The organism is Sphaerisporangium rhizosphaerae (assembly GCF_042665155.1).
Lineage (GTDB): Bacteria > Actinomycetota > Actinomycetes > Streptosporangiales > Streptosporangiaceae > Sphaerisporangium > Sphaerisporangium rhizosphaerae.
The window spans coordinates 1-115,343 of the sequence record NZ_JBHTCG010000016.1; the positions used below are offsets into that span (position 1 = coordinate 1).

Here is a 115,343-nt window from a genome sequence, read left to right on the forward strand (position 1 = left end):
GCAGAATGTAGCTGCGATTCTTGCCGCTGGTCGTGATCGACCTCGTACCGCTGGTCAGCGTCGGGGCCTTGCCGCATCCGGCGGTCGCCGCGGCGACGCTCGCGCCCGCCGCCTTCGTCGCTCCGTCTTGGCCTTCGCTCAGCGCCGCGCGGCCGGTGGCCAGCACGAGAAGCGCCGCGACCGCGACGGCCCCTAAGAACGATCTGTGTCTTGACATCGTGTAACTCCTTCTGCCGTTCTCCTTGAGCCGGGCTTTGTTCGATCGCAGGGCGGCCAGGGGCGCGCTAGCCCGCACCGCAGGTCGCGCCGTTGAGCGTGAACGCGGTGGGCTTACCGGTGTCGCCGGTGTGGGTGGCCTGACACGGCGGCGCCGGCACGCTCCGGTGTTGAAGGTGAATAAAGGTCATTAGTTCTCCTATGCGACTAAATGGACGAATGACTGTTAGCGCTAACATCGCATTCGTATCGCTGGCCGGATGAGTTGAGAAAGCATGCGTGCAGGAGAAAAGCTTGCGGCGTAAAGCGGCTGAGGTCTCATGCTTCGTCGGCTGGAGCAGAGGATCGCCTCGACGGTCGAGATGCGTCGTTACCGACGACATCCACCTCAGCCAACCGGCACTCTGGTGATAGGCGTGTGCGGCGGAGCCAACACGACACGGCGGAGTTCCGTCAAGGTCCGGGCTGCTGCTCTGTGTCGGCTGAGGGCTGGCGGGTGTGCTCCTATCTGCCGCTACAAGGACGAGTTCGGGTACATTCGCATGTTGCGGTAGTGAAACTTTCAGTAACGTAACCAACGGTCAACGTTACGTTTCGGGCCGGAAGGTCGGTTCGGGATGGTCTTCGTGGTGGTTGTCGCCATCCGCATCGGCATCAGGCCTGGCAGAGCCGGGTGAGGCCCAACTTGAAACGATCAGTGTGTGGGCTGACGCGTTCGCGGCGTTTCGCACCAAGTCCTCACGCGGTGACGATTCAGTCGTTACCGCCGGGTGATGGCCGGTCGGTGGCGTAGGTTTGCGGCGTGGTCTCGGGGCCGGCGGTGACGGCCGATCTGCTCGCAGGGTGTCGATCACGAGAGCACCCGCTCGGCGGTATGGGGCGACGCTTTGCCGGATCGCCATTTCACGGGTTCAATCGCAAGGTCCGCCGCTGCGCGATCCAGCCTGAAGAACGCCCGATAGCTGCACCCTGGTGAGCGTCACCGTCTCGTGGGGAGCTGCGACCTGAGCACCGGATTGAGGTGGCGCCCGAGTCGGCGAGAATGGCCTGGTAGCGTCAAGTCCCGGGCCGATCTGCAATCACGGAGCCGAGGCACAGCCACAGAATGCCGACCTGAAATTTTCACGGTTCGGCGAGGCATTCATACAGTTCGTCTACACGCGAGCCCGCTTAGCGCTTGACCTCTGCTGTAGGCCGAACCACACTCCGCTGGAGTGTCACCCCGCGCGACCGGCTGAGCGGTCCGCATCCCTCGCGCACGCATGCCCTTTCATGCGATGCATCAACGCCAACAAACTTACCGGAGCTGATCAGGGCCTAAAAAGTGATCGATCACATGATCAAGGTCCATACAGTGGCGGTGCCGGAGATCGGCGCTGACCGGGGCCAACGGGATCGAGAGGGCGCGCTGAGCGGCACCGACAACTAACAGGAGCAGGTATGACGCAAGATCGGATTGAGCCGGTGAGCGGTGAGCGGAAGGCGCTGAGCCGGAGGAGCGTCCTGACGACGATCGGGGCCGTGCCGGTCATCGCGGCGCCTACACCATGAACAGCTGGAACAACGGCTTCACCGCCGGCATCAGCATCACCAACACCACGGCCTCGACGATCAACGGCTGGACCCTGGCCTTCACCCTGCCCTCCGGCCAGGCCATCACCTCAGGCTGGAACGCCACCTACTCACCCACAAGCGGCCAGGTCAGCGCCCGCAACGTCGACTTCAACGGTACCCTCGCCCCCGGCGCCACCATCGAGATCGGCTTCCAGGCCACCCACACCGGAAACACCGCCGAACCCACCGCCTTCACCCTCAACGGCGTCCCCTGCACCATCGCCTGACCGGTAAGCGAAACACCCCGGCTACCCGCCGTGCCGCGGTCCCGTTCGAAGCACTCGCCGTGTTCTTCGCGAACGTGAGAGTAGCCGGCCGGCCGATCGCTCGACGGTCGTGCCGGCTCAATGAGTGAAAGTTGCACCTGGTGAGCCGCCGTCGGTGCAGTTGGGGTCGCTTGGCCCGTCACGTGCGGGCCGCTCGCTTGACCGGAGGCAGGGGACTCGATCACGCTCCGCTGACCCTGTGCGTCCCGCGCACGCGACTTTCGAGGAGTTCGGATGCCTGGCTTGCTCCGCCGTCGGCGGGCCGTCGTGGCGCTGTTCGCCGCCACGGCCCTGGCCGCTACGGTGATCGGCGCCGTGACGGTCGATACGGCATCGGCGGCTACTACCGCGACCGTGAATGTTAGCGCTAACAATACTCGGGGCGTGATCCCGCCCGCCGGACATGGCGTCAACGTCGCCGTCTATGACGGGAACATGAACCATTCGGCCATACCTGGGCTGCTGCGGGACGCCGGCTTCACCGCCGTCCGCTACCCGGGCGGGTCGTACGCCGACATCTACCACTGGAAGACCAACACGGCCGACGGCGGGTACGTCGCCCCCAACACCGACTTCGACACCTATATCGGCACGGTGCGCTCGGCCGGCGCGCAGCCGGTCGTCATCGCCAACTACGGCACCGGCACCGCGCAGGAGGCGGCAGACTGGGTGCGGTACGCCAACGTCACCAAGGGCTACGGCGTCAAGTACTGGGAGGTCGGCAACGAGGTCTACGGCAACGGCCACTACGGGTCGGGGTGGGAGCAGGACAACCACTCCGACAAGAGCCCGAGAACATACGCCAACAACGTGGTGCAGTACATCTCGGCGATGAAGGCCGTCGACTCCACCATCAAGGTGGGCGTCGTGCTCACGACCCCGGGGAGCTGGCCGGACGGCATCGTCGGGTCGGGTGACAGCGCCGACTGGAACAACACGGTCATGTCGATCGTCCAGGACAAGGCCGACTTCGTCATCGTCCACTGGTACCCGGGCGCCTCCTCGGCGGCCGACAGCCTGACCAAGGTGTCGCAGATCTCGACGATCACCGGCTCGCTCCGCTCCCTGATCTCCAGATACGCCGGAAGCCGGGCCTCTTCCATCGGAATCGCGGTCACCGAGCTGAACCCGAGCTACCAGCTCAACAGCGCCACCGCCGCGTTGTTCGCCACCGACAGCTATCTGACCTGGTTCGAGAACGGGGCGATGAACCTGGACTGGTGGAATCTCCACAACGGGACCAGCCAAAGCCCCGGCAGGAACGACGACGGGACCGTCGACTACCACGACGAGGGCATCCTGTCCTCCGGCGCCTCCGGTGAGCCGGCGACCAACACGCCGTTCTCGCCGTACTACGGCCTGGCCATGGTCGGCAAGGCCGGATCCCCGGGTGACACGCTCGTGCAGGCCTCCTCGTCCAACGCGCTGCTCGCCGCGCACGCGGTGAAGACCTCCAGCGGCCTGAACGTCGTGCTGGTCAACAAGGACCTCAACAACTCCACCACGGTCTCGCTGTCCTACTCGGGGTTCTCTCCCGGCGGCAGCCCGACCATCGTGCAGTGGCAGAAGGGGAACACCTCGATCAGCACCACCACCGGTTCCTCGGCGACGTCGATCACCCTTCCCCCGTACTCCATCACCGTCCTGAAGGCCGGCGGGGGCGGCCCCAGCCCGACACCCACGCCCACCCGGACGCCGACGCCGACCCCCACGCCGACGCCGACCCCCACGCCGACCCCCACGCCGACCCCCACGCCGACTCCGAGCTCGGGACAGGGGTGCACGGCCACGTACAAGGTGGTCAACTCCTGGCAGGGCGGGTTCCAGGGCGAGGTGACCGTGACCGCGAACCGGGCGGTGACCGGGTGGGCGGCCGCCTGGCGTTACGCCAACGGCCAGACGATCACCCAGCTCTGGAACGGCACCCTCAGCCAGTCCGGAGCCGCCGTCACCGTGGGGAACGCGGGCTACAACGGCACTCTGAGCTCCGGCGCCTCCACCACCTTCGGCTTCACCGGAACCGTCAACGGGACCAACGCCGTCCCTTCGCCCATCACCTGCACCGCGAGCTGAGCCGGCCGCGATGACGCCAGGCCCCGCCGTCGGAACCTTCCGAGGCGGGGCCCCGCGTTCTCGCCGTACGCGCCGGCCCGGTCGCCATAGAAGATCAACGCCGGTCGACGCTGGAATCGCTTTCACGCGTGGCGGCCGGCGCGGCGTCCCATCGGCCGCCGCGCCGGCCGCCACCCCGGCCGTCGTCGGCCTTGCTCGGTCGCATAGTCGGCGGCGGCGCTGCGCACACCCCACCGAGCCCATGCGCCTCGGTGATGTCGATCCCGCCGCCCTCCGCGAATACCTGGCCGGCAGGACAGCCGACCAAGCCGACTCCACGGAACCCGAGGCACATCAGAGCATCCATCAATCCCGGCGCGGATCCGCGCTGCCGGAGCCGTGCCGCCGAAATCTGTGAATCGGTTCGACGCGTCGTTTCGCACTGGCGCCGTGTCTGCACCTGTCGCGTCCTCGTAGGTCACCGCCCTGCAGGGCTGATTTGTAGTGTCGTGGTCGCTCTTGAGCCCGGAATGGCCGGCAGCCTCCGTCAACGGTCATTGCCACGCCGGCCCACTGAAACTTTCAAGAAACACGCCAGGTCGCGCGGTCGCGCCCCATGGATCACATGTCCGAGCAGTGGACGGACTTCGGCAAGGACCTTACGTCCTACCTTCTGCGGGACATGTTCGCAGATCAGCGGCGGGTGGAGATGTTGAGCTCATGGGTCCGACCTCTGAAGGCTCGGTGGGAGGGGGTTGGCGGAGCGCGTCGACGCTGTCACGAGCCCGCTGGGGTGTCAACGATCAGCAGAGAGAAACTTTCGCACAAAGTTGCCCTTGTGTCGCTGTGAAACATGTCATTAGTCTCGCGGCAACATAGAAGCGCTTCGACGACCTCGAAGGGTGGATCCCCCCATGCGACTCGAGTTGAATCGCAGAGCCTTCATCGGTGCCGCGGCTATGGCTCCGCTGCTCGCCGCCTGCAGCGGCGCACCCCGGCAGAAGACCGGAACGAACACCAAGACGGGACTGCAGGCGGCGCTTCCGGCCCATGTGCCCAGCACCGCCGTCACGCCGGACATTCCGTCAGTGACGGGGGGCACGGGAGCGGCGACCGATCCCGGCTTTCTGAAGTACCCGTCCAACCGGATCGCCACCGTCAGCGGAGTTCCGGGCAAGGGCGGTGTCTACACCGCCGTCACCCCGCTCTGGGGAACGGTGCCGCCGGCGGGGAACTCCTTCTACGAGGCCGTCAACAAGGCCCTGGGCGTCACGCTCACCATGAAGCCCGCTGACGGCAACAACTACGCCACCATCATCCCGACGATGGCCGCCGCCAAGCGGCTACCCGACTGGATCCAGCTGCCGAACTGGTGGAACTCCAACTTCAACCTCGGCGGACTGGCCGGAACCCAGCTCGCCGACCTGACGCCCTACCTGGCCGGCGACAAGATCAAGAAATATCCCAACCTCGCCGCCCTTCCCACCGGCGCGTGGCAGGCCGGCGCGTGGGGCGACAAGCTCTACGGCATCCCCGGCTTCTCCACGGGTTTCGCCGTCCCCGGCGCCATCTTCTACCGGCGCGACGTCTTCGACGCGAAGGGCATCACCGCCGACCAGGTCAAGTCCGCCGACGACCTGATGAACCTGGGCAAGGAGCTGACCGACGCCAAGCGCGGCGTGTGGGCCTTCGACGATGTGTGGACCTACCTCTCCATCGCCTGGAACATCCCCTCGGGCTGGGACGTCCAAGGCGGCAAGCTGGTCCACAAGTACGAGCTGCCGCAGTTCCTCGAGGCACTCGACTGGCACTACAGGCTGGCGAAGGCCGGATACCTCCACCCGGACGCGATCGCCGGCCGGGAGGACGCCACCCGCTTCTATGCGGGAAAGGTGCTGATGCACGGTGGCGGTCTCGGCACGTGGAACCTGACCGACCATCAGTCGGGCACCGCCGCCGACAAGAACTACCGCCGCGGCACCTTCGACTACATCGCCGCCGACGGCGCGAGCCGGCCCCGCATGTTCATGGGCGCCTCCACGAGCATGATCAGCTACCTCAACATCAACCTCAAGCCGGCGCAGATCGAGGAGTTGCTGGCGGTGGCCAACTACCTGGCCGCTCCGTTCGGCTCTACTGAGTACACGCTGGTCAACTACGGTGTCGAAGGCGTCCATCACACGATGAAGGACGGGGTGCCGACCGCGACCGAGGACGGCAAGAAGTTCGTCCAGGCGCAGACCTTCCCTTTCCTGGCCTCGCCGCCCTCGGTGCTCAGCAACCCCGGCGTCGACTCCATCACCAGGGACTACGCCGCCTGGGAGGCCGCCAATGTCAACGCTCTGTACAAGCCGGTCTTCTGGAACATGAACATCAGCATGCCTCGGCAACTGGCGTCGGCCAGTGCCGCGCAGGCGGTCGAGGACACCATCAAGGACTGCTACCACGGCAAGAAGAAGCCCTCCGACGTGCAGGCCGCCATCGCCACCTGGAAGGCCGGCGGCGGTGACCGGCTCAAGCAGTGGATGACCGACAACGTGCTGAACAAGTACGGCACGGGTCAGTGAGCACGCCCGGCCCGCTGAGAGCGTCTCTGACATTGCGGGAGAAGCTGCGGCGCGACCGGACCGTGCTGATCATGGTTGTACCCGCGGTGCTCCTACTGCTGATCTTCAACTATGTCCCGATGGTCGGGGTCGTCACCGCCTTCCAGTACTACGACCCACTGATCGGGATCTGGAGCAGCGACTGGGCCGGCTTCGAGCAGTTCCGCGCGATCTTCGCGGACCCGTTGTTCTGGGGCGCGCTGAACAACACGCTGTACCTGAGCTTCGTCTCTCTGGTCCTGTTCTTCCCCGTCCCGATCGGGCTGGCGATCCTGCTCAACTCGGTTCTCGGCGAGCGGGTGCGCAACTTCATCCAGTCCGTCGTCTATCTGCCGCACTTCTTCTCATGGGTGCTGGTCATCACGGTCTTCCAGCAGATGCTGGGCGGCGCCGGCGCGCTCAACCAGTTCCTGCGCTCGCACGACCTGCAGACCTGGGACGTGATGACCAACGCGGACACCTTCGCGCTGCTGGTCACCTTCCAGGGCGTGTGGAAGGAGGCCGGCTGGGGGATCATCGTCTTCCTGGCCGCGCTGGCCGCCATCGACCCCGGCCTCTACGAGGCGTCGGCCGTGGACGGCGCCGGGCCCTTCCGGCGGATGTGGCACATCACCTTGCCCGGCCTGCGTGGAGTGATCGTGCTGATGCTGGTGCTCAGGCTCGGTGGAGCGCTCTCGGTCGGCTTCGAACAGTTCCTCATCCAGCGCGCGGCGGTCGGCCATGAGGCCGCGGAGGTGCTCGACACCTATTCCTTCTACTACGGCATCTCCACGGGCAACTACAGCTTCGGCGCGGCGGCCGGTCTCTTCAAAAGCGTGATCTCCCTCCTGCTCATCTGGGGCGCCAACAAGCTGGCGCATTTCTTCGGCGAGGACGGGTTGTACCGGAAATGACCAAGGTGTTCACCATCGAAAGAGGCAGGACCGCCGCAGCGGCGACTCCCCGGGTACGGAGGACCTCACGCCCGCCCTGGCAGGAACCCCCGACCATCACCGGTCGATCCGCCAAGGGCGTCACCCTCGGTGGTGTCCTGGCGCTCGTGCTGGGCCCCCTGTGGATCATCGTGGTGACCAGCCTGTCCACACCCGGCGCCATCAACCGGGCCGGCGGCTTGGTGGTCTGGCCGGACGGCCTGAGCCTTCAGGCCTACCGGGAGATGCTGACCGACCCCACCGTGCGCACCGCACTGGTGGTGAGCCTCGGCATCACCGTGATCGGCACGGCGCTGTCCATGGTCGTGTCCATCCTGTGCGCCTACGGCCTGTCCCGGCCGCACTCCCTCGGGCACCGCTTCGTCCTGGTGCTGCTGATCGTCACGATGTTCGTCGGCGGTGGCCTGATCCCCACCTTCCTGGTCGTGACCGGGTTGGGCGGCTACGGCCAGTGGTGGGCGCTGATCCTGCCGGGTGCGGTCTCGGTCTTCAACATCCTGGTGCTCCGCTCCTTCTACGCCGAGACCTCCGGCGACCTGATCGACGCGGCCAGGATGGACGGGGCGGGAGACTGGCGCATTCTCCGGTCCGTCGTGCTGCCCACCTCGCGGGCGGTGACCGCCGTGATCGCGTTGTTCTACGCCGTCGGCTATTGGAACTCCTTCTTCAACGTCATGCTCTACATGCCGACGGAGAGCGAGAAGTGGCCGCTGCAGTACGTGCTGCTGACCTACGTCAATCGTGGCGTCGGCCTGCCTGGCACGGTCAACTCCGGCTTCGGCATGGCACACGCGCAGACCGCTCCTCTGTCGCTGCAGATGGCGGTGGTGGTGCTCACCCTGGTGCCGCTCCTGATCGTCTACCCCTTCATGCAGAAGCATTTCCGCACCGGTGTGCTGACGGGCGCCATCAAGGGATGAACCGTACGGTGACCATACGCGATGTGGCCAGGGCGGCGGGCGTCTCCACGAGCACGGTCAGTTACGTGCTCAGCGGCAAGCGCCCGGTGTCCGCCGAGACCAGGCGCCGCGTCGAGCATTTCGTGGCCGAGCTCGGATATCACCCCCACGCCGGCGCCCGGGCGCTGGCCAGTAAACGCTCGCACATCATTGCGCTGGTGGTGCCATTGCGCACCGACGTGTATGTGCCGGTGATGATGGAGATAGCCACCTACGTCACCATGACGGCCCGCAAGCACGGCTACGACGTCTTGCTGATCACCAACGACGAGGGTCCTGACGGGATCCGCCGGCTGGCCGCGAGCGGCCTGGCCGACGGCGTCATCCTCATGGACGTGGAGCTGGGCGACGAACGCATCTCCACCTTGGGCGAGCTGCGCACCCAGACGGTGCTCATCGGCCTGCCCGACGACCCGGCCGGGCTGTCGTGCGTCGACCACGACTTCTCCGCCGCGGGCGCCCTGTGCGTGGATCATCTGGCCGGGCTGGGCCATCGGGAGATCGCTTTCATCGGCTACGGTACCGGCATCTACCGGCGGCGCGCGGGATACGCCGAGCGCACGCTCGCGGGGTTCCGCGCGCGTGCCGAAGAGCTCCGAATGCGGTTTCTGCACAGTTCCTGCGAGGGGACCTACGAGAGCACCGCGGGCGCGCTCGGCCACATCCTGTCCGACCGGCCCGGCACCACCGGTTTCGTGGTGCAGAACGAACGAGCGCTCGGGCCGCTGCTCCACCTGCTGCGGACCCGCGGGCGAATCGTTCCCGACAAGGCGTCGGTGATCGCTCTGTGCCCCGAGCGCCTGGCCGATCAGTATGCGCCGGCCCTCACGGCGGTCACCGGTGCCGCGAAAGAGCTCGGCCGCATCGCCGTCGAACAGGTCATCTCACGCATCTTCGCCTCCGTGCGCGGCCGGCGACCGGACGACGCACTCGTGCTGCTCGCCCCCACGCTGACCGTCCGCGAGAGCACCGGTCCCGTCCGTCTCAGCGATCCCTCTTAGGAGCACCTCCGCATGCCCCCGCATCCCCGTTCTCCCAGGCCGGTGCCCACGCCTGCCGAGCGCGTCCCGCTCTTCCCACGCGACGGCGCGCGGCTTCGCACCCTCCAGGAGCAGGCATGACCGCAGACAGACTGACCGCCCGGCTCGGCGGCCTCGCCTTCGGCGGCGACTACAACCCCGAACAGTGGGATGAGCCCGTCTGGAAGCAGGACGACGATCTGATGCGCGTGGCCGGAGTCAACCTGGCCACGGTGGGGGTCTTCTCGTGGGCGCTACTGGAGCCGGAGGAGGGACACTACGATTTCGCCTGGCTCGACGCCCACATCCAGCGCCTGCATGCCAACGGAGTCGCCGTCGACCTGGCCACGCCCACGGCTTCCCCGCCGCCCTGGTTCACCTTGGCCCACCCCGACGCCCTGCCGGTGGGACCGGACGGCGCCCGCCTCACCCACGGCAGTCGTGACACCTACTGCCTGGCCGCTCCGGCCTACCGGAAGGCCTCCCGCCGCATCGCCGCCGCGCTCGCGCAGCGTTTCGGTGACCACCCGGCGGTCGTCCTGTGGCACGTGCACAACGAGTACGCCACGTTCTGCTGGTGCGACCACGCCGCCGCCGCCTTCCGCAGATGGCTGCGGGCCCGGCACGGCTCGCTCGAAGCCCTCAACGAGGCGTGGGGGACGGCGTTCTGGAGTCAGCACTACACCTCCTGGGAGCAGGTGCTGCCGCCGCGGGCCACCCAGTGGCATCGCAATCCCGGCCAGTGCCTGGACTACCACCGCTTCTGGTCCGACGAGGTCGTGGCCGCCTACAGGGAGCAGCGTGATGCCATCCGCGCGCACAGCGACCGGCCGGTGACCACCAATCTGATGCTCCCCGCGTATCAGAACCTGGATCTGTGGGCCTTCGGTCGCGAGGTCGATCTGGTCGCCATCGACCATTACCCCAGCGCGCCCGGCATGGGGGCCGCCGCCGACACCGCCTTCGGCGCCGACAGGGCCCGGTCCCTGGCGGGGGGCCGCCCGTGGCTGCTGATGGAACAGGGCACCAGCACCGTGTACGACACCGACCGGGTCCTGACCAAGGAGCCGGGGGACATGCTGCGGCACACCCTCGGCCACATCGCCCGCGGCTCGGAGGGCGCCCTGTTCTTCCAGTGGCGCCAGTCCCGCGCGGGAGCCGAGCAGTGGCACTCGGCGATGGTCCCGCACGCGGGAGCCGACAGCCGGATCTTCCGTGAGGTCCGGGCCCTCGGCGAAGCGGTCGCCCGCCTGGGCGAACTCGCGGGCTCGACCGTCACCGCTCAGGCGGCCGTCCTCCACGACGCCGACGCCTGGTGGGCCATGGACGGCGACGGCCTGCCCTCGCCGGATCTCGACTACCATGACGCACTGCGCCGCGCGCATCAGGCTCTGTGGGAGAACGGCGTCACCGCCGACCTCGCCCACCCCGCACACGATCTGGGCCGCTACCGGCTCGTCATCGCCCCCGCCCTGTACCTGCTCTCCGACGCGGGCGCCGCGAACCTGCGCCGCTACGTCCAGGGCGGCGGGACGCTGCTCGTCCAGCACTTCAGCGGTGCCGTCGACGAGCGCCCGCACGCCCGCCTCGGCGGCTACCCCGCGCCGCCGCTGCGCGAGGCGCTGGGCATCCGTGTCGAGGAGTACCGGCCACTGCGGCGGGACGAGCGGATCGTCCTGTCCGACGGCGCCCGCGCGAGCGTGTGGAGCGAGGCGCTGCGCGCCGAAGGCGCCGAGCTGATCGCGGCCTACACCCACGGCATGCTCGCCGGCGCGCCCGCCCTCACCCGGCACCGCTTCGGCGGCGGCCAGGGTTGGTATCTTTCCACCCGCCTCGACGACACCGGCTACGCCGAACTGATCGCCCGGCTGCTCGGCGAGGCCGGCGTCGCCCCTGAGACGCCCGGCCTGCCGCGCGGCGTCGAAGCCGTCACCCGCCACGCCGCCGACGGCCGCCGCTGGCGGTTCCTGATCAACCACACGGCTCAGGCCGTAGCCCTGCCCTGGCCCGGCCACGACCTGCTGACGGACGGGCCGGTGGACGAACTGCCACCGGGCGGCTGTGCCGTGCTGAGGCAAGAGCCGGATGGGACCGGCAGCTCACCGTGACCCTGTCACCGCTCTGTCGGCAGTGTCGCTTCGTCTCCGATGAAAGGACCCACGGGGTGTCAGACCATGCCCCCAATCCGGTCATCGCCGGATTCCATCCCGACCCCAGCGTCTGCCGCGTCGGCGACGACTACTACCTCGCCTGCTCCAGTTTCGAGTACTTCCCCGGCGTGCCCATCTTCCACAGCCGTGACCTGGTGCACTGGACGCAGATCGGCAACGCGCTGGAGCGGCCCGCCCAGCTGCGCCTGCCCGCCGGCACGTCCTCCTCGGGCGGGGTTTACGCGCCCACGCTCCGCCACCACGACGGCCGGTTCTGGCTGGCCGTCACCAACGTGAGCGACGGCGAAGGCAACCTGCTGTTCACCGCCACGGACCCCGCCGGACCGTGGTCCGACCCGATCCGGCTGTCCGGCGTGCCCGGCATCGACCCCGATCTGGCCTGGGACGAGGACGGCGCCTGCTGGTGCACCTTCGCCGGGATCGGCCAGGTCCGTATCGACCCGTGGACGGGACGGACGGCCGAGGAGCCGCGAAAGCTGTGGTCCGGCACCCCGGGCGCCGCCGCCCCGGAGGCGCCGCACCTCTACCGGATCGGCGAGTACTGGTACCTGCTCATCGCGGAGGGCGGCACCGAGCGCGGCCATGGCGTGTCGGTCGCCCGCGGTCCCGCGCCGGGCGGGCCGTTCGAGCCGTGCCCGGCCAACCCGATTCTGACGCACCGCAGCACCGGCCACCCGATCCAGAACACCGGCCATGCCGATCTCGTCCAGGCCCGTGATGGATCGTGGTGGATGGTCCTGCTCGGAGTACGGCCACGCGGGGGGACTCCCGGCTGGCACGTCCTCGGCCGCGAGACCTTCCTCGCCCCGGTGACCTGGGTGGACGGCTGGCCCGTCGTCGGCGAGCTCGTCTCCGGCGCACCGGCCGGATCCGGTGCGGTGAGCAGGGACGACTTCGACCTCGCCGAACTTCGGCCGTACTGGATCTCCGTGCGAAGCCGGTCGGCGGACTCCTGCACCACGAAGGAACGGCCCGGCTGGCTGACCCTCCGTGCACGAGGCGCATCCCTGGACGACGCCGACGTGGCCTTCCTCGGCCGCCGCGTCCAGCACCTGAGATGGCGCGCACGCACGCTGATCGACCCCACGCGGGGGAGCGGCGGCCTCGCCGTCCGGCTCGACGAGCGACACCACTACGAGATCGAGGCGGCCGACGGGCGGGTGCGCGTCATCGCCCGCATCGGCTCGCTGCGCACCGTGGCGGCCGAGCGGGCGGTGCCCGCCGGGCCGCTGGCACTGGGCGTTCACGCGGACGACCTGCCGCCCAAGGACGCCCGCTCCGGGCCGGACACGCTCTCGTTCGGCATCGAGACCGAGGACGGCGCGTTCACGGTGCTCGCCGCTCTAGACGGCCGTTACCTGTCCACCGAGGTGGCGGGCGGCTTCACCGGCCGGGTGATCGGCATGTACGCCGCGACCGGCGAGGCCCACTTCGACTGGTTCGCCTACGAGGGCAGGCCGTGAACAGCGCCTTCACCGGCCGGTCAGGCGTCGGTCAGCCGAAGTAGCGGGGGCCATGCTCCTCAGAAACCCGGGTGAAAGTTTCTCGCGAAACCGTACTGTCGAACATCCGTTGCGGGAAGCCGTGTCGTACCGGCGCCGAGCGGCCGTGTCGTTGCGCCGAACACGCAGCTTCCCCTGTCCGCGTCGGTGCTCGCGGGCGACTCTGGCCGGTGCCGGAGGACGGGCGCGGGCCTGGGATCAGGCAAGAAACTTTTCCAGGCTTGCTCTATAGTTCCCTTGAGGTGCTGGCTGTGAGCCTGCCGCCCCTCGTCTTTCTGGGCCCGTCGTCCATCTGGGCACGTCGCCGACGGTACGGTTCTCGCGGCCCACCGTGGATGGGGAAGGGTTAACGTGACCGACAACCGAACGGGCGAGCCGGCGGACGAGCAGGACGAACGAGGCGAGGCCCCCGGTTCGGTCACCATCGCCTACATCGCCGAGTCCGCGGGTGTCTCGATCCCCACGGTGTCCAAAGTCCTGAATGGACGGTCGGGAGTCTCGGGGCAGACCCGTGCCCGTGTCGAGGAACTGATCAACCGGTACGGCTACCGCAGACCCTCGGGCAGCCGGGGCAACGTCGTGGAGCTCGTGTTCCGCGAGCTGGAGAACATGTGGGCCGTGGAGATCATCCGCGGCGTCGAGCAGGTGGCCCGCAAGAATCGCGTCGGAGTCATGATCTCGAAGCTCGGCCTCCATGACACGCCCGCGATGTCCATCGACGACACGGTCGGCCGCCGCCCTCGCTGCGTCCTGTCGGTGGCGCAGTTGTCGCCGTCCGAACGCGAGAAGCTGAAGACGAAAGGGATCCCGTTCGTCGTCTTCGATCCGATCGACGAACTGCCGGACGATGTGCCCTTCGTGGGCACCACCAACTGGCGAGGCGGCCAGGCGGCCACCCGCCATCTGCTCGAACTGGGACATCGCCGCATCGCGATGATCAGCGGCCCGGATCATACGTTCTGCCGGGCCCGAACGGCCGGTTATCTCTCCGCACTGGCCACGGCCGGCGTCCCCGCCGATCCCGGGCTCTTGGTCCGCACCCTTCTCACGCGCGAACATGGGAGTGAGGCGGCGCGTGAGCTCCTTTCCAGGCCCGACCGGCCGACCGCGATCTTCGCCGCGAACGACCTGCAGGCGCTCGGCGTCTACCAGGCGGCTCGCGAGCTGGGACTGTCCATCCCCGGGGACCTGAGCGTGGTGGGCTTCGACGATCTCCCGGTCGTGGGATGGGTGGACCCTCCGCTGACCACGGTCCACCAGCCCCTCAGCGAGATGGCGGCCGCGGCCACGGAGCTGGCCCTGGCTCTCGGCCGCGGGGAGCCGACTCAGCAGGTCGGCCTGGAGATCGCGACCACCCTTACGATCCGCGAGAGCACGGCGCCGCCGAAGCACTGAGCCGCCGAGCGGGAGCTCGGTGCGGCACGGCCTGCCGCGAGATGGCCAAGGCGGTCTAGCCAGGGTTGATCGGGGTACCGCCGATGACAGGCTGGGCGGCGCGGACGCTGCGCGGACCGGCCCCGAGTTCGCGGCGGCACGCCTTGTTGAACGCCTGCAGGTCGGGGATGCCGACGGAGAGCGCGACCGCGGGGATGGACAGAGTCGTGGCACGCAGGAAGTGGCGTGCCCGTTCCATGCGGCGGGCACGGAGGTATCCGACCACGGTCTCCCCCGTGGTGGCGCGGAACAGCCGGGTCAGGTGGTTGTGCGAGACGCCCGCGGCCTTCGCGATCTCCGCAACCGTCAGCGGCTCCGCCATCCGGGTCTCTATCAGCGACAGCGCCGTCGCGACCGCGGGGTGAACCGTCCGCGTGCTCCGGGCCTTCGGCGGGGCCAGATGGGCGACCCGCCACAGGGCGGCCCACACCTCGGCGGCCGCTCGTGCCGGAGTGTGCGGCCAGGCGGCCAACGCCTGACGAAGCTGCGCCGTGAGAGCGGCAAGCTCGGCACCCGCGTCCTGGATCACCGGGATGCGGGCCGGCGAGCCGGCCGGCTTCAGGCACAGATGCACGTAGAGGTGCTCGGAGCGCCCCCGGTAGTGATAACGCACCTGCGCGCCGGGCGGAATGAGGCTGACCCGGCCGGGACGGATCAGGTGTGCGGTGCCGTTCAGCGTCAGGTCCGCTTCATAGCTGTAAAGGTGCAACTGCCACAGGTCCGGCAGCGAGAACACGTCCACGTGGCCCGCCGGGCCGTGTACGCCGATGCCGACGGCGGCGAGAGCGGGGGGCTCGTCGAGATGCGCGAGGACGGAGTGCACCGGCATGTTGTACCACGGGCCGCAGATGGTGAGAATCAACCACTTGAGGGTGAACGGGGCCCACCTGATGGGCCGTGGTTCGCGCCTAGAGTGGCGGCCATGAGGAACAGGCAAGCCCTGCTCGGCTCGGTCGAGATGGCGCGCTTCGTGGCGCGCGGGTCACTGCGCCTGGACGCGGTGGTGCCGGCGGAGATGAACGCCGAGGGGCTGGCGGTGCTGGCGGACGGCGTGCCGCAGGTGCCCTTCGGCACGCCCCTGTCAGAGGCTTACGCGGAAGGTTCGTTCGTCCGCCGACTGCTGAGGATTCCGCAGGTCGCGGGGGCGCTGCGCAGCCTGGTGGGCCCTGAGCCGACGGTGGACCACCACTTCGTGCACGTCCGCGAACCCGGCGGCGGGGACGCGCAGCCGCTGCACGGCGACGCCATCATCGACGTCCGGCCGGACGCCTTCGACGTGCAGCTCATGTACTACCCGCAGGCGGTGACGCTGGAGATGGGCGGAACCCTCAGTGTGCCCGGCAGTCACCTGCGCCGGATCAACGAATCCGACACCGGCCGCTATCAGAACCTGCGCGGCCAGGACCGGCTGGTCTGCCCCGCCGGCACGGTGGTGTTTCTGCACCACGGCCTGTGGCACGGCGGCCGGCGCAACTCCAGCGGCGTCGCCCGCTACATGCTCAAGATCCGCTTCAATCCGACGGTGCGTCAGCGGCGCCTGTGGGACACCTCGGACCTGGACGATCCGCGGGTGGTCGCGGAACTGGACGCGACGTTCCCCTGGTACGAGCCGGCGACGGGCCGGCTGGAGCGGTACAACCGCGTCCTGCTCTGGCGGGCGCTGACCGGCGACGACCGTTTCGACATCGACTACTGGGTGACCAGGGTCTCCAACCGCCCGGAAGAGGTCACGGCATGACGGACACGCCGACTCGCACCCCGGTGCTCCGGCAGCAGGTGCTGGTGCTGTATCTGGCCAACTCCGCCCTGGACTCCCATGTCGTCGGCTGGGCGCGGTACGACGGCACGGGCCGTACCTCTCCCACCACAGGCGACAGCGACGAGCCGCCGTACGAGTCGGGGATCGCGGCTCTGCTGGACGGCTGGCGGCTCATCCAGGCCGCTCAGCTGATCCCGCCCTACCCAGGCCACGAATACGATGTCTCCTTCCTTAAGCACGAGTTCTTCTTCGAACGGATCGTCGACGCCCACCCGCTTCCGGTCTGACCGGCGCCGGGCACGTGATGCTTCCGACGCCGGTGAGTGATGTCGCCGACCGGTGTCAGGGGCTGGTGCACGTAGCGGTGGGGGTGGCGGCCGCGCCGTTGGCGGTGAAGCCGAAGGTGGTGGAGGATCCCGCCGCGATGGTGCCGTTGTAGGAGGTGTTGCGGACCGTCACGGTGGAGCCCGATACGGTCTGGGTGCCGTTCCACAGGCTGCTGATGGTCTGTCCGCCGGGCCAGGTCCACTTCACGGTCCAGCCGTTGACCGGCGAACCGCCCGCACGGACGGTCACCGTGGACTGGAACCCGCCCGGCCAGCTGTTGGTGGTCTCGACCGTCGCCGAACACGCCCCCGGAACCGGCGTGGGAGTAGGAGTCGGCGTGGGCGTCGGCGTGGGCGTCGGGGTGGGAGTTGGCGTCGGGGTAGGAGTGGGGGTCGGAGTCGGCGTGGGGGTGGGGGTCGGGGCGCTGTTGAGGGCGTTGAGGGCGGCGTTATAGGCGGGTTTGGGCTGGTAGCTGGCGTCCCACATCATGGGTGCGCCATAGCCGGGGAACGTGCCGGGAATCCAGGTGTGGCCGTCGTCCACGCCCCATTGGGAGACGCCCACGCAGCGGGGGACCGCCAGGCAGGCGTTCACGACCATGCCGTAGTCGGTGCCCTGTTGCTGCAGTTCGGAGTTGTCGGCCGGCATCTGGATGCGGTCGTCGAGCTCGGTGACGGCGACGTCGAGGCCCAGGCCGGCGAAGCGCTGCATGTTCGCCAGCAGGGACGTGGGGACCTGGCCCTCGATGAAGTGGCTCTCGAACCCGATGCCGTTCAGCGGCACGCCCTGGGCCAGAAGCGACTGCGCGAGCGAGTACATACCGTTGCTCTTCGCGTTGACGCCCTCGATGTTGTAGTCGTTGATGTACAGCTTGGCGTTGGGGTCGGCCGCGTGCGCGGTGCGCAGCGCGTCGGCGATGTAGCCGGTGCCCATGGCCTTGTAGAAGACGTCCTGGCGCAGGGTGCCGTCCTCGTTGAACGGTTCGTTCACCACGTCCCAGGAGTAGACCTTGCCCTTGTAGTGGGTGGCCTCGGTGGTGATGTGATTCTCCATCGCGCCCTGCACCTGGTTCGTCGACAGGCTGGTCACCCAGGCGGGAAGCTGGGCGTGCCACACCAGCGTGTGCCCGCGCACCCGCATGCTGTGCGACTGGGCGAAGGACACGATCTGGTCGCCGGCGCCGAAGTTGAACGAGTTGCGGGAGGGTTCGGTGGCGTCCCACTTCATCTCGTTGCCCGGCGTGACCATGTCGAACTGCGCCGCCGCAAGAGCGATCTCGCTGCTGATGCCGAGGTCTCCCCGCGTCAGCGCGGTGCCGAAGTACCGGCCCTTCGCTTCGGCCGCCGCCTTCAAAGTCGTCGCCGCCTCGGCGGGCACGACCGCGCCGATCATCACGACGGCGGTCGCGGCGACGACCGACGCGCCGGCCAGGCGGCGAGAGCCGGGCCGGCGAAAAGAGAATCTGCTCAAGATGTCAGGCCTTTCCATTCTCGAACCGCCGAACCTCCGGCGACCGATTCGTTCCGGAAGCCTTCGCCGGGGCGGCCCTGATTCTCGACTGAATGCTGTTAGCGCTAACAAACGGGTGCCGAGCACTCCATTCTTTCGGCCGGTGAAAGACGCCTGCCACCGGGCCGAAGAGGTCAGGCGTGAGCCGTCAGATGCTAAGAGGGGCGGATCGCGAGCGTCAACGTCGCCAGGTATCGCCGATGCCGAGGAAGTTCAGCCGAGCGAGCCGGCTCCGTACCTCAGCCGGGAGATACGCCGGATATCTGCTCGTACACGTCCGCCCACAAGGCGTGAAATTTTCACCATGTGCGTCGGCCACCTCGCGGCGCCGGGGATTCGAAATAGTTCTTGGAGCGTCCGACCAAGGGGAACTGTATCGGTGGGCCGGCCGAGACGCCGGTGATCGCCGTGCCCCCCTCACCGGGCGTCAGGTGGCGGTGATGGTCCAGAGGTTGTTGGTGCTGGTGTTGGGGGTCCACATGCCGATGGTGGAGCCGGCGGAGGTGTTGCCCATGCCGTCCAGGGCGGTGCCGGTGCCGTGGTTGATGATCTGGTAGCAGGCGGCGGCTGAGTGGTGAGGGCGGCATCTCTCATCTCCCGCGGGTGGCCATGTTGAGGGGACACGGCACCAGCCCGCCGGTCGGGCCATGTGCGCTGGTGGCGTTGACGTCGGCGGCGCCGTGCAGCCCGCGTTGGCCCTGGCAGCAAGATCAGCTGCGGGTCCACTTCTGGTTGTTGCCACCGTGGCAGCTCCAGAGGATCACCTTGGTGCCGTTGGCGGTGCCGGCGGCGTTGGCGTCCAGGCATTTGCCGGACTGCACGCCGGTGATGCTGCCGTCGGTGTTGAGGGTCCACTGCTGGTTGGTCCCGCCGTTGCAGTCCCAGATGACGATCTGGGTGCCGTCCGCCGTCCCCTGGCCGTTGGCGTCCAGGCACTTGTTGCCGTAGACCCTGAGCTCCTTGGCGGAGGTCGGCGTCCACTGCTGGTTGGGTTGGCCGTTGCAGTCCCACAATTGCCCCTGCGCGCCGTTGGCCTGAGAGGCGCCGGCGACGTCCAGGCATCTGGCGGCGTTGACGTTGCGCAATGGACCGGCCGTGACGGAAGGGGTCTTCATCGGCCCGTTGAAGGTCAGTTTCACCACGTACGCCGGCGCCGAGTACGGCCGGCTCGGCATGCCGATGTGCAGGCCGGCGGCGTCCTGGGTGCGGTTGGGCAGGTTGAGGTAGGTGCCGGCGGTGTTGCCGATCAGTTCGGCCTTGCTCAGGTTCGACAGATCCATCCGTCCACCGGCCAGCGAGGCGAGGTTGAGGGTGGAGCCCGGCCAGCCGAGTACGGTGGCGTACAGCACGGTGTCGTCCTTGCTGCGGGTGTAGCGGATGTCCTGTGCCGTGCCGGCCCGTGGCTCCACGAAACTGCCGCCGCCCATCTTGGTCGGCCCTTCGCCGTAGGTGGTCCAGGCGCGCGTGGAGTAGACCGACTCGCCGTTGCGCCGCAGGTAGGTTCCGATGGCGTTCAGCAGGTCCTTCTGTGTCTGCGGGATCGAACCGTCGGCCCTGGGGGAGATGTTGAGCAGCATGTTGCCGTTCTTGCTCACCCGGTCGATCAGCGCATGGAGCAGCGCGGCCGAGCTGTAGTACGAGATCCCGTTGGTGTAGGACCAGGACGGGTTGCTGACGGCGTCGTCGGTCAGCCAGTAGGGATTACGGATGTCGGCGGGGCCGCCGCGCTCGTAGTCGAACATCTCGCCATTGGTGTTGAAGCCGTCCTTGTAGGCGGCGACGACCTCTTTGCCCCACGCGTTGGCCTGGTTGTAGTAGTACGACAGGAAATTGAGCCGCTTGGACTCGTCGACGAGATAGAGGCCGCCGTCCTGCCAGATCATGTCCGGCCGGTACTTGTCGACGACCTCCTTCAGCTTATCGTACCACAGCTGCTGCTCCGCGGCCGAGCCGAGCTGCCCGTACAGTTTCTTCAACGTGGTGGTCGGCTGCGTGGGCACGTGGTCGTAGTAGCCGGTGAAGTTGTACAGATGGTGCAACGTGACCAGGAACTTCAGGTTCTTGGCGCGGATCGCGTCGGCGAACAGCTGCACCAGGTCCAGCTTGGGCCCCCGGGCGACCGAGTTCCACTCGTTGACCTGGCTGTTCCACATGGAGAAGCCGTCGTGGTGCTCGGCGACCGGCCCGGCGAACTTGGCCCCGGAGTCGGCCACCAGCTGCGCCCACGCGCCGGGGTCGAAGTTGCCGCCCTGTGACGTGAGCTTCGGCGCGAACTGCACCCAGTTGCCGGCTTTGTCGCGCGCGCCGTCGATGAAGTTGTTGTACGGCCACGCCGAGGGGTCACCGTAGACGCTCTTGTGGTGGTTGTTCTCGTTCGAGCCGTTGATGTACATGGTGCGGGGGTACCACTCGGTGCCGTACTCAGGCGTGGCGAAGGCACCCCAATGCCAGTAGATGCCGAACTTCGCGTCCTGGAACCACTCCGGAGCGGCCGGATGCTGGTCCACCGACGCCCATGTGGGCTCGTAGACGGCGGGAGCGGCTTCGGCCGTGCCCGTCGCGGAGGGAATCGTGAGCAGGGCCCCGGCGAGCAGAGCGGTACCGGCCAGAGCGGCCCGTCTGCGAAGCCGCGACAGTCTGACGGGGGACATGCCGGCTCCTCGTGACAAGAGTAATCGTATCGATTCGATGGGTGCCGCGATCACGCGCTTGCGTCCGGTGCACCGCATGGACGGGCGGTGCACCGGACGGCGTTCCGCGCCCGATCGCTCAGGCGGTCAGTGCTCTGGCTTCAGCCCGACAGCGAGGTGACAGCCGGAGAACTCGCTCGCAGGAGCCGCCGTCCCCGTGCCGGCGCGGAATCCCGACGGGGTTCGGCGGGTGCCGTGCCCGCATGGCCACGGCACCCGCTCGTGCGGATCGTCAGCCGGTGCCGCCGGTCACGGTGGTGCCGGATTTGGTGATGTAGTACGTGAGCTGCTTTCCACTCCAGAAGTGGAAGGTGAGAGTGACGCGGCCGTCGTTGACCTCGGCGAAGAATTCGGGCTTGAGAAGGATGGTGCCGGCGCTGTAGTCGGGCTGGAAAGAGCTCCAGAACTCCTTGTACGACGTCCAGTTGGCCGGTCCGGCCCCGCTGCCGTCGGCGTACTTGGCCTCCATGGTGGCGAGCTGGTCACCGCGGAACTGGGTGGGAATCGCGAAGGACGACGTCGTTCCGGTGGCGGCGGCCTGCGTGGGGGTGTCGGAGGAGATGATGCTGATCTGCCACGGCGCGCCCTGGGAGAAGCGGGCCTCGATCGTGGCGTTCACCCCGTACGCCCGGTTACCGGCGAGCCGGGTGAGCGCCGCCGACGTGAGCGTCAGCGTCGTGCCCGACACGGTGTAGTCGGTGCCCTGGGCCAGAGCGGTGCTGCCCTGCCGCAACCCCTGGAACGTGGTGCCGTTGAGGTTGAGCGTGAGCGTCCGGCTCGGGATCGTGCCGGTGTGGGGCACGTACACCTGGTCGGAGGAGGCGGTGCCGGAGCGGGTGGTCCAGCTCGCCTTCATCATGTCGAACACGCCCTGGTCCCGCCATCGCAACTGGTTCCTGTCCAGGAACGAGCCCGCGTCCCAGAGCATGGTGGTGAGGTTGCGGGCGCGGGCGTTGTACCCCACGGCCTCGATGTACTTCAGGAACTCGCCGCGCTCGATGATGCCCGGGCGGGTGTAGTCATAGCTGAGCAGTGCCCACTCCCCGATGATCACCGGGATGCCGCGGGAGACGAACGTGGTGCGGACCCGGTCGAACGAGGCGGTCAGGTCCTGCTCGACGTTGCTGTCGTACTTGGTGCCGCCGGCGATGTTCACGCTGAACGGCCACCAGCCGTAGAAGTGGACCGTCGCGGCGAGGTTGGGATCATGCAGAGCGGTGAAGGTGGAGCTCAGCGCGTCCAGGCGGGGCTGTTCGCTGCTGGTGTGCAGCGTGGGCAGCACCAGGACACGGGTGGCGTTGGCTCCGCCGGTCTGGCGGACGAGGCGGACGAACGCGGTGTTGAGCGTGTTGGTCAGCTGATCGCCCTGGGCGTCGTCGGACGTGCCGGCGAACTGCGGCTCGTTGATGCTCTCGAACAGCAGCTTCGGGGAGTAGTCGCGGAAGGTGCCGGCGATCTGGCGCCACAGGGCGGAGTAGCGGTTCATCACCGTCGTGGAGTCGGTGGGATAGGTGTTGATCCACTGCCAGGAGTCGTGGTGCAGGTTGATCAGCACGTAGAGGCCCTCGGCCAGGGACCAGTCGACGACCTGACGGACGCGGCTCAGCCAGGCGGAGTCGATGGTGTAGTCGGGCGCCGCGCCGTGGTGGTTGCTCCAGGTGATCGGGATCCGGATGCTCTTGTACCCCTGGGAGCGCACCTGGTGGAGCATGGCCTGCGTGGTGAGCGGGTTGCCCCACGAGGTCTCGTCGGGGATGGCGTCGAAGGTATTGCCCAGGTTCCAGCCGGGCTGCATGGCGGCCACGGTGGCCATCGCGTCACCCGGCTGCGGCGAGGGTGATGGACTCGGCGATGGCGATGGCGATGGCGATGGCGATGGCGACGGACTGGGCGAAGGTGACGGCGATGGTGACGGACTGGGCGACGGCGTAGCCGACGGTGAGGGACTGGGCGAGGGCGACGGTGAGGGGCCGGCCACTCCGCCGGTGCACTTCACCCCGTTCAGCGTGAAGGACGTCGGCGCGGTGTTGGCGCTGGACCACGACCCGTTGAAGCCGAACGAGACCGTCGCGTTGGTGGCGATGGCCGCGTTCCAGCTCACATTCGCCGCGGTGACCTGCGCTCCGGAGGAGGTGACCGTCGCGTTCCACGCCTGGGTGACCTGCTGGCCCGAGGGGAAGGTCCACGCGAGCTTCCAGCCGTTGATCGGATCACCCAGGTTGTTAACGCTAACATTGGCGGTGAATCCGCCTGGCCACTGTGATGAGACGGTGTAGGTGACGCCGCAACCCGCGGCGGCGTGCGCGCTCACGGCCGTCATCATCCCCGTCGGCACGAGCGCGGTCAGCGCGGCGAGGACCGCGCCGATCCGCAGGCGGACCCCCCGTAAGCTGTGCAGTTTCATTGCTCTCCCTCGATGGCGTCAGCCTTCAACGGCGCCGATCGGCGGTCCCTCGACGAGGAGCGGTCGGCTCCAACCGCCGAACCACCTTGAGTATGGAAAGTTCCTGGCCAAATATCCAGAAACATAAAGTAGGGGTCGACCATGTCTCCGTCCACCCGTCATCGGCGCCGCCGACCTACACGAGCGACCCGGAAACCTCAATCCTCCACCTCGCCCGACCGTCGATCGGTCGGATGACACGATGACCATTGCCTTTGTGGTCGATGCCGGCTTGGCGCCGTTGGATGTGCAGAAAGTTCTGCGCCGAGTCTCTCTGAATGTTTCAAAGCCACTGTGCGCATGACGGCCGCCCCGCGTCCCATCTCGTCCCAGGCCGGCCGACCGGGGTGGATCCTCGACCTGAACGCGCAAGTCGCCGTCGCGGGCGACGGGTTATCCTTGCGCCGTGAACGGGCCTTCGCGCGGTGCTGACCGCGGGGGCGATGACGAAGGGGGCCAGGTTGTCCTACGCCGAGTCGGGCGGACTCGTCAGCGACCCGGAGCACCAGAAAGGCGACCCGACCCGCCCCGTGACCATCTCCTACATCGCGGAGACGGCCGGAGTCTCGATCCCGACCGTGTCCAAGGTCATCAACGGCCGTCCCGGCGTGGCCGCCGACACCCGCGCCCGTGTCGAGGCGCTGGTCAGCGAGTACGGCTACCGCAAGACCAACCGCAGGAACGTGATGGAGCTCGTCTTCGGTGAGCTCGAGGACATGTGGGGCATGGAGATCATCCGCGGCGTCGAGCGGGTGGCCCGTGAACAGCGCGTCGGAGTCGTGCTGACCGAGTTCGGGCCGCCGCAGGACCCGGCGGGACATCCGATCGGCGACACGCTGGCCCGTCGCCCGGCCTGCGTCGTCACGGTCGCCCAACTGTCGCAGGAGCAGCGTGACGAGTTGCGGGCCAAGGACATCCCGTTCGTGGTCTTCGACCCCACGATCGAACTGCCGGACGGCGTCCCGTACGTCGGCGCGACCAACTGGGCGGGAGGCCGGTCGGCGACCCGCCATCTCGTACAACTGGGACATCGCCGCATAGCGATGATCGCCGGACATGACCGGATCCTGTGTTGCCGGGCCCGGCTGGACGGCTATCGCTCGGCCCTTGAGGCCGCGGGCCTGACCGTGGACACCGACCTCGTCGTACGCGCCGAGCTGACCACACAGGGCGGACGTGTGGCCGCGCTCGGCCTGCTGAGCGGACCTGAGCGACCCACTGCGATCTTCGCCTGCAACGACCTGCAGGCGCTCGGCGTCTACCAGGCCGCCCGCGAGCTGGGGCTGCGGATACCGGCGGACGTGAGCGTGGTGGGCTTCGACGACCTGCCCGTCGCCGCGCTCGTCGATCCTCCGCTGACCACCGTCCACCAGCCGCTCGCCGAGATGGCCGCCGCCGCCACCGAGTTGGCGCTCGCCCTGGGGCGTGGTGAGGAGACGCCGCAGACCGGCCTCGAGCTGGCCACGACCCTGACGGTTCGGGAGAGCACCTCCTCGCCGGCCGATCAGTGACCGGCGGGCCCGGCTTCACGGGCTCAGGGCACATCGAGCTGAAACTTTCAGATCGCTGACCGCGAAAATTTCGGTCGAATCGGGGAGCTCTGACCGTCCCTGAGCCGTGATGCGCCGCTGTGGCGCGCTACTTCGGCCGCACCGGGCGACGACCTCACCGCAGCGGGACTCCTTGACACGATGGCGGTCCACGGTGATCGTGGCGCCGACGCCATCGAATCGATTCCGTGAGGCGCGCTTGCGTCCATGACCGCCCGTGCCTGCCGTACCGCAGGCCTCTCCTCGGCTCACCTCCCGGGGCTCACCTCCCGGGCCCACCGAACATCCGCGCGTCGAAGAAAGGACCACACATGTGGACTGTGGATCGGCGTACGTTCGCGCCGATGATGCGCACTCTTGTCAGAAGAGCGCTCAGTGTGATGTCGGTTCTCGGCCTGGTCGCGGTCGCCCTGGCACCGGCCGACGCCTCCTACGCCGCCACGGTGCAGGTCGCGCCGGTGTCGGCGTCGGACTCGCCCGCGACGATCATCGCGAAGGCCGCCGATGTCGTGCCGGCGCCGCGCCAGCTGGCCTGGCAGCGGCTGGAGCAGTACAACTTCCTCCACTTCGGCATCAACACCTTCACCGGCAGAGAGTGGGGCACCGGCACCGAGGACCCCAACGCCTTCCAGCCACACCGGTCTCAACACCGACCAGTGGGCCGCCTCGATCAAGAACGCCGGGTTCAAGGGGGCCATCCTCACCGCCAAGCACCACGACGGTTTTCTGCTCTTCCCCTCCAAGTACAGCAACTTCGGCGTGGCGTCGTCCTCCTGGTCCGGCCGACAGGGTGATGTGGTCAAGAGCTTCACCGATTCCATGCACAAGTACGGGCTGAAGGCCGGTCTGTACGTGTCGCCCGCCGACCTGCACGAGAACCTGTCCGGCGGACGGTTCGCCAACGGCAGCGCATCCAGGCAGGTGACGATCCCCGCCGACTCCTCGGAGGTCGTCAACGGAGTGACGTTCCGCTTCAATTCCGACGACTACAACGCCTATTTCGAGAACACCCTGTACGAACTGCTGACCCGCTACGGCGGCATCGACGAACTGTGGTGGGACGGCGCCAACCCGACCGGCCGCACCCAGCCCTACAACTTCAAGGACTGGGCCACCATGGTCCGCACGCTGCAGCCCAACGCGGTCATGGAGAACGACGGCGGGCCGGACGTGCGCTGGGTCGGCAACGAGAACGGCTACGCGCGCACCTCGGAATGGTCGGTCGTGCCCGCCACCGGCGATCCCGCGACCGGCGCCGACTCGGTGCTGGGCGTGCCCGGCGGCAACGGCGCCGGTGATCTCGGCAGCGACAGCGTGCTGTCCCAGCGCAAAGCCGACGGGACCAGCGCGTGGAACATGCTTCGATGGTTCCCCGGAGAGTGCAACGGCACCCTGTCGGCGCGCCACAACTGGTTCTGGCAGCCCGGCGAGACCTGGAGACCCCCGAGCGAGCTGCTCGAGATGTACTACGCGTCGGTGGGACGCAACTGCAACATGCTGCTGAACCTCTCCCCGAATCGGCAGGGGCTGCTGGACCAGACGGCGGTGGACACCCTGACCCAGTTCGGCGCCATCGTGTCCTCGACCTTCGCCACCGATCTCGCGAGCGGCGCCGGCGCGGCCAACGACAGCGGCACCTCCGCCACCACCGGGCACACCCCCGACCTGGCGGTGAACGGCGACCTCGACACCTCCTGGCAGCCGACCGGGACCACCGGCGCGCTGGTGCTGACCCTGCCCTCCTCACGGACCTTCGATGTCATCTCCACTCAGGAGGACCTGCGCATCGGCCAGCGCACGAGGTCGTTCGCCGTGGACTCCTGGAACGGCACCACCTGGACCCAGATCGCGGCCGACACCACGATCGGCCACAAGAAGCTGATCCGCCTGACGGCCCCGGTCACCACCAGCCGGGTCAGGCTGCGCATCACCGGCTCCCGGGCCGCCCCCGGCATCGCCGAGTTCGGCCTGCACCTTCGGCCCGCCGGCAGCACATCGCCCGGCTCCACGATCCGGGGCGTGGCCTCGGGCCGATGCCTGGACGTCAACGGCGCCTCCCAGACCAACGGCGTCCAGCTGCAGATCTGGGACTGCAACAGCGGCGCCAACCAGCAATGGGCGGCCACCAACGCGAACGAGCTGCGGGTCTACGGCAACAAGTGCCTGGACGTCAACGGCGCCGGCACCGCCGACGGGACCAGTGTGATCATCTGGGACTGCAACGGGCAGAACAACCAGAAGTGGCGCCTCAACTCCGACGGCACCATCACCGCCGTCGGCGCGAACAAGTGCCTGGACGTCTCCGGCTCCGGCACCGCCAACGGCACCAAGGTCCAGATCTGGTCATGCACCGGCCAGAACAACCAGAAATGGACACGACCCTGATCGCCATCCTCGCGGTCCCCGGTACGGCGTGTCATGTGTGGCCGAGCGCCGCGGTGAGTTCCCTGACGCCGGCCACCCGCGGGTGGTGGGTGACGAGGTCGTCGGCGATCCGCCGGATCGCCGGTCGGTCTTTCACCTCGCTGGGCGCCTCCTGCCAGGCGGCGAGCAGCGCCAGGGCGGTCTGCTCTGGCTTGCCCCACATCCACCACGCTCGTGCCAGATCCGTGTGGAGCCGCCCTTTCCGCTCGGGTGTCGGGAACTGCTCTGCCTTGAGATCGCGGCCCGCGTGGAGCGCCGTTCCGGCATCGCCGAGCGCCCAGTGGACGCCTACTCGGTAGAGCGTCACCTGAGGTGATGGGGAGTCGGCTGCTTTGGCGGCGTGGGATACCCGTTCGGCTTCGCCGATCAGTTCCAACGCCCGATCCCGGTCGGCGGCTTGGGCGGCGTTGTAGGCGCAGGTGCACAGCATCCGCACATACGCTGACGCCTCGGTAGGTGTACGCAGTCCTGCTGCTTCCAGGCGGCCGGCGGCCTGCAGTGTGACTCTTTCGGCGATCTCAGGTCGCCCTTCGTGGCGTAGCACGATCCCGAGCGCTCGCGCTGAGGTGGCCATCGCTACGGGGGACCCAGAGCGTGTCGCCCACGCCACTGAACGGTCCGCGGTGATCCGGCTGGCATGGCCACGCCCGATCTTGTTGAGCGCTTCCGTCGCAACGTCGTAGCACGCTGCCAGCAACACGAGTGAGCCTGCAGTGCCCGTACGTTCGGCGGCGTCTTGCGCGGATGACAACAGGTCAGGCAATCCTGCCACCAGCGGCGCCAGCTGCGCGGCGTCGTATTCGCGGCGCGCCGCGGCCAGCCGCACTTTGATGTCCGCAACCCCGGAGGCTTCAGCCGGCGAGGGGGACAGGGCGAGCGCGTCGTCGAGCTTGTCGAGCAGGTGCAGCGGAACGGAGAGACCTGCTGCGGCTATCAGTGTCCGACGTCGCATCGGGTCCTCGCCTTCGCTGGTGTCGCCGCCTGCCGCCACAGTAACGATCGCAGCCGCAGCAGCGGGAGAGGCAACACTGTAGGTAGGCGGTGTCAGGTTTCTCATCCCGAGTTGGGAAGGACTCGCCCCGTACAGGCGGCACAGCATCGGCCCGTACTCCGGACCCGGGTCGCCGTCGCCGTGCTCCCACTTGCACAGCATTGCCGGGTTCAGGCCGGGCTCGGCGAGCCCGTCCGACTGGTACAGCCCCACGACGCCGGCGACGCGCTGGGGCCGGGACCACCCGTAGGCGATCCTCCACTTGGCATGTGCGTCAATGGGCGCGAGCTTCGGCCCGGTCTCTGTCAACGCAGTTCGGCGCATGGACCCCGTCCAGAGGAGTGGCGACCTTCAAGAGGCGCAGGTCTTCGCGACGTTGCCTTGGCCGCGGCCCTTGAAAGGGGCGCGGAGGCGCTTGGAGCGCATTGATCTGGTACAAGCAGGGCCACCCGTGTCGGCCTGATTCCTCGCCCAGTCGAGGACAAGCGTCTCCGGCGCGCACGAGGCGTCCGGCCGGCAATCGGCGGCTGGCTGTACGCCCTGACCCAGGGCCAAGACCTCGGGGCTGGTTCGTGCTGTGCTGACAGATCATCGCCGCGCGCACGCTGTCGTGCCCCATCCGCTCCATGGGGTCCCGGAGAGTCGCCCCCGAGCCGGCCGCGAGCGTGTTCCCGTATGCCGGAGATCATGGAAGTGCAGCCCGGGAAAGCCGAGTCTGCGCGTGACGCTCGCCCAGTTGGCCGCCCGCCGGAAGTCCGCAAGAATCAGCCATCTCCGAAACGCAGGTAGCGCCCACCAGCCGAAACGCCCCGCTGCTGATCGCAGAGTCGGGGGCGTGGGTGACTAAGGGTTTCGGGCATCGGGAGATGAAGCGTGGTGGACGTGGCCGTTCAGGTGTCGGTGGGTGCCGTGCCGAGCGGACTGCATACCGGGCATCTCCTCCGGGCCGCCGGTGGGGCGCGTCGTAGGATGGGGCGTACAGGAGCAGGGCCTGCAGGCGCCTGACCTCGACGGACGCGCATCCCGCCGTCGAGGCGGAAGGCGGTGTGAGAGCCCCTGGCGGAGTTCGGAATGCGCACGGGGTCGGCCGACCGCGAGTGGGCGCGATGACAGGCGTCTCCGGGGTGCCTGGAGGAAAGCACACGATCGCCGTTATCGGAGACGCCGACAGGACGTGACGGAGGCCTTCGGATGAGCCCGTATCGAGGGACGGAGGTGCGGTCCTCGCCGGCGCGGGGCGGCCAGGCCGTCATCGCGGCGTGCGGTGGCCAGGCCGTCATCGCGGCGTGGGGCGGCCGGGTCGCCGCTGCCTGGGGCCGGGTCGCCGCTGCCTGGGGCCGGGGCAGCGCTGCGTGGGGTGGGCGGGCGGAGGCGGCTCGACAGCGATCTGTCTTTGGGAGGTACGCGGACGCGGGGCGTTCGCCCATTTCGACGGGACGGGAAGCGCCTCCGTGACGGGCAGCGGGATGGTCGTGCGAGATGCCCGCGAGGACGGGCCCGTTGAGATCCCGGGCGATCTGGCGGCGGCACTGCATCCTGCCGTGTGTGAGGCCGCCGACCGGCTGAAGGCGGTCGCGGCGGCCGTCTACCTCCTGACGGCCGACGGCGCCGAACTCAAGGCCGCGATGATCGGCGGCAGTCCGCCGTCGGTCTTCACGCTCCCGGGCCGCATGGCGCTCGACGCTCCTTACGCCTCCGCACGAGCCGTGTCGGACGGGACGGTGGCGGTCCTGGCCGATCCGGATCCGCGGGCCGACGACCGTCCGGGGGGCACGCCCTATCCGTACACCGTGGCAGCGGCCCCCCTCTGGGCAGGAGAGCACCGCTTCGGCGCCCTGACGGTCCTCCGGCCCGAGGACAGAGGCGGCTACGCCGACGAAGATCGCGTGGCGCTCAGGACGATCGGCGACCGGCTCGCCGTCGTCCTCGACGCCCTCGCCGCCCGTCGCGGGCCGATCACACCCGGGCATCTGCCCGTGCTCGTCCCCGTGTTCGACGCGGCGAGGGCCCAGCCGTATCCGGCGGACGCCGGTGAGGCCGCCCCGGGCGCCGAGTCGCCGGCCGGATCGGCCGGCCTCGCCGTCTGGGGAGTGCCGGGTGTCCCCGGATCGGCCGGCCTGAGCCTCATGTATCCGCTGCAGCGGCTGGCCGACATGCTGAACCGGGCGACCACCATGGATCACGTCGTCGGAGCGGCACGGTTCTGCGTCATGTCGCCGTTCCACGCCCGGGCAATGGTGCTGGCCTCGGTGGGCGACGGGCGCCTGTGGGTCATCGGGCACAGCGGTGACTCCTCCGACCTCGTGCACGAACTCCACGGCTCAGTGCTGCACGCCCACACGCCCGCCGCCCAGGCGGTCGCGGGACGTGCGATCTTCGTTTCGGGCGACCCGGACCGGCCGGCCGCCGAGGGCCTCGATCATGAGATGTACGCCGCCGCCTACCTTCCGCTCATCGGGAGCAGACACGTCATCGACGTGCCCTTCACCGGGAGCGACCACGTGGTCGGCGTCTGCTGCCTGTCCTTCGGCGGACCTCGGCGCTTCGCCCCCGAGGAGAGGGCCGTCCTCACCATGATGGCCGGGCGGCTGGGTTCGGCCGTCGAACGCATCGAACTGACCAGGAAGCGGCAGGCGTACGCCGAGTGCCTGCAGAAGAGGCTGCTCCCGCCCGTACTGCCGGACGTGCCGAGACTCACCACCACGGCCCGCTACCAGCCCGCCGCCGCCACCTACGAGGTGGGTGGCGACTGGTACGACCTGATCGAATCGCCGGACGAGCGCGTCGTGCTGGTCATCGGTGACGTGGAGGGCCACACCTTGGAGAGCGCCGCGGTCATGGGCCAGCTGCGCAGTGCGTTGGCGGCGTACGCGACGGAGGGCCATGGGCCGGCGGCGCTCCTCGAGCGGACCGGCGCGCTTCTCTCCCGGCTGGGCACCGACCTGCTCGCCACCTGCTGCGTCGTCGCCCTGGACACGGCGGACGGCCACGCCGAGGTGGCGCTCGCCGGCCATCCGGCACCGCTCCTGCGATGCTCCGACGGCGTCGTCCACACCCTGGAGGCCCCGGCCAACGTGCCGCTCGGAGTGGCCGCGCCGACTCCGTACCGTGCGCGGGAGCACACGCTGACGGCGGGGTCGGTGCTCATGCTGTACTCGGACGGGCTGGTCGACCCGCGCGTCGAGGACCCCGGTGACGGTGCGGCCGCGACGTTCCGTTCCGCCGCCCTCGAGGCGGGCGCCGATCTCGAGAAGCTGGCCGACCGCCTCCTCACCGAGGCACCCGATCCGCGGCGCCGCCGCGACGACGTGGCACTGCTCCTGGCCCGCTACGAAGGCGCCGAAGACGTGCCCCGCACGGGGCATCTGCACATCGAGGCACGCGACTTGCGGGGGGCCAAGGAGGTCCGGGGCCTGGTGCATGACCTGCTGTGCCAGTGGGGCCTGACGGAGGTGTCGGAGGACCTGCAGCTCGTCACCTCCGAGGTCGTCACCAACGCGCTCATCCACGCGGGCACCGACGTCGACGTGCGGCTGCGCGCGTTCGCCGATCGCGTCCGCCTCGAAGTACGGGACTCCGACAGTGATCCGCCGGTGCCTTCCCCCTTCTCCCTGTCCGAGGAAGGCAGCGCTGAGGCGGAGCACGGACGCGGCCTGTTCCTGGTGGACGCGCTGGCCAGCGCGTGGAACAGCTCGCCGAGCGGGCGCGGCAAGACGGTCTGGCTGGAGATCGCCATCCCGGCCTCGTGACGGGCGGATCCTAAGCCCACCGGCCCGCGAGGGTCACGAGGTCGGGCGCGGTCACCCGCGGGGCGGTCATCGTGCCCGGATAGGGCAGACCGCGCCGGTTCAGCCAGGCCCCGGTCAGGCCGGCGCGCTGGGCGCCGTCGATGTCCCAGGGGTGCACGGCGACCAGGGCCGCCTGGTCCGGCCGGACGCCGGTCGCGCCGAGCGCGTACTCGTAGGCGGCCCGGGCCGGCTTCCAGGCGCGGGGAGCGCTGACGTCCAGCCGCGCCTCCACCAGGTCGAGCAGCCCCTCGCGGGCGAGGATGCCCTCGGTCATCGCCGCGGCGCCGTTGGTCATGGTGAACAGCCGGATGCCGCTCTGGTGCAGCAGGCGCATCCCCTCAGGGATGTCGGGATGCACCCGCAACCGCCTGAACGCGCCGAGCACGTTATCGACCGCCGTGCCCGGGTCGACGTCTCCGTCCGCGGCACCCCTGCTCACGAGCAGTTCCTTGAGCACCTCGGCGGCGATGGCGGCGAAGTCGGCGTATCCCCCGGCCACGGTGAGCGCGAATCCGTCGCGCAGCACGCTCGCGAACCAGGTGTCCATCGCATCACGGGGAAGGCCGGCCTCCTCGAACCGGTCGCGCAGCGGCTCCATGTCGGTGAGGGTCTCGTTCACATCGAAGATCACTGCCTGTGGCCTGGTCACGGACGGCTCGGTCATGATCTCTCCTCGAAGGTCGAAGGTCGAAGGCAACGTGGTCACGCGCGCAGCACGATCACCTGGTGACGATGAGCTTGTCACCTGGTACGTGTGATCTTCCTGCGTCGTATGCGTCGGAGTGAGGACGCGCCGAGGATGAGTGCGGTGAGCATGAGGGCGATGCCGCCCGCGCCGAGGGTCTCCACCCAGGAGGAGAGCGTGCCCTGGACGGCGACGGCGGCGTGCACGAGCGGGTCCCCGCTGGTGGCGCCGGAGTAGACGCGCAGCTCATACCAGCCGTAGTAGATGACGTACAGTCCGGCGGGCAGGAGCAGGACGCCGCTGATCCGGGACAGGTGGGGCAGCAGCCGTCGCAGGCGCGCCACCGCGGCGGCGTGGGCCAGCGCGACGGTCAGCGACAGCAGGGCGATGACCAGTGCCATGCCGAGCGCGTAGGCCACGAAGATCGCCAGCCCGCCGGGCAGGCCGCCGCTCGCCACGGAGGCGGAGACGACCGCGAGGAACGGCCCGATCGTGCAGGACAGCGACGCCACCGCGTACGACAGGCCGTAGCCGTACAACGACACGACCGAGGTGGTGGTAGGACGGCCGGTGGCCAGCCGGGGCACGCGCAGCAGCAGCTCGCGACCGGCCAGCAGCCAGCCGCCCAGGCCCAGCAGGAAGACGCCGATGATGATCGTCACCCAGGGCAGGTAGCGGCCGACCGAGAGGGCCAGCGGGGTCACGACCAGCCCGAACAGGCCGAAGACGGTGACGAACCCGGCGCTCATCGCCGCCGACAGGACCAGCGCCCGGCTTACCGGGCGGCGGGGGGAGGATGTGCCGCCGGTGATGAGCAGGGTGAGGTAGGCCGGCAGCATCGCGAAGCCGCACGGGTTGAAGGCGGCCACCAGACCCGCCGTCAGCGCCAGCGCGAGCGGCAGGCCGGCGATCATCGGCGGCCTGCCCCGCTATGGGCGTCCGGCGGCATGAGGGGTCTCATCCGGCCAGGCGCTGGACGAGGTCGGCCAGTTCGGCGGAGTCGAGCGGGCCCGACACCTTGGCCGTCACCCCGTCGGGTCTCATGAACACGTACGTGGACTGCCGGCTGATGCCGAGCTTGGTCCACACCGCGCCCTTCTCGTCCGACAGGTGCACGATGGTGCCGGTGCCGGTGCCGGTGCGCTGGACGAACTCCTTCATCGCCGCCTCGGTGTCCAGACCGGCGACCCCGACGAACCTCACCTGGGTGAACCTGGCCGAAGTGGCCTTGACCGCGGGCGCCTCGGACAGGCAGTTGGGACACCACGGCGCCCAGAACCAGAAGACGACCGGCTTGCCAGCCAGGCTCGCCCCCTCGAACTTCTCACCCTTCAGGGTCGTCGCGCTGAACCGCAGCGCGTCGGGCACGGCGACCCGGCCCGACGCCGACGCCGCCGCCGCCGCCGACGCCGCCGATGCCGATGCCGATGCCGACGTGGCAGGCGGCAGGGCGGCAGACGGTGGAGAGGCGCCGTCGGCCGGATCGGCTGCCCGACTGCCGTTGAGGCCGCCACACGCGGACACCAGCAACGCCGCTGACAGGGCGACGACCGCCACGCGGGCTCCGCGAACTGGGATCATGCGACCAGATTAGGTACAGGAACAGCGCCGAAACCTTACGAGCCGATGACGACGCCGGGGTGAACATCTCCGCACACGGGTGCGTATCTCCGGGCGCGCTCGACCGGCCGACCGTGCTGGAGGTCTACCATGGCACCCTGCCGGCCGTGTTCGTGAAGGTGCCCGTGGGGGTTCCCGGGGGTGCGGTCGCCGCCGCGACGATGGCTCGCGCCCCCTCCTCCACCGTCTGCCGCCCGCGGTGACCGTTCAGGTCGGTGGCCGTGTAGCCGGGGTCCACGGCGTTGAACCGGATTCCGGGCAGGGCCTTGGCGTAGTGGATGGTGAGCATGTTCAGCGCCGCCTTCGACGACGCGTACGCCGGCGCCGGCACGTAGTCGGGCGCGAGCGAAGGGTCTTCGTTGATGGCGAGTGAGCCGAGCCCGCTGCTCACGTTGACGACGACCGGGTGCGACGCGGCTGCAAGCAGCGGCAGGAACGCGTTGGTCACCCGTACAGGTCCGAAGACGTTCGGCTCGTACACCGCCCGCAGCACATCCGCTGTCAGGTCCTGTGCCGTGGCGCGCGGCACGGAGACGCCCGCGTTGTTGACCAGGACGTCGACCCGGCCGGCCTGCTCACGTACGGTCGCGGCCGCGGCACGCACCGACGCCTCCTCGGTGACGTCGAGGAGCAGGGGGCGTGCGCCGAGGTCGGCGGCGGCCCGCTCGGTCCGCTCCGCGTCCCGGCCACTCACGTAGACGGTGTGTCCCAGTTCGATGAGCCGCCTGGCGGTTTCGCGGCCGAGGCCCTTGTTGGCGCCGGTGATCACTGTGATGGTCATGCGGCCACCATGGCCCGGTGACGCCGGGACAGACAGAGTACCCGTCGACGGGGGGACTGCCTGTACCAGGCTGTCTTTCGGATGATGGCGGACAATAGGCGGTATGAGCAGCGCGCCCACCGGACCCGCGGACCGTACTGACCTGGGCGCGGCCCTGCGCCACTGGAGGGACCGGCTGCCGCCCGGGGAGGTCGGGCTGCCGTCGGGCGGGGTGCGCCGCGCGCCGGGCCTGCGCCGCGAGGAACTCGCCCAGTTGGCCGGGTTGTCCGTCGACTACGTGGTCCGCCTCGAACGCGGCCGGGCCACGACCCCGTCGGCCCAGGTGCTCGCTGCCCTGTCCCGCGCACTGCGCCTGTCGGTGTCCGAACGCGATCACCTGTACCTGCTCGCCGGCCGGCGCCCGCCCGGCGCGGGACAGGTCTCGCAGCACATACCGCCCAGCGTGCAGCGGCTGTGCGACCAACTGGCGCGCACCCCGCTCAGCGTCTACGACGCGTCCTGGACGCTCCTCACGTGGAACCCGCTGTGGGGCGCGCTGACCGGCGACCCGTCGACGCTGCGCGGCCGCGACCGCAACATCGTATGGCGCCATTTCGCCGGCTTCCCCTCACGCGTCGCCCACCTGCCCGGCGAACTGGTGCGGTTCGAGGCGGCGCTGGTGTCGGACCTGCGGTCCTCTCTTGCCGCCTACCCGGAGGACGAGCGGCTGCGCACGCTCGTGGACGACCTTCGGGAGCACAGCCGGCGCTTCGGCGAGCTGTGGGCCGCGCACGCGGTCGGCAGGTACGGCATCGGGGACACCAAGGTCGTGCACCACCCGGACGTGGGTGCGGTGACCGTGGACTGCGATGTCCTCACCGTGCCGGGGTCCGACCTGCGCATCGTCGTCTACTCCGCGCCGCCCGGCACCACGACCGCCGCCCAGTTGGAGCTGCTGAACGTGGTCGGGACCCAGCCGATGACGAGCCGGCGCCCTGCCTGACACACGGCCGCGCGTCATCCCCAGGACCGTCTCCCACCTCGGCGGAGGCGGGGTGTCAGTGGTGCTGACCGGCGCGCAGGACGCCGAGAAGCGCGAGGCGGTCGGCGGTGTCCGTGCCGGGGGCGGGAACGAAGAGCGCCAGGATCTGTGACCGGTCTTCTTCCAGGAGCGCTTGGCAGTCGAATTCGAGCAGACCCGTCTCGGGGTGCCGGATGCGTTTGCGCCGGCTGCGCAGGACGGCGACGTCGTGCGCGGACCACAGCGCGGCGAACTCCGCGCTGTCCCGCAGCAGCTTGTCGACCAGTGCCCGCGCTCGTGCGTCGCCTCGCCGCACCAGTGCCGAGCGCAGGTCCGCGGCCAGTGTCCGTGACTCCCGCGCCCTGTCCTCGGGCGGATAGGCGGCTCGGGCGTCGGGTGAGGTGAACCATCGGTACACGGCGCTGCGTTCCGGCCCGATGAGTCGAGTGTGGTCGCCGAAGACGGCTGTGGCCAGTGCGTTCTGCGCCAGGGTCTCGCCGAGGTCGGTCATCACCTGCGCCGGCATGTCATGCAGGCGGTCCAGCAGGCCGAGGAGCACGGGGGAGACGTGATCGTCGGTCGAGAGCCGGTCGGGCGCGGTGTGCCCGGCGAGCCGGAACAGGTGGTCGCGCTCGTCCAGGGTCAGGCGCAGCGCGCGTGTCAGGCCGCGCAGTACCGGCGTCGATGGCTGCGGCGCGCGGGCCTGCTCCAGGCGGGTGTAGTAGTCGGTGGAGATCCCCGCGCGTGCGGCCACCTCCTCCCGCCGCAGGCCGGGCGTGCGGCGCCGCGTCGAGGACACGACCCCCACCTCGCCCGGGGTGAGCGCCTCGCGCCGCACCCGCAGGAAGTGGGAGAGCTGCCGGGAGTCCATGGGCCCAGTGTCACCCAGGGAGACCTCGGTCAGCCAGGGACTGCCGCTCCCTGGGAGTGGCTCACTCTGCCTGCGTGGCCGCCCGCACTGGACAGTGGTGGGTGAGGGGGCGGAAACACCGGCCGTTTCCCCGCGTACTGCGACAGAGGAGCACGTCATGACCGATCACCACCCGAGAACCTGGTTCTTGACCGGGGCGTCGCGTGGGCTGGGCGCCCAGTGGGCGCGGGCCGTGCTGGAGCGCGGCGACCGGCTCGCGGCGACGGCCCGGGACGCCGCGTCGCTGAAGCCGCTCGTCGACGCCCACGGCGACCAGGTGTTGCCGCTGGGGTTCGATGTCGCGGACGCGACGGCCGTGCGCCAAGCCGTGGCGGCGGCCGAGGCGCACTTCGGTGGCATCGACGTGCTGGTGAACAACGCCGGGCACATGCTCGTCGGGGCTGTGGAGGAGGTCACGGACGCACAGGCCCGTGCCCAGATGGACACGAACTTCTTCGGTGCGCTGTGGACCACCCGTGCCGTCCTGCCGGGTATGCGCGCACGCGGTGGGGGCCGTATTCTCCAGGTTTCCTCGCTCGGCGGTGTCATCGCCTACCCGGCGCTCGGTCTCTACCACGCCTCGAAGTGGGCGCTGGAGGCCGTCAGCCAGTCGCTCGCGGCGGAGGTCGCCGCGTACGGCATTCACGTGACGCTCATCGAGCCGATCGTCTTTCACACGGGCCTGATGGCCTCCTCCCCCCAGGCCCGACAGGACGAGGCCTTTGCCCACGCCCGTCAGGCGCTCTTCGCCGGCGCGGCGCACATCGTCCCCGGTGATGTCGCGGCCTCGGGCCGGGCCGTGCTGGAACTCGCCGACGCCGCCGAGCCGCCCCTGCGGGTTCTGTTCGGCGTCGGAGGCCTGGACGAGGTGCGCGAGGAGTACGCACGCCGCCTCGACGGCTGGCAGAAGTGGGAGAGCCTGTCGCGTGCCGCCCACGGTTCCGCGGCGGACGCGGCGCGGCGGCACACCCTCGAGCCCTTCTCCGAAAGGTCGTCATGAGCCCTCCGTCGTTCCGCTTCGGCGCCGCTCTCCTCAGTTCCGGATCCTCCCGTTCGGAGTGGATCATCCGGGTGCGAGAGGTCAAGGATCTGGGGTAGGACGTCCTGCAGGGGGCGCCGGTTACGTGCCGGCGGAGTTCGAGGCGGCGGGCCGGCCGTTCGGCACGCCGGCCTCGCGGCCGCGCAGGCTCGAAGAGGGGGTCACCGAGCTGCGATGACCTACGGCCGCACCGCCTTGCTCCGGCCGAGCACCCCGCCGGCCCTCACAGCCGCGACGCCGTCACGTGGGGCGCTCACTCGCGTGCCTTCCGCATGATGAGCGGGGTCATGGCGCGCTCGGGGAGGTAGGCCACCTCGCGCCATCCCCTTTTCCGGCCGAGGCCGAGGGCCGCGGCGGCGGCCGGATGGGTGGCCAGCCAGCGTGGTCCGCCGCACGCGACCGCCAGCAGGGAGTCGTGCAGACGGGTGCCGATGCCCTGTCCTCGCGTCTCGGGCAGTACGGCGAGCTCCTTGAGGGTGAAGTCGTCCGCGCTCGGATGCCCCGCCAGGGCCGCGAGGCGGGAGGCCAGGTGCCCGTAGGCGAAGCCGCACACCTGTTCGCCGTCCAGGGCGAGGGCGAGGACGAAGCCCGGTTGGTGCAGGTCGACCAGCATGCGGACCGCCACGCTGCGGGCGAAGCTGCGTGGTTCACACCAAGGTGGTCCGGTGAACACCCGGCCGCCCACTTCGGCCACCATCGACTGGTACGTCGCGGCTTGCGACCCGCTCACCAGGCGGATGTGCGGAGGCGCGGCGCCCGACCGCCCGGCTGGATAGCGCTGCAAGGAAGCTTCATCGGGCGCCGCGGTCACACATGCAGTCTTCCTCGCCGACCCAATTGCCAAACTATTGCAACAGCGAATTATTCGTTCTACGTTCGCCCCATGCAGCTCACCCGGCTCGGCCTCGTGGCGCTCGCCTTACTTCTCGTGACGCTCGGCTGCTCCGCCGGTGGAGGATCGCCCGCTTCCACAACGGGAGAGAGCGGCGCCCGGGGCACGTTCGTCCTCGGCCTGGGCTCGGAGCCCGACACGCTGAACCCCGTACTCGGATACGCGCCCGACGGCGGGTCGCTGATGTTCGACGGGCTGGTCACCCGGAACGCGGACCTGTCGTTGAAGCCGGCGCTGGCCGAGCGTCTGCCCAAGGCGACGGGCACGTCCGTCACCTTCACCCTGCGCCAGGGAGTGAAGTTCCACGACGGGACGCCTCTGACCAGCGCGGACGTCGCCTACACCTATCAGGCCGTGCTCGACGCGAACAACAACTCGACGATACGCGGGGACTACACCGCCATCGCGTCGGTCGAGGCCAAGGACCCGGCCACGGTGGTGTTCCACCTGAAGTACCCCTACGCGCCCTTCCTGCAGCGCGCGACCTTGGGCATCGTGCCGCGGCGGACGCTCGAGGGGCGGAACCTGGAGAAGGCGCCGTTCAACACCAGGCCCGTCGGCACGGGGCCGTACCGGTTCGTCTCCTGGACGCCGGGGGACAAGGTGGTGCTGGAGGCCAACCCGTCCTACTGGGGCGGCGTCCCGGCGATCAAGCGGCTGGTGATGGCGTACGCCGTCGACGACAACGTGCGCGCGACCCGCATGGCCGCGGGCGAGTTCGACGCCACCGAGTTGCCGCCCAAGGCCGCCTCACGCTTCGACGGCCAACCCGGCATGACCGTCCACCGTGTGCCGAGCGCCGACTACCGCGGCGTGATGTTCCCCCTGGACGCGCCCGTGACCGGTGACAAGGTGATCCGGCAGGCGTTGAGCCTCGGCGCCGACCGCGAGGCGATGGTGAACACGATCCTGGCCGGGGCCGGACGACCCGCGTTCGGGCCCGTCGCCCCTGACACCACCTGGCACAACCCCGCCGTCGACGGTTCGCCGGCACCCGACTCGGCTCGGGCCGTGCGCCTGCTGGAGGAGGCCGGCTGGAAGAGCGGGCCTGACGGGATCCGCCACAAGGGCGGCACGCCCGCGAGCTTCATGCTGATGTACCCGGCGGGGGACTCGCTGCGCAAGGAACTCGCCCTCGCGTTCACCTCCGACGCCAAGAAGCTCGGCATCGACATCCGGCTGGCCGGCCTGGACTGGGACGCCATCCACACCCGGATGGACAGAGACGCCCTGATCATGGGATGGGGGACTCCGTTCGACCCCGACTACACCAACTTCGAGCTGTTCCACTCGAGCTTCTCCGGCCAGGGGTACTTCAACCCCGGCCACTACAAGGTGCCGCAGGTCGACGCACTGCTGGAGAAGGGGCGCGAGGAGTCCGACCCGGCCGTGCGCAAACAGGCCTACGACGCCTTCCAGCGACGCGTCCATGACGACGCCGTGTGGGCCTACCTGGTGTACCTCAAGCACGTGTACGTGATCAGGGGGAAGTGGACCGGCGTCACGCCGGGCGTCGAGGCGCACGACCACGCCACCGGAGGGTTGTTCCGCAACCTGGCCGAATGGAAGCCCGGCTCGTGACGCGCGCCCTGGCCAGGATGGCGGCCTGGCGCCTGGCGTTCACCGCCCCGCTGCTCCTGGTGGTCACCTTGGGCATGTTCGCCCTGGCCAAGGCCTCCCCGTTCGACCCGGTACGCCAGTACCTCGGGGACCGCGCGCTGACCACCAGCCCGGAGATCGCACATCGGATCCGTCAGGCGTGGGGGCTCGACCGCCCGGTCACCGAGCAGTACCTGACCTGGCTCGGCGACCTGCTGCGCGGCGACCTCGGCGAGTCACGCAGCATGCATAGGCCGGTCGCCGAGGTGATCGGCGAACGGTTCGGCTGGACGCTGCTCGCGGTGGGCTGCGCCCTGGTGCTCATGCTCGCCGGCAGTCTGGTCGTGGGGGCCGTGGCCGCCTGGCGGCGTGACTCCTGGACCGACCGGCTGGTCACCGGCACCGCCTACGCCAACGAGGCGGCCCCGGTGTTCTGGACCGCGCTCATCGTGATCTGGGTGTTCGCGGTGAAGCTGCACTGGCTGCCCGCGGGAGGGCTGACCGACGCGGCGGCCGGGACGGTGGAGCCCGGGGACGTGCTGCGCCACATGATCCTGCCCGTCGCCGTCCTGGCGTTCTCGCAGTCGTCCTGGTTGCTGCTGTTCGTCCGCGAGTCGCTCATCGCGTCCCTGCGGGAGGACTACGTCATCGGCGCCCGCGCCCGTGGCCTGCGCGAGCGGACGGTGATCGTCCGGCATGCCCTGCGATCGGCGCTGCTGCCGTTCATCACGCTGCTGGGCGCGCGGATCCCCGAACTGGTCACCGGGGCGATCCTGGTCGAGACGGTGTTCTCCTGGCCCGGCGTCGCCTCGGCGTCCGTCCAGGCGGCCCTCGCGGCCGACTTCCCGCTGCTGGCGGCGCTCACGCTGCTGGCCACGCTCGCCGTGGTCGCCGGCAACCTGCTGGCCGACACCGCCTACGTCATCGCCGATCCGCGGGTGCGCGTTCTGGGGGTGAGCTGATGCTCACCCGGCCGAAGGCGACCGGCGCCCGGCCCCGGCCGGGCGGGCTCCGCCGGGGACGCGCCCGGCGCCGTTCCCACCGGCTCGCCCTCGCCGTCCTCGCGCTGCTCGGCCTTGCCGTGCTGATCGTCCCGGTCGTCGTCCGGCTGGACGAGCAACTGGTGGACCTGCGGCTGGCCTCGTCGCCTCCCTCGCTCGCCCACCCCTTCGGCACCGACGAGGTGGGACGCGACGTGCTGCTGCGCGCCGTCTACGGACTGCGGGTGTCCCTGCTCGTCGGCCTGGTGGCGGCGCTGGTGTCCGTCACGATCGGCACGCTGGCCGGGCTGGCCGCGGGGACGCTCGGCGGGGTGGCCGACCGGGTGCTCATGCGAGTCGTGGACGGCTTCAACTCCGTGCCGCACCTGCTGTTCGGCATCTTCATCGTGGCGCTGTTCTCACCCAGCGCCACGGCCGTGGTGGTCTCGGTGGCGCTCACCCACTGGATGACCGCCGCCCGCATCGTCCGCTCGGAGGTGCTGACCCTGCGCGCCCGCCCGTTCGTGGACGCGGCCGTATCCGGCGGATCGAGCAGGATACGGATCGTCCGCCGGCACCTGCTGCCGCATCTGATGCCGCACATCGCGCTGGCCGCCGTCTTGATGGTCCCGCACGCGATCTGGCACGAGACCGCCCTCAGCTTCCTCGGCCTCGGGCTGCCCGCCCATCTCGCCTCGCTCGGCAACATGATCAACGACGGGGCGCGGTCACTGCTCGCCGGCAACTGGTGGGCCTCCCTGTTTCCCGGCCTGTTCATCCTGCTTCCCACGCTGGCGATCTCCACGCTCGCCCAGTACTGGCGCGATCGCGCCAACCCCCGCCGGCGATCGGAGCTCAACCTGTGACCACCGCATCCCCGGCGCCCGCGGGATCCCGGCTGCGCGTCGAAGGCATGTCGGTCCGCTTCCACCTCCCGGACGCCACCGTGCACGCCGTCACCGACGCGCACTTCGAGGTGACGCAAGGCGCGTGCCTGACCCTGGTCGGCGAGTCCGGCTGCGGCAAGTCGGTGATGGCACACGCCCTGATGGGACTGCTCCCCGGCAACGCCACGGTCACCGGGTCCGCGCGCCTGGAGACCGGCGCCGCGTCCCCGGTCGAGCTGATCGGCGCCCCGGAAAGGTTGCTGGCCCGCACCGTGCGCGGGCGTCGCATCGGCCTCATCCCGCAGAGCCCGGCCGCGCACCTCACCCCCGTCCGCACCGCGCGCTCCCAGATCACCGAGGCCCTGCGCGAACTGGGAAGCTCCGAGACGGCGGATGACCTGGCCGCGCGCGCGGGACTGCGCCCGGCCGACCTGGACCTGTATCCGCACCAGCTTTCCGGAGGGATGGCCCAGCGCGTGGTCAACGCGATCGCCCTCGCCGGAGACCCCTGGCTCGTCATCGCCGACGAACCGACCAGCGGACTGGACCGCCCGCTGGTCGAGGTCACCATGGCCGAGCTGCGGCGCCTGGCCGACGAGGGCCGCGCCGTCCTGCTCATCACCCACGACCTGCGCGCCGCCGAGCAGGTGGCCGACCACGTCGCCGTCATGTACGCCGGACGCGTCGTGTCGCTGGCCCCGGCGAAGGAGTTCTTCGCCGCCCCGCGCCACCCGTACGCCGTGGGCCTGCTCGACGCGCTGCCGTCCCGGCGTTTCACCGCCATCCCCGGCCAGCCTCCCGAACTCACCAACCTGCCGCGAGGGTGCGCCTTCCGGCCCCGCTGCACCCGAGCCGGCGCAGCGTGCGAACTGGTGCCGGAGATGTCCGCGGGGCACAGCCGGGTCGCCTGCCACCATCCCGTGGAGAGCCATGCTGCGCGCTGAAGGCGTCACCGTCACCTACGGCCGCCGGCCCGTCCTCCACGACGCCGAGCTCACGCTGGTGCCGGGGTCCGTCACCGGGCTCGCCGGGCCCAGCGGCTGCGGCAAGTCGACCTTCGCCCGCGTCCTCGGCCTGGTCCAGAGACCCGCGACCGGCCGGGTCGCCATCGACGGCGCCGAAGTGCGCCGCTGGCGCAACCGCGCCCCGCGCGACCTGCGCGTCCGCGTCGCGCTGATCTTCCAGCAGTCTCGCCTGGCGGTCGATCCCCGCTTCACCCTGCGCGAGGTCATCGCCGAACCCCTGCTGGCCACCGGCCGCGGCCCAGGACGCGCCGGCGAACTGGCCGAGGAGATGGGCCTGACCCCCGAACTGCTGTCCCGCCGGCCGCACGAGGTGTCCGACGGCCAGTTGCAACGCGCCTGCGTCGCCCGCGCCCTGGCGCTGCGTCCTGGTTACGTCATCTGCGATGAGATGACCACGATGCTCGACGCCTCCACCCAGGCGCACCTGGTCGCCAGGCTGGAGGCCTACCGCCTGGACACCGGCGCGGCGATCCTGGTCATCAGCCACGACCTGGAACTCCTGGCTCGCTGGAGCGGCCACGGCGGCATCGTCCACCTTCCACAGGCCGTCCGGCCCGCCGGGTGAGGCGAAGCGGCGGGGCCGGTGAAGGACCGCGATTCCAAGGGGCGGGGTCTGGCGGGGACGTCATCGTGTCCCCGCCGGACCGGTCGTATCGCGGTGCCTGGGTCAGGTGGAGCGCTTGACCAGGCCGAGGACGACGTCGATGGCCAGGAAGGCCAGTAGTGAGATGCCGAGCAGGGGGATGAACGCGCCCACCGCGATCGCGACCAGTCCTATGGCCAGTAGTACGGGGACGGGCGCCGCGCGCCAGCCGCCGCGCGCGTAGGGGGCGGCGAAGCCCCGGGTGGGCCGCCGTTGCCACCACATCTGGTATCCCAAAATGATCATGGAGATCAGCGCGAGGGCGAGTGCGGCCAGGACGATCTGGTTGGCCAGGCCGAACAGCACGCCCATGTGCCCGTCGATGCCCCAGCGAGTCAGCTTGGCGGCCAGGGGGTAGTCGGCGAAACGCAGTTCGCCGGTCACCTGGCCGCTCGCCGGGTCGACCGCGACCTGGTCGTTGCGCTGTGGCCACTGGCGGTCCATCTCCTTGACCGTGAAGGCGCCGCCCGCCTTGGCGGGCCAGGCGATCTCCAGCGGCCCGGACAGCCCGGCGTCCGCCGCGGCTCGCACGATGCGGTCGGCGTCGGCCTCGGTGGTGGGCCCGTCGCCGTGCCCGGAGTGGCCGGAGTGCCCCGGGGCGGTGGCGGGCAGGGACGGGGTGGACCAGCTGAGCGCGGTCTGGAGCTTGTCGACGTTCGCTCCCGCGTATTTCGACCAGGTCAGGCCGGTCGCGGACAGGAACAGCAGGCCGACGGTGATCCACAGGCCCACCGAGCCGTGCCAGGACAGGGTGCGCCGCAGACCCTTCGCCGTGCGGTCGGGCCGCAGGGTGCGGCGACGGTGGGTCAGCCACAGCACGACACCGCCGAGCGCGACGACCCACAGCCAGCTCGCCGCCAGTTCGCTGTACACGCGTCCGGGCTCGCCCAGGTGCAGATGGCGGTGCAGGTTCGAGATCCAGGCGCGCACGGGCAGCGCGCCCGAACTGCCGTAGCTCGGCAGCGCGCCGCGGACCTGGCCGGTGTACGGGTCGACGAAGACCGCCAGTTGGGTGCTCTCCGGCAGGCCCTCCGCGTTGAGCAGGACGCGGGTGGTCTCTCCCGGTTCGGAGGCGGGCCGCACGGCGCCGATCGCTCCCTGCGGGTGCGCCTGCCGGGCGGCGGCGATCTGCCGCGCCAGGGGGAGCGGCGCCTGGCCGGCGGGCGGAAGCGGAGCGGTGAGTTCGTGGGCGTGCACGACCTTCTCCAGCTGGAAGGAGGAGGCGTACAGCAGGCCGGTGGTGGCGGCCACCAGCAGGAAGGGCGCCACGAGGATTCCGGCGTAGAAGTGCAGGCGCAGCAGCAGCGCTCGCGTGGCCGGCCAGGCGGTGGAACGGGAGCGTTCGGGAGCAGGCTGAAGCTCGCGCACGTCAGAGGTCATGGAAGGTCTCCGTTCACGGAGGCGCGCACAGGTGGACGCGCGCCTCGGCGGGGTTCGTCATGGGGACGTCGCGGTGCCCTGGCCCGCGGGCACGGCCGCCGTGGTGGCGGCCGTCGCGCGGCGCGGAGCAGGCGACGACCGGACACCGGCCGGGAGGGCCCGCGCCGGTGAAGGTCTCACGGGCACGTGGCCCGGATCAGATGACGACGACCCCCGCCGGCGGCCCGCGCCGGGAGACGGCCGAGGCGAGCAGCCGGGTGAGGAACAAGGACGCGCCGTCTACGCGGCGCCGTGGCACGAGGCGTGGTGCGGACGGCGTGGCCATCCGCACCAGCAGGGTCACCACGGCCGCGACGAGCAGGCGCAGCAGCGTGGCCAGCGCCGTCTCCCCGCGTTCCAGCCAGTGAGCCGACAGCAGCGCGGTCACGGTGTGCGCCAGCAGCATCGCCACACCCACGGCCAGGCCGCCGTGCCCGTGACCGTGGACCGGTGGCGGCCGCATCGCCGCGGAGAACAGGTGGTGCAGGCCGTACTGGGTGACGAACGCCGCGGTGAGCAGGGCTCCCAGGCCCCGCTGCCGCCGGGAGAGCACGAAGGCGCCGCCCGTCACCAGCGCCGTCGCCCCGACGAAGACCGCCACGTCGATGGCGGCGCCGCCGGCCAGCGCGTGCATGCCCAGCGACACCGCCACGCACACCACCGCGAACACGGTGGCGCGCAACAGGCGCAGAACGGGCATGCCCCTCATCGTGACAGAAATCCATGATCCTGCCGAGTGGCTGAAGCCTTCGTCACCGCCGCATCCGGTAGGGATCCGGTCATGGCGGGCCGGCGGACGCCATGACCGGCCGGACGGCGTGGGCGGCGCTGATCGCGTTGTACACCGCCAGCTCGGTCGTCGGCCCCTCCGCCAGCAGCAGACCCGTGCACGCCCGCTGGTCGCCGAGATCGGTCACTCTGGTCCCGATCGTCATGGTCGGATACCACTCCGGTGAGCCGGGATGCGAGGCCAGCTCCTCCAGTCCGTCCACCCTCTGGAAGGTTCCGGGCCGGTCGGGGTAGACGAGAACGGTCGCCGTCGCCCCCGTTCCGCCTCCCCGCGCCGCGATGGCGCCCAGGTCCGAAACGGCGTCGAGCAGCGCGGGCGCACGGCCCAAGGCCATGTCGACCATCGCCTCGTAGACGTTGACCCCGAGGGAGCGGCACATCGCCTCGCCCGCGAGGCACCCGCCGATCCGGCCGTTGATCTCGACCAGTTCGGGCCCTTTCACCGTCCAGACGAACTCGACGTGCGCGAACCCTCGCGTGTGCCCCACCAGATCGAGTACCTGCGCCACCCACTGTTCGACGCCGGCCAGATCGGGCTCGGGCAGCATCGCGGGGAAGGACAGCAGTTCCTCACGGCCGAACCAGCGCGCCGACGTGAGCCGGCCGGAGACGCCGAGAAGCCGGGTACGGCCCTCCCAGCTCAGCGTCTCGGCGCTGTAGAGCGGCCCGGTGATGTACGGCTCGGCGAACAGGCCGCCCATGAAGGACCGTCCGGCCGCCTCGGCGAGCGCGAGCTCCAGTTGCCCGGTGGTACGGGCGAGCCATACGTTGCGCGAGCCCGTGCCCGCGGAGTCCTTCAGGACGGCCGGCAGTCCGACCGCCTTCTCCACCGTGGTCGCCGTCGCGCCGGGCGAGACCGGGACGGCCGCGTTCAGGGACGGGTTCCGATCGTGCAGGAGGCGGCGCACCGCGAGCTTGTCGCGGAGCACGCGCGCCGTTTCGCGGTTCGGACCCGGCAGGCCGAACCGGGCGGCCAGCTCGGCTCCGGGCACCATCCAGGTGTCGGTCGAGCAGATCAGCCCGCGGAGTTCCGGCAGCGATGCCAGCACCGCCGAACACCTGGTGAGGGCACGGGTGTCGACATCGATGATCTCCAGCGCGTTCGTCGGCAGGCGCTGGAGTTCGTGACGGTAGATGTCCCGGTCTCCCGTCAGGAGGCACAGACGTTCCCCGGCCTTGCCGGCCGCCGCCACCATGCGGCCAAGGCCGAAGGTCAGCGCTTCCAGTACGGCGATGGTCACCCGGCCCTCCCGTCAGATCTCGCCGGCGAGTTCCGCGGGCACCAGGCTGAGCATGGCGGCCAGGGGCTCGTCGCCGGCGATCGCGGTGCCGGCCACGGGGTCGCCGCCGGCGAGGTGGGCGAGGTGCCTGATGGCGTGGGCGGCGACGTGGTCGGTGGTCACCTCGCTGGGGCGGGGGGCGTCGGGGCGGTCGCCGAAGGCGATGGTGAGCTCGTCGAGCGGGGTGGCGGACGCGCCGGCCGCGGGATCGGGGTAGGCGGCGTAGGTGAGGACCAGCCCGTGCCCCGGGGTGTGGCGCCAGCTGGTGGAGTGCAGCAGGGTGGGATGCCCGGCGAGGGTTCTGGCAAGGTCGCAGGGGACGGTGGCGCCGTCGAGCGGTGCCGTGGAGCGCCGGTAGGCCCAGCCGCGGTCGCCGAACCGGAGCAGGATCACTTCCACCGTGACCTGTGGGCCGTTCATCCGCCCGCCTTTCGCGTGATGAGAGCGCTCATGGCGACCTGTCGCCGAGCGTGCATGACGACATCCCCTATGAGGCAGTCTGACAGAACTGCACTCCAATCGCTATTGCGACCCCCTCGCATCTAGGGGGGTGTCGATGGGCCGGCCGCGATCGGCCGATCTCCGTGAGGATCCAGCGGCCGGACGGTGCTCTGGTGCGCTGTCTTGCGAACGTTCACCGGGTCGTCCGACGCGGGACGCTAGCGCGGCGCCAGGATGCGCAGGTGCAGCATCGCCGCGAACCGCTGCTCCGGGTCGTCCAGGTCGATCTCGCCGACCTCGGTGACGCGCCTGAGCCGGTAGCGCAGGGTGTTGGCGTGGATGAACAGGGCGCCGGCCGCCTTCGCCACGTCGCCGTGGGCGTCCAGCCAGGCCTCCAGGGATTCGACGAGGCCCGCGTTGTTCCGCTCGTCGTACTCCATCAGGCGGGCGATCGCGCCGCCCGGCCGCTCGTCGCGCGCCGCCGCGAGGTCGCGCAGTTCCAGGATCAGCGCGAGCGTCTGGACATCGTCGAGCCGGGCGACCCGCAGGGTGGTGTGGCCCTCCCGCATCACCCGGAGCACCCGGTCGGCCTGGGCCTTTCCCCGGACGATGCCGCTGATCTCCGATCCCGCGGGGGCGACCGCCACGATCGCGCGCAGGCCGCCGCCGACCCGGTCCACGAAGTCGGACGCCAGCCGGACGGCCCGCTGTTCGGGGCTGCCCGTCGGGACGACCACGGGCAGCAGGCCGTACACCGTGCCGCCGACGGTCCCCATCGCCGACGACGGCACCGTCGCCGACAGGTGGACCGACAGCGCGTCCGCGAGCCGCTCCAGATCGGCTGCTCTGCTCTGGTCCGCGCGGATGTGATCGTCGTCGGCCAGCAGGCCCGCGCTCACGATGACCAGGCGGCGACCGGCCAGGCCGAGCCGCACGAGCGCGTCCCGCGCGCCGGCGCCTCCTTCGAGGACCGTCCCGATCAGGTCGGTGCGCAGCCTTCGCTGGACGTCGGCGCCGGCGCGGATCCGCAGCAGGTGCAGCGCGACGAGTTTCGAGGCGTCGAGCAGCGCCCCCGTGCGCTCGGCGTCGAGTTCGCCGTCCATGGCGGCCCAGATCGAGCCGAGGATCTCGTCGCCGGCGCGAACCGCGATGGCGACGCGCTGGACCGTCATCCCCTCGTATCCCAGAGCCTCCGGCGTGACGACGACGGGCCGCTGGTAGCGGTAGAGGTCGCGGAAGACGCCCAGTTCCGTCAGCCGCGTGGCGTACCGCTCGGGCACCTGCCGGCCGATGACCGTCTCCACGCGGGAGGGGTCCGCCTCCTCCTGGCGGCCGGAGAAGGCGAGCACCCGGGAGTTGCGGTCCTCGATGGTGATGGGGGCGTCGAGAAGCGCGGCCACGGCGTTGGCCACCGCGAACAGGTCACCGGACGGGAGACCGCCGAGCGACTCGTGCTCGGTGACACCGATGTCCCCTTCGGCGAGCATGGCGCGGATGAGGGCGGTGAGCTGCGCCCACGTGGCACCGCGGCGCAGGCCGATCAGGGCCACGCCGCTCGCCTGGACCGCATCTCGCACCTCGGCCGTCAGCGCGACCGGAGCCCGGACGACGAGCCCCACCGCCTCATGGTCACCGAGTGAGCGGAGCAGGCCGGCCAGCGTGCCGCCGGCCGGGTCGACGCCGACCCCGAGCACGAGCGAGCGCGGCGGCAGCACGGGTTCGTCGAGCGGGTCGAAGATGACCAGCCCGCTGATCTCGCCCGGCCGGCCGGCGTCACCGGCGACCGGTTCGAGCAACGTGGTCCCCAGGTCGTCCAGCACCCGCCCGAGGCCGGCACGTGGACGCTGGCTCACGCCCGGCAGTATAGGCGGCCACGCTCCCACGCGACCGGGCCGGCGAGGATCGAACGACGTGCGCGCCGCGCGGTTCGGTCGGGGACGGTCGTGAGGGCGTGTGCACCGCGCGGTTCCGGTCGGGGACGGTCGTGAGCTCGTGCGCGCCGCGCGGTTCGGATCGCCGGTCTCAGAAGGCGATCCACTCGGTCGAGGTCGTCACCGTGTCGAGCAGTTCGGGGATGGGCGTGACGCCCAGCCCCGGGCCGGTCGGTACGGCGATGTGACCGTCCTTGATGACGAACGGCTCGGTGATGTCCGTGCGGTAGAAGCGGCCGGAGGCGGAGATGTCGCCCGGCAGCGTGAATCCGGGCAGGGCGGCCAGGGCGGCGTTGGCCGCGCGGCCGATGCCCGTCTCCAGCATCCCCCCGCACCACACCGCGACTCCGTGGGCCGCGGCCAGGTCGTGGATCCTGCGGGCCTCGAGGTAGCCGCCGACGCGACCGGGCTTGATGTTGATGATCTGGCAGGCGCCGAGCGCGATCGCCGCGGCGGCGGTCTGCGCGGAGACGATGGACTCGTCGAGACAGATCGGCGTCGCCAGCCGCCGTGCCAGCGCGGCGTGCCCGAGGACGTCCTCCTCCTCCAGCGGCTGCTCGATCAGCAGGAGGTCGAACTCGTCCAGCTTGGCGAGGTGGCGCGCGTCGCGAAGCGTGTAGGCGGTGTTGGCGTCGACCTGGAGCGGAACCTCCGCGCCGAAGCGCTCGCGTACGGCGGCCACCGGGACCAGGTCCCACCCCGGTTCGATCTTCAGCTTGATCCGCGCGTACCCCGCGTCCAGGTATTCCCCGACGGCCGCCAGCAACTGCGGGACCGTGTCGTGGATGCCGACCGACACGCCGCTCGGAACCCGGTCGGCGACCGCGCCGAGTTCACGGCCGAACGAGCGGCCGATCGCGCGCAGCTCCGCGTCGAGGATGGCCATCTCCGCGGCGGCCTTGGCCATGCGGTGCCCCTTGAACGGGTGGAGCAGGCCGGCGACGGCGGCCGCGCCCGAGCGCGCGATCGCCTCCCGCCCTTCGGGCGAGGCCAGCTTCGGAAACAGCCAGCGCCGCAGCACGTCCGCCTGCGAGTCGGCGTACTCACTGGAGTAGAGCGGGTCGGCGAGCGCCACGCATTCACCCCAGCCTTCGGCGTCGTCGGTCACGGCCTTGAGAAGGAGGATGTCGCGCCCGGTCTGCGTGCCGAACGAGGTCCGGAACGGTGACACGAGCGGCATGGAGATACGGCGCATTTCGATTCCGCGCAACTTCATGACGATTCTCCAGTCTTGTGCCGTGTCAGGGGCGGGCGAGCTCGACGAGATAGCCGAGGTCGAGGTCGAAGTCGACGACGCGGCCACCGGAGGCCATCAGCGGCTCCAGCTCGCCGCGGAGCCGCAGGCGCCAGGCCGCGGCGGCGGCTCCGTCGCCGGCGCGCAGGGCCGCGATGTCGGCCGGAGCCGCGACCCTCCTGCTCGACGCGCCGGCGACCGGGCGCCCGAACGGCATGCCGGAGCAGGCGGCGCGGGCCCGCGGTGAGAGCAGTTCCCAGCGCACCAGCAGCCGGTCGGTGTCGTCGCCGCCGTTGATCGCGTCGTGCATCGCGCCGTAGAAGTTGGTGAGGTACTCCACGGGGAGCGCCCCCAGCTTGACGATGTTGAAGTAGGCGTTGCGGCTGACCAGCGGATCGAAGGTCCACTCGATCGTGACGATGCCGCGGGCGAGCGCCCACGCGCGCTGGTGGAGCTTGAGCGCCCTTCCGACACCGCGACCGGCCAGCCCCGGCGTCACCCCGGCGATGTGGCTGTGCAGGGTGCGCGCCGCCGGCTCCGCGTGGAAGCCGATGCAGACGCCGACGAGCCGGTCGCCGGCGTAGGCGCCGGCGACGTAGTTGCCCGCCTTGGTCAGGGCGCGCAGGAACTCGACCGTGATGAGCGGGTTGTCCGGCCGGCCCCAGATCCCGACGAGCAGGCCGATCACGGCGTGCGCCTCGTCGAGATCCCGGAGCTCCCGGACCACCACCGCCGCCTTCGCGGCCCACCTCGCCGCGTCCTCGGCCGCCAGGTCGAGGGAAGATGCCTCGATGCTCACGTGCCGTCCTCCCGGAGTTCGGCGACCAGCTCGCGCACCAGCACGGTGCGGTCGAGCAATCTGGCGACGACGACGTGCTCGTGGTCGGCGTGGGCGCCGCCGCCCACCGCTCCCAGACCGTCGAGCGTCGGCGTCCCGACCCCCGCGGTGAAGTTGCCGTCCGAGGCGCCGCCCACGGTCGCGCCGGACACGGGCGGCAGCCCGAGCCGTTCCGCCACGGCGACGGCCCGCTCGAACAGCGAGCGGCTCGCCGGCTCCTCCAGCGGTGGCCGGTTGACCCCGCCCCTGATCTCGATGGCCGCGCCGGGGAGGTTCGGCGTCAGGGAGCGCAGCGCGCGATCGACCCGGAGCTGCTCGTCGTGGCTCCACGCGCGCACGTCCAGGGCGAACGAGCCGGACGCGGGCACCGTGTTCGACGTGGTGCCCGCGGCGATCACGGTGGGGGTGACCGTCGTGCCGGCCGCCGGGTCACCCAGAGCGCTCGCCGCGATCACGAGGTGGGCCAGCTCGATCGTGGTGTTGACGCCCTTCTCCGGTTCCAGTCCGGCGTGGGCGGCGCGACCGGTGACGTGGACCTCGTACCGTGACACGCCTTTGCGGCCCACCTTGAGCGCGCCGCCGTCGGCCGACGCCTCCAGCACGAGCGCCGCCGTGGCGCGACGGGCCTCCTGCTCGATCAGCGCGCGCGAGGTGGGCGACCCGAGCTCCTCGTCCCCGGTGACCAGCAGGGTGACGCCGGTGCGCTCGGGCAGATCGGCGACGGCGTGGATCGCCATGACCAGGCCGGCGAGCATGTCCAGGCAGCCGGGGCCGCGCAGCACGCCGCCGGTGGTCTCGTACGGATGGGTCGCCAGGGTGCCGAGCGGCCAGACCGTGTCGTGGTGGGCCAGCAGCAGCACCTGACGCTCGCCGTCACCGAAGCGCCATCGCAGGTGCGAGCACCCGTCGATGGTGATCCGCTCCGGCTCCGCGCCGAGTCGTCGCGCGCCGATGCGGGCGACCAGGTCGGCCGACCTGGCGACCGCGGCCTGATCGGAGGAGGGCGACTCGCACTCGACGAGTTCCCGCAGGTCGGCGAGGAACTCCTCCAGGCCGAGGGCGCCACGCGAGGTACCGGGCATGGTCAGCCGAGCTTCTTCGGGGTGGCGCGGGCGCCGTAGTGGACGTACTCCTCGCCCGTGGGCAGCGAGTAGAACCTCACCGGCGCCCACGACTCCATGCCGCTGAGCCGGACGCCGTACACGCCCTGCGAGACGGGGATCATCTCGTAGGTCTCGACGGGAGTGTCGTCGAGCTCGGCCAAGGGGCCCATCAGAGTGGTGCGCAGGGTCGGCTTGCCGTCGTCCTGGAACACCTCCATGCGCACCGACTCGCGCTCGTACGTGCCGACGTACGGCGCCACGTCGGCCGTCACCGGCTCGGCGGGCGGCTCGAACGGCTCGGGCATCCGCACGCCGGTGAGCTCGGTGAAGATCTCCTCGTAGAGGTCGACATAGAGGTCGTGGGTGTTGCCGCCGTTGGTGTTGAGCGCGACCGCGACGCCGGCCTCCGGCAGGACGCGCAGGAACGCCGCCTGCCCGATCGTGTTGCCGTCGTGCCCGTAGGCCCGGTGGCCGTGCCAGTCGCAGCGGAACCAGCCCAGGCCCCACGAATCGCCGAGCAGGTGCTCCTCGGGGCATTCGGTCTGGTAGGCCGACATCGCCGCGGTGCTCTCCTCCGACAGCACACGTGTGCCGTCGGCGGCGAGCCCGCCCGCCAGGTGCATCCGGGCGAAGGCGAGCACATCGGTGACGGTCGCCGTGATCAGGCCGGCCGGGCCGACCGCGCGGGGCAGGCCCCACACGGGCGCGACCACCGGCTCCTCGCCCCCCTTGACGTGGCCCATCGCGTGGGCGAAGACCATGGCCTCCTCGGGCAGGGTCGAGGTGTGCGTCAGGCCGAGCGGGGAGAAGAGCCTCTCCTTGATCGCCTGATCCCAGGTCCGGCCGGTGACGACCTCGATGATCCGGCCGAGCACCGAATAGCCCGCGTTGCAGTAGGACCAGGTGGCGCCGATCGGATGGTTCTGCGCGGAGTCGGCCAGCAGCGCGACGTACTTCTCCAGCGCGTCGTCACCGCGGCCGGTGTCGGTGAACAGGTCGCCGTCGATGCCGCTGGTGTGGGTCAGCAGGTGCCAGACGACCACGCCCGCGGTGGCCTCCGGATCGCGCAGCCGGAACTCCGGCAGGATCTCCGTGACCGGGGTGCGGAGGGCGAACCTTCCCTCGTCGACGAGCTGCATGATGACGGTCGCGGTCCACACCTTGGAGATCGAGCCGATCTGCCAGACCGAGTCCGTGCTCGCGGGCTGACCGGTGCCGGCGTGCAGCACGCCCGTCGCCGCGGTGACCAGTTCGTCGTCCGCGCCGTCGGCGCCGAGCCGGAGGATGCCCAGCTGGGCGCCGGGAATGCCATGCTTCGCGGCGAGCTCGTCGAGACGGTCCTGCCAGTGGGCCTGGTCGATGGTGGTGGTCACGTCTGCTCCTTCAGGGGGGAGATGGGGGCGTGCCGCCCGTTTCCCGATGAGGTTCGGCGCACGGCTCCGGGCACGGCGTCGAGGAGGTGGCGGGTGTAGTCGTGCCGCGGCGCACCGAGCACCCGCGCGGTGGGGCCGTACTCGACGATCTCTCCGGCGTACAGCACGGCCACGTGGTCGGCGACGTACCGGACGACCGCCAGGTTGTGGGAGATGAACAGCATGGACAGCCCCAGCTCGCGTCGCATGTCGCGCACGAGGTTGAGCACGGCGCCCTGGACGGAGACGTCGAGCGCGGAGGTGATCTCGTCGGCGAGGATCACCTTGGGCCGGGCGGCGAGCGCGCGGGCCAGCGCGACGCGCTGACGCTGGCCGCCGGAGAGCCGGACGGGAAGGTCGCCAGCGCGTGCGGCGTCCAGGTGGACCAGCGCGAGCAGGCGCGCGATCTCCGCCTGCCGGGCCTGCTTGCCGAGGCGTTCCGGCATGGCCTCCGCGATGCTCTCGCCCACGGTCATCCGCGGGTCGAGCGAGGAGTACGGATCCTGGAAGACCATCTGCACCGGGCGCACCCGGCCCCGATGGGGGACCGGCCGTTCGTCCAGCAGGATCCGGCCGCTCGTCACCGGCGCCAGGCCGACCGCGGCCCGCGCCATCGTCGACTTTCCCGAGCCCGACTCGCCGACCAGGCCCACGACCTGGCCGTCGTCGACGTCGAGGCTGACGCCCTTCAGCACGGTGTGCGCGCCGTAACGTACGGACACGTCGCGAAAGCTGAGGAGACTCATGCGGTGACCTCCGCGGTCTCGGCGGGAAGCGGCCGCCCGGCCTTGTGGCACGCCACGCGGTTGCCCGCCGCGTCGGTCTGGAGCGGGGGTTCGACGGCGCGGCAGTGGTCGTCCGCGAGCGGGCAGCGGGAGGCGAAGGCACAGCCGGCCGGAACGTCGGAAGGGTCGACCGGCGACCCGGGGATGACGGCGAGCGGCCGCGTCAGGTCGGTCTCCATGTCCGGCACGGCCGCGACGAGCGCCCGCGTGTACGGGTGCCGGGCGAGGGTCCGCAGGTCGCGGGCCGGCAGTTCCTCGACGATGAGGCCGGCGTACATCACCAGCACCCGGTCGCACACCTCGGTCACGACCGAGACGTCGTGACTGATGAGCAGGAGGGCGGCGCCGGTGTCGCGGCGCACCTCGGCGAGGAGTCCGAGGATCTGCCGCTGCACCGTGACGTCGAGGGCGGTGGTCGGCTCGTCGGCGATGATGAGCCGCGGTGTCCCCATCAGGCCCATGCCGATCATCGCCCGCTGGCGCATTCCCCCGGAGAACTCGAAGGGGTACTGCCTCGCGCGCCGTTCGGGCTCGCGGAGCCTGACCGCGCGCAGGCGGTCGACCGCACGGGCGAAGGCCGCCCTGCGTCCCAGCCCCTGGTGGAAGCGGCCCACCTCGGCCAGTTGCGGCCCGACCCGGTGAGCCGGGTTGAAGGACGTCATGGGGTCCTGGAAGACGACGACCATCGACGTGCCGAGGCGCTCGCGCAACGAGCGGGGCTCGCCGGCGGCCATGAGGTCCTCTCCCGCGAAGACCAGGTGGTTCGCCTCGACGCGCGTCGGCCGCTCGAGGAGCCGGGCCACCGCCAGCGCCGTCACCGACTTGCCCGAGCCGGACTCGCCGACCACCCCGACGGCCTCGCCGTCCCGGATGGCGAACGTGACGCCGCGCACCGCCTGGATCGGGCGCCGGGCGCCGGGAATCGTCACCCGCAGGTCGTCCACCGACAGGATCGAGCCCGCCACAGGGGCCGGCGCCGCGACCGTGCGCTCGGGGTCCTTGCCGGCGGCCTTCCGGACGGCGCGTACACGCGCCATGCCGGGGACCACGTCGATGCCGAACGCGGCCGCGAACGCCTCACCCGTGAGGTTGAACGCGAGTCCGGCGAGGATGACGGCGATGCCCGGCCCGAGCGCGGCCAGGGGGTGGACGTAGATGCCGTTGAGCCCGTCCTGCATGAGCTTGCCCCAGTCGTAGGACGGAGCCTGCACTCCGAGCCCCAGGAACGAGAGCCCGGAGAACGTCAGCAGCACCCCGCCTGCGGCCATCGTCGCGTTGACGATGAGCGGTTCGGCGATGTTCGGCAGCGCATGGCGGAGAAGGACGCGGAGCCGGCTCACGCCCGCGATACGGGCGGCGGCGATGTAGTCCCGCTCCGAGACGCCCGCGAGGAGCGTGTGACACAGCCGGGCGAACGCGGGCGCCCCGGCGAGGCCCACCGCCAGCGCCGCCCCGCGCGCGCCGACGCCGAAGACGACGGCGAAGAACAGGACGAGCAGCAGGCCGGGGAAGGCCACCAGCACGTTGACGGACGAGGTGACGAAGCGGCCCACCCGCCGTCCGGCCAGCATCGGCGCGGCGCCCAGGACGACGCCCAGCACCATGCCGATCGCCGTCGCCGCGAGGGCCAGCGCTATCGAGAGCCTGGTGGCCACCAGCACCCGGAACAACAGGTCCCGGCCGAGGTTGTCGGTGCCGATCCAGTGCTCGGCCGAGGGGCCGGCGAGCAGGTTGCCGGTGTCGATGGCCGTGGCCCGGCCCTCCCACAGGACCGGGGCGAACACGGCGACCAGCAAGACGATGGCGAGCAGGCCGAGTCCGGCGACGCCGACGGGCCTGAGCAGGACGCGTGCCGCGCGCATCTCAGCCGTCTCCGATCGTCGAACGCGGGTCGAGCAGCGCGAGCGCCACGTCGACCAGGGTGTTGATCAGCAGAACTCCGATCCCGTAGACCAGGACGGTGCCCTGGACCAGCGGATAGTCCTTGGCGACGATCGAGGAGACGATCGTGGAGCCGAGGCCGGGCCAGGCGAAGACGTTCTCCACCAGCACCGTTCCGGCTACCAGCGAGCTGAGCAGCAGGCCCCCGAGCGTCAGGGTCGCCGTCACGGCGTTGGGCAGGGCGTGCACGAGATGGACCCGCGACGGCGTGAGCCGCTTGGCCCGCGCCGTGCGGATGTAGTCGGCCTCCATCACGGCGAGCATCTCCACGCGGACGATGCGCGACAGCACCGCGGAGGGACCGATCGCCAGCGCGAGCACCGGCAGCACATAGGAGTCGAAGCCGGCCCGGCCCGCGACCGGGAAGAGATTGCTCTGCACCGCCAGCAGATAGACCAGCCCGACGCCGAGCAGGAAGTCGGGGATCGCGCCGAGCACGACGTTGGTCCCCGTGAACGCCAGCTCCGTACGCCGCCCCTTCCCGCGGCGGGTGATGACCGCCATCACGACGCCCACGGGCACGGCGACGACCATCGACACCAGGAACGCCGCCACCGCCAGCTCGGCCGTCGCGGGCAGGCGCTGGGCGATCATCTCGCCCACGGGAAGCCGGGTCGAGATCGAGATGCCCAGGTTCCCCTGGAGCAGGTGCACGAGGAAGTCGGCGTACTGCCGCCAGAGCGGGTCGAGCAGCCCGAGCTCCTGCTTGCGCGCCAGCACCAGTTCCGCGGGAGCGGTCGGTCCGAGCGCGGCGCGCACCGGATCACCCGGGACCAGGTGGATCATCAGGAACGCGGCGGTCACCAGGACCCAGAGCGAGGTCAACAGGCGTCCCGTCCGCCGCAGCGCGAAGCGGAGCCACCTGTGCGACCACAGACCGCCCACCCTGCTCCGGAGGCCGGTCGCGGGCGGGACGGCCGCCGGCGTCAACCTCTGCATCGTCAACCGAGCATCCGGATGCTGGTCGGGACGATGCTGCCGATGATGGAGAGCTTCGCGCCCTTGAGGAAGGTCGGGATCACGTTGTTGGCGAACGGCACCAGGTCCGCGGCCTTGTAGAGCGCCTGCTCGGCCGCGAACCAGTCCTTGCACCCGTCGGCGCCGTTCGCGCCCATCGCCTTGGTGGCGAGGGTGAGGTAGTCGGCGTTGTCGATGGCGGCGAAGTTCGTGCCCTTCGGGGCCTTGGCGCCGGAGACGAACGGCATGATCTGGTCGGGGGCGCTGACGTTGACGGGCGCCCAGGCGATGTCCCAGTCACCGGTGCCGAAGAGCGCGCCGGAGAGCTGGGTCTGGTTCTGCTGGGTGGCCTTGGCGTCGATTCCCACCGCCTTCCAGGCCGCCACGGCGAGCTCCGCGGCGGCGCTTCCACCGCTTCCAAGGGAGTTGTCGTAGATGAGGGAGACCGAGAGCTTCTTGCCGTTCTTGACGCGGATGCCGTCCGAGCCCTTCGTCCAACCGGCGGCGTCCAGGGCGGCGCCCGCGGCGGCGGCGTCGAAGGACGGCACGTTGCCGGTCACGGCGTCGCCGGCGCAGCCCGACGGCGCGAGGGCGGCCAACTGGGTCGCTGGCACGCCCTTGCCGGAGGTCAGCGCGACCTGAAGCTGCTTGAGATCGAGCGCCCGGGTCAGGGCCATGCGCACCGCCGCGTCGGCGGTGACGTGCCCGTCCCCGTGGTTGTACCACTGCTCACCGATGATCGCCTGCGTGCCCACCGAGGTCAGGCCCGCCTTGGCGAGGCGGTCGGCGTCGGGGCCGGTGATCATGACGGCGTTGACGGTGCCCCCGAGCAGTTCGTTGGCGGCGGTGGTCTCGTTCGCGACGATCTTGACGACCACCTTGGCCGGCATTCCCTGCTCCGCCGTGGTCGCGCCGCCCGGCCCCCACGTGTAGCCCTTGCGTAGCTCGTAGGAGTAGTGGTCCGACGGGACCGCCTCGGTGAGGACGTAGGGGCCGGTGCCGTTCGTGCCGGCCTTGAGGGTGGTGCGGTTCTTCATGCCGGCGTCGCAGACCATCGGCAGGTTCGAGAAGGAGTTCAGCGCGAACGGGGCCGGTGCGGCCAGCTTGACGGTGACCGTCGAGCCCGAGGCGGAGGCCTTCGCGCCGGCGGGGACGAAGACCCCCAGGAACGGGCTCTTGTTGGCCGGGTCCTCCACGTAGGCGATGTTGTCGACCACGGTCCGAGCCGTGAACGGCGTGCCGTCGGAGCACGTCACGCCGTCCATGATCGTGAAGGTGAGGGTGGTGCCGTCGACGGTCCACGACTTGGCGAGCTGCGGGCGGATCGTGCCGTCCTCGGCGACGGCCACCAGGTTGTCGTAGGCGAACTGCGTCATGCCGAACAGGGCGCTCACCGCCGAACCCTGCGGGTCGAGAGCGCCCGGGTCCCCCGCGAGGTCGAGGGTGAAGGTCCTGCCGTTGACGCCGGCGCCGGCGGCGGGCGAGGCGGAGCCGGAGGTGCCGCCGCCGCAGGCGGCCAGCCCGACCGGACCGGTCAGTGCCAGAGCGAGCGCCGCGAGGGCCCTCGTACGTGTGGGGGTCATGCGGTTCCTTTTCTGGGGGGCGAGCGGGAGCCGTCGGCGTTCTCAGGCGTTCTCAGGCGCGGGCGACCACACGGCCGTAGTGGATGTACTTCGCCAGACCCGCCGCGTCGCGTCCGATGAAGGCGAAGACGAGGTGGATGCCGTGGCTCGGCTCCAGCGAGATCAGCGAATCGCCTTCGAAGTGCACGAGCCGGCTGCGCTCGGGCTTTCCGCCGATCTCGGCGATGACGCCCTTGGGCACCCGGTCGAGCCAGATCGCGCCGTCGGCGTCCTGACCGACGGTGATGTCGTAGATCGTGTCCGCGTAGCGGCCCAAGTAGGGCGCCGGGTCGATCGGCTCCGGATCGGCCGGCGGCACCGGACGGCCCGGCAGCGTGATGCCGGTGAGCTCGCCGAGCAGGTACGCGAGCACGTCGTTGAAGACGCCGAAGAAGTCACCGCCGTTGGTCAGCAGCGCGATCGCGACACCATGCGCAGGGACGAACCGCAGGAAGGCCGCCTGGCCGATGGTCCCGCCGTCGTGGCCGATCACGGTGTGGCCGTCGAGATCGTCCATCTCCCAGCCCAGGCCCCACGAGCCGCCCATGCCGCTGAGCCGGGGCAGCTTCACCTGCGGCTGCCGCATCGCGGTCACGGTCTCCGGCCTGAGCACGACCGAGCCGTCGGGCGCCGTGCCGTCCGCCAGGTGCATGGCGACGAAGCCGAGCAGGTCGCGAGCCGTCATGGCGAGCATCGAGCCGGCGGGGGCGTTGGACCTCGCGAGCGCCCAGGTCGGCGCGGCCACCGGCGCGCCGTCCTCGCCTGGCACGTGGCCGACGGCGGCCCGGTGCAGGATCGCCTCGTAGGGGCTCGGAGAGACGTGGGTGAGACCGAGCGGGGTGGCCAGGCGCCCGACCAGAACCTCGTCGAAGGGCTTGCCGCGCAGCACCTCGACCAGGCGGCCGAGCACCACGAAGCCGGTGTTGTTGTAGGAGAAGACCTCGCCCGGCTCGAAGAGCTGCGGGATGTCGTGGATCGAGGCGAGGTACTTCTCGATGGCGTCGTCGCCGCGGCCGGTGTCGGTGAAGATGTCGCCCTCGAAGCCGGCGACGTGGCACAGCAGCTGGCGGGTGGTGATCACCGCTGCCGCGGCCTCGTCGCCGACGGTGAACTCCGGCAGGTAGGCGCGCAGCGGCGCGTCGAGGTCGACCAGGCCGTCGTCCACCAGCTGCATGACCAGGGCGCTGGTCCACAACTTGGTGATCGACCCGATCTGGAAGACCGAGTCGGTGGTCGCCTCGACACCGGTGGCCACGCTGAGGACCCCGCCGGCGGCGGCGAGCACCCGGCCCTGGGTGAGAACGGCGACCGAGGCGCCTGGTACCCCGCGCTCGCCGACGATCCGGGCGAAGTGCTCGTCGAGCCAACTCTGGACGCTCTCCGGCGACATCATGCAGCTGAGGCTAGGGGGCAAAGCCGTCGCCGTACTCGTTCGATCGGACAACCCCTCGCCGCCGAGATTGTCCGATCGGACAACCTCGCTATTTCCAGACCTGGGCGGCCACCCGCCGGAAGTTGCCGCCCAAGATGCCTCGCACGGTCTCCTCCGGGTAGCCGCGCTTGACGAGCTCGTGCTCGATCAGCAGCGTGACCTCCGGCTCGACGAACTCGATCACGCCCCAGCGGGTGTACTCCTCCGGGAAGAGATCGGGGTTGGCCTCCAGGTCCGCCTGCACGTCGTCGGCGTCGAAGGAGAAGTCGCTGCCGATGCCCACGTGCTCGGGCCCGACCAGTTCGACGGCGTAGTCGATGTGGGCGATGAAGGCGTCGAGGGTCGCGGTGTTGGGGCCCAGGAAGATGCCGACGCCGGGGATGCCGATGACGCCGCCGGTCGCGGCGCACTCGCGGGCCTGCTCGTCGGTGATGTTGCGGGCGTGGTCCCACAGCCCGCGCATCGCGGAATGGGAGTAGATCATCGGCTGCTCGGAGACCGCGGAGAGGTCGAGCCCGGTCCGGGTGCCGCAGTGCGAGCCGTCGACCAGCATGCCGACCTCGTTCATCCGCCTGACCAGGTCACGGCCGTACGCCGTCAGGCCGGTGTCGGTCTTGTCCAGGCAGCCGCCGCCGGCGGCGTTGCCGTTGTTGTAGCTGGGCAGCAGCGACTTCACACCGAGGTCGTAGAACGTCCCCACCATGTCCAGGTCGCCGGCGAGGGGGCCCGAGTCCTCCAGGTCGAACGCCACCACGATGCGGTCGCCGGAGACCGCGGCGTCGATCTCCCCGATGGTCGTCGCGATCTCCAGGGCGGGATGGGCCTCGATCGAGCGGGTGAAGTGGTCGATGTACGACAGCGAATCCTCGCGGGAGTGCGGCGCGTAGCCGACGTTGACGCATACGTACGCACCCCCCGGACGGCGGTACCGCAGGATGTCGCTGACGTCGGCGTCGAGGGTGAGGGGCAGGCAGGCGTGCTGCTCCCAGAAGGCGCGGCGGGCTGGAGTCATGGCCACATCCTGTCCCAGCCCGCCCGGCGACGCCCCCGGCGGGCGCGCGATCTCGTCCCAGACCGCGTGGCGATGCCCCCGGCGGGCGTGCGATCTCGTCCCAGACCGCCCGGCGAGGCCGCGCCCCGTCGATCCGGTCGTGGTCACGCGCGCTCCCGCGCGGCGCGCGGTAGCGTGCGAGTCAGGATCTTCGAGCGGCGCCGCCGCTGGCGGATCCTGACATGTCGGGCACGACGTCGGAGGTGATCACGGTGCATCCGGTCCCATGACGGCCCCATCCCGGGGCGTCACGGAGCCGAAAGGTGACCGTATGAGCAAGACCGACAAGACGCGGCCCTGGTGGGTCCGCATCGCCGACGCGCCGATGGTGACCTGTCGTGCCGTTCATGATCATCGGTTCGGGCCGTGCACCCTGCCGGACGAGATCACCGCCGCCACCGTGGACCTGGACAACCGTACGGGCGGCTGCCACTGGCGCGCCGGTATCTATTTCTGGGTCTGCTACGGCGGTGACGACGGTAGCCGCGAGTGGGCCTACTTCCGCAGGCAGGAGCGCCGCCGCGACCGCCGCCAGGCCCGCCGCGAACTGCGCGCCTACCGCGGCGAAGACTGACCGAGCCCGCGCGGGCACTCGAAGGTCCGGGGCTCTGTTCCACAGCCCCGGACCTCCGGTCGTCGTACGCGGTCCACGCACTCGTCGGGAAAGGCGGCCTTGGGTCAGAAGGCCTCGGTGTTGGTCCAGGCCCAGACGGCGCCGTTCGCCGGGTCGATGTCGAGGTAGTCGTCGCGGCCGTCGCCGTTGATGTCCGCGAAGTGGATCTGGCTGCCCGGCGCCGTCATGGTGCCGCCGCTGCCCGCGGGCACGCCGGCCGCGATCACGCCTTGGGGGTTCCACGCCCAGCCGCTGGGCGAGGAGGCGCTCGGGCCCGCGTTCTGCCAGCCGCGCACCGAGCTGTCGTCCTGCACGTCGAGGTAGTCCACCCGGCGGCTCGCCACCGTATCGCCCGGGTAGATGTAGAGCCTGGCCAGCCTGATGTGGCTCGCCGGGGAGCCCACGCCGGGAGCGATCGCGCCGATGGGGTTCCAGTCCCAGTTGTCGCTGGGGGAGCCGGGGTGGTATCCGGCGTTGAGCCAGGCGTTGACGGAGCCGTTGGAGGGACCCATCACCAGGTAGTCGGCCTTCTTGTCGCCGTCGACGTCGGCCAGTTGGACCTGGCCGCCGGGAGCGCCGACGCCGGGGGCGATCCTGCCGTGCGGATCCCAGGCCCAGCCGCTGGGCGAGGAGGCGGCGGGGCCGTGGTTGTACCACAGGGTCAGGGAGCCGGTCGTGGGGTTGACCACGACGTAGTCGTCGAAGCCGTCGCCGTCCACGTCCGCGAACCGGACCTCGCGGCCGGGGACTCCGACGCCGGGCGCGACCTGGCCCTTGTAGTACCACCAGTACTTGTCCGGGCCGCCGTTCACCCAGGCGTAGACCGCTCCGTTGGCGGCGAGGTACACGTAGTCGGCGCGGGGATCCCCGTCGATGTTGGCGAACAGCACCCGGCCGCGTTCCCCGTCGGCCACCCGCCCGAGCGGGTTCCAGTTCCAGTCGCCGGACCCGCCCGGCGGGCCCGCGTTCAACCACATGTCCAGCCGGCCGCTGACCTCGTCCATGACCAGGTAGTCCTCCCGGGCGTTGTTGTTCGGAGCGACCCGGCCATGCAGGTGGGCGAACAGGACGCTCGACCCCGGCACCCCGACGCCGGGGGCGATACGGCCCCTGGGGTCCCAGGCCCAGCCGCTGGGGGAGGACGCGCTCGGGCCGCCGTTCTGCCACAGGGTCACCGAGCCGTCGCCGGCGCCGACCACGAGGTAGTCGTCGCGGCCGTCGCCGGTGACGTCCGCGAACTGCACCCGCGCGCCGGGTACGCCGACCCCGGGGGCGACCTGGCCGGCCGGGTTCCAGGCCCAGCCACTCGGCGAGGAGGCGGACGGCCCGCCGTTGAGCCATGCCTGGATCCAGCCGGTATCGCCGACCACCAGGTAGTCGGATCGGCCGTCGCCGTTGATGTCGGCGAACACCACGCGTCCGTTGATCGCTACGCCGGGTCCGATCTGGCCGAGGTGGTTCCAGGTCGGTGATCCCGCGGGGTCGTTGCCGCCGTTGAGCCAGGCCGTCACTTCGAAGTATGTACTGAGCATGACGTAGTCGTCGCGGCCGTCGCCGTTGAGGTCGGCGAGGAACTTGGCGCTCCTGTCTCCATAGGGCTGGCCGCCGGGCTGGGGATCGGGATTGAGCTGGGCACCGAAGCCGCTGGCGATGTTGCCCTGCGCGAACCAGTTGGGGGCGCCCAGATCGCCGCCACCGCCGCCGCCACTCGGCGGCGGCTTCACCCATCCGGCTTCCTCGACCGCACGGATGCCGTCGTAGAAGACATGGCCCATCTTCCGGTAGCCGGTGTCGTTGGGGTGCAGGACGTCGACCAGGTCCCCGACCGTGACGGTGTCCATGTTCACCATCCACACGTGCTTGCCGGCGTTCTGCCGCTGGGCCACCACGTCGGGAATGGAGTGGTTGTAGGTGAAGATCCGGCCCTCGACGGCCGGGTCGCTGGAGGGCACCAGCTGGGAGACCAGCAGGGTCACATCGGGCGAGTCGCGGAAGATGCGGTCGATCAGGCTGCCCAGCCTGCCCGGAGCGCCCGCCGGGTCGACGTCGCGGTTCATGTCGTTGGTGCCGATGTGCAGCAGCACCACGTTCGGCTGGTAGGTGGCCAGCGCGTTGTCGGTGATCCGGTCGATGTCGCCGATCAGCCACCCGGGATGGCCCTCGTTGTCGTTGTCCGGGATCGGGCCCGAGTGCTGGGAGCCGACGAAGTTGACCGTGGTGCCGTTCTGGGCCTTCAGCTCCTCCCACAGCCGGCCGCGGTAGCCGGCCCCGTTGGAGCTGCCCTCCCCGAAGGTGATGGAGTCGCCGAGCGGCATGATCCGCAGGTCCTTCGGCTCCGCCGCCGCCCGCATGGCGCCGATGCCCACCGCGTAGTGGTCGGCCGAGGCTCCCGGCACGGTGCGCACCGGCAGGTCGGGGATGTTCTCCGAGGATAGGGCGTAGTCGTACTCGCCGCCGCCCTGGTGGGTCGCGGTGCCCGGGTTGTAGCGGTAAGACCGGGCCGGCGCGGCGAAGGAGCCGGGCTCCATGTTGAAATCGCCGATCATCGTCCACTGGCGTCCGCCCGCGGCGGCGGCGATCCGCTGGGCCATGTCGGCCGAGTCGTTGTTCCTTCCACCCAGGGCCAGCCCGTGGAAGGTGAAGTACCAGTTGTCGCCGAAGCGGACACCCAGCGCCGCGCGGCCGCCGGGGTTGGAGACGACCGTGACCTCGTCGGCGCCCCGCTGGGTGACCAGCGCGACGTTGTTGCGGCCGCCCACATAGGAACCACCGTTCGCGTCGGTCTGCAGGAAGTAGACCTCGTAGGACTCCTGCCCGAACCGCCACCGGTTGTGCTGCACGTAGCCGGCCCGGCCGGGCGCGTTGGGGTCGAAGACGATGTTGCCCACGAGGTCGCCGGGCGGTGCGCCGCCCACCTCCTGCAACGCGACGATCTCGGCGGACCGCGCGTAAGCCCCCACCGTCGTCGTCCACTTGCTGTCACTGCCGGACGACGAACCCTGCATGTTGTAGGTGATCAGCGGTGTGGAGCCCAGGGACGCCGCCACCGCCGCCGTGGCGCCGCCCACCACCACCGAAGCGGTGGACAGCAGAACCAGCACCACGGTGAGCGCTAATCGCCCGGTGATCGAGCCCGTCGCGGCACGGCGCGCGGGCGGGGAGGCCAAGAGAGGGGGCATGGTCGTGTCCTGCTTTCGATGGGGGTGAAAGAGGCTCGCCGGGGACGGCTTGGAGGCCGGCACGGTGAGCGTCAGCTCGAGCGCCCCGCCTTCGACGGCGTCCCGCTCCCGTCGCCGTCCGACCCGCACCCGGAACGGCGGCCGAGGCCAGGTCACCTGGTGGGGCATCGCCGCCGTCTCCTCCAGTCGGCCTTCGGGCGCCGGGTGCACCGCCGAGGTCGTACGGTGCCGCACTGGTGAGCGAACGGCGACCTGATCATGAATGGTAGGAACTCCGCTGACATCGGCGCATCACCCGCACGGAGACAGCCTGTGTAGCTCTCATGGGGGATGCGCCGCTCTCCCGCGGACCGCGCGACCGCAGCGGGTCGGCCGTGCGCCGCGCCGGCCGGATCCGCCGGTCCTGTGCCGGGAGGCGCTCCTCCTCCGCCCGGGCGCGGTCAGGGTGGTCGCGGGGCCCCGATGCCGGTCCGACTACCCTCGTGGGCGTGGAACCGCTGCTCGACACGGTGCTCTCCGCGCACCGTGCGTACCTCCTAGGCTGGGACATCGGCATGCCGGGGAGTCCTGACCTGCTGACCTACCGGAGCGAGGTGCCGCACGCGCCCCTCAACGGCGTGCTGCGCGCGCGTGGACGCGCTCCGCGGGATGCTCTCGCCGAAGCCCGCGACCGCCTCGAGGGCGTTCCTCGGATCTGGTGGGCCGGGCCGGACAGCGACGAAGGCATGGGTGACGCCCTGGTGTCCCTCGGCGCGGTTGAGGTGGCCTGTATGCCGATCATGACGGTGACGATCGACCGGGGGGCCATCGCGCCCCCGCCGGCCGGGCTGCGCATCGCGGAGACCCACGACCTGCCGGAATTCGTGGCGGCCTACGCCAGGGTCTCGGGAATCCGCCCGGACGGCATCGCCGCCGCCGTGGACCGGGAGAAGGCGTTCTCCGGAGAAGGCTCGGTGATCAGACTGGCCGGCCGCCTCGACGACGGCCGGATCGCCGGCACCGCCGTCGCCTGGCTGAGCCACGGTCTGCTCACCTTGTACTTCGTCGGCACCCAGCCCGAGCACCGCCGACGCGGCATCGGAACCGCCATGAGCGGAGCCGCGCTCGCCCTGGCGCGCGAGCGGGGCATACGAACGGCCGCCCTCGTCTCGAGCGCCGCAGGAGAACCGATCTACCGCCACATGGGCTTCCGCACCTTGGACACCTTCCAACTGCTGTCTTTCTGACCTCGCCCCTGAGTCGGCTGCCCGCGTCCATGGATGCGTCCTCATGGACGTTGGTGGCCGGGCGGGAAGTGCCTTGGCGGCCGTGGGGGAGGGAGTCGGCGACTCGCGATCTCGGGGGAGTGTCTGGTGTTGGGCCGGGGCCGAGGGGGTGTCGCGGGCGGCTTGCTTCACCTAGCGTTCTGCTTCGGATGCGAGGGTGATGCCGCGCGCGCGGCGCCGGAACGGCAAGGAGGGCGATCGGTGTGACCGGTTCCGGTACGGACCTCAGCCTGGGGCGGACACCCGCGTGGCGGTACGCCGTCGGGATGTTCGGCACCTCGATCCCGATCAGCATGATCAAGGGGTCGATGATCCTCTACTACGTCGACATCCTGGGGCTGGACGTCCGCGCCTACGGCGTGGTCATGGTGGTCTACGCGGTCATCGACGCCTTCGACAACCCGCTGCTCGGTCACCTGTCGGACCGTACGCGAAGCCGGTTCGGCCGGCGCCGGCCGTGGTTGCTCGTCGGCGCGCCGATGCTCGCGGCGTGCATGATCGCGTTCTTCTCCGCGCCGGCCTCTCTGCGAGGGGCCGGTCTCGTGCTCTGGTTCGCGGTGTTCGCGATCTTGTGTGAGGCCTTCGACTCGATGCTCAACGCGAACTACGGCGCGCTGCTGCCCGAGTTGTACCCCCAGGAGCGCGATCGCGCCGTCGCCAACTCCCTGCGCCAGGGTTTCCAGCTCCTGGCTCTGGTGATCTCGCTCGCGGTCACCCCGGTGCTCACCACCCAGGTGTTCGGCACCGAGGACTCCACCGAGGGGTTCCAGACCACGGCGGTCATCTACGGCGTGGTGGCGCTCGCCGTGATCGTGTTCATGGCGCTCGGCGCGCGGGAGAATCCGCGCTACTCCACGCGCGAGCGGCCGCTGCTGCTGCGGAGCCTGTGGTCGATCGTGCGCGACCCGATGTTCTGGACGGTCGGGCTCACCGGCGCCTGCTACGGGATCGCCATGGCCCTGGTCCTGTCGGGCGTCCAGTTGTACGTGCGGTACTCACTCGGGCTCCCGGTCGGCTACGCCCTGTTCCTCCAGGGGGCCGTCATCCTGGTCTCGGCGGGGGGCCTCGCGGTATGGACGCGCGTCGTGGCACGCCGCGGCGCCCTGTGGACCTGGCGGCTCGCCTTCGCCGTCCTCGCCGCCGGCTTCGCGGCGCTGTTCTTCGCCACCGGCCTGCTCACGGCGATCGCCGCGGGCGTGCTCGTCGGGGCCGGGTGGTCGGGGATGCTCGCCACCAACGACCTCATCGTCGCGCGCGTGCTGGACGCCGACGCCGGACGCAACGGGCAGCATCGCGAGGGGCTGTTCCTGTCCGCGTTCGGCTTCTTCACCCGGCTCAACGGGATCGTGACCGGACTGGCGCTCACGTCGCTGGGAGTGTTCTTCGGCTACAACTCCGGCGATGATCCCGGCACCAGCACCGGGATGGCGTTCCGGGTGTACCTGTGCGTGTACCCGTTCGCGCTCACCGCGGCCGGCGCGGTCGCGGCGCGGTTCATCTCGGTGCCGATCGAGCCGCCGCCCACGGCGGCCGCCGGTCCGGTGGACGAGTCCGCCGCGGAGGGGACCCGATGACCCGCCGCGTCGTGATCACGGCGGACGACCTCGGCCGTGAGCCCGGGACCACGGAGGTCGTCGCCGCGCTGCTGGCCGAGGGGCATGTCAGCGCGACGACGCTCATCTGTTGCTCGCCCGCCGCCGAACGGGCGGCGAGCGAGGCCCGCCGGCTCGGCGTCGTGCCGCGGGTGCACGTGACGCTCACCAGCGAGCGGGGGGTCCCGCGCTGGCGGCCGCTCGCCGGCGCGGCCAGCCTGGCCGACGCGGACGGGACGCTGAGTGACGACCCGTTCGTGCTCGGGTCTCGCGGCGAGGCCGGCGACGTCATCGCGGAGGCGGACGCGCAGCTGCGGTGGATGCGCGAGCGGGGCCTGCCGCCCGAAGGGGCCGACTCCCACGCCGGCACCCTCTACGGCCTGCACGGCCGGTCGTGGCTGGCCGAGACGCTGGAGTGGTGCGCGCGCCACGGCCTGGCCTTCCGGCTGCCCCGCGACCCGGAGCCGTACGTCGGCGGGCCGCTCCCGCCGCCGCTCGCGGCCGAGCACGAGCGCGCCGTCGCCCTGGCCGACGCGCTCGGCGTGTCCATCCCGCACACGATCGCGACCAACCGGCGCACGGCACACGAACTCGGTTCCTACGAGCGGCTCCGGGACGACTACCTCCGCCGGCTCGCGGCCCTCCCTGAGGGCACGAGCGAGTTGTTCCTGCATCCGTCCCGGCAGGACGCGGTCGCGGGACCGGACGGCATCGTGCGGGCCTGGGAGGCGCGGCTGCTGCGCGACCCGGTGTGGCACGACGCCATCGACGGCGAGGGCGTCGAGGTCGCCGGGAACTGGTGGACCTGACCCGGAGGCCTCCCCGCTTGACGATGGACGAAGCCCGGCCCGGGAGTGCGCTCCGGGCCGGGCTGTCGCGCGCGAGCCGTCACCGGCCGCCGGCGGCACCCTCGTAGGATGCCGCCGGCGGGGGAGCGGCACGTCGGTCCGATGCCGTCAGGCCCGGGCCCACTTCTGGCTGTTCTGGCCGTTGCAGGATCTGATCTGGGCCTTGGTGCCGTTGGCGGTGCCGGAGCCGGAGACGTCCAGGCACTTGTTCGCGCCGACGGCGGTGATGGTGCCGTCGGAGTTGAGGCGCCACTTCTGGTTGTTCTGCCCGTTGCAGTCCCAGATGATCACACTGGTCCCGTCGGCGGTGCCGGCGCCGTTGACGTCCAGGCACTTGTTGCCGTAGACCCGCAGCTCACCGGCGCTGGTGGAGGCCCAGTTCTGGTTGGCGCCGCCGTTGCAGTCCCAGATCTGCGCCTGCGCGCCGTTGGCCTGGGAGGCGCCGTTGACGTCCAGGCACCGGCCCGACGCCGCACCCTTGAGCGCGCCCGTCGCCGGCGGGTTGCCCGTGGGGGTGACCGTGGGGGTCGGCGTCGGCGTGGGGTTGGTGCCGCTTCCGAACTGGGTGAAGAAGTTCCACACCACGGGCCGGGTCCAGGAGTTCTCGCCGGGCTCGTAGTCGCCGGACTTGCCGTCCACGGGGTTGGGCGTGTGACCGGCGTCGAACGCCGCCCACGCGACCGGATACCCGGCCCGGCACCCCGAGTAGTACGTGACGATGTGCGTCAGGCTGCCCTGCGCCGGCTCGGGCGGGTTCTGCGCCGTGCAGCCGTTGTTCCTGACGAACCTGTCGCGCAGCGACCGGCCGTTGGAGATGTTGAGCACCGGGTCCCGCAGGCCGTGCAGCCCGATGTAGGCGATGGGCTCGGTGCCGCCGCTGCACCCGCTGAGCTGGCCGCCGGAGTACACCGCCACCGCGCGGAAGACCGTCGCCCGGTTGCAGGCGAGCGAGTAGCTCATGCCGCCGCCGTAGCTGAAGCCCATGGCGAAGCGCTGGGAGGTGTCGACGCACAGGTCCGACTCGATGCGCCGGATCATGTCGTCGACGAAGGTGGTGTCCTCGCCACCGGAATTGGCCCAGCCATTGTTGATGCCCTGGGGCGCGACGAAGATGGCGGTGTTGTTCGACAGCGCCCTGGTCCCGTAGTACGACCAGGGATAGCCGCTGGTTCCGCCCGAGTCGACGTCATTGGCGGTTCCGCCGTTCCAGTGGAACCCGAAGACCAGCCGGTAGGGATTGTTGTTGTTGTAGTTGTCGGGAATCCGCAGGATGAAGCTGCGGTTCTTCCCGCTGGAGGTGATCGACTGGCTGCCGCTTCTCAGCGTCGGAGTCTTTCCGCATCCCGCGGTGGCGGCGAGAGCGCTCTGTCCTGTGGCCGGTGTGGAGGCGCTGTCACCCAGCGCCATCTGCGCCGACGTGGTCAGGACGAGCAGTGCCGCGGCCGCGAAGGCGGTGAGGAGTGACCGTTTCCTCGACATCACGCGAATTCCTTTGCCGTTGTCATGATGGCACACGGAACAGGGGAAGTGATTTCCTCCACCTTTCCGGTGGTGGGGGCGCCGGCCGATCGGAGTTCGTCTCCGACCCGGTGAATACCGAATCGACGCCGCGCGCCGTGTCCTGCCGGCCGAAAAACGACCGGCCCGGCGACGCATAAGACCTCTCACCAGGTTCTGAGGTGTCCTGCTCACCAACGCCGCGCGATCGCTTCTCCCTTCTTTCCGGTGGCCGGAGGCGACGGTGCAGCGGAGCAAATATGACCGTGACGACGCCTGTCAAGGACGGGCCCTTCCGGCGTCGCGGGCCCTCGCGGGGTAATGGCCCGCTGCACGTGCACGTGGCCAGGGCGAGCGACCCCGGCCACCGCCGGCGCCTCGGCATGAAACTTTCACCGTCCGGCGTCGAATCGGTTCGGCGTCGACCGTCCGCGCCGACGACGCCGTGCGCGCCAGGACACTTCTCCTCCCGGTCTCAGGAAAGAATTCCGGGAGATCGGTTCATGAGTATGAAACATTCGGCTTTCATCGCGCGGAGACGGCAACGTCGTCGGCGCGACAGGACGGAAATTTCCGCTGATCAGCGGAGTGGTGCCGCCCACAATGGCCGGTGGCCGAAGTGAACGTGTGGAAATAAGCGGTCTTAAGGTCTTGACGAGTCTCGCCGTGCGGACCGTAATTGGTGCCCAAGCACGGAGAGGAGCGCCCGTGACCGGGTTCCCAGGTCGTGTCGTCTCGCGCCGGCGCCGCGACACCGCGAGCAGAGCGACAGGATGGTGGCGGCTTCTCGTCGCGGTCGCGATGGCGCTCGGCACGGCCGTGGTCCTGCCGCGGCCCGCGGACGCCGCGACGATCGACACCACGGCGTACTACCAGGTGGTGTCGCGGTCCAGCGGCAAGGCGCTCGCGGTACAGGACGGCTCGACCGCCGACCAGGCCCAGATCGTGCAGTACACCACAGGGGCCGCGACCAGCCAGCAGTGGCAGTTCGTCGACTCCGGCGGCGGCTACTACCGGCTGCGGGCCCGTCACAGCGGCAAGGTCGTCGACGTCGCGGCCCGCTCGACCGCCGACGGGGCGAAGGTCGTGCAGTACACCGACAACAACGGCGCCAACCAGCAGTTCAAGCCGGTCGACACCGATTCCGGCTACCTCAAGCTCGTCAACCGCAACAGCGGCAAGGTGCTGGACGTCTACGGCCGGTCCACCGCCGAGGGCGCGGTGATCTCCCAGTACACCGACAACAACGGCGCCAACCAGCAGTGGCGCCTGGTGCGCGTCGACGCCGCCCCCGCGCACAACCCCGCGTTGCCCGGCTACAACGCCGACCCGCAGGTGCGCTACCTCGCCGGGCAGTACTGGATCTACCCCACGAGCGACGGCTACGCCGACTGGGGCTCCACGAAGTTCACGGCGTACTCCTCTCCCGACCTGGTGAACTGGACCGACCACGGCGTGGTGCTGGACCTGGCGAATGTGAGCTGGTGCCACGCCAGGGCGTGGGCGCCCACCATCGCCTACCGCGACGGCACGTACTGGCTGTACTTCAGCGCCTGTCAGCAGATCGGCGTGGCCAGGTCCACGAGCCCGTCGGGGCCGTTCACCGACGCGCTCGGCCGCCCGCTGGTCAGCACCGGTCAGTACGGCGAGCAGGAGATCGACCCGGACGTCTTCGTCGACGACGACGGGACCGCTTACCTGTACTTCGGCTCGGGCAACGCCGAGGTGGCCAGGCTGAGCGCGAGCATGACGGCGTTCGCGACCGCTCCCGCGCGGATCACTCCGGCGAGCTTCCGCGAGGCGTCCAACGTGTTCAAGCGCAACGGCACCTACTACCTCATGTACTCGGAGAACGACACCCGCAGCGAGGACTACCGCGTCGACTACGCCACCTCGGCGTCCCCGCTGGGTCCCTTCACCAAGGCGGCCGGCAGCCCCGTGCTGTCCAAGGACACCGGCGCGGGCATCCTCGGCACAGGCCACAGTTCGGTGGTCAAGGTCCCCGGCCGTGACGAGTGGTACATCGCCTACCACCGCTTCCGCATCCCCGGCGGCGACGGCACCCACCGGGAGGTGTGCATCGACACGATGACCTTCGCCTCCGACGGCTCCATCAACAGGATCCGCCCCACCCTCACCGGGATCGCCCCGGTCACTCCGTGAGTTTCCGCCATCCGTCGTGCGGAGAGGCGCGTCAGGACGGCTGGACGGTGTCCGTCTGAGCCTCGGGGCCGCTGATCGTCCAGCCGGGTGCGTGGGACACCAGGTGCAGGTCGTCATCGCTGATCGCCTGCCCGCAGGTGCGGCACACCATGGCCGGCCGGATGCGGTGCCCGTGGTGCTCCAGAACCATGGGCGGGTCATCGGCCGCCCAGCGGTCACCCCAGGTCATGAGGCCGACGAGCACGGGGAGAAGCTCTCTGCCCGCCTCGGTGAGGTGGTACTCGAACCGGGTGGCCTGGTATTCCCGCTTCTCGAGGATGCCGTCGGCGACCAGCGACTTGAGCCGGACGGCCGGCCGGTCACGTGGCGCCCCGGTGTTGCGGGCGATCTGGCTGAACCGCCGATTGCCGAAAAGGATCTCTCGCATGGCCGGTAACGACCAGCGGTCGCCGGCCACCTGAAGCGTGGCCGCCATCGAACAGGGTCTTCCTGGCACCACCGGGGACTCGGCCATGATCGAGGCTACCAAGCCACGGTTTGCTATTCAAACCGTCGAGCGATAGCGTGACGCCACGGTCTGGAAATCAAACCGTTTGGACCGTGATCACCGCTCGCGCATCGTCGCGGCGATACCCCGCCTGTCCATGGGCGCCGGGCCCGGAGACGTCACCGACCTGATCGCGGACACCCCTCGCCACGGCTGACAGGCGGTGAAACATCGGTGCGACCAATGAGGAGGAAGTGGAATGCCGGAGAAGACGATCCTGGTGACCGGGGCGGGAAACGCCGGATCGGTGGGGAGGAAGGTCGTCGAGCGCCTGCGAGGCCGCGGACTGCCGACCCGTGCGCTGGTCAGGCAGGACGACGAACGCGCCGAGACCCTCCGCGCGACAGGAGCCGAAGTGGTCGTCGGCGACCTCACCCGGCCGGCGGACGTCGCCCGTTCCCTTGAGGGGTGCCACCGGATCTACTTCGGGATGAGCGTGTCGAGCTCCTACCTGGAGGCCACGACGGCGGTCGCCGCCGCCGCACGCGAGCACGGGGCCCTGGAGGCCTTCGTCAACATCTCGCAGATGACCGTCTCGCAGATGACGATCACGAGTGAATCGGAGTCACGCCAGCAGCGCCTCCACCTGCTGAGCGAGCTGATCCTCTCGTGGTCGGGCCTTCCCGTCGTCCAGGTCAGGCCCACCATCTTCATGGAGAATCCGCTGTTCCGGTTCGCGGTCCACTCCACAGCGGACGGGATCGCCATCCGGTTGCCGTTCGGCTCCGGGCGCACATCGCCGGTCGCCACGGACGACGTCGCCGACGTGGTGTCCGCCGTTCTCGCCGAGCCCGGCCCGCACCTGGGCCGGGTGTACGAACTCACCGGACCCGTCTCCAGGACCATGGACGGCGTCGCGGAGGAGTTCGCCAAGGTGGTGGGCCGGCCCGTCACCTACGTCGACACGCCTTTCGGCGAGTGGGCCGAAGGTCTGGCGGCGGCGAGGCTGCCGGAACATCTCTTCGAGCACATCGCGACCATGACGAGGCTGCATCGCGAGAACCGCTATGACCGGGTCTCCACCGATATCGAGACCATCCTCGGCAGGCCACCTCTTGACGTCCGGGACTTCGCCGAGAACAACCGCACGATCTTCCCGTAGTTCATCTCCGCCGATCCCGCGCCTGCCGTCCCTGGGAGATCCTCCCGGCCCCCGGCGCGGGCCGGCGTCACTCCGACGTCCTCGCAGTCGGATCCTCGCGTTTTCGTTCGTTCCCAAGCCATGCCGCGCATGGTGTTCGTCCAGTTCGATGCTCGAACTGCAGAAGCTGAGGAGATCGTCATGTCATCATCCGTTCCACGGCCGGGCAAGGCCGGGCCCGTGGTCACCCAGCACCGCACCTGGATCCCCCTCGTCGTCACCGGGCTCATCATCGGCGCCGCGTTCATCGCGGTCTATGTCGGCCTCCAGCGATCACCCACGCCCCACGGGCTTCCCGTGGCCGCGGTCGGCGGGCGGCTGGTGAGCGCGGCACAGGCCAAGCTGGGTGACTCGCTGAAGGTCACACAGGTTTCCAGCATCGACGAGGGCGCCGCCCTGGTGCGAAACGGCGACGCGGTCGCCGTGGTGGGCGCGACCTCCCCGACCACGCTGCGGTTGGAGTACGCCGGCGCGAGCGGGCTCAGTGAGAGCGGGGCGGCCCGGCAGGTCGTCACCGGTCTCGCCCGGGCGGCCGGACTCACCGTTCAGGAGACCGACATCGTCCCTCTTGCCGCCTATGACTCGCGCGGGCTGTCCGCCTTCTACGTGGTCTTCGGGGTGACGCTCTCGTCGTTCGTCCTGGCCCAGGGTCTCACCGGTGCCGTCGCGACCGTTCGCCTCCGTCACAGGCTCTCCGCGATGGCCGGCTTCGCGGTGGCGATCGGTGTCGTGGCGGCCACGATCGCGGGCCCCATCTGCGGCTCGCTGACGCCGTCGTTCCCGCTCCTGGCCGCTTCTCTCATCCTGCTGTCGGCCGCGAGCGCGTTCGCGACCAAGGCGCTCGGGGCCTGGCTGGGCCCGGCCGGAATCGGCCTGGCCGTCCTCACCCTCACGACGATCGGCAACGCGACCAGCGGAGCGACCATCGGGTTCGACCTGCTGCCCGGATGGGCCCAGGCGGTCTCCGCGAAGCTGCCCCCCGGCGCGGCCGTGCGGGCCATCAACGACTTCGGCTACTTCGGCGGATCGCACGCGGGGTCCGCGCTCGCCGTCCTCGCACTCTGGTTCGCCGCGGGCCTCGGCCTGGTGCTCCTGCGGCAGTGGACGACCGTCCGCCGCGTGAGAGTGAGCACCGTCGCGGCCGAGCCCCTGGTGACGGCCGGATGAGCGAGAAGGAACCGATGCGCTCGTCGGTCGCCAGAGCGTCAGGGGGTGGCTACGCCGATCTTGGGGGCGATGATGGGGGCGAGGCGGGCGGCGACCTTGAGGTGGCCGGCGTCGTTGGGGTGGCCGTCGCCGTCGGCGTAGTCGGTGCCGGTCGTCAGCCAGCCCTCTGTGGGGATGTAGTAGACGTTGGCGTCGCCGGAGTTGTTGAGCGCGGTCACGGCGGCCCTGGTCTCGGTGACGTACCGCTTTTTGAAGGTCTCCATGGCGAACAGCGCGGCGGCGGGGTACTTGGCGCGGATGTTCCGCAGGAAAGTCGTGTACGCGGCCTGGAAGGCGGCGTTGGTGACGTGGTGCCCGATGTCGTTGGTGCCCAGGTTGATCACGACGGCGTTGGCCTGGTACCGGCTGAAGTCCCACGCGGTCGTGCCGGTGCTGCCGAGGTCGAAGAACTGGGAGCCGAGCCCGACGCAGCCCTCCTGGGCGACCAGGCAGTAGCCGGAGCGGGCGATCTGGGTGTGCCGGACGCCGAGGCGTTCGCCCAGGACCCAGCCGTAGGCGCTGACGGCGAGCTTGGAGGACAGGTAGCCCGCGGTGATGGAGTCGCCGACGAACTCCACCAGCTTGCCCGGCGGTGCCGGGGTGTTCACGGTGGAGGCGCCGCTGTCCAGGACGAGTCCCTGGAAGACGACGTCTCCGGAGCGGTAGGACACCCAGAGGGTGTGCGTGCCCGCCCGCAGGGGCGTCGGGGTCAGGTTGACGGTGCCGGAGACGCCCGCGTAGAAGACATCGGCGCCGCCGTCGATGCTCACGTAGATGTTGACCGCGGACCGCTGCTTGATCTTGACGGTGGTGCCGGTGAAGGACGTCCGGATGTAGGCGCCGGCCCACTGGGGGACGTGGGCCGAGTCCCAGCGCCCGACGTAGGTGATGTTGGGGTCGCCCGGCTGGCCGTCACCGGTGACCACTCCTGAGGGCGTGGGCGACGGGCTGGGTGACGGGCTGGGCGACGGGGTCGGGGTCGGGGTCGGGGTCGCCGGAGGGGTCGGGGTCGCGGAAGGGGTGGGGGTCGGCGTCGGGGTCGCCGGGGCGCCGGTGCAGGTCACACCGTTCAGGGCGAAGGACTGCGGGACCGGGTTGGCCGTGTTGTTCCACGAGCCGTTGAAGCCGAACGCGACGCTCGCCCCGGTGGCCAGCGCCGCGTTGTATCCCGCGTCGGCCGCCCTGACCTGGGCGCCGGACTGGGTGAGCGTGGTGTTCCACGACTGGGTGACGGTCTGCCCGGCGGTGAAGGCCCAGGTGAGCGTCCACCCGCTGATCGGGTCACCCAGGTTGGTGACGGTGACCGAGGCGCCGAAGCCGCCCGACCACTGGTCGCTCACCGCGTACGCGACGCGGCATCCGGTGGCCGCCGACGCCGTGGGCGCGCCCCCGAACAGAGCCGACAGGACCGCCGCGACGGTGAGGAGGGTCGTCACCGGACGGATGAAGCGCTCGCGCGAGGTGGGCATCACGGCTCCTGACGGGGATGGTCCTGCCGTCGCAGCATCGGAACCTCGCCGTGGCCTGTCAACGCCGCCCGCCCGCGCGGACGCGGAACGCGGAGGTAGAGCGCCCGGCCCGCGGGGGCCGAGATGAAAGCTTCACGAGGCTCCTTCGCCCCGGCTCGCCGCGCCCGGCCCGCGCATCACGCCGTCGGGCCGCCCGGCGGCGGACGGCCGGGGGGACGGCCGGGGGGACGGCCGGGGCGGGCGTTCAGCGTGTCGACTCGCGGATCACCAGCTCGAAGGGGGCGACGTACTGGCCGGTCGGGCGGAGGGGGGAGCGGATGCGCTGAGCCAGCAGCTCGACGGCCCGCTCGGCCATCCACCGGTGGTCGGGTGCCACGGTGGACAGCGACGGCACGGCGAACCGGGATTCGGGGATGTCGTCGAACCCGATGAGGCGCACGTCGCCGGGGACCCGCAGACCGCGGTCGGCCAGGCCGCGCAGGACGCCGAGGGCGACGGTGTCGGTCACCGCGACCACCCCGTCGATCGCCCGGCCGGAGCCGGCCAGGCGATGGGCCGCGTCGCGGCCGGCTTCCATGCTCGCGTCCTCCAACGGGAAGACCAGGGGCGGGTGGACGTCCAGGCCCCGTTCGGCGAGCGCGGCGCGATAGCCGCGGTAGCGGCGCGTCGCCATGTTCACGGCGTTCCCACCGTGCCCGGCGTTCCCGGTGTTCACGGCGTTCAGGTCGTTCTGGCCGTTCTGGCCGTTCACCTCGTCTACGGCGTCCACGGCGTCCAGGTCGTTCCGGCCGTTCAGGTCGTTCACGTCGTCCAGGACGCTGCCGGTGACTAGGGCGATGCGGCGGCATCCCTGGTCGGCCAGGTGGGCGGTCGCGGCCTTCGTGCCTTCCTCGTTGGGCATGGCGACATGGTCGAAGCGGCCGCCGAAGTCCTGCTCGCCGAGCATGACCAGGGGGTAGCCGGCGTCGGCCAGTTGCCGGTCCACGCGGCCGAGCGCGACCGCGCTGAGGATCAGGCCGTCGAAGTGCAGGGTGCGGGAATGGGCTATCGCGTCGGCCTCTCCGGCCGCCGCCGCGCCGGTCTGTTCGATCGACACGTGGAACCCCCGCCGCCTGGCCGCGCCGATCACGTGGGCGGCCAGGTGGCCGAAGTAGGGGAGCCCGATCTCGGGGACGGCCAGGCCGATGACGCCGGTCCGCCCGGACCGGAGGGTGCGGGCGGAGACGTTGACGCGGTAGCCCGACCGGTGGATGGCCTCCAGCACCCGCTCACGGACCGGATCGCTGACTCCGTCACGGTTGTTGACCACGTTGGAGACGGTCATCTTCGACACCCCGGCCAGCCGGGCGACGTCTTCCATGGTCACCATGCCGTGCCCCGCGTTCTGCCGGTGAGGGTGGACTCCGGCTGCCGTGCTCGGTCGAGGCCGTCGTCGAGGGTCGGCGGCGGGGCCTCAGTTTATCGCGGATCGTCCTTCGGCTCCGAGCGCCGTGAGGGCGGGGGAGGGCCGGCGGCGGCGCGCCCGCGGCCGGTCACGCCGTCCGTCCCTCCACCGTGACGAAGGAATGGGCCGGCAGGTGCACGCGCAGCCCGGACGCCGTGGCGGTGACCCGCTCGTGGACGCGCGGTGCGATGGTGCCCGGCGCCTCGGGGGTGTTGTGGTCCTGCGGCCTGCCGGAGGTCAGGATGCGGGAGGAGACCTCGGTCAGCGCGCCGCCGCGCAGGTCGAGTTCGACGTCGGCCGTCTCGGCCGTGTCCAGGTTGGACAGCGAGATGAGCACCCGGCCGTCCTTGCGGCTGGCCGACATCGAGACGGTCGCGAGCGGCGCCGAGTCGACCTCGCGGACGGGGACTCCGCCCGGGAGGTCGACCCGCAGCGAGGCGGCGTCCTGGTGGCCCTTGTTCATCTCGAACACGTGGTAGGTGGGCGTCAGGACGAGCGCGCCGGAGTCGGGGTCGGTGAGGATCATGGCCTGGAGCACGTTCACGGTCTGGGCGATGTTGGCCATCACCAGGCGGTCGGCGTGCCGGTGGAAGATGTCGAAGTGCACGCTCGCGACCAGCGCGTCGCGGAGGGTGTTCTGCTGGTACAGGAAGCCGGGGTTGGTGCCCGGCTCGACGTTCCACCAGGTGCCCCACTCGTCCAGCGCCAGGCCCACGTTCTTGCCGGGGTCGTAGCAGTCCATGATGGAGGAGTGGCGGGCGATGAGCTCCTCGACGTGCGCCGCCTTGACCATGGTGCGGTAGTGGTCGTCGGCGTCGAACACCGTGGCGTCGCCCTTGTCCTCCCAGGTGCCGGGGATCGTGTAGTAGTGCAGTGACAGCGCCTGCATGAAGGCGGCGGGGCGGTAGGCGCAGCCCAGGTCGCCGAGCTGCTTCATCAGCGTCTCGGTCCAGGTGTAGTCGTCGGAATTCGCGCCCGCGGCGATGCGGTACAGCTTGTTGTCGCCGTGGTCGCGGCAGTAGGTGCCGAACCGGCGGGCTTCGGCCGCGTACTGCTCGGCCGACATGTGCCCGCCGCAGCCCCATGCCTCGTTGCCCAGCCCCCAGAAGCGCACCCGCCAGGGTTCCTCACGGCCGTTGGCCTTGCGGAGGCGCACCATCGGCGAGTCGCCTTCGCGGGTGATGTACTCCACCCAGTCGCTCATCTCCCTGACCGTGCCCGAGCCGACGTTGCCGCTGATGTACGGCTCGGCGCCCAGCAGTTCGCACAGCGCCATGAACTCGTGCGTCCCGAAGTGGTTGTTCTCCTCGACGTTGCCCCAGTGGGTGTTGACCATCGCCGGACGCCGGTCCTTGGGGCCGACGCCGTCCATCCAGTGGTACTCGTCGGCGAAGCAGCCGCCCGGCCAGCGCAGGTTCGGGATGTTCAGGGCGCGCAGCGCCTCCACCACGTCCAGGCGGATGCCGCCCTCGTTGGGGATGTCGCTGTCCTCGCCCACGTAGAAGCCGCCGTAGACGCAGCGGCCCAGGTGCTCGGCGAAGTGCCCGTACAGGTGCCGGTTGATCACCGGACCGGGGACGTCGAGGTTGATGATGGCGGTCACGACCTGGTCGGTCATCGATGGGCACCCTTGCGCTTGGGGGAGGTCGGGTGGAGGCCGCGGATAGGACGGTTCCCGCTCGGCGCGGCCGGTGGGAGAGGCGGTGAGGCGTACCTCACTTTACCGATCCATGGATCGGTAAAGTGAGGCAACAGTATCGAGCCGTCTCGCGGTGTCAAGACCCCGGCCGGCGCGGTCCCGGCAGAGGCGGCCGGCGCCCGGATCAGGACGACGGGGCGGGGCCCGTCGAGTCGCGGACGCTGAGAGTGGTCGCCAGCTGGAGGTGCCGGGAGGCGGGCTGGACGCCGTCGGCCATGGCCAGGACGGTCTCGACGGCCATCCGGCCCATGCCGACGAGGGGCTGCCGGACGGAGGTGAGCCGGGGCGTGATCCACTGGGTCTGCGGCGTGTCGTCGAACCCGGTGACCGAGAGCTCGCCCGGGACGGTGACGCGCAGCTCCTTGGCGGCGGCGAGGATCCCGACGGCGATCTCGTCGTTGCCCGCGACGACCGCGGTCGGCCGCTCGCCGAGCGAGAGGACCTCGCGGCCGTGCCGGAATCCCGCCTCGACGGAGAACGCCTCGTGGCGGATCAGCGCGCGGTCCGGCGTGATGCCGGCCGAGTCGAGCGCGGCCTGGTATCCGTGGAAGCGTTCCACCGAGGGGGCGGAGCCGGGCGGGCCGCCGATCCAGGCGATCCTGCGGTGGCCGAGCCTGATGACGTGCTCGGTCGCCGAGCGGCCGCCCGCCCAGTTGGTGGAGCCGATGCTGACGACCCGGGATTCGGTGGTGTCGATCGGGTCGATCGCGACGACCGGCATCTCCAGGTCCTCCGCGGCGACGAGCACCGAGCCGGGCACGGCGATGGCGAGCGCGATGATACCGGCGACGCCGGAGGCCTTCTGCTCCGCCATCCAGGTGCGGGCCGCCGCACGGCTCGTGCTGATCGGCTTGTGGGCCGGCAGGCGGAGCAGGAGCTCGGCCTGGGCGGAGGTCGCCGCCAGCAGGATCCCCTGGAGCACCGTCCCGGCATAGCGGGACTCCACGATGTCCAGCATGGTGACCAGGGCCCGGTCGCGTGTCCGCTCGTGCCGCGCCGCCGTCGGCATGTAACCGATCTCGGCCATCACGCCGAGGACGAGCTCGCGCGTTTTCGCCCCCACGTCGGTGCGGCCGTTGAGGACCTTCGAGGCGGTCCCCGGCGAGACGCCGGCCAATCGGGCGACATCCGCCAAGGTGGCTCGCTCGGAACGGCCTCGCCGTGGCATCGCGGCTCCCTTCGGTCTACGAAACTGTTTCGAATCTACCATGGATCAGCTCTCCGTAGCTGCCACGTGTTTTCTCACCTTTGACCGTTGACAGGCGTTAGGCGCCAACCTACTGTCCTACCAACACCGAACAAGTTGCGAAATCTTTTCGGAACGTCTCCAGAACGAGAGGAGAGGCCGATGCGGCTCTCCCAGAAGGTCGGGCTGCTCTCCGCGGTCCTCGTGCCGATGGTCGCGCTGGCCGCGTGCTCAGGCGGCGCGGGTGGCACGGGCGGCGCCGGCGGCGCGGACGGTGGCGGCGCCGCCGGCGGTGAACAGGTGAACCTCACGGTCTGGAGCTGGGACGGCACGGTCGAGCAGGCTGTCCCCGGCTTCCAGGCCGCGAACCCGAACATCAAGGTCAAGGTCGTCAACGCGGGCTCGTCCACGGACGAGTACAAGGCGCTCGACAACGCCATCCAGGCCAATTCCGGCGTACCCGACCTCGCGATGTTCGAGTACTTCGCGGTGCCCTACTTCGCCATCCCCGGCAAGCTGGCCGACCTCGCCGAGTTCGGCGTCGCGAACTTCCAGAAGGACTACGTCCAGGCCGCGTGGAACGACGTGACGGTCAACGGCAAGGTCTACGCCCTGCCGTCCGACTACGGCCCGTCGGCGATGTTCTACAACATGGCCACGCTCAAGAAGGCCGGCATCGACGAGCCCCCGGCCACGTGGGACGAGTACTACGAGGATGCCAAGAAGGTCCGCGCGCTCGGCCGCGACTACTACATCGCCCAGGACACCGGAGACCTGTTCTTCCTGCTCTCGCTGATCTGGCAGGCCGGCGGCCACCCGTTCACGGTGAACGGCGAGAAGGTGCACATCGACTTCACCGACCCGGGCACGACCAGGGCCGTCTCCTTCTGGCAGAAGATGCTCGACGAGGGGCTGCTCAACAAGAAGATCACCGGGTGGTCCGACGACTGGAACCGGGCGCTCAACGAGGGCACCCTCGCCACCCAGACCATGGGCGGCTGGCTCACCTCGACGCTGCCCGAGCGCGCGCCGAAGAGCGCCGGTGACTTCAGGGTCGCGCTGATGCCGCAGTGGAAGCAGGGGGACAAGGCCGGAGCGGAGAACGGCGGAAGCTCCTTCGGCATCCCGGCGGCGGCCGAGCACAAGGCGGCGGCCTTCAAGTTCCTGGAGTACTTCACCCACGGCGGCGGTCTGTCGACCCGCGTCGACGCGGGCGCCTTCGTGCCCAACACCTCGGTGCTGGACAGCGACGCGTTCAAGGGCAAGGCCAACAAGTACTTCGGCGACCAGAAGGTCGGCGCCGTGCTGTCGGAGGCGTCGGAGATCGTCGGGACCGGCTGGCAGTACCCGCCGTTCTTCGAGTGGGCGCGCTCGATCTACGGCGACATCGCCTCGCCCTACTACACCACCGGCAAGGGCTCGCTCGCCGAGATCCTCCAGCAGTGGAAGCAGCGCTGCGTCCAGTACGGCAACGAGCAGGGCTTCCAGGTGGACTAGCGGATCCTCACCGCACGGACGGGGGCCCGGTGTGCGGCGGCGGCCGCCGCCGCACACCGGCCGGTGCGCGAGGAGCGCCGGGCGACGCAACGGATCGGAAGGAACACGGGCATGGACCAGGAACGTCGGCTCGACGTCAGCGCTTCGGCCATGGCGTCGCCGGCCGCGGCACGGCGTCCGGCGCCGCCTCGCCGGCGCCGCAGGTCGCAGATCGGACTGGCGTTCATCGCGCCCTTCGCAGCGCTGTTCGCGCTCGTGTTCATCGTGCCCATCCTGTACGCCGCCTACCTCAGCCTCTTCCGGCAGAAGCTCATCGGGGGCAACGCGTTCGTCGGCCTGGCCAACTACACCAAGCTGGTGCAGGACCCCCAGTTCTGGGACGGGGTGGGACGTGTCGTCCGGTTCACGCTCGTCCAGGTGCCGATCATGCTGATCGTCGCCATGGCACTGGCGCTGGCGCTGGACTCCCTGCGCGTGCACGGCGGCACGTTCATGCGAGTGACGATCTTCCTGCCCTACGCGGTGCCGGCGATCGTGGCGACGCTCATGTGGGGGTTCCTGATGGGCGTCAAGTACGGCCTGTTCGGCAGCCTGAACGACGCTCTGGGCACCGACTTCGATCCGTTCACCCCGGGCACCACGCTCACCTCCATCGGGGTGATGGTCACCTGGGCGTTCACCGGCTTCAACATGCTCATCTTCTACGCCGTCCTCAAGGCCGTCCCGCGCGAGCTGTACGAGGCGGCCGCGATCGACGGGGCCGGCGAGCTCCAGGTGTTCCTCGCGATCAAGCTGCCGGCGCTTCGCGGATCGCTCGTCGTCACGATCATCTTCTCGATCATCGGCACGTTCCAGATGTTCAACGAACCGCAGATCCTGCCCTCGATGGTCGCCAACAGCGGCGTCACCACCTTCTACACGCCCAACCTGTACGCCTACAACCTGGCGTTCACCGGGTCGCAGCAGGGCTATGCGGCCGCACTCGCGCTCGTCATGGCGGCGATCACGATCGCCGTCGCCTACGCCGTCCAGATCAGAGGGTTGAGGAATGCGTTCGACCAGTAGCCGGCGAACCGGAGCCGGGAAGGTCTCCGGCACGCCGATCCGTCATCCCGGTCGTGGCCGCCGGCTCTACACGATCGAGAACCCCAGGAAGAGCACCGTCCTCACGGTGATGACCGCCCTGTTCACCCTGTACTGCCTGCTGCCGCTGGTGTGGCTGGTCATCAACGCGACCAAGTCGCAGGCCGACTTCGTCTCGACGTTCGGGCTCGCGCCCGGCCGCGGGTTCGCCCTGTGGGACAACATCGTCGGGGTGTTCACCTACCAGGACGGCATCTTCTCCCGGTGGCTGCTCAACACCGTCGTCTATGTCGTCGTGGGTGCGACCGTGTCCACCTTCCTGGCCGCCCTCGGCGGGTACGCCCTGGCGAAGCTCGACTTCACGGGCAAGCGGGTGTTCCTGTTCGTCGTGCTGGGGTCGATCTCGGTCCCCGGCATCGCCCTGGCGATCCCGCAGTTCCTGCTGTTCGCCCAGCTCGGGATGACCAACACCCCCTGGGCGGTGCTGATCCCGTCCTTCATCAACCCGTTCGGGTTGTACCTGATGTGGGTGTTCGCGGCCGAGGCCGTGCCGAGCGGCCTGCTGGAGGCCGCGAAGATCGACGGCGCCGGGGAGTTCAGGACCTTCGTCCAGATCGCGCTCCCGCTGCTCGCCCCGGCGAGCGTGACGGTCCTGCTCTTCTCCTTCGTGTCGATCTGGAACAACTACTTCCTGCCGCTGATCATGCTGAAGGATCCCGCCTGGTATCCGCTGACCGTCGGGATCAACCAGTGGAACAAGCTGGGCTCGACGGCCGGGAACGGCGCCCTCATCCAGAACCTCGTGATCACCTCCTCGCTGCTGACGATCATCCCGCTGATCGTCGCGTTCCTCAGCCTGCAGCGGTACTGGCAGTCGGGCCTGTCGCTCGGCGCCATCAAGGGCTGAGAGCGACCCGCCGGCGGCCCGCGGCGCCGGCCGTTTTCCCACGCACCATCCCGCCTAGAGAAGTGAGACCATGACCAGCGACGGTGTGGACGAACCCCGGTACCGGATCGACGGCCGGCTGTGCGACGAGAGCGCCTTCCCGCACGTCTGGGCCAAGTGCATCGGCGCCGGCCGCGCGAACGAAGCGCTGCGCGCCGACTGGCAACGACAGTTCGCCGAGGCCGCCGCCGCGTTCGGAGTCGAGTACGTCCGCTTCCACGGCGTCTTCCACGACGACATGTTCGTCTACCGGGGAAGCTACGGCAGCGGGTTCGGCCCGGACACGCCTCTCGACGCGCCGGTGTACACATTCAGCTACGTGGACAAGGTGTTCGACTTCCTGCTCGACCGCGGTGTCCGCCCGTTCGTCGAGCTGGGCTTCATGCCGCGCGAGCTGGCGACGGCGACCGAGACGGTGTTCTGGTGGGGCGCTCACTGCAGTCCCCCCAAGGACATGGCGCGCTGGGTCGAACTGGTCACCAGGTCGGTCGAGCACTGGGTCGACCGGTACGGCCTTGCGGAGGTGCGGCGGTGGCGGTTCGAGGTGTGGAACGAGCCGAACCTGGTTCCGCACTTCTGGACCGGGACCAAGACCGAGTACTTCGAGCTCTACCGGCGGACCGTGACGGCGATCAAGAAGATCGATCCCGCGCTGAAGGTGGGCGGCCCCGCGACCAGCGTCTTCGTGCCCGACGACCGCTACAAGGGCGAAGTGGAGGACCGCCCCGCGATGCGCGAGACGGCCGTCGCGGCCGACGTGGACGCGCTCGACTGGCGCCCGGTGTGGATCGAGGACTTCATCGCCTGGTGCGCGGAGCGCGAACTGCCGGTCGACTTCGTCTCCACCCACACCTACCCCACCGACTACGCCTACGGCGCCGACGACCAGGCGGTGGCGATCACCCGGTACGCCGACGCGACGTTCGACGACCTGACCCTGCTTCGCGAGCTCGTCAGGAACAGCCCCTACCCTGATGCGGAGATCCACATCACCGAGTGGTCGACCTCGCCGTCGGCCCGCGACTTCATCCACGACACGCTGTTCGCGGCGACCTCCATCACCCGGTCGTTCCTGCAGTGCGCCACCCTCGCCGACTCCATCGCCTACTGGACCTTCACGGACGTGTTCGAGGAGGGCGGCGCCGGCATCGGACCGTTCCACGGCGGGTTCGGCCTGGTGAACGAGAACGGCATCCACAAGCCCACGTGGCACGCGTTCGCGATGCTCGCGCGGCTCGGCGACCGCCTGCTCCTCGCGACGCCCGACGGGGTCGTGACCCGTGACAGCCGGACCTCGGCCACCTCGGCGGTGTTCTTCAACTACCCCGACGACATGGCCATGAAGGGCGTCGGCTCGGAGAACTCCTACGCGGCCACCCGCGCGCGGGCCGAGATGGGGCCGGCCCGCAGAATCCACCACACGATCGGCGAACTGGAGCCGGGCACCACGTTCCTGGTCGAGATCCTGGACTGGGAGCACGGGAACGTCGCCGAGGCCTGGTACCGCCTCGGCTCGCCCCTCAACCCGTCGCGGGCCGAGACCGAGCACCTGCGCGAGGTCGCCGACTCCCTCCTCAGGTACACGCTGACCGTGCCCGACACCGGGGTGCTGACCCTCGACGTCGAACTCGGGCCATGGGCGGTGATGTCGCTGCGGCAGTCGTCCTGACCGGTCAGTGGCGGGCGTGGGCGTCGAGGATGTGGGCGACGGCCTCGGTCACCTGCTTGGCGAAGGGGATGTTCAGCCATTCGTCCGGTACGTGCATGTTGGAGTCGGCGCCGAGCGCGCCGGTGACGACGAACTGCGCGCCGGGGTAGCGGCGGCTGAGCATCTCCATGAACGGGATTCCGCCGCCGAGGCCGAAGCCGCGGCACGGCGCGTCGAACACCTGGTCGCCGATCTCGTCCAGGGCCGAGGTCAGCCAGGGGGCGGACGCCGGCGCCTGCCAGCCGTCCAGCAGCATGAAGTCGTGCACCTCGGCCTGCGCGCCGTAGGGCACGTCGGTCGTGAGGATCCTCACCAGCGCGTCCCGCGCGGCCCCGGCGTCGACCGTCGGGGGAGTGCGGAAGCTCAGCCGCAGGGAGGTCGAGGCGCGGAGCACGGCTCCGGCCACCGCGGGGTCCGGGAGGCCGGCGGCGCCGATCACCGACAGGGTCGGCCGCCAGGTGTTGTTCAGGATGAGTTCGACGTCGTCGTCCGAGACCGGCCGCATTCCGCCGACGAGCGGGAAACGGCGCGCGCTGACCCCCGGCTCCAGCGCGGCCAGCGCCTCGGCCTCGGCCCGCCTATCCGGCGGGATCGGCACGTTCATCTCCGGGATGGTGACCTCACCGGTCTCGGAGTCCTCGACGCGGTCCAGCAGTCGCCGCATGACGCGGAAGGAGCTCGGCACGATGCCGCTCGCGATCCCGGAATGCGCGGCGGTCTCCAGCACGCGCACGGTCAGGGTCGCCTGCACCACGCCGCGCAGGCTCGTGGTCAGCCACAGCCGTTCGTAGTCGCCGCCGCCGCCGTCCAGGCAGACCACCAGGGAGACCTCGCCGAGACGGCCGGACAGATGCTCCAGGTAGGCGGGCAGGTCCGGGCTGCCGGACTCCTCGCCGGTCTCCAGCAGCACGATCGCCCGTGCGTGGTCGCCGCCCGCCGCCCGCACGGCGGCCAGCGCGCTGACCGCGGCGTAGCCGGAGTACCCGTCGTCGACCGAGCCGCGGCCGTACAGCCGGTCACCGCGCAGCACCGGCCGCCACGGGTCGAGCCCGTCGGACCAGTCGCCGAGCGGGGGCTGCTTGTCGAGGTGACCGTAGAGCAGGACGGTGCCGCCCGCCGCGCCGCCGTCGGTCGCGGGGATCTCCGCGACGAGCAGCGGGGCACGGCCGTCGAGCTGGACGATCTCACACTGAGCGCCCGGCAGGCCACGTGAGGTGATCCAGTCGCGCACGTGGTCGGCGGCGGCGCGCAGGTGGCCGTCGCGCTCCCAGCCGGCGTCGTAGGCGGCCGACAGCGCGGGTATCGCCACCAGTCCGGAAAGGCTGGACATCAGGTCTTCGTCCCAGCCGTCGGCGACCGCCTCGTGTACTTTCTCGGCATCCACCGCCACATCATGGCACCCGGCCGCGCGGCGGACCGCCGCCGGGTGCGACCGGCCCAGCCCGGTCCCCCACGCCGCCGGCCTCAGGAGGCGGTCGCCGCGCGGAGGGCGTCGTCGAGGGTGGGGTGGATGTCGAACGCCCTGTCCAGGGCGGTGACGGCCAGCAGTCGCGTGAGGGCGGCGGGGACGCCGGCGAGCATGAACCTCCTGCCCTGGGCCTCACCGCGGTGTAAGGCGAGGACGAGCTCGCTCATCCCGATCGAGTCGCAGAAGGTGACCGCCTCCAGATCGACGATCACCACCCGGACCTCGGGCGATCCCTCTATGTGGTGCAGTTCCTTCCGCAGGACGGGAGCGGAGTCCAGGTCGAGAGCGCCGGCGGCGCGGACGACGACGGCCTCGTCCCGCCGGTCCGACACGGCGGTTAAAACGCGATTGGAACATGACGTGGAAGTCATGGTGGCTCCTTCGTGGAGGTGAAGCCGGCGTCGCCCGCCTGGGGGACGCCGGATGGCACGTGCGTCCTCGCCGCCGCCGTGAGCGATCTCGGCGAGGACCCGGCCGCGGCCCTCCGGCCCCGCGATCGGTCCATGCCCCGGCGTATGCCCTGAGGACGAGAAGGGAAACAGCCACCCCACCGGCCACCAGCGAGAACGGCCGCCGGGCGCCGAGACCGGCATCGAACCGCGAGGTGGGCCAACGCGTGACCTCACCGGACGCGGGCGCCGCGCGGGCCGGGGCGCCGGGCCGGGGCGCCGGGCGGAGGCGCCGGGCAGGGCGGGGAGGTCAGACGCTGCGCAGGACGGAGACCACGATGCCCAGCACCACGGCGGCGTCACCGTCGATCACGTCGTAGGCGGGGTTGCGCGGTTCGAGAAGGACGTGCCCGCCGCGCCGGCGGTACACCTTGACGGTGGCCTCGCCGTCGATCATCGCGGCGACGATCTGGCCCGAGTGCGCCTCGGGCTGCCGCCGTACCACGACGATGTCCCCGTCGCAGATCGCGGCGTCGATCATCGAATCGCCCCGCACGCGGAGACCGAACACCTCGCCACGCCCGGTGAGGTCGCGGGGCAGGGTCAGCGTCTCGTCCAGGTGCTGGTCGGCCAGGATGGGGGTGCCCGCGGCGATCTCCCCGACCACGGGCACGCTCACCAGGTCGCCGGCCGGCTCCGGCGCCGATGCCCGCAGGAACAGGCGCACGTCGATCGGCCGGGTCATCGTGGCGCCCCGGCGGAGGTACCCGTTCTCCTCCAGGCTCTTCAGGTGTTTCGACACCGATGACGACGACCGCAGCCCGACCGCGTCGGCGATCTGCCGCGTGCTCGGCGGATACCCGTACCTGACCACCCAGTCGCGGATCACGGCCAGGATCCGCTGCCGGCGCCGCGGCAGCACCGAGGAGTCCAGGTACTCGGACAGGTCAGGATCGTCGTAAGTGGTCACCCGCGAAATGCTAGACGTGCCGGCACCCGGCGGCATGAATCTTTCCTTCGGCGGAGATCGCGGCATCGCGTTCATGTCCTGCTCATGGCCGTCGTGGGCGGGTCACGCCGCGGGGCCGGACGTTGACAGCCCTGGATGAGAGCGTTAACACTCTCGGCAGTCGAACCGTTTCCGCCCCCGGACAGAGAGATGCCGATCAGCATGAACATGAGCTTCCCCCCCAGGCTCGCTGTTCGCGGCCCGGGCCTGTGGCGGGTGGTCGCGGCCGTCGTCCTGCTCGCCGCCGCCCTCGTCGGCCCCGCCGCGCCGGCCGGCGCGGCCGCGGTGACCGTCACCAACGGCACCCAGTTCCGCGACACCAGTGGGAACGTGCTGCACGCCCATGGGGGCGGGGTGCTGAAGGTGGGCGACTACTACTACTGGTTCGGTGAGAACCGCAATCCCGACGGCACCTTCCGCGCGGTCTCGGCCTACCGGTCCACCGACCTGAGCCACTGGGAGTTCCGCCGCGACGTGCTCACCCGGTCGTCGGCGTCCGAGCTCAACGTCTCCAACATCGAGCGGCCGAAGGTCATCTACAACGCCTCCACCGGCAGATACGTCATGTGGATGCACAAGGAGAACGGCTCCAACTACAACGAGGCGCGCGCCGCCGTCGCCTCCTCCGCGACCGTCGACGGCGACTACACCTACCACGGCAGCTTCCGCCCGCTGGGCCAGTACATGTCGCGCGACATCACGCTCTACAACGACAACGGCACCGCCTACATGATCTCGGCGGCGGACGAGAACAACGACCTGATGATCTACCGGCTCACCTCGGACTACCTGAACGTGAGCTCGGTCGTGGGCAACTTCTGGAACGACGCCAAGCGCGAGGCCCCGGCCCTGTTCAAGCGGGGGAACGTCTACTTCATGCTGAGCTCGGCGGCGACCGGCTGGAGCCCGAACCAGGCGCGCTACGCGACCGCGCCGAGCATCTCTGGGCCGTGGACCGGCTGGACCAACGTCGGCGACGGCACGACCTACAGCTCCCAGCCGGCCTACGTCCTGCCCATCCAGGGCTCCTCGACCACCGGGTACCTCTACATGGGCGACCGCTGGGCCGGCGCCTGGGGCGGGCCGGTGAACGACTCCCAGTACGTCTGGCTGCCGATCACGTTCCCCTCCGACACCAGCATGAGCCTGACCTACTACCCGCAGATCACCGTCGACGTCGCCACCGGCGAGATCTCCGGCAGCGGCGCCGTCACCTCCTACCGGCTCACCGCCCGGCACAGCGGCAAGGTGATGGACGTGGCGAACGCGTCGACGGCGAACAACGCCGAGGTGCGGCAGTACACCTGGAACGGCGGCGGCAACCAGCGCTGGCAGTTCCAGGACGCCGGCAGCGGCTACTACCGGGTGGTCAGCGTGGGCAGCGGCAAGTGCCTGGACGTCGCCAACGCCTCCACGGCCGACGGGGCGAACATCATCCAGTACACCTGCGGCGGCGGGACCAACCAGCAGTGGCAGTGGGTCGACGCCGGCGGCGGCTACTTCCAGCTCAGGGCGCGGCACAGCGGCAAGTGCCTGGACGTGGTGAGCTCCTCCACCGCCGACAACGCCGACATCCAGCAGTACACCTGCGGCGGCGGCGCCAACCAGCAGTGGAGCCGCACCCAGTCCTGAGCCCGGGCGCACCGCCCCCGACGACGCCCCGCGTCACCGTCCCGGCCGGTCAGGCCAGGTTCAGGCCGCCGTCCACGGCCAGGACCTGGCCGGTGACCCAGGCGGCGGCCGGGTCGGCGAGGTGGACGATCCAGGCGGCCACCTCCTCGGGCGTGCCCCGGCGGCCGAGCGGGATGCGGGCGATCTCGTCGCGCTTGATCCGCTCGACGACGGCGTCGGGCAGCCCAGCGGCGGCCAGCGCCTCGCTCTCGGTGGGCCCCGGGGCCAGCGCGTTGACGCGGACGCCGTCGGCCGCCAGTTCCAGCGCCCAACTGCGGGTCAGCTGTTCCACGGCGGCCTTGGTGGCGGCGTAGTGGGCGGCGCCCGGCAGGGGGCGGTGGCCGTAGGTGCTGGAGAGGTTGATGATCGTGCCGCGTCCGGCGCGCAGGTGCGGCAGGGCGGCGTGGGCGAGCAGGCTGGGCGCGGTGACGTTGAGGGCCAGCAGTGCGGCCACGCGCCTGGCGTCGGTGTCGGCCAGCGGCATGACCTCGGTGGCTCCGGCGTTGTTGACCAGGACGTCCAGGCGGCCCCATCGTCCGATGGCCGCCTCGACGACCGCGTTCGGCGTGCCGTCGGCGGTGATGTCGGCGGGCAGCGGGACGATGCCGGGGTGCTCGCCGGCGGTCCGGCGCAGGGCCTCGGCCCGGCGTCCGACGCCGAGCACGTGCGCGCCGGCGCGGGCGAGGGCGACCGCGGTGGCGCGGCCGATCCCGGACCCCGCTCCGGTCACGATCGCGACGCGGCCTTGAAGGCGGCCGGTGGGCGGGACTGTCACGTGGGGCTCCGTTCGTCTGAGGCGTCGCGGCGAATCGGCCTTCGCCGCGGTGCGGTCGCCAGCTAGGACAGGACACCGCCGCGACCTGTGACAATGCTGGGGAACGGCGCTTGTGACGGCACGGTGTCACAGATCGGCGGGCCGTCCGGTCTCAGGCGCCAGGGACGTACGGAGCGACGGGAGCCAGACCTTGCCACCGACCGGCACCACCATGCGGATCCGGGTCCGGATGAGCGCTCGTCCGATCGACGAGCCGCACCGCGTGTCCAGCCAGCTCGAGCTGCTGTTCGACCTCACCTTCGTGGTCGCGGTCGCCGCCCTCACCGCCCAGTTCGCGCACGGCGTCGCGGACGGCCATGCCCTGGCGGGAGTGATCCCGTTCCTCCAGGTGTTCTTCGCCATCTGGTGGGCGTGGATGAACTTCACCTGGTTCGCCTCGTCCTACGACACCGACGACGTCGCCTACCGGCTGCTGACCATGGTGCAGATGGCCGGCGTGCTCGTGCTGGCCGCCGGTGTGCCGGCGGCGGCCGACCACGCCGACTACGGTGTCGTCACGCTGGGGTACCTCATCATGCGCGCGGCGCTCGTCGGCCAGTGGCTGCGGGCCGGCCTGGAGGACCCGGCGCGCCGCCGCACCGGGCTGCGCTACGCCGCGGGCATCGGCCTGGCGCAGGTGGGGTGGATACTGCGCTACCTCCTCATGGACACCGGCGTCCTGCCCTCGTCGTTCGGCCTGCCGTTCTTCGCCGCCCTGGCCCTGGTGGAGCTGGCGGTGCCGCGATGGGCCGAGCGGAGCGGCGCCACCACCTGGCACCCGCACCACATCGCCGAGCGCTACGGACTGTTCACCATCATCCTGCTCGGCGAGAGCGTCCTGGCCGCCAGCCGGGGAGTCGGAGGGGCGCTCGAGGCGGGGCAGATCGGCACTCCTTTCGTGGTCATCGCCTTCTCCGGTCTGGTGCTGCTGTTCGCGCTCTGGTGGCTGTACTTCCTCGTCCAGGCGGGAGAAGGGCTCAGCGACCGCCGTCACCGGTCCTACCTGTGGGGCTACGGCCACTACGGCATCTTCGCGGCCCTGGCCGCCCTCGGCGCCGGGCTGGAGGTGGCGGTGGAGCGCACCGGCCACGAGGCGGCCGTCTCGCCGCTGACCTCCGGCTACGCCGTCGCCGTCCCGGTCGGGGTGTGCCTGGCGCTGCTGTGGGCGGTGCACGCGCTGGTCATGGCGCGACCCGTCATGAACCCCGTCGCGGTCGCGGGCTGCGTCATCGTCATCCTGGCGCTGCCGCTCGCGACGTCCCTGGTCGGCGTGGCCGCCGTGATCGCGGCGATCGCCGGCGCCTGCGTCCTGCTGGTCGCCGTCACCGTCACCCGCGGCGGGGCCCGCGGAAGAAATACCGGTGAGGCTGTCACAGGGCCCGGGGCCGGCCGGTCTTAGCTGCCGACCGGACGGCAACCCACGCATGGAGCCGAGATGAGCACTTCGAGCGGCGAGAACCGATCTCTGTACGAGCTGCGGATCGAGATCGAGGAGGAGGTGACGCTGGTCGAGGAGAGCCACTCCGAGCAGGCGCTGGACCTGCCGGTCACCGACTGGCTGTTCGACCCGGCCGAGGCCGAGCGTGAGGAGATCGGCCTGCGAGGGCTGCTCGGCGCCGTCGAGGCGCTGGAGGGACGCGACTGAGCGCCCACGCCCCGGATCAGCGGATCACCATCTAGGAAGGTAGTAAATATCATGAAGTTCGCAGTCATCGGCGGAACCGGGCTGATCGGCTCGCAGGTCGTCCAGGACCTGAACGCCGCCGGGCATCAGGCCGTGCCGCACTCGCTGTCCACCGGGGTCGACATCCTCACCGGCCAGGGCGTGGACGAGGCGCTGGCGGGCGCCGACGTGGTGGTCAACCTGACCAACTCCCCGACCTTCGACGAGGCATCCCTCGCCTTCTTCCAGACCTCGATGGACAACCTCCTGGCCGCGGCCGCGAAGGCGGGCGCCGGGCACTTCGTCATCCTGTCCATCGTCGGCGTCGACCAGGTGCCCGACCTGGACTACTACCGGGCCAAGGTCCTGCAGGAGGACCTCCTCAAGGCCGGGCCCGTCCCGTACTCCATCGTCCGCGCCACCCAGTTCATGGAGTTCGTCGACGCCGTCCTGTCCTGGACCGCCGACGAGAAGACCGTCCGCCTTCCCCGCACCCCCATCCAGCCGATCGCCGCGGCCGAGGTCGCCGCGGCCGTCGCCGACGTGGCCGCCGGAACCCCGCTGAACGGCACCCTGGACGTCGGCGGGCCCGACACCTATCCGCTGGACGAACTGGGCCGCCTCACCCTGCGCATCAAGGGCGACGAGCGGTCGGTGACCACCGACGACACCGCGGGCATGTTCGCCGCCGTCCACGGCGACGTCCTCACCACCGGGCCCGGCGCCCGCATCGCCCCCACCCACTACACCGACTGGCTGAAGTAACCCGCCGGACGCCGCGCCCCGCCCGCCCGCGGCCGTCCGCCGCATGAGCCGAGGACGCCGGCGACTATCCCTCGCCCGCGCGCAGGACCTCGCCCAGCCGCCGGCGGCGTCGCAGCGCCGACTCGATCGGCACCACCGCGGCGACCGCCGCCGTCAGCGCGAGGGCCAGCAGGCCGAGCCGCCACCAGGGCGGCGCCGGGGCCGGGTCGGTGGCCTGGCCGGTGACCAGCCGCAGCGCCAGCGGGCCGGCCGCGAGACGCGCGACCAGCAGTCCGAGCGACGGGCCGGTCACGGCGGCGACCACCACCGGCGGCAGCAGTTCGCCCGCGGCGACCCAGCGGGCGTCCCGCGGCCGCAGACCGAGCGTCCGCAACCGGGTCAGGGTCTGCCAGCGATCAGGCGCGCTCGCGGCGGCGCCGAGGGCCAGCGCCAGCAACCCGAGGGCGAGCAGGGTCGCGGCCGAGGCCCACGCCGACCACAGCAGGCCTGAGGTCAGCGGCGCCGCGCGGCGCGCGCGCTCCACCTCCGCGCGCACCACGGGCTTGGCGGCGACGGCGGCGACGGCGCCGGTGGCCACCGCCCGCGCCGCCCCGGGGCCGTTCACCCAGATCGTGTTCGGCACCGACGGCATCCCTGCGGCGGCGAGCGCCCCGGCGTCCACGATGACCACGTCGTCGGCGTCGCCGGCGGGGGGCGCCGTGCCGACCGCGGTGAGCCGGACGGCCGGGGCGGCGTCCCTGAGCAGGTCCAGCCGCATTCCGGGACGCAGGCCGCCGTCGCCCGAGCGCACCAGCGCGGGGACGCCCGCGTGACCCGGCGCCGTGAGCCGGGAGAGCTGGGGAGCGTCGTCCCGCAGCGGGGTCGCGGCCAGCAGCCGCCGGAAGGCGGAGGCGTCCACGACGACCAGGCGCGGCAGGACGAGCTCGGAGTCGGCGGAGACGCGCGCCGTGTCGTCCACCCGCCCGGCGACGGCCTGCCGCACCCCCGGCGCGGCGGCGACGCGCCGGACCAGCGCGGGCGTGGAGGACGCGGCGGCGGAGGAGACGTTGAGGCGGGCGTCGGCGCCCACGGTGCGCCACGCCCCGTCGGTCAGGCTCTGGGAGGCGGTGGCCTCCAGGATGAGCGCGAACGACGCCAGGGCCGTGGAGGTCACCAGGACCAGCAGCGGCAGCAGGCGCGCGGACGCCGCGGCGGCCCGCGCGGCGCCGAACACCGCGAGCGGGCGGCGCGAGCGCAGCGCCCGGTTCAGCGCGAAGCGCGTCCCGGCGGGCAGCAGCCGCAGCAGCAGAAGGGTGACGGCGATGATCCCGAGGGCGGGCGCGCTCGCGGGCAGCGCGAGCCCACCGTCTGAGGCCGCCCCGGCGCCGGCCGCGCCACCGGCAGTGTCACCGGCCGGGACGATACCGCGCTGGTACAGCGCGACGAAGGCGGCGGCCGCGGCGATCACCACCGCGGCCTCGAAGGTGGCGCGGCGCAGCAGGCCGGTGCGGCGTACCCAGAGGCGCGCGGCCCGGTTGGCCGGAACGCGCCGGTCGCGGGTGGCCCGGGCGGCGGCGAGCGTGCCGAACGCCGGGCCGGCGGCGGCAGCGGCCAGGACGACGGGGACCGCCCACCCCCAGGAGGCGTCCTGGGCGATCGCGTGGGCCAGGGCGAGCCCGGCCGCGGCGGCCGCCAGCGCCACGACCGCGGACTCCAGCAGCAGTTCGGCGCACAGGACGGGCAGGGCCGCCCCCCGTCGCCGCGCGGCGGCCAGCGCCGGGGCGCGGCGGCGGGCCAGCAGGTCGGCGGCGAGCAGCAGGACCAGGACCGCGGCGGCCAGGACGCCGGTGAGCAGGACCGACGCCTGCGCGAACGCGGCGTTGACCTGGGTCTGGACGTCGCGCAGCACGGCGTCGAGCCGTGTTTCCCACTTCAGCGAGCCGTCGCGGGCCCCTGAGGAGCCGGAGGCGGCCTTCAGGGCGACCACGGAGGCCGCGATCGGCTCGGTGAGGTCCCAGGAGAACCTCCGCGCGTCCGGGGGGAACCGGACGACGCGCTGCAACTGCTCCTGGTCCAGGGCGAGGCGGGCGTCGGGCAGCGAGGTGGGAGACAGCAGCCCGGCGAGCCGCGTGGTGCCGATGCCGTCCGCGCCGGCCACGGGGCGCAGCAGCCACGGGAAGTGTTCCCAGATGGGGTCGGCGGCGTCGGCCGGGCGGAAGACGCCGCTGACCCGCACGTCCTTGACCCGGCCGCCCTCGTCCTCGAGCGGGATGCGCGTGCCGGGCCGCGCCTTGAGCGCCGCGGCGTCGGCCTCCGACAGACCGACCTGCACCGGCCACGGCGGCGAGTCGTAGCCCACCTCGGTGTAGTCGCCCCAAGGGTTGGACGGCTCGGGCGGGCGGCCCGCGACCCAGGTCACACGCGGCCCGCCGTCCCCGCCGTCGCCCGCGGCGAGGTAGGCGAGCTGGAAGGTGCGCAGCACGCTGCCATCGGTGATCTTCAGGGGCGTGCTGCTGACGGTCGCCAGGGGCGGGCGCAGCGCGGCGCGCAGGTGGGGGGCCAGCGCGTCGGCGGCCCGGTCGCGGAGGCCGGCGACGTCGTCGGCCAGACGCGGATGGCGGACGCGGCCGCCGTTCGGGCCGCCGTCGTCCTCCCAGCCTGCCCGCACCACCAGGTCGTCGCCGGCGTCGCGGCCGACCGCGTCACGGACGGCGGCGTCGGCGGTGGCGCGCAGCAGCGGCGGCACGGCGCCGGCGAGCAGGGTGACGACCACCACGACGGCGGCGGCCAGCAGCAGGGGACCGGCGTCGGCGAGGGCGCGGCCGCGGACGCTGGGCCAGTGCAGGCCCGGCGGCCACCAGCGGACGGCGCGCCGCCGCGCGAGGGGCGGGTCCGGCGGCCGCCGCGCGGTGCGGCCGGTCACGACGCCACCCGCAGGTGGGCGGCGTCGGCGCGGCGGGCCTGGACGGTGACCACGACGGTCACCGCGAGCGCGCACAGCGCCGGCAGCAGGGCGAGCAGAGCCGCCTCGGCGGGCCACGGCCAGCTCGGCAGGGCGTCCGGGACGGGCGCCGCGCCGGTGTCGGAGCGGATGAGCAAAGGCGCGACGGCGTGGGTGGCGAGCGCGCCGACGGCCCCGCCCGCCGCGATCAGGGGCAGCAGGACGCCGACGTGCTGGCCGAGCAGCATGGTGCGGATCTCGCGCCGCACCATGCCGATGCCGCGCAGCCGCGCCACCTCCACGGCGCGGACCTGCAGGTCGCAGGTCACGTGCAGGACGACGCCGACGAGCAGCAGCAGGCCCGAGGCGAGGACGAGCAGCCGGAGCGCGGCCGGCACTCCGGCGCGCAGCGGGCCGCCGGCCAGGCGGGCGGTCTCGGCGGCGCGGGTGGTGACGGGGCCGAGGTTCAGGGCGGCGGCGCGCGCGGCGGCGTCGCCGCGCGTGGGACGGCCCGCCCACCAGGCGTCCACCGGGGATTCCAGGTCGCCGCCGACCACCAGGGCGCGCGACAGGGCGTCCAGGTCGGCCAGGATGGCGGCGGCCCCCGGCGCGGAGGGGACGGTGGGCAGCACCTCGGTGACGCGGATCGGGACGGCCGTGGTGCCGACGGTGAGGCTGAGCCGCGAGCCGGGCCGGGCGCCGGCCTCACCGGCGAAGCGGTCCGAGACGGCCACGGGCACCGGCCCAGGGGCGGGAAAGGCGGTGGCCACCAAGGTCCGGGCGGCCTCCGGCGGCCCCCGGAAGGTGACGCTCGTCGTCATCGTCAGCCGGGCGCCCTCGGGAGTGCCAGTGAGGGCGGCGGCCGGGTTGCCGAGCTGCCCGGGGATGGGCTCGGCGGAGACGGCGCTCCACGACGACCCGGCGGCCGCGCCGGCGGAGGACGCGTCCCGCGGCATCGTGAGCGTGACGGCGACGCGGCTCTCGCCCGGCGGGGGCTCCGCGTAGCCGAAGGCGCTGATGCCGCCTGGCCCGTCCTGGCCGGGCGTGATCGGAAGGGACACCGCGACCAGCCGCAGCCCTGCGGCCGTCGCGCAGGGCGGCAGCAGGTGGGCACGGCCGTCGAGCGGGACGGGGGCGCCGGTGCAGGGAGTGCGCAGCCCCGTGGCGTCCTGCAACAGCACCCAGGGCGTCACGCTCAGCCGGGCTCCGCCGCTCGCCGTCCCGGTGAGGGTGAACCGCGCGCCGGCCGGGACGGGGACGCCGGCGGCCCGCTCCCGCGGCGCGAGGGCGGCGCCCACCTCCCGCCAGCTCCGGCCGTCGTCGAGCCGGCCGCGCAGCAGGGCCTCGGCGCGGGTGGTGTCCACGGCGACCAGCCGCAACGCGTCCCCGGCGTTGCCCAGCCACTGCCCGACCGCCACCCCACGGTCGGTGACCGGGCTCACCGCTCCCGCGGTGGCCGCGGCGACGGCCGCGCCCTGCCCGGCGGCCGGCGGGGCGGTGAGCGCGAGGGCGAGGTCCGTGCCGACGGACAGGTCGGCCTGGTCGTGCTGCGAGCGCTGCCAGGTGGCCTCGAAGGCCGTGCCGAAGGTGCCGGCCGCGCAGGCCAGGCCCACCAGCAGGCCCGCGGCCACCGCCTGCGGCCGCCTGGCGGCCTCGAAGGCGGCCAGCGGGACCACCAGCCCGCGGGCCCGCCGCGCCAGCCGGTCGGCGACCCGCAGGGCGGGCAGCGCCAGGCGCAGCGCCAGCGCGGCGCCCGCGGTGAGAAGCAGCGCCGGAGCGAGCACGCGGACCGCGTCGGCGCGGGGATCGGAGCCGGCCGGCTGGGAGTGCAGCTGCCACCAGCCCGCGGCGGCGAACGCCACGAGCGCCAGGTCGGCGCCGGAGCGGGCCAGCAGCTCCCGCCGTTGGCGGCCCTCGCCTGCCGCGGCGGCGGGCCGGAGCGCGGGGACGACGAGCATCACCGCGAGCGCCAGCGTGCCGCCGGTAACGGCGAGCACCTGTGCGCCGGTCACGCCCCAGGAGGCGGCGAGCCCCGCGCCCGCCATCGGCGGCAGGTGGGTCAGGCCGGCGTGCAGCGCGGAGGAGGCGGGGACCGCGAGCGCGACGGCGAGGACGGTCAGCGCGCCGGCCTCGGCGGCCGCGACGCCGGCGAGCCGGCCGCGACCGGCGCCGAGGGCGGACAGCAGGGCGGTCTCGCAGGCGCGCACGCCGGCGGTGAGCCGGCCGGCCAGGGCGAGGGCGGCCGCGGTCAGGGCGATGGCGAGGACGGCGACGGCGAGCACGGTGGCCGCGGTGACCTGCTGCTGCTCCCGCGCTGCCCGCAGGGTCAACGGCAGCCGGGAGGCGACGCGCTCGATCTGCACCCGGTCACCGAGGACGCGCCCCAGCCGGCGGTCGGCCCCGAGCACGGATCCGGTGACGGTGTCCAGGTCGCGGCTGGTGGGCGCGGACAGGTCGGGGTGGGCGGCGATCTCCAGCCGGTCGATCGTGGAGCCGCCGGCGAGCAGGTCGGCCAGGTCGACGACGAACGGCCCGTAGGCGTGGACCGGCTGCTGGGAGCGGCCGTCGTTGTAGGCGAGGTCGTAGCCGGCGGCGGCGAGCGGATCGCGCTCCCAGCCGGCGCCCGGCCGCGGGCGCACGACGCCGACGACGCTCACCTCGACCGGCGGGGCGGAGTCGCTGGACAGCTCGGCGCCGAGGCGGACGCGGCTGCCGAGGGCGAGGCCGAGCAGCCGCGCGGTGGGCTCGAACACCACGGCCTCGAGAGGCGCGGCCGGGCCCGCGGCGCCGGCCGCGGGCCGCGGCCAGCGTCCGTCGACCAATTCGGCCTGGGCCGGCAGGCGCTCCACACCCGACAGATAGCCCTCGGCCGGCACGCCCTTCCCCCCGCCGCCCGCCGGCGCGAGCGAGCGCATCACCGAGGACGCGCGCGCCGCCGTCGTCGCGGCGAACGGGGCGAGCGCCGAGGTGAGCACACCCCGGGTGTCGTCGGCGACCGACCGCGCGTCCGGGCCACGGACGGTGACGGCGTAGGCCGTGACCTGGACCTCTTCGGGGGCGGCGCGGGAGGCGGCGACCTCCAGCGCCTGTTCGGCGGTGCGGGTGACCAGCAGGGCGCACGTGCCGAGCACGGTGGGGCCGATCATGACGACCGCCAGCAGCGCCGCCAGCAGGGGCCACTGCGCGCGGGCCCGCGGGAGGAGCATCCTCAACACGGGCGGCTCACGACCACCGCGCCGGTCCGGCCGATGATCTCGCCGGCGCCGACCCGGACGGCCGGCGACCCCGCCGCGTCCCCGGCGGTGGAGGGCTCAATCGCGACGGCCCGCGCGATGGCGGTCACGAGGCCTCCCGCTCGTCGAGGCGGCCGTCGTTGATCCGCATCACTCTGTCCGCGAGCGCGATCATCGTCGGGTCGTGGGTGGACACCAGCGCCGTGACGCCCTCGGACTCCACGACCCCGCGCAGCAGCGCCATCACCGACAGGCCGGTCTCGGCGTCCAACTGCCCGGTCGGCTCGTCCGCGATCAGCAGTCGCGGCGAGGCGGCCAGGGCGCGGGCGATCGCCACCCGTTGCCGCTGGCCGCCGGACAGCTCGTCAGGACGCTGCTGGGCGTGGCCGGCCAGGCCCACCAGTTCCAGCAACAGCTCGACGCGGCGCTCGCGCTCCGCCGGGGCGACGCGGGCCAGCCGCAACGGGGCGCCGATGTTCTCCGCGGCCGAGAGCACCGGGATCAGGCCGAACGTCTGGAACACGTAGGCGACCTTCTCGCGCCGTAACAGCGACAGGCCGTCCTCGTCCAGGGCGGTGACTTCGGCGCCGTCGACCAGGACGGTGCCGGCGTCCGGGCGGTCCAGGCCGCCGATGACGTTGAGCAGGGTGGTCTTGCCGCTGCCCGAGCGGCCGATGAGGGCGGCCATGGTGCCTGGGGCCAGGTCGAACGACACCTCGCGCAGGGCGTGGACGGCGGCCGGCCCGGTGCCGAAGCGCCGGTGGACGCCGCGCACCGACAGCAGCGGCCCGGCGCCGGGAACGGCGCTCACGCGTCCGCGCCGAGGTCGGGGTGGATCGCGACGTGGTCGGCCTCCAGCGCGAGCCGGACCCGTCTGGTCAGCGCCAGCGCTTCGCGGTAGTCGCGCGGCACCTGCACCCGCCCGGCGCGGTCCATCACCGCGTACTCCTCGGCGATCACCCGCGTGCCGCCGTCGGTGCCGGTGGCCGTGCGGCGCAGCACCTCGCTGCTGGTGCGCCCGTCGCGGATCGCCACGGTGCGCTCGACCTGGCCGCTGACCTCGGGATCGTGGGTCACGATGACGACGGTGACCCCGAGCCGCCGGTTGACGTCCCGCAGCGTCGCGAAGACCTCGGCGGAGGTGGCGGTGTCCAGCTCGCCGGTCGGTTCGTCGGCCAGCAGGACGCGGGGCCGGTTGGCGAGGGCCACCGCGATGGCGACCCGCATCTGCTGCCCGCCGGACAGCTGCGCGGGACGCCGGTCGGCGCAGCCGGCGACGCCGAGGGCTTCCAGCAGTTCGGCGGCGCGGGCGCGCCGGACCCTGGCCGGCGTGCGGGCCGCGGTCATCGGCAGGTCGACCATCTGACGCGCGGTCAGGTAGGGGATGAGGTTGGCGGCCGTCTGCTGCCGGACGAATCCCACGGTGTGCCGCCGGTAGCGCACGCGGTCGGCACGGGACATCGCCAGCAGGTTCCACCGGTCGACGCGCGCCCGGCCGGCGGTGGGGGCGTCGATGCCGGCGAGGATGGACAGCAACGTCGACTTGCCCGACCCGGACGCCCCGACGACGGCGATCATCTCGCCCTCCTCCACGGCCAGGTCGAGCCCCTGTAGCGCCTGCACCTCGACCGACCCCGACTGGTAGATGCGCACCAGGCTCTCGCAGACGATCAGCGCGTCCTGCCCGTACTCCGGCGCGCGCGCGGGCGGCTGCGGCAGGGACAGCGGCGTGATAGGCATTCCCGCTCCTTCGGCCCGGCGTCGCGCTGACTCCGGCCAGACTCTATAGCCTCCGCCCTCCCGGCCGTCAGCCGCCGGAGGGGCGCGGCGTCTCCGGCGCCCGGAGCATGGAGCGACCGGTGGCATGGCCGGCGTCGCCGCGAGGACGGCCGGCGGCCGGTCGATGGTTTCGCGCCGCGGGCCGCGCCCGCCCCCGCGCCGGTGGGGGCGGGGGCGGGGGCGAGGCGGGACGCGGGTGGGCTCAGGTGCGGGTCCAGCGCTGGTTGGCGCCGCCGTTGCAGTCCCAGATCACGAGTTTCGTGCCGTTGGCGGACGCGTTGTCGGGCACGTCCAGGCACTTGTTCGCGCCGACGGCGGTGATGGTGCCGTCGGAGTTGAACCGCCACTGCTGGTTGTTCTGCCCGTTGCAGTCCCAGATGACCACCGGGGAGCGGTTGGCCGTGGCCCGGTTGGACACATCCAGGCACTTGCCGCCGTACACCCGCAGCTCACCGGAGGCGGTCGGCGTCCACTGCTGGTTGGCCTGCCCGTTGCAGTCCCAGATCTGGGCCGCGGACCCGTTGGTCTGGGACGCGCCCGAAACGTCGAGACACCGGCCCGAGCTCACGCTCTTGATCGCCCCCGCGCCGGTGGTCGGCGTCGGCGTCGGCGTCGCGGTCGGCGTCGCGCTCGGTGTCGGGGAGGGCGTGCCCGTGGTGCCAGTGACGGTGATCAGGACCGCTTCGCGCGCGGGGACGGTGACGGTGTAGGAGCCGGTGAAGGTGCCCGCGTCGGTCGCCGTCCACAGGTTGCGCACGGTGGCCGCGCCGGTGAGGCCGAGATCGGACCAGCGGGCGGTGATGGAGGCGGCGGAGGTGGTGCGGTTGAGCAGCAGCACCGCCCGCCGTCCGGTGCCCGACAGGACCTTGCTGTACACCTGGCGCCCGGTCTGGTCCTCGGCCACCTTCACGCCCTGCCGGCCGAGCGCGTCCTGGTCGACGGCCAGCACCTCGCGGTTGGTCAGGATGGCCCTGGTCTCGGCGCTCATCGTGGCGAGGTTGTTGCCGGCCAGCAGCGGCGCGCCCGAGATCGCCCACAGCCCCATGTGGGTGCGGTTCTGGGCGGCCGTGAAGCTCGGCATGCCGACGATGAGCATGTCGGGGTCGTTGTAGCGGCCGGGGCTCTGGGCGCTCGGGTGCTGGGCGGAGTCGAAGTTGGCCAGCACGCGGTCCATCGACGCGCTCTGCCCCCAGTAGATGATGTCGCCGCTGGTGCGCCACATCGTGGACATGGCGGGCGCCCAGTTCCACGGGCTCTGGTTGCCCCAGTTGCAGACCGACAGCACCATCGGCCGGCCGGTCTGCGCGGTGGCCCTGCCGATCGCGTCGCTGATGGCCTGGTAGGTGCGCTGGGAGTCCAGGCCCTCGGCGTTGCCGCCGCACCAGTCGACCTTGACGAAGTCGAAGCCCCACTGGGAGAACGCCAGGAAGTCCTGGTCGTAATGGCCCTCGCTGCCGCTGCCCGGCGCCGCCGGACGCCCGGTGGGGTAGTAGTAGCCGCACCCGTCGCGGCCGGCGTCGGTGTAGATGCCGGCCTTGAGACCCTTGCTGTGGATGTAGTCGGCGATCGCCTTCATCCCGCCGGGCCACTCATTGGTGTCCACGGTGATGTTGCCCGAGCCGTCCCGGGTGCCCTGCCACCAGCCCTCGTCGATGTTGACGTACTGGTAGCCGGCGTCCTTCATCCCCGAGGACACCATGGCGTCCGTCTGCGCCTTGATCACGTTGTAGTTGATCTGGGCCGCGAAGGTGTTCCAGGACGCCCAGCCCATGGGCGGCGTCGTCACCGGGGACGCGGCGGCGGCCGCTCCCGCCTGCGCTGCGTCCGTGGTGTCCGCCCTTCCCATGGTGTGCGCCGTGTCGGCGAGCGCCCATCCGGCCGATGCCACCGTGAGGATCGCCAGATGCGCGGCGACCAGCAGCCGCAGCCCGAGGCGGGCCGGGCGGAACCGGACGCTCGTGATGGCGGCGCGGGACGGTGGCCGTGCGGCTCTGCGTAGTCGCATCCGTAGCTCCTTCGGGTACCAGGCTCCGCCGGGGGCCGGCCGACGCTGTTAGCGCTAACAATTCCGCCGCCGGATCTCCGGGCGAGATGGGGGTGGGGAGCCTCGCGGTGGAGGTGGTGGCGGCTGCGCGAGCAAATACGACGGGGCCCGATCTCGTCAACACCCCGGTCCCGGCCGTTTCCGGCGCCGTCCGCCGGCCGTCGCGCGTCATCTGCGCGGACGACGCACGGCCGCACCGCGCGCCCGGGGCGCGGTGATGAAACGTTCACACCGGCGCCCGCCGCCGGACGGCGGGGCACGGCCGGCGCGGCCCCGCCGGAGATCCTCCGGCGGAGCCGCCGGCCGCGGGATGCCGATCCCCGGCCGTGCCGGTGCCGCTCGTTCCGCTCGGTTCGCGGCGTCCCGGCCCGCCTCAGACGGTGATGCTCCACGTGTCGAGGTAGCCGGTGTCGAGCCGGTAGTCGTCGGTCACCTGCAGCGTCCAGGTCCCCGCGGCCGTCTGGCTGACCGGGACCGAGTAGGTCCGGGTGCCGTAGGAGGTGCAGGATGAGCCGCCGCTGCTGTCGATGGTGTAGTACGTCCCGTTCGGGCCGCGCAGGCGGATCCGCAGGTCCTCGGCGCAGGTGTGCGAGATCGTCACCCTGACCTGGACCGGTGAGACGGCACTGCCGGTCGCGGTCGAGGTGACCGAACTGTTGATCGTCGACAGGTCGTTGATGGTGTAGTCGGTGTCGTTGGTGAACGTGCGGCTCCCGCTCGTGCCGCTGACCGTGAGCGTCCACGTCGTGGTGCGGGTGGCGGTCTCACCGGTGCCGGTGACGGTGATGGCGTAGGTGCCGCTCGGCGTCGAGGACGAGGTGGCGAGCGTGAGCGTCGAGGAGCCGCCGGAGGTCACCGAGGCCGGGCCGAAGGTGGCCGTGGCGCCGCCCGGCAGCCCGGACGCCGTCAGGTTGACCGTCTGGGCGGTGCCCGACGTCGTCGCGGTGCTGATCGTGGTCGTGGCCGTCTGGCCCGCCTGCACCGAACCCGAGGCGGGGGCGGCGCCGATCGAGAAGTCCCTGCCGGTGGAGGTGCCCACGGCCTGGGTCCAGATCGCGTACGCCAGGGCGTCGCCGGCCCGGTCCAGGATGGTGTCGTTGATGTTGGCCGTGGTGTCACACGAACGGTGGTAGCAGGAGTCGTACGCCCGTCCGGAGGTGCCGCCCCACTTGGCCGCCTGCGCCGAGGTCTTGGTGGCGCTGGCGCCGGCCGCGACGCCGGAGGTGGCGATGCCCGCGTTGCGGAAGGAGGCGTCGTCGGAGCGGTTGGCGCCCTCGGTGTTCTCCTCCGGCGCGAGGCCCAGGTTGGTGTAGAACGCCCGCAGGTCGGCGGCGGCCGCGGTGGTGATGTTGTTGATGAAGTACCCGCCGTTGGGCGAGCCGACCATGTCGAAGTTGAGGTACTGCTTGATCTTCGAGCGATCGGCCGAGCTCAGCGAGGTGACGTAGGCGCGCGAGCCGAGCAGGCCCTGCTCCTCGTCGCTCCACCAGCCGAACCGCACGTGTTTGCTCATCGACGGGCGCTGCGCGGCCAGGGTCAGCGCGACCTCCAGGAGCATCGACGACCCCGAGCCGTTGTCGTTGATGCCGGGACCGGCCGAGACGCTGTCCAGGTGGGCGCCGGACATGATGACCTGGCTCTCGTCCCCGCCGGGCCAGTCGGCGATCAGGTCGGGCCCCGCGCCGCTGGTACAGCCCGGGGTGCAGGTCACGCGCCGGGTCGTGTAGCCGGCGGCCTGCAGCCGCTGCTCGACGTAGGCGACCGACGCGGTGTAGCCCGGGCCGGTCGACCTGCGGGTGCCGCCGTTGGCGTCGGCGATGCTCTGCAACTGGCTCAGGTGGGCCTTGATGTTCTGCAGGCTGACGTCGGGAGGCGCCAGGGCGGTGACGGGGGCGCTCGCGGGTGCGCCGTTCCGGGTGCTTCCCGGTGGCGCCTGGGCGGTCGCGGGGGTCGTGGACGACAGCAGGCCGATCAGGGCCATGGCGACGGTCGCCGTGAGCGCAGCGGTGCGCCTCATGCGGATCTTCCTTTCTCGGCGTCCCACGCCCGCGCCCGCGCCGTGGACGCGGGCAGCGCTCATCGCGCCGTCACGGACAGCGGAAACGGCGCGGAGGTGGGACTGGGGGTGGGAAAAGGAATGCTCACACGCCGGATGGGCCGGGTGCGCCGGACACGCCGGTCGGTGGCCGAGACTCCTGCGGCGCCGGCACTCCCCGGGCGCGGAGTGAGGTTGTACCGCCGGTACGGCTACGACGATGCACGACGCTCCTGACCTCCGAGGGGCGGTTCTCCTTGTGCGCGACGGTAGAACCCCGCCACCGAGCCGTACATACGTAGCTACGTCCGTACATATACGGAAAAAGCCCGACCGGGGGGTGCCCGGTCGGGCGCGGCCGCCGGCCACGGCCCGCCCCCCGGGTGTCCGGTGGTGGCGGGCCGTGCCGGGGTCAGCGGTAGCCGGCGGCGACGATGTTGGCGTGCACGGCGTTCTCGGCGGCGTCGGAGGGATAGCCCGCGACCATCGCCCCCTCGTAGAACGTCCCCACGCTCTGGTTCCTGTTGTCGATGCAGCAGTCACCGCCGCTGCCGAGGATGATCGCCCCCTGCTTCTTCATCGGGCTGTATCCCCTGGGCAGCGAGCCGTCCCACAGGGTGGTCAGGCCGCCGGACTGCGCGTTGCCGCCCTTGATGGCGAAGCGGGAGGTGCCGTTGTTCTTCAGCGTCGCGGTGACGAACTTGCTGGTGAAGGCCCGCTGGTTGGGGTTCCAGGAGCTGCTTCCCCCGGGGTAGAGCCCGTATTCGAGGTCGGCCTGCACCCAGGGGCCCGAGCCGGAGCAGCCGCCGAACCAGCAGCTGGTGCCGAAGTAGATCGCGTCCATGGCCCCGGCGCCGTCGGCCCTCCTGGTCGTCTCGCTGTTGCCGTAGTCGAAGCAGCATCCGCTGTTGACGTGCGTGCCGCTGGTCACCATGTACATGCCCTCGGGCGCGCTGCCGGTGGGGATGCCGGTGGTGTGGCCGTCCCGCCAGTAGCTGCTCGACCCGGGGATGAAGAGCGAGTAGGCCTTGCTGTTGCCGACCGTCAGCGACTCCTTGGTCGCGCTCGCGGGGGAGACGGCGCCGCCGACGCCGCCGGACCCCTGGTAGCCGAGGTTGTTCCCGCGTCCGGACTGGTCGAAGATGATGGTGACGACGCACGAGGTGCCCGAGCAGAAGGAGTCCTGGGACGCGGCGTTGGCGACGCCGCCCGTGCTCAGCACGCCGATGTTGCGGGTGGTGTTGTCCGACGAGCGCCTGACCTGGTACAGGCTCCCGCTGTAGGAGCGGTAGAGCGCCCGCGTCATGCTGTGCGCGGCCACACACGGCGTACCGCCCGCGGCGTAGATGTCGCACGGCAGATCCGAAGCCTGCGGCGTCGGAGTGGGCGTGGGAGTGGGCGTCGGGGTCGGGGTCGGGTTGGGCGTTGGCGTCACCGTCGGCGTGGGAGTGGGAGTGGGCGTCGGCGAGCCGGTCACGCCGGTGCAGGTCGTGCCGTTGAGCGCGAAGCTCGCCGGCACCGGGTTGCTGCCGCTCCAGGTGCCGTTGAAGCCGAAGCTCGTGTTCGCGCCGGTGCCCAGCGACCCGTTGTAGGAGGCGTTGGTCACGGTGACCTGGGCGCCCGACTGCGCGGCCGAGCCGTTCCACAGCTGGCTGATGGTCTGCCCCGCCCCGAACGACCAGGTCAGGCGCCAGCCGTTGATCGGGTCGCCGAGGTTGGTGATGGTGACGTTCGCCCCGAAACCGTCCTGCCACTGGTTGGTCACCGCGTAGTCCACGCGGCATCCCGCCGCGGCTTGGACGGCGGGCGCGGTCAGCGCGCCGACGGCGCTGATCGCCAGGGCGACCCCGGCTGCCAGCCAGAGCCGTACGCGGGGAATCTTCATGCGTGCTCCCAAGGGTGCGTTCAACGGACGAGGTGGCTGTTAGCGCTCACATGCACGCCGGGGTGCCTAGGCGACCTGGAGGGAAGGTGCGGGCGCCGGCTCACAGTGATGCTCGAAGGCCAATCTTGTGAGCGTTAACAGCGGGGTGTCGCGCTGGTCCTTCTCTGTCGACGATTGTTTCGCTGATGCGGCGGAGCAAATACGACGCCCTTCGGTGGCGTCAACCCGCCGATCCGCCGCCTCGGGCGACCGGGCGCGGTCCATGGCCGTCAGGCTGGGCGGGGAAGGAGCACCTGACCTGGGTCGCGCTGAAACTTACACGGGTGGAGGCCGAAACTTACGGCCTCCACCCGTCAGCGCGGGGCGGTCACTCCTGGGCGCCGGGCAACGGATCGCGCCACATGGGGTACATGAGCGGGCCGTCCGGCAGGCGCAGGGGTTCGGGCAGGTCCGCGTAGCCGTGGCGCAGGTAGAGCCGGCGGCTCGCCTCGCTGCTGGCCTCCAGGTAGGCCGGCATCCCCTCGGCGTCGAGCAGCCGGTGGTGCTCGCGCAGCAGCAGGCTGCCGAGGCCGCGGCCGGTACGTCCCGGGACCAGCGCGATGAACGCCAGGTAGTGGTGCGGCTCGTGCGGATGGAGCTTGTCCATCAGCTCGCCGAGGACGCCGAACCGCCCGGCGTGCTCCCCGGCGAAGGAGGCGATGGCCTCGTCCTGGCCGGGGATGTCGGGGAACGGCGCGGTGAACCAGACCGCGACCCCGGCGAGCTCGCCCGACTCGTGGACCCCGTAGATGCGGCCGTGGGCGAGCGCGTGCTCGGCGTGCATGGTGAAGAACCGCCGCTGGATCGGCAGCCGGTCGGGCGGCGAGGGGATCAGCCAGCGGGAGATCGCGTCGCCGCTGAACGTGCCGGCGATGATCTCGCCGGCCCGCGCCGCGTCCGTCAGGCGGGTGATCTCGGCCGTCACTTGGCGCTCCCGCCGACCGCCTGGGCGCCGAGGCCGATGTTGGCGTACACCCCCGGCCGGGTGGCCTTCAGCACGCGGCCCCACACCAGGCCGAAGACGATGGCGACGACGAAGATGCCGGGCAGGATCCAGCGGATGACCGAGTCCGGTGCCACCCCGAGCACCGTGTCGAAGTTGATCAGCGTCATCCCGATGATCACGCACAGGGCCAGCGTGGCCAGGGCCGGGGCGATCCGCGTGCGCCACGCCGTCTCCCGCGAGGGGTTCTTGGCGAAGAAGACGATCACCGCGATCGAGGTGACGGTCAGCAGGGTCAGCAGCCCGAGGCCGCCGAACGCGCCGAAGGTGAAGAACAGCTTCGTGACCGGGTCCAGGCCGCTGACCGCGTAGATGACGATCACGATCAGCCCGAGCGCCGTCTGCAGGATCGACCCGGCCAGCGGGGCGGCGGTGCGGGCGGAGGTGCGCCCGAACACCGAGGGGATGACGTGCTCGCGGCCCAGGGCGAAGATGTAGCGGGCCGTGGTGTTGTGGAAGGCGATCATGCACGCGATGCTGCTGGTCACGAACAGCACCGAGCCGATCGTCGCGACGGTCCCGCCCATGTGCGCGGCCGCCTGGCCGAAGATCAGCGTGGGACCCTGCTCGGTCGCCGCCTTGACGATCCCGTCCGGCCCGGTCGGCACCGTCTGCGCCCAGGCGGAGATCGAGTACAGCACCGCGATGATCCCGATGCCGAGGTAGGTGGCGAGGGGCACGGTCCTGTCGCGGTCCTTGGACTCCTCGGCGAAGACCACCGAGGACTCGATGCCGGCGAACCCGGCGACGACGGTGGCCAGCGCGGCGCCCACGCCGGGCACGAACAGCGAGCCGGGGGTGAACCCGTCGAAGGTGACGCCGGCCGGCCCCGCGTGTAACACGTCGGCGACGTCGAACACCAGGACGACGGTGATCTCGCTGATCAGCAGGACCGAGAGGATCTTGCCGTTGACCTCCACGCGGAGCAGGCCGGCCAGCCCGGTCAGCGCCCACGCCACCAGTCCGATCACCCACCACGCGGGCGAGGCGCCGAACCAGTCGCGCAGCAGCGGCTCGGCGGCCGAGCCGATGATGCCGTACAGGCCGAGCTGCAGCGCGTTGTAGGCCAGCAGCGCTACCCACGCGGTCGCCACCCCCTGCGTGCGGCCGAGTCCCTGCGCGGCGTAGGCGTAGAAGGCGCCCGCGTTCACCACGTGCCTGGCCATGGTCACGTACCCGACGGCGAAGAGCGCGAAGACCGCGCCCAGCAGCAGGAACGCGAACGGCACGCCGAGGACGCCCGTCACCGCGTAGGCCGTCGGGACCGAGCCCGCGACGACCATCAGCGGCGCGGCCGCGGAGATGACGAAGAACACGACCGACGGGACGCCGAGCCGGTCCTTGGCCAGCGCGGCGCACACGACGCTGGGGCGTTGCTCTGTGAGGGACATTCGCGACTCCGTGAGATGGGGAAGGGGGTCACCGGCGGCTGATGACGGCCTGGCCGACGACGACCTCGGTCTGGACGATGAGCCTCTGCAGCGGTGGGGAGAGCGTGGCGAGCATGGCGGTGACGAACGCGGGGTCGTGGTCCCACAGCGCCCGCTTGGCGCCGCCGGTGGCGGCGAAGAGCCCGTAGAGCACGCGGTCCCTGACGGAGGGCGGTTCGCGCCGCTGGACGGCGAGGTTGAGGCGGGCGAGCGGCCACGCGGCGGCGTTCACGTCCGCGGGCGCCGCGGGCTGCTTCTTCAGCAGGTGCCGCGCCGGCGGGTTGAGGAGCTTCGCGGCGATCATCCGGTTGGTGACGTCGGTGTAGATGGTGGAGGCGAAGAAGACGAGCCAGGTGGTCACCGGATGCTGCGGCTCTTCGATGATGTGGCGCAGCACCTTGTGCGTGAGCGGATCGCTGGTGGCGTGCCGCGCGGTCGCGTAGAGGCGGTCCTGGCCGGACGCCAGGTCCAGGGTCACCCGCTCGGCCAGCATCAGCTCGCCGACCACGGCGCCCGCGAGCGCCAGGCTCGCGAGGCGAGGATGCAGCCGCGGACGGCCCGTCACGTCGTCGTGCATGACAAAGAACAGATCGTGCGCCAACGACGGGCGGGAAAAGTCACCATCAACCACGATCGGTGATGATATAGGCGATCTGTTGTATCTGTCGTCGATGAATAGCCGGAAATCCGCGATGAGTGGCATGCCGCAGATCCCATAATCAGGAGATATGTGGCAGAGGTTCCGCTTTGACGTCAATGTATGGTATCCCGATTTGCGGGAAAGGTGACATATCTGGAATGACGGGGGTGGATGTCCGGGTTGACCTTTGGGGATGAGCGGGCGAGCCGATCCGCGTCGCCACTCGTGGACGCGGCGTGGAGCACGCCGGGACGGCGCGCTTGCGGATTCCGGTTCACCGAATCGAGGGTTCGGTCCCGGTCAATTCCGGGGTCCGCCGTCGTGCGAATGGCGGACGAGGCGTCCGTCGCCGCGGCCCCGCGAGGCCGGCCGGGAAACGACCGCCGCGATTTACCGGCATAACGTGATAGCGGCGGAGCCCAGCCCATCAAACCGAATGCCGCTCACCCGCTCGCCACCCGCTCACCGCTCGTCACCCGCTCACCCGGTCACACGGTCACCTCACCCGGTCACACGGTCACCTCACCCGCTCACCGCTCACCCGCTCGACGGCGCCCGCGCCCGTGGAGGAGGTGCGCGGCTCCGGCGGGTGCGCCACCGGTCGCGCCGGGGCAGAGTAGGCGTGTGAGCAAGGTCCTCTACCTCATCGTGTGCGCCGCCGGTCCGGCCGCGGACGCCGGCGAGCTGGTCTCTCTCGGCCAGGACGCCGGCTGGGTCGTCCAGGTCGTCGCCACTCCGTCCGCGCTCGACTTCATCGACGTGCCGGCCCTGGAGAGGCGGACCGGGCGGCCGGTCCGCAGCCGGTACCGCAAGCCGTACGAGCCCAAGCCGCCACGGGCCGACGCGATCATCGTGGCCCCCGCCACCTACAACACGATCAACAAGTTCGCCCAGGGCATCGCCGACACCTACGCCCTCGGCCTGCTGGCCGAGGCGCCCGGCCTCGGCATCCCGGTCGTCGTGCTGCCGTTCGTGAACAGCGCGCTGGCCGGCCGGGCCCCCTTCCGCGACAGCGTCGGGCGCCTGCGCGCCGAGGGCGTCCAGGTCCTCATCGGCGCCGGAGCGTTCGTGCCGCACGACCCGAGCGCCGTCCACACCGGCGCCTATCCCTGGCACCTGGCCCTCGCCGCCCTTCCGGCACGCGCGCGGGACTGATCCGGCGCGCCCTCCGGCCACCGGTGAGGCGCGGACGCGGCGGGAGGCCGGCCGCGACGAGGAGGCGGGAGGTCATGACCTGGGACGACGTATAGTCCGCTGGTGAGCGGTTACGAACTGGCGGAGTTCCTGCGGGCGCGCCGCGCACGGCTGAACCCCGCCGACGTCGGCATGCCCGGCGCGGGGCCGCGCCGGGTCGCCGGGCTGCGGCGCGAGGAGGTCGCCGTCCTCGCCGGGGTCAGCGCCGACTACTACACCCGCCTGGAACAGGGCCGGGAACGCAACCCCTCGGCGCAGGTCGTGGACGCCCTCGCCCGAGCCCTGCGCCTGCACGCCGACGCCCGCTGGCACGCCTACCGGCTGGCCGGCCTGGTGCCCAGAGACCTCCGCTCAGAGCAGGCCGACCAGGTCGACCCGGCGCTGCTCCGCCTGATGGACGGCTTCCCCACGGCCGTCGCGTACGTGGTCAACCGGCGCCTCGAGGTCCTGGCCGCCAACGCGCCGGCCCGTGCCCTGACCGCCCCCCTCGGCGAACCGCGCGACATGGTGCGCGCGCTGTTCCTCGACCCGGCGGCGCGGCGGCTGTTCGCGGAATGGCCGGCCGTCGCGCGGGACACAGTGGGGGCGCTGCGGCTGGCCGCGGGACTCGACCCGGACGACACCCGGCTCGCCGCGACGGTGGAGGAGCTGACCGCCGCGAGCGAGGACTTCGCGCGGATGTGGCGCGAGCACGCCGTCAGCGGCCTCGCCGGCACCTCCAAGCTCTTCCACCATCCGGACGCGGGCCGCTTCCGGCTCGGCTACCAGACCTTCGACGTGCGCGGCGCCCCCGGCCAGCAGCTCCTGGTCGGCACCGCCGAGCCGGGCACCCCGGACGCCGGGTCGCTCGCCCTGCTCGCATCCCTGCACCCCGCGGGCGAGGGCCGGGAAGCGCGCCGCGAAGGCGGCTGACCGCTCCCCACGACCGGGCCCTCTCCGCCCCAATGCCCCGCGCCCGCCGTGGGCCCGTTTCGGGGCTGCTCGGGAGGGCCGTTCAGTACAGGGTTCCCATGGCGGCGCGCACCTCCCTCAAGGTCGTCTCGGCGATGGCGTTCGCCCGCTCGCCGCCTTCGCGCAGCACCCGGCGGACGTGGCCGCGGTCCTCGGCGTACATCGCGCGGCGGGCGCGCATCGGCGCCAGGTGCTCGTTGACCGCTTCGGTGGCCGCCGCCTTGAGCGCCGATGCGCCGGCGCCGCCGATGTCGTCGGCCACCTGGCGCGGGTCGCGGCCCAGGCACAGCGCGGTCAGCAACACGAGGCTTGAGACCTCGGGCCGCGTCGCGGGGGCGTAGGTGATGTGCCGCTCCGCGTCGGTCCTCGCGCCCCGGATCAGCCGCGCGGTCTCGTCGGCGCCGGCCGCCAGGGCGATGGCGTTGCCACGGCTCTTGCTCATCTTGGCGCCGTCGGTGCCGAGCAGCAGCGGAGCCGCCGAGAGCAGGGCCTCCGGCTCGGGAAGCACCGCCCTGCCGCCGCCGTAGCGGTTGTTCAGCCGCCGGGCGACGACCCGGCTCAGCTCGAGGTGCGGAAGCTGGTCCTGTCCGACCGGGACGAGATTGGCCTTGCAGAACAGGATGTCGGCGGCCTGGTGGGCGGGATAGGTGAACATCAGCCCGCTGACCGCCGACCGGCGCGAATGGGCGATCTCGTCCTTGACCGTCGGGTTGCGGCTGAGCTCCGCGACCGAGACCAGGCTCAGGAACGGCAGGAGCAACTGGTTGAGCGCGGGGACCG

Annotated in this window: 91 protein-coding genes and 1 pseudogene (1 of these 92 running past the window's edge); 39 read left to right on the forward strand and 53 right to left on the reverse strand. The window is 71.1% G+C overall.

Features of this window, described 5'->3' with window-relative positions; all coding sequences use genetic code 11:
• On the reverse strand, window positions 1-217 hold a 217-nt coding region (locus ACFQSB_RS22915; protein WP_380828954.1), incomplete at its 3' end, for a hypothetical protein.
• A gap of 1,546 nt (window positions 218-1,763) precedes the next feature.
• Here ACFQSB_RS22915 and ACFQSB_RS22920 point away from each other — a divergent pair.
• The 9 genes from ACFQSB_RS22920 to ACFQSB_RS22960 all read left to right on the forward strand — a co-directional run bounded on the left by ACFQSB_RS22920 (window position 1,764) and on the right by ACFQSB_RS22960 (window position 14,732).
• Complete coding sequence (locus ACFQSB_RS22920) at window positions 1,764-2,057, forward strand: cellulose binding domain-containing protein (RefSeq protein ID WP_380828955.1); 294 nt, start codon at window positions 1,764-1,766, stop codon at window positions 2,055-2,057.
• A gap of 423 nt (window positions 2,058-2,480) precedes the next feature.
• Window positions 2,481-4,169 carry a cellulose binding domain-containing protein gene (locus tag ACFQSB_RS22925; RefSeq protein WP_380828957.1) on the forward strand — a complete coding sequence of 563 codons (1,689 nt, stop codon included), beginning with the start codon at window positions 2,481-2,483 and terminating at the stop codon, window positions 4,167-4,169.
• Window positions 4,170-5,107: 938 nt separating this feature from the next.
• Complete coding sequence (locus tag ACFQSB_RS22930; RefSeq protein ID WP_380828959.1) at window positions 5,108-6,715, forward strand: ABC transporter substrate-binding protein; 1,608 nt, start codon at window positions 5,108-5,110, stop codon at window positions 6,713-6,715.
• Window positions 6,716-6,786: 71 nt separating this feature from the next.
• A complete protein-coding gene (locus ACFQSB_RS22935; RefSeq protein WP_380828960.1) occupies window positions 6,787-7,647 on the forward strand; it encodes an ABC transporter permease in 861 nt (286 codons plus the stop codon).
• Window positions 7,644-8,606 carry a carbohydrate ABC transporter permease gene (locus ACFQSB_RS22940; protein WP_380828961.1) on the forward strand — a complete coding sequence of 321 codons (963 nt, stop codon included), beginning with the start codon at window positions 7,644-7,646 and terminating at the stop codon, window positions 8,604-8,606. The genes ACFQSB_RS22935 and ACFQSB_RS22940 overlap by 4 nt, the downstream gene beginning before the upstream one ends.
• Window positions 8,607-8,614: 8 nt before the next feature.
• On the forward strand, window positions 8,615-9,646 hold the full coding sequence (locus tag ACFQSB_RS22945; protein ID WP_380828963.1) for a LacI family DNA-binding transcriptional regulator: 1,032 nt from the start codon (window positions 8,615-8,617) through the stop codon (window positions 9,644-9,646).
• A gap of 116 nt (window positions 9,647-9,762) precedes the next feature.
• A complete protein-coding gene (locus ACFQSB_RS22950) occupies window positions 9,763-11,772 on the forward strand; it encodes a beta-galactosidase (RefSeq protein ID WP_380828965.1) in 2,010 nt (669 codons plus the stop codon).
• A 56-nt stretch (window positions 11,773-11,828) separates the two neighbouring features.
• On the forward strand, window positions 11,829-13,298 hold the full coding sequence (locus ACFQSB_RS22955) for a glycoside hydrolase family 43 protein (RefSeq protein ID WP_380828966.1): 1,470 nt from the start codon (window positions 11,829-11,831) through the stop codon (window positions 13,296-13,298).
• A gap of 390 nt (window positions 13,299-13,688) precedes the next feature.
• Complete coding sequence (locus ACFQSB_RS22960; protein WP_380828968.1) at window positions 13,689-14,732, forward strand: LacI family DNA-binding transcriptional regulator; 1,044 nt, start codon at window positions 13,689-13,691, stop codon at window positions 14,730-14,732.
• Window positions 14,733-14,787: 55 nt separating this feature from the next.
• Here the strand turns inward: ACFQSB_RS22960 and ACFQSB_RS22965 are convergent, their stop codons facing one another.
• Complete coding sequence (locus ACFQSB_RS22965; protein ID WP_380828969.1) at window positions 14,788-15,633, reverse strand: helix-turn-helix transcriptional regulator; 846 nt, start codon at window positions 15,631-15,633, stop codon at window positions 14,788-14,790.
• Between the two features lie 60 nt (window positions 15,634-15,693).
• Here ACFQSB_RS22965 and ACFQSB_RS22970 point away from each other — a divergent pair, with 60 nt between their 5' ends.
• Window positions 15,694-16,509, forward strand: coding sequence for a phytanoyl-CoA dioxygenase family protein (locus ACFQSB_RS22970; RefSeq protein ID WP_380828970.1), 816 nt, complete (start codon window positions 15,694-15,696; stop codon window positions 16,507-16,509).
• The gene (locus tag ACFQSB_RS22975) at window positions 16,506-16,817 is read left to right on the forward strand and encodes a hypothetical protein (RefSeq protein ID WP_380828972.1); all 312 of its coding nucleotides are present in this window, start codon (window positions 16,506-16,508) and stop codon (window positions 16,815-16,817) included. The genes ACFQSB_RS22970 and ACFQSB_RS22975 overlap by 4 nt, the downstream gene beginning before the upstream one ends.
• A gap of 55 nt (window positions 16,818-16,872) precedes the next feature.
• Here ACFQSB_RS22975 and ACFQSB_RS22980 read toward each other — a convergent pair whose 3' ends face one another.
• The 6 genes and pseudogenes from ACFQSB_RS22980 to ACFQSB_RS23005 form a co-directional block, all read right to left on the reverse strand.
• Entirely contained in the window at window positions 16,873-18,327 is a 1,455-nt protein-coding gene (locus ACFQSB_RS22980; protein WP_380828973.1) for an endo-1,4-beta-xylanase, read from the reverse strand.
• Between the two features lie 466 nt (window positions 18,328-18,793).
• A complete protein-coding gene (locus tag ACFQSB_RS22985) occupies window positions 18,794-19,015 on the reverse strand; it encodes an RICIN domain-containing protein (RefSeq protein WP_380828974.1) in 222 nt (73 codons plus the stop codon).
• Between the two features lie 61 nt (window positions 19,016-19,076).
• Window positions 19,077-21,017 carry an alpha-L-fucosidase gene (locus tag ACFQSB_RS22990; protein ID WP_380828976.1) on the reverse strand — a complete coding sequence of 647 codons (1,941 nt, stop codon included), beginning with the start codon at window positions 21,015-21,017 and terminating at the stop codon, window positions 19,077-19,079.
• Between the two features lie 271 nt (window positions 21,018-21,288).
• Window positions 21,289-22,869 (reverse strand): cellulase family glycosylhydrolase, encoded by a 1,581-nt coding sequence (locus tag ACFQSB_RS22995; RefSeq protein ID WP_380829138.1) that lies wholly within the window; start codon window positions 22,867-22,869, stop codon window positions 21,289-21,291.
• A 4-nt stretch (window positions 22,870-22,873) separates the two neighbouring features.
• On the reverse strand, window positions 22,874-23,047 hold the full coding sequence (locus tag ACFQSB_RS40465) for a hypothetical protein (protein ID WP_417774569.1): 174 nt from the start codon (window positions 23,045-23,047) through the stop codon (window positions 22,874-22,876).
• Between the two features lie 56 nt (window positions 23,048-23,103).
• Window positions 23,104-23,460: pseudogene (locus tag ACFQSB_RS23005) on the reverse strand (cellulose binding domain-containing protein); the annotation flags it as partial.
• Between the two features lie 482 nt (window positions 23,461-23,942).
• Here ACFQSB_RS23005 and ACFQSB_RS23010 point away from each other — a divergent pair.
• From ACFQSB_RS23010 to ACFQSB_RS23020, 3 genes are all read left to right on the forward strand, one after another.
• Window positions 23,943-25,010, forward strand: coding sequence for a LacI family DNA-binding transcriptional regulator (locus ACFQSB_RS23010; RefSeq protein WP_380828977.1), 1,068 nt, complete (start codon window positions 23,943-23,945; stop codon window positions 25,008-25,010).
• A gap of 383 nt (window positions 25,011-25,393) precedes the next feature.
• Window positions 25,394-25,843, forward strand: coding sequence for a hypothetical protein (locus tag ACFQSB_RS23015; RefSeq protein ID WP_380829141.1), 450 nt, complete (start codon window positions 25,394-25,396; stop codon window positions 25,841-25,843).
• On the forward strand, window positions 25,746-27,434 hold the full coding sequence (locus ACFQSB_RS23020) for a ricin-type beta-trefoil lectin domain protein (RefSeq protein ID WP_380829139.1): 1,689 nt from the start codon (window positions 25,746-25,748) through the stop codon (window positions 27,432-27,434). The genes ACFQSB_RS23015 and ACFQSB_RS23020 overlap by 98 nt, the downstream gene beginning before the upstream one ends.
• A 31-nt stretch (window positions 27,435-27,465) precedes the next feature.
• Here ACFQSB_RS23020 and ACFQSB_RS23025 read toward each other — a convergent pair whose 3' ends face one another.
• Complete coding sequence (locus ACFQSB_RS23025) at window positions 27,466-28,788, reverse strand: hypothetical protein (RefSeq protein WP_380828979.1); 1,323 nt, start codon at window positions 28,786-28,788, stop codon at window positions 27,466-27,468.
• A gap of 1,127 nt (window positions 28,789-29,915) precedes the next feature.
• On the opposite strand from ACFQSB_RS23025, the gene ACFQSB_RS23030 reads away from it, so the two are divergent.
• Window positions 29,916-32,213, forward strand: a complete 2,298-nt coding sequence (locus tag ACFQSB_RS23030) for a SpoIIE family protein phosphatase (protein WP_380828981.1) — start codon at window positions 29,916-29,918, stop codon at window positions 32,211-32,213.
• 10 nt (window positions 32,214-32,223) lie between these two features.
• Here the strand turns inward: ACFQSB_RS23030 and ACFQSB_RS23035 are convergent, their stop codons facing one another.
• From ACFQSB_RS23035 to ACFQSB_RS23050, 4 genes are all read right to left on the reverse strand, one after another.
• On the reverse strand, window positions 32,224-32,916 hold the full coding sequence (locus tag ACFQSB_RS23035; protein WP_380828982.1) for a haloacid dehalogenase type II: 693 nt from the start codon (window positions 32,914-32,916) through the stop codon (window positions 32,224-32,226).
• A 77-nt stretch (window positions 32,917-32,993) separates the two neighbouring features.
• On the reverse strand, window positions 32,994-33,851 hold the full coding sequence (locus ACFQSB_RS23040; RefSeq protein WP_380828983.1) for a cytochrome c biogenesis CcdA family protein: 858 nt from the start codon (window positions 33,849-33,851) through the stop codon (window positions 32,994-32,996).
• Window positions 33,852-33,894: 43 nt separating this feature from the next.
• The gene (locus tag ACFQSB_RS23045) at window positions 33,895-34,518 is read right to left on the reverse strand and encodes a TlpA family protein disulfide reductase (protein ID WP_380828985.1); all 624 of its coding nucleotides are present in this window, start codon (window positions 34,516-34,518) and stop codon (window positions 33,895-33,897) included.
• Window positions 34,519-34,642: 124 nt separating this feature from the next.
• Entirely contained in the window at window positions 34,643-35,338 is a 696-nt protein-coding gene (locus tag ACFQSB_RS23050) for an SDR family NAD(P)-dependent oxidoreductase (protein ID WP_380828986.1), read from the reverse strand.
• Window positions 35,339-35,441: 103 nt separating this feature from the next.
• Here ACFQSB_RS23050 and ACFQSB_RS23055 point away from each other — a divergent pair, with 103 nt between their 5' ends.
• Complete coding sequence (locus tag ACFQSB_RS23055) at window positions 35,442-36,320, forward strand: helix-turn-helix domain-containing protein (RefSeq protein WP_380828987.1); 879 nt, start codon at window positions 35,442-35,444, stop codon at window positions 36,318-36,320.
• 55 nt (window positions 36,321-36,375) lie between these two features.
• Here ACFQSB_RS23055 and ACFQSB_RS23060 read toward each other — a convergent pair whose 3' ends face one another.
• Window positions 36,376-37,209 (reverse strand): helix-turn-helix transcriptional regulator, encoded by an 834-nt coding sequence (locus ACFQSB_RS23060; RefSeq protein ID WP_380828989.1) that lies wholly within the window; start codon window positions 37,207-37,209, stop codon window positions 36,376-36,378.
• 157 nt (window positions 37,210-37,366) lie between these two features.
• Between ACFQSB_RS23060 and ACFQSB_RS23065 the strand changes: the two genes are divergently transcribed.
• On the forward strand, window positions 37,367-38,248 hold the full coding sequence (locus ACFQSB_RS23065) for an SDR family NAD(P)-dependent oxidoreductase (RefSeq protein WP_380828990.1): 882 nt from the start codon (window positions 37,367-37,369) through the stop codon (window positions 38,246-38,248).
• A 292-nt stretch (window positions 38,249-38,540) separates the two neighbouring features.
• Here the strand turns inward: ACFQSB_RS23065 and ACFQSB_RS23070 are convergent, their stop codons facing one another.
• Window positions 38,541-39,071 carry a GNAT family N-acetyltransferase gene (locus tag ACFQSB_RS23070; protein ID WP_380828991.1) on the reverse strand — a complete coding sequence of 177 codons (531 nt, stop codon included), beginning with the start codon at window positions 39,069-39,071 and terminating at the stop codon, window positions 38,541-38,543.
• Between the two features lie 99 nt (window positions 39,072-39,170).
• On the opposite strand from ACFQSB_RS23070, the gene ACFQSB_RS23075 reads away from it, so the two are divergent.
• Genes ACFQSB_RS23075 through ACFQSB_RS23095 form a run of 5 tightly spaced genes read left to right on the forward strand, consistent with a single transcriptional unit; the run spans window position 39,171 to window position 44,235 of the window.
• On the forward strand, window positions 39,171-40,760 hold the full coding sequence (locus ACFQSB_RS23075; RefSeq protein WP_380828992.1) for an ABC transporter substrate-binding protein: 1,590 nt from the start codon (window positions 39,171-39,173) through the stop codon (window positions 40,758-40,760).
• On the forward strand, window positions 40,742-41,740 hold the full coding sequence (locus ACFQSB_RS23080; RefSeq protein ID WP_380828994.1) for an ABC transporter permease: 999 nt from the start codon (window positions 40,742-40,744) through the stop codon (window positions 41,738-41,740). The genes ACFQSB_RS23075 and ACFQSB_RS23080 overlap by 19 nt, the downstream gene beginning before the upstream one ends.
• Window positions 41,740-42,624 (forward strand): ABC transporter permease, encoded by an 885-nt coding sequence (locus ACFQSB_RS23085; protein WP_380828995.1) that lies wholly within the window; start codon window positions 41,740-41,742, stop codon window positions 42,622-42,624. The genes ACFQSB_RS23080 and ACFQSB_RS23085 overlap by 1 nt, the downstream gene beginning before the upstream one ends.
• Window positions 42,621-43,589 (forward strand): ABC transporter ATP-binding protein, encoded by a 969-nt coding sequence (locus ACFQSB_RS23090; RefSeq protein ID WP_380828997.1) that lies wholly within the window; start codon window positions 42,621-42,623, stop codon window positions 43,587-43,589. The genes ACFQSB_RS23085 and ACFQSB_RS23090 overlap by 4 nt, the downstream gene beginning before the upstream one ends.
• Window positions 43,576-44,235, forward strand: a complete 660-nt coding sequence (locus tag ACFQSB_RS23095; protein ID WP_380828998.1) for an ABC transporter ATP-binding protein — start codon at window positions 43,576-43,578, stop codon at window positions 44,233-44,235. The genes ACFQSB_RS23090 and ACFQSB_RS23095 overlap by 14 nt, the downstream gene beginning before the upstream one ends.
• 102 nt (window positions 44,236-44,337) lie before the next feature.
• Here ACFQSB_RS23095 and ACFQSB_RS23100 read toward each other — a convergent pair whose 3' ends face one another.
• The 15 genes from ACFQSB_RS23100 to ACFQSB_RS23170 all read right to left on the reverse strand — a co-directional run bounded on the left by ACFQSB_RS23100 (window position 44,338) and on the right by ACFQSB_RS23170 (window position 62,509).
• Window positions 44,338-45,693: a PepSY-associated TM helix domain-containing protein gene (locus tag ACFQSB_RS23100; protein ID WP_380828999.1), complete on the reverse strand. Its 1,356-nt coding sequence runs from the start codon at window positions 45,691-45,693 to the stop codon at window positions 44,338-44,340.
• Window positions 45,694-45,889: 196 nt separating this feature from the next.
• Window positions 45,890-46,432: a hypothetical protein gene (locus tag ACFQSB_RS23105; RefSeq protein WP_380829001.1), complete on the reverse strand. Its 543-nt coding sequence runs from the start codon at window positions 46,430-46,432 to the stop codon at window positions 45,890-45,892.
• Between the two features lie 79 nt (window positions 46,433-46,511).
• Entirely contained in the window at window positions 46,512-47,762 is a 1,251-nt protein-coding gene (locus tag ACFQSB_RS23110; protein WP_380829002.1) for an ATP-grasp domain-containing protein, read from the reverse strand.
• A 12-nt stretch (window positions 47,763-47,774) separates the two neighbouring features.
• Entirely contained in the window at window positions 47,775-48,221 is a 447-nt protein-coding gene (locus ACFQSB_RS23115; protein ID WP_380829003.1) for a hypothetical protein, read from the reverse strand.
• A gap of 239 nt (window positions 48,222-48,460) precedes the next feature.
• Window positions 48,461-50,095 carry a PucR family transcriptional regulator gene (locus ACFQSB_RS23120; protein WP_380829005.1) on the reverse strand — a complete coding sequence of 545 codons (1,635 nt, stop codon included), beginning with the start codon at window positions 50,093-50,095 and terminating at the stop codon, window positions 48,461-48,463.
• A gap of 169 nt (window positions 50,096-50,264) precedes the next feature.
• Entirely contained in the window at window positions 50,265-51,389 is a 1,125-nt protein-coding gene (gene menC / locus ACFQSB_RS23125; protein WP_380829006.1) for an o-succinylbenzoate synthase, read from the reverse strand.
• A gap of 25 nt (window positions 51,390-51,414) precedes the next feature.
• Window positions 51,415-52,206 carry a GNAT family N-acetyltransferase gene (locus tag ACFQSB_RS23130; RefSeq protein ID WP_380829008.1) on the reverse strand — a complete coding sequence of 264 codons (792 nt, stop codon included), beginning with the start codon at window positions 52,204-52,206 and terminating at the stop codon, window positions 51,415-51,417.
• Window positions 52,203-53,327, reverse strand: coding sequence for a M20 family metallopeptidase (locus ACFQSB_RS23135; RefSeq protein WP_380829010.1), 1,125 nt, complete (start codon window positions 53,325-53,327; stop codon window positions 52,203-52,205). Before ACFQSB_RS23135 ends, ACFQSB_RS23130 begins: the two co-directional genes overlap by 4 nt.
• A 2-nt stretch (window positions 53,328-53,329) precedes the next feature.
• Window positions 53,330-54,721, reverse strand: coding sequence for a serine hydrolase domain-containing protein (locus tag ACFQSB_RS23140; RefSeq protein WP_380829012.1), 1,392 nt, complete (start codon window positions 54,719-54,721; stop codon window positions 53,330-53,332).
• A complete protein-coding gene (locus ACFQSB_RS23145) occupies window positions 54,718-55,482 on the reverse strand; it encodes an ABC transporter ATP-binding protein (protein WP_380829013.1) in 765 nt (254 codons plus the stop codon). Before ACFQSB_RS23145 ends, ACFQSB_RS23140 begins: the two co-directional genes overlap by 4 nt.
• A 20-nt stretch (window positions 55,483-55,502) precedes the next feature.
• The gene (locus tag ACFQSB_RS23150; protein WP_380829014.1) at window positions 55,503-57,407 is read right to left on the reverse strand and encodes a dipeptide/oligopeptide/nickel ABC transporter permease/ATP-binding protein; all 1,905 of its coding nucleotides are present in this window, start codon (window positions 57,405-57,407) and stop codon (window positions 55,503-55,505) included.
• Window position 57,408: 1 nt separating this feature from the next.
• Window positions 57,409-58,425 (reverse strand): ABC transporter permease, encoded by a 1,017-nt coding sequence (locus ACFQSB_RS23155; RefSeq protein ID WP_380829015.1) that lies wholly within the window; start codon window positions 58,423-58,425, stop codon window positions 57,409-57,411.
• A 2-nt stretch (window positions 58,426-58,427) separates the two neighbouring features.
• Window positions 58,428-60,026 carry an ABC transporter substrate-binding protein gene (locus tag ACFQSB_RS23160; RefSeq protein WP_380829016.1) on the reverse strand — a complete coding sequence of 533 codons (1,599 nt, stop codon included), beginning with the start codon at window positions 60,024-60,026 and terminating at the stop codon, window positions 58,428-58,430.
• Window positions 60,027-60,078: 52 nt separating this feature from the next.
• The gene (locus ACFQSB_RS23165) at window positions 60,079-61,458 is read right to left on the reverse strand and encodes a serine hydrolase domain-containing protein (protein ID WP_380829017.1); all 1,380 of its coding nucleotides are present in this window, start codon (window positions 61,456-61,458) and stop codon (window positions 60,079-60,081) included.
• An 88-nt stretch (window positions 61,459-61,546) separates the two neighbouring features.
• On the reverse strand, window positions 61,547-62,509 hold the full coding sequence (locus ACFQSB_RS23170) for a dipeptidase (RefSeq protein WP_380829018.1): 963 nt from the start codon (window positions 62,507-62,509) through the stop codon (window positions 61,547-61,549).
• A 310-nt stretch (window positions 62,510-62,819) separates the two neighbouring features.
• Between ACFQSB_RS23170 and ACFQSB_RS23175 the strand changes: the two genes are divergently transcribed.
• Window positions 62,820-63,122, forward strand: a complete 303-nt coding sequence (locus ACFQSB_RS23175) for a hypothetical protein (protein ID WP_380829019.1) — start codon at window positions 62,820-62,822, stop codon at window positions 63,120-63,122.
• Window positions 63,123-63,226: 104 nt separating this feature from the next.
• Here ACFQSB_RS23175 and ACFQSB_RS23180 read toward each other — a convergent pair whose 3' ends face one another.
• Complete coding sequence (locus tag ACFQSB_RS23180; RefSeq protein WP_380829020.1) at window positions 63,227-66,508, reverse strand: FG-GAP-like repeat-containing protein; 3,282 nt, start codon at window positions 66,506-66,508, stop codon at window positions 63,227-63,229.
• Window positions 66,509-66,828: 320 nt separating this feature from the next.
• Between ACFQSB_RS23180 and ACFQSB_RS23185 the strand changes: the two genes are divergently transcribed.
• The 3 genes from ACFQSB_RS23185 (at window position 66,829) to ACFQSB_RS23195 (ending at window position 70,006) form a co-directional block, all read left to right on the forward strand.
• Entirely contained in the window at window positions 66,829-67,566 is a 738-nt protein-coding gene (locus tag ACFQSB_RS23185) for a GNAT family N-acetyltransferase (RefSeq protein WP_380829021.1), read from the forward strand.
• 242 nt (window positions 67,567-67,808) lie between these two features.
• The gene (locus tag ACFQSB_RS23190) at window positions 67,809-69,179 is read left to right on the forward strand and encodes an MFS transporter (protein ID WP_380829023.1); all 1,371 of its coding nucleotides are present in this window, start codon (window positions 67,809-67,811) and stop codon (window positions 69,177-69,179) included.
• Entirely contained in the window at window positions 69,176-70,006 is an 831-nt protein-coding gene (locus ACFQSB_RS23195; protein WP_380829024.1) for a ChbG/HpnK family deacetylase, read from the forward strand. Before ACFQSB_RS23190 ends, ACFQSB_RS23195 begins: the two co-directional genes overlap by 4 nt.
• Window positions 70,007-70,153: 147 nt before the next feature.
• Here ACFQSB_RS23195 and ACFQSB_RS23200 read toward each other — a convergent pair whose 3' ends face one another.
• The gene (locus ACFQSB_RS23200) at window positions 70,154-71,524 is read right to left on the reverse strand and encodes a ricin-type beta-trefoil lectin domain protein (protein WP_380829025.1); all 1,371 of its coding nucleotides are present in this window, start codon (window positions 71,522-71,524) and stop codon (window positions 70,154-70,156) included.
• A 726-nt stretch (window positions 71,525-72,250) separates the two neighbouring features.
• Here ACFQSB_RS23200 and ACFQSB_RS23205 point away from each other — a divergent pair.
• Window positions 72,251-73,705, forward strand: a complete 1,455-nt coding sequence (locus ACFQSB_RS23205) for a family 43 glycosylhydrolase (protein ID WP_380829027.1) — start codon at window positions 72,251-72,253, stop codon at window positions 73,703-73,705.
• Between the two features lie 31 nt (window positions 73,706-73,736).
• Here ACFQSB_RS23205 and ACFQSB_RS23210 read toward each other — a convergent pair whose 3' ends face one another.
• The gene (locus ACFQSB_RS23210) at window positions 73,737-74,180 is read right to left on the reverse strand and encodes a winged helix-turn-helix transcriptional regulator (RefSeq protein WP_380829029.1); all 444 of its coding nucleotides are present in this window, start codon (window positions 74,178-74,180) and stop codon (window positions 73,737-73,739) included.
• Between the two features lie 271 nt (window positions 74,181-74,451).
• On the opposite strand from ACFQSB_RS23210, the gene ACFQSB_RS23215 reads away from it, so the two are divergent.
• Window positions 74,452-75,354, forward strand: a complete 903-nt coding sequence (locus ACFQSB_RS23215) for an NmrA family NAD(P)-binding protein (protein ID WP_380829030.1) — start codon at window positions 74,452-74,454, stop codon at window positions 75,352-75,354.
• A gap of 180 nt (window positions 75,355-75,534) precedes the next feature.
• A complete protein-coding gene (locus tag ACFQSB_RS23220) occupies window positions 75,535-76,560 on the forward strand; it encodes a hypothetical protein (protein ID WP_380829031.1) in 1,026 nt (341 codons plus the stop codon).
• Window positions 76,561-76,598: 38 nt separating this feature from the next.
• Here ACFQSB_RS23220 and ACFQSB_RS23225 read toward each other — a convergent pair whose 3' ends face one another.
• The 4 genes from ACFQSB_RS23225 to ACFQSB_RS23240 all read right to left on the reverse strand — a co-directional run bounded on the left by ACFQSB_RS23225 (window position 76,599) and on the right by ACFQSB_RS23240 (window position 82,346).
• Window positions 76,599-78,068, reverse strand: coding sequence for a cellulose binding domain-containing protein (locus ACFQSB_RS23225; protein ID WP_380829032.1), 1,470 nt, complete (start codon window positions 78,066-78,068; stop codon window positions 76,599-76,601).
• Between the two features lie 244 nt (window positions 78,069-78,312).
• Complete coding sequence (locus ACFQSB_RS23230; protein ID WP_380829033.1) at window positions 78,313-79,437, reverse strand: LacI family DNA-binding transcriptional regulator; 1,125 nt, start codon at window positions 79,435-79,437, stop codon at window positions 78,313-78,315.
• Window positions 79,438-79,600: 163 nt separating this feature from the next.
• Window positions 79,601-81,130, reverse strand: a complete 1,530-nt coding sequence (locus ACFQSB_RS23235; protein ID WP_380829035.1) for an alpha-N-arabinofuranosidase — start codon at window positions 81,128-81,130, stop codon at window positions 79,601-79,603.
• Window positions 81,131-81,335: 205 nt separating this feature from the next.
• Complete coding sequence (locus tag ACFQSB_RS23240; protein ID WP_380829036.1) at window positions 81,336-82,346, reverse strand: LacI family DNA-binding transcriptional regulator; 1,011 nt, start codon at window positions 82,344-82,346, stop codon at window positions 81,336-81,338.
• A gap of 213 nt (window positions 82,347-82,559) precedes the next feature.
• On the opposite strand from ACFQSB_RS23240, the gene ACFQSB_RS23245 reads away from it, so the two are divergent.
• From ACFQSB_RS23245 to ACFQSB_RS23260, 4 genes are all read left to right on the forward strand, one after another.
• The gene (locus tag ACFQSB_RS23245; RefSeq protein WP_380829037.1) at window positions 82,560-83,894 is read left to right on the forward strand and encodes an ABC transporter substrate-binding protein; all 1,335 of its coding nucleotides are present in this window, start codon (window positions 82,560-82,562) and stop codon (window positions 83,892-83,894) included.
• A gap of 111 nt (window positions 83,895-84,005) precedes the next feature.
• Window positions 84,006-84,959: a carbohydrate ABC transporter permease gene (locus tag ACFQSB_RS23250; RefSeq protein ID WP_380829038.1), complete on the forward strand. Its 954-nt coding sequence runs from the start codon at window positions 84,006-84,008 to the stop codon at window positions 84,957-84,959.
• Window positions 84,943-85,884: a carbohydrate ABC transporter permease gene (locus ACFQSB_RS23255; RefSeq protein WP_380829039.1), complete on the forward strand. Its 942-nt coding sequence runs from the start codon at window positions 84,943-84,945 to the stop codon at window positions 85,882-85,884. The genes ACFQSB_RS23250 and ACFQSB_RS23255 overlap by 17 nt, the downstream gene beginning before the upstream one ends.
• 70 nt (window positions 85,885-85,954) lie before the next feature.
• Entirely contained in the window at window positions 85,955-87,592 is a 1,638-nt protein-coding gene (locus ACFQSB_RS23260; protein ID WP_380829041.1) for a GH39 family glycosyl hydrolase, read from the forward strand.
• A gap of 4 nt (window positions 87,593-87,596) precedes the next feature.
• Here ACFQSB_RS23260 and ACFQSB_RS23265 read toward each other — a convergent pair whose 3' ends face one another.
• The 3 genes from ACFQSB_RS23265 to lexA all read right to left on the reverse strand — a co-directional run bounded on the left by ACFQSB_RS23265 (window position 87,597) and on the right by lexA (window position 90,467).
• The gene (locus ACFQSB_RS23265) at window positions 87,597-89,015 is read right to left on the reverse strand and encodes a M20/M25/M40 family metallo-hydrolase (protein ID WP_380829042.1); all 1,419 of its coding nucleotides are present in this window, start codon (window positions 89,013-89,015) and stop codon (window positions 87,597-87,599) included.
• Window positions 89,016-89,095: 80 nt separating this feature from the next.
• Window positions 89,096-89,431 (reverse strand): STAS domain-containing protein, encoded by a 336-nt coding sequence (locus ACFQSB_RS23270; RefSeq protein WP_380829045.1) that lies wholly within the window; start codon window positions 89,429-89,431, stop codon window positions 89,096-89,098.
• A 367-nt stretch (window positions 89,432-89,798) separates the two neighbouring features.
• Window positions 89,799-90,467, reverse strand: coding sequence for a transcriptional repressor LexA (lexA, locus tag ACFQSB_RS23275; protein WP_459117351.1), 669 nt, complete (start codon window positions 90,465-90,467; stop codon window positions 89,799-89,801).
• A gap of 180 nt (window positions 90,468-90,647) precedes the next feature.
• Here lexA and ACFQSB_RS23280 point away from each other — a divergent pair, with 180 nt between their 5' ends.
• On the forward strand, window positions 90,648-92,129 hold the full coding sequence (locus ACFQSB_RS23280; protein ID WP_380829047.1) for an RICIN domain-containing protein: 1,482 nt from the start codon (window positions 90,648-90,650) through the stop codon (window positions 92,127-92,129).
• A gap of 49 nt (window positions 92,130-92,178) precedes the next feature.
• Here the strand turns inward: ACFQSB_RS23280 and ACFQSB_RS23285 are convergent, their stop codons facing one another.
• Window positions 92,179-92,943, reverse strand: a complete 765-nt coding sequence (locus tag ACFQSB_RS23285) for an SDR family NAD(P)-dependent oxidoreductase (protein ID WP_380829049.1) — start codon at window positions 92,941-92,943, stop codon at window positions 92,179-92,181.
• Between the two features lie 229 nt (window positions 92,944-93,172).
• On the opposite strand from ACFQSB_RS23285, the gene ACFQSB_RS23290 reads away from it, so the two are divergent.
• The 3 genes from ACFQSB_RS23290 to ACFQSB_RS23300 are packed head-to-tail and all read left to right on the forward strand — an operon-like array spanning window position 93,173 to window position 95,410.
• On the forward strand, window positions 93,173-94,381 hold the full coding sequence (locus ACFQSB_RS23290; protein WP_380829051.1) for a low temperature requirement protein A: 1,209 nt from the start codon (window positions 93,173-93,175) through the stop codon (window positions 94,379-94,381).
• A gap of 36 nt (window positions 94,382-94,417) precedes the next feature.
• Window positions 94,418-94,627 carry a hypothetical protein gene (locus ACFQSB_RS23295; RefSeq protein WP_380829052.1) on the forward strand — a complete coding sequence of 70 codons (210 nt, stop codon included), beginning with the start codon at window positions 94,418-94,420 and terminating at the stop codon, window positions 94,625-94,627.
• 51 nt (window positions 94,628-94,678) lie between these two features.
• On the forward strand, window positions 94,679-95,410 hold the full coding sequence (locus tag ACFQSB_RS23300) for an SDR family oxidoreductase (protein WP_380829053.1): 732 nt from the start codon (window positions 94,679-94,681) through the stop codon (window positions 95,408-95,410).
• Between the two features lie 64 nt (window positions 95,411-95,474).
• Here ACFQSB_RS23300 and ACFQSB_RS23305 read toward each other — a convergent pair whose 3' ends face one another.
• The 11 genes from ACFQSB_RS23305 to ACFQSB_RS23355 all read right to left on the reverse strand — a co-directional run bounded on the left by ACFQSB_RS23305 (window position 95,475) and on the right by ACFQSB_RS23355 (window position 112,481).
• Entirely contained in the window at window positions 95,475-98,312 is a 2,838-nt protein-coding gene (locus ACFQSB_RS23305; protein ID WP_380829054.1) for an FtsX-like permease family protein, read from the reverse strand.
• Window positions 98,309-101,536 (reverse strand): permease, encoded by a 3,228-nt coding sequence (locus ACFQSB_RS23310; protein ID WP_380829055.1) that lies wholly within the window; start codon window positions 101,534-101,536, stop codon window positions 98,309-98,311. The genes ACFQSB_RS23305 and ACFQSB_RS23310 overlap by 4 nt, the downstream gene beginning before the upstream one ends.
• A 2-nt stretch (window positions 101,537-101,538) precedes the next feature.
• A complete protein-coding gene (locus tag ACFQSB_RS23315) occupies window positions 101,539-101,673 on the reverse strand; it encodes a hypothetical protein (protein ID WP_380829056.1) in 135 nt (44 codons plus the stop codon).
• A complete protein-coding gene (locus ACFQSB_RS23320) occupies window positions 101,670-102,374 on the reverse strand; it encodes an ABC transporter ATP-binding protein (RefSeq protein WP_354851827.1) in 705 nt (234 codons plus the stop codon). Before ACFQSB_RS23320 ends, ACFQSB_RS23315 begins: the two co-directional genes overlap by 4 nt.
• A complete protein-coding gene (locus ACFQSB_RS23325; protein ID WP_380829058.1) occupies window positions 102,371-103,303 on the reverse strand; it encodes an ABC transporter ATP-binding protein in 933 nt (310 codons plus the stop codon). Before ACFQSB_RS23325 ends, ACFQSB_RS23320 begins: the two co-directional genes overlap by 4 nt.
• 241 nt (window positions 103,304-103,544) lie before the next feature.
• Window positions 103,545-105,347: a glycoside hydrolase family 27 protein gene (locus ACFQSB_RS23330; protein ID WP_380829059.1), complete on the reverse strand. Its 1,803-nt coding sequence runs from the start codon at window positions 105,345-105,347 to the stop codon at window positions 103,545-103,547.
• Between the two features lie 412 nt (window positions 105,348-105,759).
• Window positions 105,760-107,403, reverse strand: a complete 1,644-nt coding sequence (locus ACFQSB_RS23335) for a M28 family peptidase (protein WP_380829060.1) — start codon at window positions 107,401-107,403, stop codon at window positions 105,760-105,762.
• Window positions 107,404-107,833: 430 nt separating this feature from the next.
• Window positions 107,834-109,306 carry an arabinofuranosidase catalytic domain-containing protein gene (locus ACFQSB_RS23340; RefSeq protein ID WP_380829061.1) on the reverse strand — a complete coding sequence of 491 codons (1,473 nt, stop codon included), beginning with the start codon at window positions 109,304-109,306 and terminating at the stop codon, window positions 107,834-107,836.
• Between the two features lie 367 nt (window positions 109,307-109,673).
• On the reverse strand, window positions 109,674-110,270 hold the full coding sequence (locus tag ACFQSB_RS23345) for a GNAT family N-acetyltransferase (protein ID WP_380829062.1): 597 nt from the start codon (window positions 110,268-110,270) through the stop codon (window positions 109,674-109,676).
• Window positions 110,267-111,739 (reverse strand): APC family permease, encoded by a 1,473-nt coding sequence (locus ACFQSB_RS23350; protein ID WP_380829063.1) that lies wholly within the window; start codon window positions 111,737-111,739, stop codon window positions 110,267-110,269. The genes ACFQSB_RS23345 and ACFQSB_RS23350 overlap by 4 nt, the downstream gene beginning before the upstream one ends.
• 28 nt (window positions 111,740-111,767) lie before the next feature.
• Window positions 111,768-112,481, reverse strand: a complete 714-nt coding sequence (locus tag ACFQSB_RS23355; RefSeq protein WP_380829064.1) for a GOLPH3/VPS74 family protein — start codon at window positions 112,479-112,481, stop codon at window positions 111,768-111,770.
• Window positions 112,482-113,042: 561 nt separating this feature from the next.
• Here ACFQSB_RS23355 and ACFQSB_RS23360 point away from each other — a divergent pair.
• Together ACFQSB_RS23360 and ACFQSB_RS23365 are read left to right on the forward strand one after the other, a co-directional pair.
• The gene (locus ACFQSB_RS23360) at window positions 113,043-113,573 is read left to right on the forward strand and encodes a flavoprotein (RefSeq protein WP_380829065.1); all 531 of its coding nucleotides are present in this window, start codon (window positions 113,043-113,045) and stop codon (window positions 113,571-113,573) included.
• 102 nt (window positions 113,574-113,675) lie between these two features.
• Window positions 113,676-114,524 (forward strand): helix-turn-helix domain-containing protein, encoded by an 849-nt coding sequence (locus tag ACFQSB_RS23365; protein ID WP_380829067.1) that lies wholly within the window; start codon window positions 113,676-113,678, stop codon window positions 114,522-114,524.
• A gap of 82 nt (window positions 114,525-114,606) precedes the next feature.
• On the opposite strand, the gene trpS is transcribed toward ACFQSB_RS23365, so the two are convergent.
• A protein-coding gene (trpS, locus tag ACFQSB_RS23370) for a tryptophan--tRNA ligase (protein ID WP_380829068.1) crosses the window boundary here: on the reverse strand, window positions 114,607-115,343 show its 3' portion. Its footprint extends 316 nt past the window's final position; 737 of the gene's 1,053 nt are visible here — the last part of the coding sequence; its start codon lies beyond the right edge, outside the window; it ends in the stop codon at window positions 114,607-114,609.

Bases quoted from the DNA above. Each gene is read 5' to 3' on its own strand.
- ACFQSB_RS23220 (WP_380829031.1), top strand. From the start codon at position 75,535: ATGTCATCATCCGTTCCACGGCCGGGCAAGGCCGGGCCCGTGGTCACC.
- ACFQSB_RS23180 (WP_380829020.1), bottom strand. From the start codon at position 66,508: ATGCCCCACCAGGTGACCTGGCCTCGGCCGCCGTTCCGGGTGCGGGTC.
- ACFQSB_RS23025 (WP_380828979.1), bottom strand. From the start codon at position 28,788: ATGCGCCGAACTGCGTTGACAGAGACCGGGCCGAAGCTCGCGCCCATT.
- ACFQSB_RS23340 (WP_380829061.1), bottom strand. From the start codon at position 109,306: ATGAAGATTCCCCGCGTACGGCTCTGGCTGGCAGCCGGGGTCGCCCTG.
- ACFQSB_RS23015 (WP_380829141.1), top strand. From the start codon at position 25,394: ATGATGCGCACTCTTGTCAGAAGAGCGCTCAGTGTGATGTCGGTTCTC.
- ACFQSB_RS23195 (WP_380829024.1), top strand. From the start codon at position 69,176: ATGACCCGCCGCGTCGTGATCACGGCGGACGACCTCGGCCGTGAGCCC.
- ACFQSB_RS23160 (WP_380829016.1), bottom strand. From the start codon at position 60,026: ATGACCCCCACACGTACGAGGGCCCTCGCGGCGCTCGCTCTGGCACTG.
- ACFQSB_RS23235 (WP_380829035.1), bottom strand. From the start codon at position 81,130: ATGACCGACCAGGTCGTGACCGCCATCATCAACCTCGACGTCCCCGGT.
- ACFQSB_RS22930 (WP_380828959.1), top strand. From the start codon at position 5,108: ATGGCTCCGCTGCTCGCCGCCTGCAGCGGCGCACCCCGGCAGAAGACC.
- ACFQSB_RS23210 (WP_380829029.1), bottom strand. From the start codon at position 74,180: ATGGCGGCCACGCTTCAGGTGGCCGGCGACCGCTGGTCGTTACCGGCC.
- ACFQSB_RS23050 (WP_380828986.1), bottom strand. From the start codon at position 35,338: ATGACCATCACAGTGATCACCGGCGCCAACAAGGGCCTCGGCCGCGAA.
- ACFQSB_RS23325 (WP_380829058.1), bottom strand. From the start codon at position 103,303: ATGCCTATCACGCCGCTGTCCCTGCCGCAGCCGCCCGCGCGCGCGCCG.
- ACFQSB_RS23060 (WP_380828989.1), bottom strand. From the start codon at position 37,209: ATGGACTCCCGGCAGCTCTCCCACTTCCTGCGGGTGCGGCGCGAGGCG.
- ACFQSB_RS22935 (WP_380828960.1), top strand. From the start codon at position 6,787: ATGGTTGTACCCGCGGTGCTCCTACTGCTGATCTTCAACTATGTCCCG.
- ACFQSB_RS23135 (WP_380829010.1), bottom strand. From the start codon at position 53,327: ATGCCCGGTACCTCGCGTGGCGCCCTCGGCCTGGAGGAGTTCCTCGCC.
- ACFQSB_RS23095 (WP_380828998.1), top strand. From the start codon at position 43,576: ATGCTGCGCGCTGAAGGCGTCACCGTCACCTACGGCCGCCGGCCCGTC.
- ACFQSB_RS23250 (WP_380829038.1), top strand. From the start codon at position 84,006: ATGGACCAGGAACGTCGGCTCGACGTCAGCGCTTCGGCCATGGCGTCG.
- ACFQSB_RS22970 (WP_380828970.1), top strand. From the start codon at position 15,694: ATGAGGAACAGGCAAGCCCTGCTCGGCTCGGTCGAGATGGCGCGCTTC.
- ACFQSB_RS23170 (WP_380829018.1), bottom strand. From the start codon at position 62,509: ATGACTCCAGCCCGCCGCGCCTTCTGGGAGCAGCACGCCTGCCTGCCC.
- menC (WP_380829006.1), bottom strand. From the start codon at position 51,389: ATGAAGTTGCGCGGAATCGAAATGCGCCGTATCTCCATGCCGCTCGTG.
- ACFQSB_RS22985 (WP_380828974.1), bottom strand. From the start codon at position 19,015: ATGGCCCGACCGGCGGGCTGGTGCCGTGTCCCCTCAACATGGCCACCC.
- ACFQSB_RS23255 (WP_380829039.1), top strand. From the start codon at position 84,943: ATGCGTTCGACCAGTAGCCGGCGAACCGGAGCCGGGAAGGTCTCCGGC.
- ACFQSB_RS23165 (WP_380829017.1), bottom strand. From the start codon at position 61,458: ATGATGTCGCCGGAGAGCGTCCAGAGTTGGCTCGACGAGCACTTCGCC.
- ACFQSB_RS23100 (WP_380828999.1), bottom strand. From the start codon at position 45,693: ATGACCTCTGACGTGCGCGAGCTTCAGCCTGCTCCCGAACGCTCCCGT.
- ACFQSB_RS23045 (WP_380828985.1), bottom strand. From the start codon at position 34,518: ATGATCCCAGTTCGCGGAGCCCGCGTGGCGGTCGTCGCCCTGTCAGCG.
- ACFQSB_RS22990 (WP_380828976.1), bottom strand. From the start codon at position 21,017: ATGTCCCCCGTCAGACTGTCGCGGCTTCGCAGACGGGCCGCTCTGGCC.
- ACFQSB_RS22975 (WP_380828972.1), top strand. From the start codon at position 16,506: ATGACGGACACGCCGACTCGCACCCCGGTGCTCCGGCAGCAGGTGCTG.
- ACFQSB_RS23290 (WP_380829051.1), top strand. From the start codon at position 93,173: ATGAGCGCTCGTCCGATCGACGAGCCGCACCGCGTGTCCAGCCAGCTC.
- ACFQSB_RS22950 (WP_380828965.1), top strand. From the start codon at position 9,763: ATGACCGCAGACAGACTGACCGCCCGGCTCGGCGGCCTCGCCTTCGGC.
- ACFQSB_RS23150 (WP_380829014.1), bottom strand. From the start codon at position 57,407: ATGCGCGCGGCACGCGTCCTGCTCAGGCCCGTCGGCGTCGCCGGACTC.
- ACFQSB_RS23010 (WP_380828977.1), top strand. From the start codon at position 23,943: ATGACGAAGGGGGCCAGGTTGTCCTACGCCGAGTCGGGCGGACTCGTC.
- ACFQSB_RS23225 (WP_380829032.1), bottom strand. From the start codon at position 78,068: ATGCCCACCTCGCGCGAGCGCTTCATCCGTCCGGTGACGACCCTCCTC.
- ACFQSB_RS23085 (WP_380828995.1), top strand. From the start codon at position 41,740: ATGCTCACCCGGCCGAAGGCGACCGGCGCCCGGCCCCGGCCGGGCGGG.
- ACFQSB_RS23080 (WP_380828994.1), top strand. From the start codon at position 40,742: ATGGAAGCCCGGCTCGTGACGCGCGCCCTGGCCAGGATGGCGGCCTGG.
- ACFQSB_RS23260 (WP_380829041.1), top strand. From the start codon at position 85,955: ATGACCAGCGACGGTGTGGACGAACCCCGGTACCGGATCGACGGCCGG.
- ACFQSB_RS23215 (WP_380829030.1), top strand. From the start codon at position 74,452: ATGCCGGAGAAGACGATCCTGGTGACCGGGGCGGGAAACGCCGGATCG.
- ACFQSB_RS22995 (WP_380829138.1), bottom strand. From the start codon at position 22,869: ATGGCCACCGTGGCCGCCATGCAGCCCGGCTGGAACCTGGGCAATACC.
- ACFQSB_RS23040 (WP_380828983.1), bottom strand. From the start codon at position 33,851: ATGATCGCCGGCCTGCCGCTCGCGCTGGCGCTGACGGCGGGTCTGGTG.
- ACFQSB_RS23280 (WP_380829047.1), top strand. From the start codon at position 90,648: ATGCCGATCAGCATGAACATGAGCTTCCCCCCCAGGCTCGCTGTTCGC.
- ACFQSB_RS23295 (WP_380829052.1), top strand. From the start codon at position 94,418: ATGAGCACTTCGAGCGGCGAGAACCGATCTCTGTACGAGCTGCGGATC.
- ACFQSB_RS23200 (WP_380829025.1), bottom strand. From the start codon at position 71,524: ATGTCGAGGAAACGGTCACTCCTCACCGCCTTCGCGGCCGCGGCACTG.
- ACFQSB_RS23065 (WP_380828990.1), top strand. From the start codon at position 37,367: ATGACCGATCACCACCCGAGAACCTGGTTCTTGACCGGGGCGTCGCGT.
- ACFQSB_RS23245 (WP_380829037.1), top strand. From the start codon at position 82,560: ATGCGGCTCTCCCAGAAGGTCGGGCTGCTCTCCGCGGTCCTCGTGCCG.
- ACFQSB_RS23075 (WP_380828992.1), top strand. From the start codon at position 39,171: ATGCAGCTCACCCGGCTCGGCCTCGTGGCGCTCGCCTTACTTCTCGTG.
- ACFQSB_RS23300 (WP_380829053.1), top strand. From the start codon at position 94,679: ATGAAGTTCGCAGTCATCGGCGGAACCGGGCTGATCGGCTCGCAGGTC.
- ACFQSB_RS23310 (WP_380829055.1), bottom strand. From the start codon at position 101,536: ATGCTCCTCCCGCGGGCCCGCGCGCAGTGGCCCCTGCTGGCGGCGCTG.
- ACFQSB_RS23335 (WP_380829060.1), bottom strand. From the start codon at position 107,403: ATGAGGCGCACCGCTGCGCTCACGGCGACCGTCGCCATGGCCCTGATC.
- ACFQSB_RS22920 (WP_380828955.1), top strand. From the start codon at position 1,764: ATGAACAGCTGGAACAACGGCTTCACCGCCGGCATCAGCATCACCAAC.
- ACFQSB_RS23350 (WP_380829063.1), bottom strand. From the start codon at position 111,739: ATGTCCCTCACAGAGCAACGCCCCAGCGTCGTGTGCGCCGCGCTGGCC.
- ACFQSB_RS23330 (WP_380829059.1), bottom strand. From the start codon at position 105,347: ATGCGACTACGCAGAGCCGCACGGCCACCGTCCCGCGCCGCCATCACG.
- ACFQSB_RS23175 (WP_380829019.1), top strand. From the start codon at position 62,820: ATGAGCAAGACCGACAAGACGCGGCCCTGGTGGGTCCGCATCGCCGAC.
- ACFQSB_RS23355 (WP_380829064.1), bottom strand. From the start codon at position 112,481: ATGCCACTCATCGCGGATTTCCGGCTATTCATCGACGACAGATACAAC.
- ACFQSB_RS23035 (WP_380828982.1), bottom strand. From the start codon at position 32,916: ATGACCGAGCCGTCCGTGACCAGGCCACAGGCAGTGATCTTCGATGTG.
- ACFQSB_RS23055 (WP_380828987.1), top strand. From the start codon at position 35,442: ATGAGCAGCGCGCCCACCGGACCCGCGGACCGTACTGACCTGGGCGCG.
- ACFQSB_RS22940 (WP_380828961.1), top strand. From the start codon at position 7,644: ATGACCAAGGTGTTCACCATCGAAAGAGGCAGGACCGCCGCAGCGGCG.
- ACFQSB_RS23155 (WP_380829015.1), bottom strand. From the start codon at position 58,425: ATGCAGAGGTTGACGCCGGCGGCCGTCCCGCCCGCGACCGGCCTCCGG.
- ACFQSB_RS23230 (WP_380829033.1), bottom strand. From the start codon at position 79,437: ATGGTGACCATGGAAGACGTCGCCCGGCTGGCCGGGGTGTCGAAGATG.
- ACFQSB_RS23105 (WP_380829001.1), bottom strand. From the start codon at position 46,432: ATGCCCGTTCTGCGCCTGTTGCGCGCCACCGTGTTCGCGGTGGTGTGC.
- ACFQSB_RS23115 (WP_380829003.1), bottom strand. From the start codon at position 48,221: ATGAACGGCCCACAGGTCACGGTGGAAGTGATCCTGCTCCGGTTCGGC.